Below are 113,700 nucleotides of genomic sequence, written 5' to 3' on the forward strand. Positions count from 1 at the left end.
GACGGCAATGCGGTCGGCACCGATTACTTTCCCGCTGCTACGGATCTCACGCATCTTGCCATCCAGATAACGGGCGGCGCTGATCAGATTGCTGCGTTCTTCCTGGGGGCACATGATCGAATATTCTTTATCGAGGATATGCACAGTGACGCTACTGCTTGAACTCATGAGTCTTGCTCCAGGGCTTTGAGGCGCGAAATCATCGATTCGACCTTGTGTCGGGCAATTTCGTTTTTTTCAATGAGGTGCGCGCGTTCCTCGCGCCAAGTCTTTTCCTGAGCAATTAAGAGTCCGTTTTGACGTTTAAGTTGCTCGACCCGGTTAATCAACAACTCGAGTCTAGCCATCAGTGCATGCAGGTCGGTGTCTTCCATTGTGTCCTACTGTGTATTTTCTGATGGATGGTGACTGTCAAACGAGTTGACGCCTCGATAGTCTTGGAACGTCTGCCGATGCTAGGATACAAGGCCTTCATTCTAGACATTGCGCCGCTTGGCGCCTAGCAGCCCATGCCCATTCAAAATTCCCCGTATCAAGCCTTTGTCACCCTGCTGACCGCCAGCGGCCATTCTGTTTCGCCTGCTGAGCTGCATGGCCACTTGCTGGGCCGCAGTTGTGCCGGTGCCGGCTTCGATGCCGACGGCTGGTTGGCCGATGCCAACGAACTGCTTTTAGGTGAGCCGCAAGACAACGTACGCAATGCCCTTGTCGGCTTGCAAGAGATGGTTAAAGGCGAGCTGACCAGTGACGACATGACGGTCGTTCTGTTGTTGCCAACCGATGACGAGCCGCTGACCGAGCGTGCTATTGCGCTGGGCCAATGGTGCCAGGGCTTCCTGTCCGGTTTTGGGCTCAACTATCGTGACAATGCCTTGAGCACTGAAGCCAAGGAAGTGTTGCAGGACCTGGCGGCCATCGCTCAGGTTCAGGATGCCCTGGAAGAATCCGAAGACGGCGAAACCGACTACATGGAAGTGATGGAATACCTGCGCGTTGCGCCGTTGTTGCTGTTCACCGAAACCAAGAAAACCGTTGAGCCCGCTGCCAAGCCTTCGCTGCACTGATTGATCGTCAAGAGGGAACCCGTCTGCCCATGATTCATATCCCGAAATCGGAATACACACGTCGCCGCAAGGCGCTCATGGCGCAGATGGAGCCCAACAGCATCGCGATTTTGCCCGCCGCTGCGGTGGCCATTCGCAACCGCGATGTTGAACATGTTTATCGTCAAGACAGCAACTTCCAGTATTTGAGCGGTTTTCCCGAGCCTCAGGCGGTGATCGTATTGATCCCTGGCCGGGTACACGGTGAATACGTGCTGTTTTGCCGTGAGCGCAATGCCGAGCGTGAGTTGTGGGATGGCTTGCGCGCGGGGCAAGAAGGCGCCATCCGTGACTTTGGCGCTGATGACGCGTTCCCGATTGCCGACATCGACGACATCCTGCCCGGCCTGATTGAAGGCCGTGACCGGGTGTACTCGGCAATGGGCAGCAATCCCGAATTCGACCGTCATCTGATGGAGTGGATCAATGCGATTCGCTCCAAGGCCAGCCTCGGGGCCCAGCCGCCTAACGAATTCGTTGCGCTGGATCATCTGCTGCATGACATGCGTCTGTATAAATCAGCGGCAGAGATCAAGGTCATGCGCCATGCGGCGCAGATTTCAGCCCGCGCCCATGTCCGTGCCATGCAGGCCAGCCGTCACGGCTTGCATGAGTACAGCCTTGAAGCCGAGCTGGATTACGAATTTCGGCGAAGCGGAGCAAAAATGCCGGCATACGGTTCGATCGTTGCTTCCGGCGACAACAGCTGCATCCTGCATTATCAGGAAAACGACGCCCTGCTCAGGGAGGGCGATCTGGTCTTGATTGATGCGGGCTGTGAAATCGACTGCTACGCCAGCGACATCAGCCGCACGTTCCCGGTGAGCGGCACCTTTTCGCCGGAACAAAAAGCCATTTACGAATTGGTGCTGGCAGCGCAAGAGGCCGCTTTTGCCCAGATCGCCCCGGACAAGCACTGGAATCAGGCGCACGAAGCCACGGTTCAAGTGATTACCGAAGGTCTGGTGGCGCTGGGCTTGCTGGAAGGCGATGTCGACCAGTTGATTGCCTGCGAAGCCTACAAAGCGTTTTACATGCACCGCGCGGGTCATTGGCTGGGGCTCGATGTGCATGATGTCGGTGAGTACAAAGTGGGCGGCGAGTGGCGCGTGCTGGAGGTCGGCATGACCTTGACCGTGGAGCCCGGCATTTACATCAGTCCGAATAATCAGCAGGTTGCCAAAAAATGGCGCGGCATCGGTGTGCGCATCGAGGATGATGTCGTGGTGACCAAAAACGGCTGTGAAATCCTGACCGGCGACGTGCCAAAAACCGTTGCTGAAATCGAAGCCTTGATGGCGGCAGCACGAGCGAGCGCGGCATGAATCGAGTCAATCTGGCAATCATCGGCGGCGGTCTGGTTGGCGCCAGCCTGGCTTTGGCGTTGCAAGCCGGAGCCAAGGCCCGGGGCTGGAAGATCGTATTGATTGAGCCGTTTGCCCCCGGGAACAGTTACCAGCCCAGTTACGATGCCCGTTCATCGGCACTGAGCTATGGCGCCCGGCAAATCTACGAGCGCCTTGGCCTTTGGTCTGCCATTGCCGAGCGGGCCGAGCCGATCCTGGATATTCACGTGTCCGATCGGGGGCGCTTCTCGACGGCGCGCCTGTCGGCTGGCGAGGAAGGTGTTCCGGCGCTGGGTTATGTGGTCGAAAACGCCTGGCTCGGCCAGTGCCTGTGGAAGGGGCTGGACCCGGACGTGATCATTTGGCGTTGCCCGGCTGAAGTGACTCGCCTGCAGCCGCTTGAAGACGGGTATCGCCTGACGCTCAATGACGAAACCACGCTGGAATGCGACCTTGCGGTATTGGCCGACGGCGGGCGCTCCGGGTTGCGCGAGCAGTTGGGTATTAACGTGCGCCAGCGACCCTACGATCAAAGTGCGTTAATCGCCAACATTACCCCCAGTCAGCCCCACGCCGGGATGGCCTTCGAGCGCTTCACCGACGAAGGCCCGATGGCCCTGCTGCCCTTGTCCGATAACCGCTGCGCATTGGTGTGGACCCGCCTCGGCATGGACGCCCAGCGCCTGGCCGAACTGGATGAGCGCAGTTTTCTGAGAGAGTTGCAGGGCGTGTTCGGCTATCGCCTTGGGACCCTCAAGCAGGTCGGTGCCCGGCACCTGTACCCGCTGACGCTGATTGAAGCTGAAGAACAGGTACGCCCGCATCTGGCGGTACTGGGCAATGCGGCTCATAGCCTGCATCCAATTGCCGGGCAGGGTTTCAACCTGTCGTTGCGTGATGCCCAGGCCCTGGCGGATGCCTTGCTGGCGAGTGACAAGCAGCCCGGTGACCTGGCAACGCTCTTGAGTTATCAACAGCGCCAACAGTTGGATCAACAACTGACGATTGGCTTTTCGGATCAAGTGACACGTCTGTTTGGCAGTGATCAGACGCTGCTCTCGTTTGGTCGTAACCTGGGCTTGCTGGGGCTCGATTTATTGCCGCCGGCCAAGCGCTGGTTTGCCCGTCAGGCCATGGGCCTGGGCACCCGCCCGGACAGTTGATAGCGACCGGGGCGAGCACGCCCCGTGTCGATTCTTTTTTCAGGTGCGGCCCAGGCCGCTAGCGAGACAGGCTTAAAGCATGGAAATGCGCGCAGATCTGCTGATTGTAGGGGCCGGAATGGTCGGAAGCGCACTGGCGTTGGCGCTCAAGGACAGCGGGTTGAAAATCCTGCTGCTCGATGGCAGCCCGCTGAGTGTCAAACCCTTTGCTGCCGAGCTGCCGTTTGAACCGCGTGTCAGCGCCTTGTCGGCCGCCAGCCAGCGCATTCTGGAGCGCCTTGGCGCCTGGGCAGGCATCACCGGTCGGCGCACCAGTCCGTATGCGCACATGCAGGTGTGGGACGGCAGTGGCACAGGTGAGATCCATTTTTCGGCGGCCAGCGTGCATGCCGAAGTCCTGGGGCATATCGTCGAAAACCGCGTGGTGCAAGACGCCCTGCTGGATTGCCTGCACGGCACCGCCATCGAAATGCTGCCCAATGCGCGCCTTGAACAAATGCGCCGCTCCGGCGACGACTGGCTTCTGACTCTGGCTGATGGCCGTACGCTGCGCGCGCCGCTGGTGGTGGCTGCCGATGGCGCCAACTCGGCCGTGCGCCGCCTGACAGGCTGTGAGACCCGCGAGTGGGATTACCAGCATCACGCCATCGTGACCAGCGTGCGTTGCTCCAGGCCGCATCAGCAGACCGCGTGGCAGCGCTTTACTGACCACGGCCCCTTGGCATTCCTGCCGTTGGCGCGCGACGGGCAACAGGACTGGTGCTCGATTGTCTGGTCGACCACACCTGAGCTGGCCGAACGGGCGATGGCGATGGACGATGCTGCCTTTTGTCGTGAGCTCGAACTGGCCTTTGAAGGGCGTCTGGGTCAGGTGCTCAGCGCCGATCCGCGGGTGTGCGTGCCCTTGCGTCAGCGTCATGCCAAGCGCTATGTCGCCGAGGGGCTGGTGCTGATCGGTGATGCGGCGCATACCATTCACCCGCTGGCCGGGCAGGGCGTTAACCTGGGCTTCCTGGATGCGGCGGTCCTGGCCCAGGTGCTGTTGCACGCCGCCGATCGTGGCGAACGATTGGCCGATGTTCGTGTGCTGAGCCGTTACGAGCGCCGCCGCATGCCGCATAACCTGGCGCTCATGGCCGCAATGGAAGGCTTTGAGCGATTGTTCCAGGCCGACTCGTTGGCCGTGCGCCTGTTGCGTAACACCGGTTTGAAATGGGTCAACAACATGCCCGAGGCCAAAGCCGTGTTTGTGCGCCAGGCCCTTGGCCTGACCGGTGATTTGCCGCCGCTGGCCAAACCCTGACCGATTGCGTCAGAGGCTACCGCAGGCTTTTGTCGGGCCTGCAACATCTGGTAACGCCTCGGGGGCGAGTTAGGTTGAGCTGGCAAATGTGATTCACTACCATTTACGCCCGATTCGCATTAAGAGAGACCGCCCTCCATGTTGGCACCCAAGCGTCTACTGACTGCCCTGGCCCTTACCCTTTTCGGGAGCAGCGTATTTGCTGCCGACGAAGTGGTGGTCTATTCCTCGCGTATCGATGAGCTGATCAAGCCGGTATTTGATGCCTATACCGCCAAGACCGGGGTCAAGGTCAAGTTCATCACCGATAAAGAGGCGCCATTGATGCAGCGCATCAAGGCTGAAGGCGAAAACGCCACGGCCGACCTGTTGCTGACCGTGGACGCCGGCAACCTCTGGCAAGCCGAGCAAATGGGCATCCTGCAGCCGCTCACTTCTGAGGTGATCGACAAGAACATTCCGCCGCAATACCGCTCTTCTTCCCACCAGTGGACCGGTCTGAGCTTGCGCGCCCGTACCATCGCCTATTCGACCGACCGCGTTAAACCTGAAGAACTGTCGACCTACGAAGCCCTGGCTGGCAAAGAGTGGGAAGGCCGCCTGTGCCTGCGTACGGCCAAGAAGGTGTACAACCAGTCACTGACCGCCACCATGATCGAAGTGAACGGTGCGCAAAAAACCGAAGAGATCCTCAAGGGCTGGGTGAACAACCTGTCCACTGACGTATTCTCGGATGACATCGCGGTGCTGGAAGCGATCAACGCCGGGCAGTGCGATGTCGGCATCGTCAATACCTACTACTACGGTCGCCTGCACAAGCAGAAGCCGGATCTGGCGGTCAAATTGTTCTGGCCGAACCAGGCGGACCGGGGTGTGCACGTCAACCTGTCGGGCATTGGCCTGACCAAATATGCGCCGCACCCGGAAGCGGCCAAGGCACTGGTCGAATGGATGACCACACCTGAAGCCCAAGCGATTTTTGCCGGCACCAACCAGGAATTCCCGGCCAATCCAGGCGTTGCCCCTTCGGCTGAAGTCGCCAGCTGGGGCAGCTTCAAGGCCGACGCCATGCCCGTTGAAGTTGCAGGCAAGCGCCAGGCCGAAGCGATCCGCATGATGGACCGCGCTGGCTGGAACTGATAAATACTCAAAACGCTCTACCTTTGTAGCCGCTGCCGCAGGCTGAGACAGGGGCCGCAGGACTTTCAAATTATTGAGGGTACTGCGCGCCCCGTCGCACTCTGCGGCAGCGGCTATATGCTTTCTGCGTGTTGTACCTCCACCCACCTTCCGAGAGTTTTTCGTGGCCCATCCTGCCCAACGTCGCTGGTATCCGCTGGTCTTTGTCATTGCAGCTCTGGTTCTATTGCCGCTGAGCGTCTTGCTGCTGTCCTGGCAAAGCATTGATACCCAGATATGGAGCCATCTCTGGGACACGCAAATGCCACGTTTGCTGGGTAACACCCTGACACTGATCGTGGGGGTCGGTATTGGGGTGACGCTGCTTGGCGTGAGTCTGGCGTGGCTGACCAGTTTGTGCGAGTTCCCGGGCCGGCGCTGGCTGGACTGGGCCCTGATGCTGCCGTTTGCGATTCCGGCCTATGTTCTGGCATTCGTGTTTGTGGGTTTGCTCGACTTTGCCGGGCCAGTGCAAACCCTGCTGCGTGAATGGTTTGGCATGGGCCTGCGATTGCCGCGGGTGCGTTCTACCGGTGGCGTGATCATTGTCCTGATTCTGGTGTTTTACCCGTACGTTTACTTGCTGGCGCGCACCGCCTTCCTGGCGCAGGGCAAAGGCCTGATGGAGGCCGCCCGAGTGCTGGGCCAAAGCCCCTGGCAGGCGTTCTGGCGCGTGGCATTGCCGATGGCCCGCCCGGCGATCGGGGCCGGTGTGGCGCTGGCGTTGATGGAAACCCTGGCTGATTTTGGCGCCGTGTCGGTGTTCAATTTCGACACGTTCACCACTGCCATCTACAAAACCTGGTACGGTTTTTTCAGTCTGTCGACGGCAGCGCAACTGGCCAGCTTGCTGTTGCTGGTGGTGATGGTGGTGCTCTACGGTGAGCGCAAAGCCCGCGGGGCCAACCGCGCCAGTAACGAACGACCACGGGTCAAGGCCCTGTATCACCTGCGGGGGCTGAAGGCCTGGTTGGCCAGTGGCTGGTGCTTGCTGGTGTTCGCCTGCGCTTTTGTGATCCCGATGCTGCAACTGGTGGTGTGGTTTTGGCAGCGCGGGCGCTTTGACCTGGATGAGCGTTACACCGGTTTGATCGTGCATACCCTGTACCTGGGCAGCATGGCGGCCTTGATCACCGTCAGTGTGGCGCTGGTGCTGGCCTTTGCCCGGCGCCAGGCACCGACCCCGACCATTCGCGCCGGTGTCAGCCTGGCAAACCTGGGATATGCCTTGCCTGGGTCGGTGTTGGCCGTGTCGATCATGCTGGCGTTCAGTTATCTGGACCGTGAGTTGGTCATACCGGTGTCCGGCTGGCTGGGCGGCGCGGGTAAACCGTTGTTGCTGGGCAGCCTGTCGGCCTTGCTGCTGGCCTATCTGGTGCGATTCATTGCCGTCGCTTATGGCCCTCTTGAAAGCAGCCTTGCGCGGATTCGACCGTCATTGCCGGAAGCCGCCCGCAGCCTGGGCGTGAGTGGGCCACGACTTTTTTTCAAAGTGTATCTGCCGCTATTACTGCCGGGCACCTTGAGTGCGGCGCTGCTGGTATTTGTCGATGTACTCAAGGAAATGCCCGCCACCTTGCTCATGCGCCCGTTTGGCTGGGACACGTTGGCGGTGCGCATCTTTGAAATGACCAGTGAAGGCGAATGGGCGCGGGCATCATTGCCGGCCCTGACACTGGTGCTGGTTGGCTTGTTGCCCGTGATCGGGCTGATCCGGCGCTCGGCACATCGAATCGGCTAGGTGCCAGTCCTTCCCCATGCGGATACAATGCGCGGCATTCGGTGCGGTCTGTCTGTCAGATCAGGTTCTATGCCAAGCGTAAGATGGCCACCCCTAGCGGCTTCAAACGCTTGATAAGCCTGTCCGCACCTTCGCCAAGCCCGGAAGGAGAAACCCATGGGACAGCGTACGCCTCTGTATGACCTGCATCTCGCCCTTGGCGCGAAGATGGTCGATTTTGGCGGTTGGGATATGCCCTTGCATTATGGCTCGCAAGTCGAGGAGCACCATGAGGTGCGTCGAGACTGCGGGGTTTTTGATGTCTCGCATATGACCGTGATTGACGTCACCGGGGTTCAGGCCAAGGAATGGCTCCAGTATTTATTGGCTAACGATGTCGAACGTCTTAACACGCCCGGCCGCGCGCTCTATAGCGCCATGCTCAATGAAAAAGGCGGTGTGGTCGACGATATGATCGTCTACCTGATGCCTGCGGGTTATCGGCTTATTGTCAACGCCGCCACTCGCGATCAGGACCTGGCGTGGATGACCGCCCAGCTGCAAGGCTATGACGTGCAACTGCGTGAACGTCCCGAATTGGCCTTGCTGGCGATTCAGGGGCCGCATGCACGGCATAAGGTCGCCGAGCTGGTGGATCAGGCTCGCAGCCAGCTTATCCAGCAGCTCAAGCCCTTCGAAGGGCAGAGCAGCGGTGACTGGTTTATTGCCCGCACCGGCTACACCGGCGAAGATGGCCTGGAGATTGTGCTCCCGGCCGATCAGGCCCCGGCCTTCTTTAACGATCTGGTAGGTGCGGGTATCTCGCCGATTGGCTTGGGTGCCCGCGATACCTTGCGTCTTGAAGCGGGCATGAACCTTTACGGGCAGGATATTCACCTGGCGGTGTCGCCACTTTCCGCCAATATGGACTGGACCATCGCGTGGGAACCTGCCTCGCGAAAATTCATCGGACGTGAAGCGCTGGAAGCCGAAAAAGCTGGCGGCGTACAGCTCAAACTCGTGGGGCTGGTGCTTGAAGAGCGAGGCGTTTTGCGCGCTCATCAAGTGGTGCGTATCGCCGATGTTGGCGAAGGGGAGATCACCAGTGGTAGTTTCTCTCCTACGCTAAGCAAATCGATCGCTCTGGCGCGAGTGCCGATGGCCACGGCTGACCGGGCCGAGGTTGAGATCCGTGGCAAGTGGTACCCGGTTCGTGTAGTCAAACCGACTTTTGTTCGTCAGGGCAAAGCCTTGATCTAACGTTTACTGGCGGCCCCGCGCAGAGTGCGGGCTGCTGACATTTCTTCTTGAGGACACTGAATATGAGCGAAATTCCTGCTGATCTGCGCTTTGCTGAAAGTCACGAGTGGGCGCGTCTGGAAGCGGATGGCACGGTTACCGTGGGCATCAGTGATCACGCTCAGGAAGCCTTGGGAGATGTGGTATTTGTTGAACTGGCCGAAGTCGGCAAGGTGTTCGCGGCAGGTGATACCGCGGGTGTTGTAGAGTCGGTAAAAGCGGCCTCTGATATCTACGCGCCGGTGTCTGGCGAAGTGATTGCGGTCAACGAAGCCTTGGCGGACAGCCCTGAAGAGCTGAACAACGCGCCGTACGCAAGCTGGATCTTCAAGCTCAAGCCAAGCAACACGGCAGAGCTGGAAAAACTGCTGGACGCTGCCAGTTACAAAGCCGCTATCGGCGAGTAAGCCAGACGCCCTGACTCCTGAAGGAGCGAGCTTGCTCGCGATAGCATCACTGCGGTGAAACACACACTGCATTGTATGTTTCGTGAACAAGCTCACTCTTACACGGCGTTAAGCACAGCTTTTACCGCCGCCACCGAGCGCTCGACATCAGCTTTGGTCATCGTCGTAAACATCGGCAATGACACGATCAATCGCCCGACACGTTCGGCAATCGGCAACATCCCTTCGCTAAATCCGCGCGCACGATAAAGACTCAGCAAGTGAATGGGCGGGTAGTGATAACCCACGCCGACACCTAGCGCCTGCATCTCTTTCATGAAGGTGGCGCGGGCCGGCTGGCCATCCTTGCGTTCTGGCAGCACCAGCTGGAATAAATGCCAATTGGTGTTAGTGAAGTCGGCCACCGGCAATTGCGCGCCGTAGGCGGCTTCAAAATCGGGTCCGAAGCAGGCGAAATAATGCTCGGCCAATTCCCGGCGATGGGCCGTGATCGCTTCAATGTGGGCAAACTGGCCCAGCCCGATGGCTGCAGCAATATCCGTCATATTGAACTTGCCACCCAGCACGTCGACATCGAGCCCGTCGAAGCCGGTACGTGTCACGCCCTGCAAGCGGTATTTCTCGGCCAGTCTGGCCTCGTCTTCATTGTTCAGCACCAGGCAGCCGCCCTCGGACGAGGTGATGTTCTTGTTGGCCTGAAAGCTGAATGAAACCAGATCGCCGCGAGCACCGATGCGCTGGTCTTGCCAGCTCGAGCCCAGGGCCTGGGCGGCGTCTTCGACAACGCGCAGATGGTGCTTGTCGGCCAGAGCGTACAGCGCATCCATGTCGACCGGCAGGCCTGACAGATACACCGGGATGATGGCTTTGGTACGCGCCGTGATGGCTGCCTCGACCTTGGCCAGATCGATATTTCGGGTGACCGGGTCGATATCGGCAAACACCGGGGTAGCGCCTACTTCCAGAATCACGTTGGCGGTGGCGACCCATGAAATCGGGGTGGTGATCACTTCATCGCCAGGACCTATGCCCGCGATGCGCAATGCGATTTCCAGGGTGCACGTGCCGGAGTTGAAGGTTCGTACCGGGCGTCCGCCAAAGTATTCGGACAGTTGCGCTTCGAATGCCTGAACCTTGGGGCCGCTGGTGATCCAGCCGGAGCGCAGCACGTCGCCTACGGCGGCAATGGTGGCTTCATCGATGGAGGGTTTGGAAAACGGCAGGAAAGGCAACGAGCTCATAGAGGCAAGGCGTCCGATGTGAGATGAAGAGAGGTGATCCGTAACCACAAGATCATACCCAGAGCATGGCTCACATCAGTTGAAAATACTGTATCAACGCTGAATGAAGCGGCTTGCAGGAGCGAGCTTGCCCGCTCCTGCAAGTGCCGGGCTTACTCGGCGGTGGCGTTTTTCGCCAGGATGGCGTTTGCCAGATCCATATCGGTCGCTTTCAGACCTGGATTGTCGGCACGCACTTGCTGCATGGCGGACTCCAGGTATGGACCGCGGATCGAGCCGTTGCTGGCTACAAAGCTGCCAGCATCATCCTGGGCGGCGATCACTTTACGGTCCTTTTTGAAGGTCAGATAAGTGGAACCTGTGGTAGCACCCGAGGACAGGACGTTACGCCAGAACGTATCGGCCATTGCAGAACCAACAGGAAGGGACAGCAGTGCGATAGCAGCTACAGCATATTTAAGGCGCATGACGGGTGACTCCGATATTAGTTAACTGCCAAGTTTGATCCTGGTCAGGCCAGTCTAGTTCCGCAAACTAACGGCTCTATGCAACATTTAGCCATATGGCCAGAGGCTTATTCCACAAAACTGTTGGGTGTCACTCTCAGGGCTTCTTCCAGCGTGGTCATTCCCGTCGCCACTTTGTGCGCCGCCGCGAGCCGCAAGGGCTGCATGCCTTCGCTGCAGGCCAAGTGGTGCAAGGCGCTGGCGTCTGTTTGCGAGCCGATCAGTGCCTTGAGGCGAGGGCTCATCAGCATCATTTCATACACCCCCGCCCGCCCGCCATAACCGGTGTCTCGACACTCCACGCAGCCAACAGCCCGGCAGGCACGAGCAGGTGACGGTTCAGCCCAGCCCGGGGCAAAACTTTGCCAGTCGCTGCGCGCCAGCGCCTGCTCGGTCTTGCAGTCAGGACACAGGACTCTGACCAAACGCTGGGCCATGACGCCCAGCAGAGTGGCCTTGATCAAGTAGGGGGCGATCCCGAGCTCTTGCAGGCGACTGATCGCGCTCGGTGCGTCATTGGTGTGCAGCGTCGACAGCACCAGGTGCCCGGTCAAGGCGGCCTGGATCGCCATTTCAGCGGTTTCCAGGTCCCGTATTTCGCCGAGCATGATGATGTCCGGGTCCTGGCGCATCAGGGCTCGTACGCCGTTGGCGAAGGTCAGGTCGATACCGGGTTGAACCTGCATCTGGTTGAAGGCCGGTTCGATCATCTCGATGGGGTCTTCCAGAGTGCAGAGATTGATCTGGGGTGTGGCGAGCTGTTTGAGGGTGGCATAGAGGGTGCTGGTTTTGCCCGAGCCGGTAGGCCCGGTGAGCAAAATGATGCCATTGGGCTGGGTGGTCATCTGTTGCCAGCGATGCATGTCTTCGGCGCTGAAACCCAACTGATCGAAGCTCTTTAGCAGTACCTGCGGGTCGAAAACACGCATGACCATTTTTTCGCCAAAGGCGGTGGGCAAGGTGCCAAGCCTTAACTCCACCTCAGCCCCGCCAGGCGTTTGGGTTTTTATCCGGCCGTCCTGAGGTTTGCGTTTTTCGGCGACATTCATTCGGCCCAGGCTTTTCAGGCGACTCACGATGGCGGTCGTGACGGGAGGTGGAAATTGGTAAACGTTATGCAGCACCCCGTCGATGCGTAAACGCACGCAGCCCTGTTCTCGGCGCGGCTCGATGTGAATATCGCTGGCTCGCTGTTCAAAGGCGTACTGCAACAGCCAATCGACGATATTTACGATGTGCGCATCGTCGGCATCGGGCTCCTGATTGCTGGCGCCAAGGGTGAGCAACTGTTCGAGGGCGTGCTGCTGAACGCCTTTCTGGTCATTGAGCGCAGCCCCGGTGACCGATTTGGCCAACTGAAAAAACTCCACGCTCAGGCGCTGGATTTCCTGGGGGTTGGCAATGACCCGCTTGATCGGTCGCTTGAGTACCTGCCTGAGGTCGGCCTCCCAACTGCTGATCCAGGGCTGTGCGCTGGCAATGGTGACGGCCTGCTCGTTGGCCGCCACCGCGAGGATTTCATGGCGCTGGGCAAAGGCAAAAGACATCAGCCCGGTGACGCTGGCCACATCGATTTTTAGCGGATCAATGCGCAGGTAAGGTTGCTGGCACTGTTCGGCGAGCCAGGCGGTCAGGGTTTCCAGGTCAAGGGTTTTGCCGGGACGGCTGAGGTCCTGGAGGCGCTGTTCGGCCAGAAACACCAGCGGGTGCAACAGATTGCACGGGGCGTTGCGGCCCGTGATCAACACCTGTTCGGCGCAGGTTTGCCGGAGCCGGCCTTGAGTGAGCAAGGTGGATACCAGCTGCTGGAGGTCCAGCGGCTGGTCACGGGAGAGGGGGTTGCGCATAAAGGCTCCTGGGTGACATCGGCTAAGCATCGGCCCGGACATCTCCTTGTCCTGACCGTGAAACCCAAGCCTAGTCGCGTCGTGGCTACCCCGAAGCGCTCAATGATTGCTGTCTATTACCCGCCGGCTCAGCAGTGTCTGATGGCGATATCTGCAAATTCTGCCGCCTTTGCAGCATGCGCCGGCTGTACTTGCAGGTCGAAAACGCTGACCAGATTGCGCAGCTTTTCACCGATCACCTGGGCCCGATGCCAGCTCTGTTCGTGGCTGAGTATCTCAATGCGTACGGTATCGCCGTTGCGTATGGACTCGACGCGTTGAGGCATCAGTTGCTGCAAGGCAAACAGGTTGAGTACCCGGCACACCACATCAGCATCCGCCTCGGCCTGGATACGAAACAACACGGGGCAGGGCGCGGCATTGCTGGCCCAGACATCGGGGCGGGTCGACGTGTGAACGGCTTCCAGGTGCGGCATGAAATAGCTCCTCTCAAGACTGGAGAAATATTTACACGCCGCGTGGGAATTTTTTTATCTAAGATGCAATGAATTCGCCAGTAATAGATTTGTTCAATTCGGTGTTTATCAATTTTCAGGAGTTTTTATGCACGGCAGTCTGGATGTTTACGACCGGCGTATTCTCGCGCTGTTGCAAGAGGACGCTTCGCTGTCCAGTGCGCAGATCGCAGAAAAGGTGGGGTTGTCGCAATCACCGTGCTGGCGCCGCATCCAGCGGATGAAAGATGAAGGCATCATTCGCGGGCAGGTGACCTTGCTGGATCGCAAGAAAATCGGCCTCAATACGCAGATTTTTGCCGAAATCAAACTCAATGCTCACGGGCGGTCCAACTTCACCGAATTTACCGACGCGATCCGCGGTTTTCCCGAGGTGCTGGAATGCTACGTGCTGATGGGGGCTGTGGATTTCCTGCTGCGCATCGTCACTGCCGATATCGAAGCCTACGAACGTTTTTTCTTTGAGAAACTGTCCATGGTGCCCGGTATTCAAGAAGTGAACTCGATCGTTGCGCTCTCCGAGATCAAGTCCACCACCTGCTTGCCGGTGTAACGCATGCCATAAAAAACGGCCTTCGCGAGGAAGGCCGTTTTTTTAGTCGGTCAGTGCACAAACAGGGCGATCAGAATGATGATCGGGATCGGGATACCGAGAAAAAACAGCAGAAGTGAGCGCATTTTTATTCTCCAGAATCAGTAGGCTGCAGGGGATGGGGGAACAGTTTCCAGAGACGTCACGGCATCGCGACGACGCCCACCAAAGGTGGCGCACAGGCTGGCAAAGAAGGCGCCGATCAGCAGCGTGATGAACATCCACAAGGTGGTCCAGGCGGCTACTTTGGCTGCGGTGTCGGCTGCTTCCTTGGCTTTGACCTTGGCGTCTTCAACGGCTTGATGTGCGTTGGCATAGACCTGATCAACCCGCTGCTCGGCTTCAGCCTGGCTGAGGTTGGTACGTTGGGCGACGATTTGTGCCAGGTAAGTACGGTCTTCGGCACTGAGTTGCCCGTCATTGCCCAGGCTGCGGACAAAGATGCGCGTCACAATGCCGTGGGCCGCATCTTCGCTGACAGCCGTACCGCGCTCGTCACGAAACAGCGTGTCGATAAAGTAATCGGAGCTATTGCCCGAACCTTGATTGGCCTGGCTGCCTGCGGCGTTGCTCATGGCACTCGCGGCACCGGAGGCAACATTGGCACCCGCCTGTACGCCACTGCCAATTACGCTGCTGACCGAACCTGCAATGAGTGTGACGGTGACCAGCGTCGCGACGGCCCACGCCAAAAAGCCATGTGCCGTGTCGCGAAAGTACACTTCATCGCCATGCACGCTGGTCCATTTGACCCGCAGGCGACCGGCCAGGTAGCCGCCCATGCCCGAGGCGATGATTTGCGTGATCGCCAGCCAGACAATGGCGGTAATGCCCAGTCCTTTGGCCCCCACCCCTTCACCGGCCCATGGTGAGACGGCCGAGAAGCCCAGGCCTGCTCCAAGCATCAGCAGCAATAGAGAAAGTGCGGCAGCAGCAGCGGCACCTGCAAAGATCGCGGCCCAGGAAACGCCTGAGTGACCAGACGTGTCAGGCAGGGCAGCGGGATAGTGTTCTGTTGTCCCGATCATTGTTGTTGTGCTCCTGAAGTGGGGAAGTGCGGTGTTCACTCAGGAGATTGCAGAACATGTGCCACTCTGGAGGTTGGAATAAATCAGTTATTTATCAGCGCGTTAAAAAACTGAAGCGTCATTGCGGTCATGCAGGTTGCATGATTGACGCATTTTGTTACGGGCTTAATGCATTAAAGTGCCAGCATTGATCCTGCTGTACTGGGGCCAAAAAAAACGGGAGCCTTTCGGCTCCCGTTCTTGTGCATCAATGACGATGCTTGTTGCGCTTGCGGTGGCCATACGCATGGCCACGGCCAGGGTGGTCATCACGGTAGTAGCGACGGTCGCGGTCACGATAACGATGATCGTCGTAATCGCTCTTATTGCCCATGTAGTTGCCCAGGGCACCCCCTGCACCACCACCAGCAGCCGAGCCTACCAGGGCGCCGGTGCTGCCGCCGACACTGCGGCCCAACACGTTGCCGCCTGCAGCGCCCAGCGCGCCGCCAATGGCCGCTTCGCCACGGCTGCGTCTGTCGGCACCCACGGCACTACCCGCTGCGCCGCCCAGGCCTGCACCAATTGCAGAGCCAGTGGAGCCGCCTATTTGTTGGCCGACCACGGCGCCCAGAACACCTCCTAATGCGCCGCCTACACCGGCTTCGGTGGAGCCACCGGCCGAGGCTACGCCACTGACCAGGCCAAGGGACAACAAGAGAATCGAGGTGAGCTTCATAAGTAAGCCTCAAAGGGATGACGACGCGATCCTGAGGCTGTAGGACGTTGCTGACAATCAAAATCCGACCAGTAACACGAGTTGTACACAATTTGCTAAGTTATTGTTTTTAGACGGGAACTTAATCAGATTTCGAAGGTCTGTTTACTAGTTCGGACAGGCCGTTTTCGCAGGAAAGCGGCCTTTTTTGTGCCTGGAATATGACCCGCGCGCGCTGCGACGGGTTATCCCGCGTTGGCCGCGATCAGTACCGAAGGGCTGGCCGCCTCCAGACAAATGGCCACGAACTTGGATGTCGGTGTGTGGCTGCCGGCGCCGGTGCTTTCCAGAGGCACCAGCGGGTTCACCTCAGGGTAATAAGCGGCGGCTTGTCCGGCCGGGATATCAAAGGCCAGCAAGGTGAAGTTCTTGACCCGGCGCTCATGCTGGTCGTTCCAGATTGAAACGATATCCACTTTTTGTCCCGGCTTGAAGCCCAGTCGAACAATGTCGGCTTCATTGACGAACAGCACATCGCGCTGACCCTTCACCCCACGGTAACGGTCATCGAGCCCATAAATCGTGGTGTTGTACTGATCATGTGAGCGCATCGACTGCAGGATCAGGTCGGGCAGCCGGCCTGTGGAACGGGTGCGTTCGTCTACCAGGTCACCTGGCAGCACGTTGGGGCGGAAGTTGGCCCGTTTTGTCGGGGTGTTCCACTGTCGGGCCCCGGCCGAGTTGCCCAGATAAAAGCCGCCCGGGTGCTGCAGGCGGGTGTTGAAATCCTTGAAGCCGGGAATGGTATCGGCGATCAGTTCGCGAATACGGCTGTAGTCAGCCACGACCCAGTTCCAGTCGATGGGGTGGGTGCCCAATGTGGCAGCCGCCATACCGGCGATGATTGCAGGCTCCGAACGCATCTGGCTGGACAGCGGCTGCAATTGGCCGTTGGAGGCGTGCACCATGCTGAACGAGTCCTCCACGGTGACGGCCTGCGGACCTTGGGCCTGGATATCGATATCGGTGCGGCCAAGGCACGGCAAAATCAGCGCTTCCTTGCCGTGCATCAGATGGCTGCGGTTGAGTTTGGTACTGATCTGCACCGTCAGATCGCAATTGCGCAGGGCTTGCGCGGTTCGCGGGCTGTCCGGGGTGGCCTGGGCAAAGTTGCCGCCCAGACCGATAAACACCTTGGCCCGGCCTTCGAGCATGGCGTGGATGGCTTCCACCACGTTGTGGCCGTTCTCACGGGGGACCTTGAATTTGAAGCGACTCTCGAGTGCGTCAAGAAAGGCCACGGGCGGGCGTTCGTTGATGCCCATGGTGCGGTCGCCCTGCACGTTGCTGTGACCGCGCACCGGACACAGGCCGGCTCCCGGGCGGCCGATGTTGCCGCGCAGCAGCATCAGGTTGGCGATTTCCTGGATGGTCTGTACGGAATGACGATGCTGGGTAATCCCCATCGCCCAGCACATGATGACGCTTTTGCCCTTGAGGTACATGCGAGCGGCACGTTCGATATCGACCAGCGTCAGGCCGGACTGCTCGACAAGATGATCCCAGGTGGTGTCATCGAGGCTGGCGGTGTAATCAAGGATGCCCGTCGTATGTTCATTCAAAAAGCCATGGTCGAACACGGCTGGTTCGCCAGCGGCCTGGGCATCGCGTTCCCACTGCAAAAGAAACTTGGCCATGCCGCGCAATAGCGCCATGTCGCCGCCCAATGCGGGACGCAGGTAGGCGGTGTTGGTTGGACGGTCGCCGTTGGTGAGCATCTCGAGCGGGTGCTGCGGGTGCTGGAAGCGTTCCAGGCCGCGCTCTTTGAGCGGGTTCACACACACCACCTGTGCGCCGCGTTTAACCGCTTCTCGCAGCGGCTCAAGCATGCGCGGGTGGTTGGTGCCCGGGTTCTGGCCCAACACGAAAATGGCGTCGGCGTGTTCAAAGTCGTCGAACGTTACCGTGCCTTTGCCGACGCCGATACTTTGCGCCAAGGCCACACCGCTGGCTTCATGGCACATGTTCGAGCAGTCGGGAAAGTTGTTGCTGCCAAACGCACGTATAAACAGTTGGTACAGATACGCAGCTTCGTTGCTGGCACGGCCCGAGGTATAGAACTCGGCCTGATCTGGGCTGGCGAGGTTCTTTAAATGCTCGGCGATCAGCGCAAACGCAGCCTCCCAACTGACGGGGGTGTAACGGTCGGTTTCTGCGTTGTAGCGCATCGGTTCGGTCAGGCGGCCCTGATACTCCAGCCAGTAATCGCTTTGCTCCAGCAGCGCGCTGACACTGTGCTTGGCGAAAAAGGCGGCATCGACGCGACGTTTGGTGGCTTCCCAGTTCACCGCCTTGGCGCCGTTCTCGCAAAATTTGACCAGGCCGCTTTCCGGGGAATCGCCCCAGGCGCACCCCGGGCAGTCGAAGCCGCCGTTCTGGTTGGTCTTGAGCATCATGCGCAGGTTCTTCAAGGCGTTGTCACTGGTCAACCAGGCTTGCGCCACACTGATCAGTGCACCCCAGCCGCCGGCCGGCCCTTTGTAAGGCTTGTAGCGCGGGGTTGGGGTCTTATCGGCTTGATGATGGGTGCTCACGCTTGATTCTCCTGCGCGGGGCTGTACACCCGTGGCGCACTTTTTTGTGGCAGATGAATAAGGTTGAGGTTGTGGCGGCGAGCCCACTGCAGCGCCAGACCTGTAGGCGCGGACAGGCTGATCAGGGTCTGGATGCCGGCACGCAACACTTTTTGGATCAACTCAAGGCTGCAACGGCTGGTCACGATCGCAGCTCCGCCGTCCAGGTCAATGTCCTGGCGTATCAGAGCACCGATCAGTTTATCCAGCGCGTTGTGGCGACCGATGTCTTCGCGGCCCAACAGCAACTCACCTTGGCCATTCATGAACACGGCGGCATGCACCGCCCCGCAATGTTGGCCCAGTGGCTGAAAGGCACTGATGCGCTGACGCAAACCGTCGAGCCACTGCGCGGGTGGCAGGGCTGCCCCGGCAAGGACCTTGAGCTCAGGCAGTGCCTGCTCCAGGGCTTCGACGCCACACAGGCCGCAGCCGCTGGTGCCCGCCAGTTGCCGGCGTTTCTGCTTGAGGTTCCAGAACGCACGGCTGGCAATTTCGACGTCTGCGTATTGGGCAGAGCCGTTACCTGTGAGCTTGAGGTCGTAGATTTCGCTGGCATCGTGAATGATGCCGCTGCCCAGGCTGAAGCCGACGATAAAGTCTTCGAGGTCAGTGGGGGTCACCAGCATCACGGCCTGGCTGATCCCGTTAAAGGCAATCGCCAAAGCGACTTCTTCGGCCAGAGCGGTTTCAGCGCCACTGCTGTGATCCAGCGTAACGTAGTGATAAGTCTGACTTGCAGCCGGCGCGGACGAAACAGAGGCAGGCGCCGCGCACTGGGGGGGCTTGGCGTTCATAGGACTTTACCGAGATTAATCTCAAGTGCTTAGCCTAGGCGCGACACCGTGTCACGTCTAATTGCTAGTACTGATCTATTGATAGATGGCGTCGATCAAGAACACTTTCAACGCGCGTGCCTCGGAACCCGCTTTGGCAATATTGGTCTACGCTCATGTATCTGGATATTCCAACCCTAGGAGCGTGACGAATGAGTATTTTTAGCTTTGTGAAAGAAGCCGGCGAAAAACTGATCGACCTGCTGACACCGGGCAATGCCAATGCCAGCGAGCAACTCAAAGAGCACGTACAAAAAGTAGGTTTGGGTAACCCTAATATTACGGCCACCGTCGAAGGCGACAAGGTGACGGTGAGCGGCGAAGTGGCCACTCAGGAAGAGAAAGAAAAAATCATTCTGGCGGCCGGTAACATCGAAGGCGTCGGCAGTGTTGACGACCAAATTACCGTGACGGGTCCGTCCGTTGTGGCTTCGCGTTTCGTCGTGGTGAAAAAAGGCGACACCCTGAGCGCGATCTCGCTGCAGGTCTACGGCAACGCCAACCAGTACAACAAAATTTTCGAAGCCAACAAACCGATGCTCAAGGACCCGAACAAGATCTACCCGGGTCAAACCCTGCGTATTCCTGAGTAATCCCGCTCTCTGACAGGCGCGGCCAAGCTCGCGCCTGTCAGAGGCTGCAGGTGTTAAAGCCCTTCCAGCAACTCGCGGTAATCCCCCAACGCTGCAAACTCCTGAGTGTCTTTCGGGCCTTTTCGGCTGTCCGGCTGTTTGACGGCCAGCAAGTGGGCCACGCCAAAATCCCGGGCGCTGCGCAAAATCGGCAAGGTGTCATCGATAAACAGGCTGCGGCCGGGCTCAAAGCCGATATCCGCGTGCAGTGCGTCCCAAAACGCGGGGCTTTCTTTAGGGAAGCCATAATCATGGGAGCTGATCAGCCGCTCGAAATAGGGCGCCAGCTCGATCCGCTCCAGTTTCAGCGACAACGAATCACGGTGAGCATTGGTGATCATGATGACCCGCTTGCCGGCCTGCTTGATCGCGGCTAAAAAGGTATCTGCATCGGGGCGCAAGGCAATCAGGTGGGCCGTTTCCAGTTTGAGCTCGCGCACCGGGATCTTCAGTTCGCGGCTCCAGAAGTCCAGGCAATACCATTGCAGCTGCCCGGCATTCCGTTCGAACAAAGGCGTCAGCTCAAGCTCTGCCATTGCACGGCTGATGCCATGCAGGTCGGCATAGCGCTGGGGCAGGTGTTCCAGCCAAAAATGGTTGTCGTAGTGCAGGTCGAGCAGCGTGCCGTCCATGTCGAGCAGCACGGTATCAATGTCGCGCCAAGGTAACGCCGTCATGCAAACTTCTCCCGCAATAGAAAAACATCCGACACAAACAATCGGAAAAGCCGGGGTATAGTAACCCGTTCATATTAAGGAGCCCCTATGCGCCAAAAACCCACCGTGCTTGCCCGTGAAATTGTTGCCAGTAGCCGATTGTTTCGGGTCGAAGAAGTACAGCTGCGTTTCTCCAATGGCGTTGAACGCACTTACGAACGGCTGGTGGGGCGTGGCAATGGTTATGGGGCTGTGATGATTGTGGCGATGATCGATGCCGAACACGCCATCCTGGTTGAAGAATATTGTGGCGGCACGGATGAATATGAAGTGTCGTTGCCCAAAGGCCTCATCGAGCCGGGCGAAGATGTGCTGGCGGCAGCCGAGCGTGAGCTCAAAGAAGAAGCCGGGTACGGCGCCCGCCAACTCGAGCACCTGACGGAGCTGTCGTTGTCGCCGGGTTACATGAGCCAGAAAATCCAGGTGGTGCTGGCCACCGAGCTTTACGAAGCACGGCTGGAAGGCGATGAGCCGGAGCCTATGCGAGTGGATCGGGTCAATCTGCGTGAGTTGTCGACGCTGGTACAGAACCCGCAGTTCAGCGAGGGACGTGCCTTGGCGGCGCTGTACCTGGTGCGTGATCTGTTGACCCAGCGCGGTGTGTTTCAGCCATGACCCCCGCGATGGCTCATTTACCCCATCCATTGCTGGCCCCGGTCATTGAGCTGGCCCATCGTGCTGGTGAAGCGATCCTGCCATTCTGGCGCGCTGATGTGGCGGTTACGGCCAAAGCCGATGATTCCCCGGTCACGGCAGCGGACCTGGCGGCGCATCAGGTCTTGCTCGATGGCCTGACGGCGCTGGACCCGGGCATTCCGGTGCTCTCGGAAGAAGACGCCAATATCCCGCAAAGCGTGCGTGCCGGCTGGACCCGCTGGTGGCTGGTGGATCCGCTCGATGGCACTAAAGAGTTCATTTCGGGCAGTGAAGAGTTCACCGTCAATGTCGCGCTGATTGAACAGGGCCGAGTGGTATTCGGCGTGGTTTCAATGCCTACCAGCGGCCGTTGCTATTACGGTGGCGCAGGGTTGGGCGCATGGCGTGCCGATGCGGACGTGATTGTCCCGATCACCGTGCGCACTCAGCCGCCCGAAGGCGATGCACTGATCGTGGTTGCCAGCCGTCGGCATTCCAGCCCCGCACAAGAGCATTTGCTGGCCGGCCTTGAAGGGTGTGTGGGCTCGCTGCAAATGGCCAATATCGGCAGTTCCCTGAAGTTTTGCCTGCTGGCCGAGGGCGCTGCTGATTGTTACCCGCGCCTGGCGCCGACTTCGCAATGGGACACCGCTGCAGCCCAGGGCGTGCTCGAAGGGGCAGGCGGAGTGGTGCTGCAACTGGACGGCACGTCATTCAGCTATCCCCCCCGGGAGTCGCTGCTCAACGCCTCGTTTCTGGCGCTGCCGGCCGATGCGCCGTGGCGCGACAGCTTGCTGACATTGGCCCGGGGCCTGGGGTAAATCGCCGGTAGCCGAGCCCGGACGATTAGCGGTGCAGAACGTACTGCCCGGTAAACCGCACCGCATCGTCCGCGCCTTCAGCATTGATCACCCGCGTATCGAGGCTCAGGCGTGCCCGGCCATAGCGTTTGTACATCGTCAGAAATTTGTTCCACGCAGCGTCTGCGGGTGCATCGCACAGCACGATTGCGTCCTGGGTGACCGGCAGCGGGTAGCTGATGTGGCCCTCCTGAATCACGATATGCCCGTCCTCGACTCCCGCTTCGCGCAAGCGCATGTGCAGCCAGCCCCAGCCGGCGAGCACGGCGCCGCAGTAAAGGCTGCCGCCAAACAAGGTGCTTTTATGATTGATATTGGCGGCCAGGGGGAGATGCAGACGCAATTGATGGTCTTGCCAGCTCAGTACCTTGAGACCCATTTCACGGGTGAGCGGAATGTCGTGGTGGAGGACGGATTCCAGGTAACGACTGTCGCGGTTCATGCAATGGGCTCCTTGCTCAGGTCAATCGAGATCATCAGTGTGGCTGTTATTGCCGCTCTCAAAATTCAATCCGTGTTTGCGCAGCTTGTCATGCAAGGTCTTGCGCGGCACACCCAGGGCTTCGGCCAGGCTGCGCATTGAGCTGTGAGAGCGTTCGAGTTCGGCGGCAATCAGGCTCTTTTCGAACTGTTCAACCTGCTCGCTCAGCCCGCCCGAAATCTCGGGCATGGACGCCTGCATGGCCTCGTCATGGCTTTCATCGAGGGCCAGCTCCAGCCCAAGAGCAAAACGCTCGGCGACGTTCTGCAGTTCGCGCACGTTGCCAGGCCAAGTATGGCGCAGTAACAGCGCACGCTGTGCCGGCTGCAGCACATTGGGGGGCATGCCATGGCGGATGCTGGCTTCGTCGGCAAAGTATTTGAACAGCATCAGCACGTCTTCACCCCGTTCGCGCAAGGGTGCGATGCGTAACGGTGCAACGTTGAGACGGTAATACAAGTCAGCGCGGAACCGGCCCTGATCGGCCGCCTGGCGCAAGTCTTCCTTGGTGGCGGCGATCACCCGGATATCCAGCGCAATCAGTTGGTTGCCCCCCAGGCGCTCGACCACCCGCTCTTGCAGCATGCGCAGTAACTTGACCTGAACGTCCAGGCTCATGCTTTCAATTTCGTCGAGAAACAGCGTGCCGCCATTGGCAAATTCGAACTTGCCGATACGGCGTTTTTGCGCACCGGTAAAGGCTCCGGGTTCATGACCGAACAGCTCGCTTTCAACCACCGATTCGGCCAGCGCACCGGCATTGATTGCCACGAACGGGCCGTTGCGGCGGCTCGACAAGTCATGCAGCGCGCGCGCAACGACCTCTTTGCCAGAGCCGGTTTCGCCCAGAATCAGCACATCGGCCTTGGTCGCCGCCAAGGCACCGATTTGCTCACGCAGGCGCAACATGGCCGGTGACAGGCCTACCAGGCGTGTGCTCAATTGCTGGCGATCGCTCAAGGCCAGGCGCAGGCTGCGGTTGTCCAGCACCAGGGCACGCAGGGCCAGTGCCCGACGTACGCTGTCGAGCAAGGCGTCGCTGGCGAAGGGTTTTTCAAGAAAGTCGTAGGCGCCGGCACGCATGGCCTGCACGGCCAGCGGGACGTCACCATGGCCGGTGATCAGCAACACGGGCAGATCCGGGTCCTGGCCGTGCAACTGGGCCAGTAACTCAAGGCCGTCCATGCCCGGCATACGGATGTCACTCACCACGACGCCTGGCCAGTTGCGTTCAATGCGCTCGGCCAGACCGCTGGCTTCGGCCAGCGGCAACACCTTGAGGCCCGCGAGGTCGAGGGTTTGATACAGCGCCTGGCGCAGGTGCGGGTCATCATCGATCAGGATGATCTGAATGCGCGGATCGATGGGTTGGCTCATGACCTGGAGTCCTCGGGTGCTTGCAAACTGACGCCTGGCGCGCCTGCGCGCAGTCGCAGGGTAATTAACGCGCCGCCTTCCTTATGGTTGGAGAACAGCAACTCGCCTCCAAACCCGCGGATCAGGGTGTCGCATATGGCCAGTCCCAGGCCAAGCCCCTGAGTGCGGGTTTTGGTGGTGTAAAACGGCTCACCGGCGCGGCCCAGCGCCTCCATGCAAAAGCCTGGACCATTATCGCGAATGTACACAGTGACGCCTTCTGCGGTGGATTCGGCACTCAGCCACAAGCGTCGCGGCGGCCCTTTTTCGGTCAAAGCATCGAGGGCGTTGGCCAGCAAGTTGCCCAGCACCTGACGCAAACGGGTTTCACCGGCCTCGACCCACAGCGTGGCTGCGGGCAAGTCGCGAATCAGTTCGACTTCCATGCTGCGTCGACGCTTGGCCAGCAACGCCAGGGCATCATCCAGTGCCGGTTGCAGGGCGACGCTTTCCGGTGCATGCCGATCGCGGCGGGCAAAAGCACGCAGGTGGGCAATGATCGAGGCCATGCGCCCGGTCAGTTCGTTGATCAGCTTGAGGTTGCCGCGGGCATCATCAATACGCTGGTGATCGAGCAGCACCTCGGCGTTTTCGGCATAGCTGCGGATGGCCGCCAAAGGCTGGTTCAGCTCATGGCTGATACTGGCGGACATAGTGCCCAGCGCTGACAGTTTGCCCGCCTGCACCAGATCGTCCTGGGCACGCACCAGTTCCTGTTGCGCATGCTCGCGCTCCAGCACTTCTTCACGCAAACGCCGGTTGAGCCCTTCCAGGTCGCTGGTCCGTTCTGCCACGCGCATTTCAAGTTCGCGACGGGTCTTGGCTTCAAACGCGATGCGATCCAGGTAGTGGCGCCGGCGTTGCATCATCAAACCAATCAGCAGCATGACCACCAGCAAGGTGGCTCCGCCAATGGCCAGCACCGTGCGCACGGGGCGATCGATCAGCGTTCGCGGGGCAAGAATATTGACGCTCCAGCCTGTCTCATCGATCTTCTGGGTCTGAACCAGCCAGGCATTGAAATCGAGTTTGAGCGGCTTTGGGTCTCTAGTCGGGTAAGGCAAGACTGCAAAAATGGCCTGGCGCTCTTCTTCCGACAGCTCACGGGTCGCTCTGAAGCGCCATTCTGGCCGCGAAGTGAGGATTACCACGCCATAGTTATCTGTCATCAACAGTTGTTCAGGTGTCTTGCCCCACAGCTGCTCGGTGTGGTCCAGGTCAACCTTGACCACCAGCACGCCCATTTTTTTATCGCCATCGAGCACGGGGGCAGCAAAGTAGTAACCGCGCTTGCCGGAGGTAGTGCCCAGGCCAAAAAAACGCCCCAGCTTGCCTTCCATCGCCTCGCTGAAATACGGTCGAAACGCGAAGTTGCGCCCGATAAAGCTGTCGCTCTTGTCCCAGTTCGAGGCGGCCAGGGTGTCGCCGTGAGCATCCACCAGGTACATGACTTCAGCGCCCGTCTGGTTGCTGATTTCATTGAGCAACTGATTGGCTTTGGCCAGGTTCAACGGGTTTTCGGGGTCGGCCAGCAGGGCTTGCAATGCCGGCAGCTCGCCGAGAATTTGCGGCAGCACTTCGTAGCGGTGCAACGTCCCCAGCAAGTTGGCGACATACAGATCAAGCGTCTGCCGGTTCTGGCTGGTCAGCTCACTGCGGTAATAGCGCTCGGCCAAATGCTGCAGGGGCCACAGTAAAGGCGCCAGACACAACGCAAGTAAGGCCAGGCTGCGCCAGCGGGGTCTGCGAGGAGCTGAGGGATTTGTGATCATCGGAAGAATGCGCCACTGAAGTACGGTGCATTATGCCTAGCCTCATGGGGCGTGTAATGGGGATAAGGTGAATCCCCGGCGAGAGACGTCGACCCGCAGGCATGTCGAGCGTGTCATGGGGGCTGAATGTCAGGATTGATCCGGTTGGGCCGTGACTTCACCGAAGTACCAGCGTTGGCTAATGCACGCGTTCCCGTTTGCCTCAAACCCTTTGCACTCAAACGTCAGGCCGACGCACTGCATGCCGGGAGGAATCTTCAGTCCCCATTGCTCGGCCAGGTTGTGACCGGTTATGCACAGGCTGTAGCCGTATTGATCGTGCGAGGGCTGCGTATGAGTGCGGTGATAGTCCGCATCGGTATAGATGCACACTTCACTGGAGAACATATCGGGCAACGAGATTGAAGCCACGATTTTGCAACCGGAGGCATTGTCAGGACGGGCGTCTATCAGGTGCTGACACGCGTTGATCAGGTGCTGGGCGCACTGGCTGCGAATGGCGTCGGTCGCTTGCTTGCCTTCAACCATCGTCGCCAGGACGGGGATCTTGAAATTGTAATAGCGCGCAGCTTGAGCCAGGTCATCGGGGAAATAGCCTTTGAAACTGTTCGCCCAGCGAGCCACGGCCCTGAGCCGTCTTGGAATGCCCCGGACTTTCTTGTTGCTGAATGCTATTTGCCGCATGTCGTGTAACTCGCAAAGGTGAATGCTGTGTTCTGAAGAACACCGACCCTAACCGAATTCATGGGTATAAAAAGTTAACTTCGAATAAACAGATGTTTCTGACTTTGTCTGTGTATGGATCTTACAAAATCGACGAGTGCGGCCAGGAGAGCAGTTCAGTCTTGCTCGATCAGGCACTCACTCAAGGCGCGGCGCCAGTCGGGCAGGATGATGTGCCATTCGCGTTCCAGACGGCCACAGTCGAGCCTCGAGTTCAGCGGTCGCGGCGCAGGGGTCGGGTAAGCGCGGGTGGGGATGGCTTCGAGGGTTGCGCACGGTTTGCCTTGGGCGATCAAGTCTTCGGCAATGGCCTGGGCAAAACCAAACCACGACGTTTCACCCCTGGCCGTGAGGTGATAAGTGCCCCAGGCACCGGCCTCACCGGCGTGCCAACGCTCGATCAAGGCTCGTGTACTTTGGGCTAATGTGCCGGCCCAGGTCGGTGCGCCGATCTGATCCGCCACCACGCGGACTTCGGGTCGTTGTTGCAGCAAACGCTGAAGGGTCAGCAGGAAGTTTTTGCCATGGGTGGAATACACCCAGCTGGTGCGCAAGATCAGATGTTGAGCGCCGGTCGCGGTGATTGCGCGTTCGCCCATCCACTTGCTCTTGCCGTAGACACCCAGCGGGTTAGGTGTGTCGTTTTCGGTATAGGGTGCTGTTTGGGTGCCATCGAACACGTAATCGGTGGAGTAATGAATCAGCGGGATGCCCAATGCACCCGCTTCTTCAGCCAATACGCCAGGCGCGGTGCCATTGATTGCATACGCCAGCGCCGGTTCGCTTTCAGCCAGATCCACCGCGGTGTGTGCGGCGGCGTTAATGATCAGGTCGGGCGTGTGTGCCCGCACCTGAGCACGGATTTGCGCGGGCTGGTTCAGATCAAGCGTGTCGCGGCCCAGCACAATCAGTTCGCCAAGTCCGGTCAGGTGCTTTTGCAGCTCGATTGCCACTTGCCCTGTTTTGCCGATGACGAGGATTTTCAAGGGCGCTGCGGGCTGCTTCATGCCATCAGATCCCGCGGAGCAGTGAAGCCCAGGCGCTGGCCCTGATAGCTGCCGTCCTGAACGTGCTTGCACCAGTCAAGGTTATCCAGATACCACTGCACGGTTTTGCGCAGGCCGGTTTCGAAGGTTTCTTCGGGCACCCAGCCCAGTTCGCGCTCGATCTTGCTGGCGTCGATGGCATAACGTCGGTCGTGACCGGGGCGGTCTTCGACAAAGGTAATCAGGTCGGCAAACTGTGCAATGCCGGCGGGACGCTCTGGCGCGAGTTCATCAAGCAGTGAGCAAATACGGCGTACCACGTCGATGTTCTTTTGCTCATTGTGGCCACCAATGTTGTAGGTCTCTCCAACGACACCCTTGGTCACGACATCGAGCAGGGCACGGGCGTGGTCCTCAACGAACAGCCAGTCGCGTACTTGCTGGCCATCGCCATACACGGGCAATGGTTTGCCGGCCAGCGCGTTGAGAATCACCAGCGGGATGAGTTTTTCCGGGAAATGAAAGGGCCCGTAGTTGTTCGAGCAATTGCTCAGCACCACCGGCAAACCGTAGGTGCGGTGCCAGGCCCGCACCAGATGATCCGAAGCCGCTTTACTGGCCGAATAGGGCGAGCTGGGTGCGTAGGGTGTGCTTTCGCTGAACCGCTCATCGACACCGTGCAGGTCGCCATACACTTCGTCGGTCGACACATGGTGGAAGCGGAACGCGCGTTTGGCGGGCTCCTCAAGGGTCATCCAGTAAGCGCGAGCGGCTTCGAGCAAGCTGTAAGTGCCCACAATGTTGGTCTGGATGAAATTCGAGGGGCCATCGATGGAGCGGTCAACGTGCGACTCGGCCGCCAGGTGCATGATCGCCTGGGGCTGGAAGCGTTGAAGCGTCGCGCTCACGGCGGCTTGAACGACGATATCGGCCTGAACGAATTCGTAGCGGGTATCGGTGGCGATACCCTGCAACGATTCAAGGTTACCGGCGTAGGTCAGCTTGTCGAGGTTAAGCACCTCGTGCCCGGTGTTGTTGATCAGATGACGGATCAGGGCTGAACCAATGAAACCGGCCCCGCCAGTCACTAAAATGCGCATGTGGATAATCCTTGATGCCCAGGCAGTCGTTAAGCGTTCGAGGCCTAGCTTGTGGGGATACAGGAAGGGGTGCAAGTCGACGTGACCGGGGGGCTTCAGAGGTTGACCAAAGGCCGCGACGACGAGGGTGTCTAATATCGATTTATATCGGTAAAATATTAAGTTAACGAGGGATAATTTGTTTTCTGGCCTTTAACTATAGATTTTTATCGATAATTAAAGCCTTCCTCATTGACGCAGATCCTGCCGGCGTCCACAGTTTTGTGCCTGTCCTGATCGCCGTCCTGACCTTTACGGCCCGATCAAACCCTTCGACGGTTACCTGGAGTCCTGATTGTTATGACCACTTTGCATAGTTCGCCGCGCGCTGACGGTTTTTACATGCCGGCTGAATGGGCTGCACAGACCCAGACCTGGATGATCTGGCCAGAGCGTCCGGACAACTGGCGCTTGGGCGGCAAACCCGCACAGGCAGCGCACGCCGCTGTGGCCAAGGCCATTGCGCGCTTTGAGCCGGTGACCGTAGGTGTCTCGGCCGGCCAGTACGAAAACGCCCGTGCCCAACTCGACGTGCCGAATATTCGCGTGGTCGAAATGTCCAGTGACGACGCGTGGGTCCGTGACAGCGGGCCGACCTTCGTGATCAACGACAGCGGTGAAGTACGTGGCGTGAATTGGGATTTCAATGCGTGGGGCGGCTTTGACGGCGGCTTGTACGCGCCGTGGAACCGCGATCAACAAGTGGCCAGCAAGGTACTGGAGATCGAGCGTTGCCCGCGCTACTACACCGAAGGTTTTGTGCTCGAAGGCGGTTCGATCCATGTGGATGGCGAAGGCACGCTGATCACCACGGCTGAGTGCCTGATGAACCGCAACCGTAACCCGCACCTGTCTCGTGAAGAGATCGAAGACGTGCTGCGCATGCAATTGGCTGTGGATAAGATCATCTGGCTGCCGGACGGCTTGTTCAACGACGAAACCGACGGCCATGTGGATAACTTCTGCTGCTACGTGCGTCCGGGTGAAGTGTTGCTGGCCTGGACCGATGACGAACTCGATCCGAACTACGGGCGCTGCCAGGCGGCCATGAACGTGCTGCTCAACAGCACTGACGCCAAGGGTCGGCCGTTCGTGGTGCATAAAATGCCCATCCCGGGGCCGATGTACGCCACTCAAGAAGAGTGTGATGGCGTGGACAAGGTCGCCGGTAGCCAGGACCGCAATCCGTCGGAACGGCTGGCCGGTTCTTATGTGAACTTCCTGATCGTCAACGGCGGCCTGATTGCGCCGAGCTTTGACGACCCGATGGACGCCGAAGCCAAGAACATCCTGCAAAACCTCTTCCCTGACCATGAAGTGGTCATGGTGCCGGGCCGTGAACTGTTGCTGGGCGGTGGCAATATCCATTGCCTGACCCAGCAACAGCCCGCGCCGCACAAGGCGTAAGGCCGTTTAACCCGCATTCCCGCCTTCTCCCAAAGGGAGAGGGGGGATGCGGGCTTTAGAACTTGTACGTACCCGTCATCACCAGGCTGCGCGGTTCGCCCGGCATGATCTGTGATGCACTGGTGGCCGAGGCATAGTAATCACGGTCGGTCAGGTTGGTCAGCGCTCCCCTCACATCCCAGTCTTTTTCGCGATAGCCCGCCAGCGCATCCCAGCGCCCGTAACCCGACAAGACGACAGTGTTCAGGTTGTCGGCATAACGTTGCCCCACCAGCGTCAGGCCCGTTTCGGCGTACCAGCCCATTTCCGGTTTCCAGGTAATAAACAGGCTGCCATTGCGCTTGGCCACGCCGTTGATGCGTTTGCCTTCGAAACCATTGTTGTCCTTGACCACGGTTGCGTCCTGCAGGCCAATGCCGCCGCGCATGTACCAGTTGCCACCGAGTTTGCCGTTGGCCGTCAGTTCAATACCGCGCGAGCGTTGCAGCCCGGAAAGCAGGGTAATGGTCGGATCGTCCGGGTCCTTGGTGCGACGGTTGTAGAGTTCCAGCTCATACACGGCCAGCGTGGTACTCAGGCGATCCCCCATCCAGTCGCTTTTCACTCCGACCTCTTTCTGCTTGGTCAGCTCCGGGCTCAGGTCATTGGTGTTGCCGGCAGCTCCCGGGGTGATGCCGATCAAGCCGCCGCCTGCCGGGGAAAACGTTTTGGTCCACGATGCGTAAAACGAGTGATTTTCCAGCGGGGTCCAGACCACACCCAGACGCGGGCTGGTGCTGTGGCTTTTGCGCTCTTCAGAGATTTCTTTCAGGTTGTTGGTGGACTCGATATCAAAGCGGTCATACCGCAAGCCGGCCAGCACCTGCCATTGATCGTTGAGGCGAAGCTGATCCTGAACGTACAGGCCCTGGCTTTCGACTTCAGTGTGGTTATCGCTGGATATCAGCATCGGCCCGGTTGGGCGCAGGTGGCGGTCCGGGTTATACACATCGACCGCCGGTACACCCTTGGCACTGTAGAGTTTCGGGTCCCGACGCTGGTTGCCGATTTCCAGCCCTGTCAGCAAGCGGTGCTCCAGACCGAACGTGTCAAAGCCGCCTTCGATCTCGATGTTATTGAAGATGTTGCGGGTGCTCATGTCCTGCTGCCAACTCTGGCGATTGACCTTGTTGATGATGGGGTCGTAGCCGGTCAGGTAAGTGTTGTCGAACTGACTGTCGAGCTTGAATACGCCCAGGGTATGACGCAGTTGCCAGTTGTCGCTTAATTCATAGCTCAGGCGCGAGCGCAGGTTCTGGGTTTTGTCATCGATAAAGTCGTTTTGCCCGCCGTACGACGTGCCACGGCTGACATCGGCGGGACGTCCGTTGATGCTCGGGATACCGCGATCAGGGGTGCGGTTGTAGCGGCTGTATTCGTACTGCACCAGCCAGTTCAGATCCGGGGTAATTTGCCAGCTTATCGAGGGTGCAAAAAGCTGGCGATTGCCGCTGACATGATCGCGAAAACTGTTCTTGTCCTCATTGCCCATGTTCAGGCGCAGGCTGACGGTGTCGCTCGGGTCCGCGCTAAGGTCGGCGTACAGGCTGCGCAAATCTTCGCTGCCTCCCTGGGCCTGAACACTCGATTGACGCCCGAATTGCGGCATTTTGCTGACGCGGTTGATGATTCCGCCCTGACTGCCCCGGCCATACAACACGGCCGCAGGCCCTTTAAGGACCTCAATGCGCTCGATGTTATGCAGGTCGCGCACGTATTGACTGTCGTCGCGAATGCCATCGAGATAAAAGTCGTTGCTGGCGTCAAAACCACGAATGCGCAGGCTGTCGAAGCGGGTATCGGCGGTGCTGCTGACGTTGGGAATCCCGCTCAGGGCTTCGCCCAGACTGTTGATCCCGTAATCGAGGACGTTGCTGGTTTTCACGGAATCGATGGCTTGCGGTACATAGCGCGCCGGAGTTGACGTGCGGGTGGCGGTGGTGACGTCTTTGACCCGCGGGTCATCGGCCTCGGCTTCGCTGGCATTGATCGACAGTTCGGGAAGCACGGTAGCAGCGGTGCCGAATCCGGCGTACAGCAAGGCGCACAGCCCCAGATTCAAGGGCGTTAAACGGCGAGGGGAAAGCATGGTTGAGAAGTGTCCGGGCGGTTGAGAGGGGGGTTATATTTTTTAGGGCGCGAATGGTAATGGTTCTTGTTAGTTGGTGGTAAGTATTACCATTTGCGCTACCTGTAAATATGTATCTGTTTGTTTCTATCTCTTCCGGATCTCACCACACCGGATTCGCCCGGTTCGCGAAACAGACTAAAAGCCATACCGGCGTTTTTCCGCTCACCTCGCAAGGCTAGGCTAGTGCTCTGATTTATTGATTCTGCGGAGCAAGCCATGACTGCGACACCCGTCCTGCATTACATCTACGATCCCCTGTGTGGTTGGTGCTATGGCGCCAAGCCATTGATCGACGCGGCACGCGGCATTTTGCCGGTCGTTGCCCACGGCGGCGGGATGATGACCGGCGCGCAACGCCAGCCGGTGTCCGCTCAACTGCGCGACTACGTGATGCCTCACGATCTGCGTATCGCGCAGTACACCGGGCAGCCCTTTGGCGAGGTGTATTTCGAGGGTTTATTGCGCGACACCACGGCGGTGTTTGATTCGGCGCCGCCGACCACTGCGGTGCTGGCCGCTGAACAGTTGGGCGGACGTGGCCTTGAGATGCTGGGGCGTTTGCAAACGGCGCACTACGTAAATGGCCGGCGCATTGCCGATCACGACGTGCTGATGGCGGTGGCTGTTGAGATGGGCCTGGAGGCCGACGCATTTCGAACGGCATACGATGCGATGAGTGGGGAGGTAACCCAGGCGCACTTCAAGGCCAGTCGTCAGCTGTTGTCACAGGTCGGTGGCCAGGGCTTTCCGACGGTTGTGCTGGAACAGTCCGGTCAGTATCAAGTCATCGACCTGGGACCCTATCTGGGCAAGCCCGAAGCATTTACTGCCTGGCTGCGCCAGCGCGAAGGCGTAAGCGCAGAACGCGAAGGTGTTTGCGCCCCAGTCTGCGGTCTGGATGGTTGCGAATAACCCTCCAGGCTACTTCGGGAAAAGTTTTGAAGTTTTGTACCAAGTAACGAATTTTTCACGAAATTGACACCTTGCCTTCACGGCGGCTAGGATTCCCGCCAACGCCTGTGGCGATAAGCCATGCACCAAACTTTGCGAAAGACCTGCATCGAGTCTTCGAGCGGGTCTTTTTTGTTTATGTGAAGCAACCACCACTCAATGTTTCAGCTTGAAACCCACAGCGCGCCTTTATTCAGAAATAAGGAAAATAAAATGTTGAACAAACGGATAGGTTTGCTTGCATTGGGCGTGCTTAGTGCCACCCAGGCCATGGCCAACGATCAAGCTGATGCAAAAGGTTTTGTCGAAGACAGTCATCTGAACGTGCTGGCGCGTAACGCGTATATCAGCCGCGACTATAAAAACCATCAACAAGATAAAGCCGAATGGGGCCAAGGCTTCCTGGGTACATTTACCTCGGGCTTTACCCAAGGCACCGTCGGTGTGGGTGTGGATGCCTTCGGCATTTACGCGCTGCGTCTTGATGGCGGTGGCGGCAAGAGCGGTGCAGGTGGCATCGACTTCTTCAAGCAGGGCGACAGTGGCAAGGCGGCTAACGACATTGCCAAGGCTGGCGCGGCTGTCAAGTTTCGCGTATCCAACACCGTGCTCAAATACGGTGATCAGATGCCTGCGCTGCCGGTGCTGATGTATGACAACTCGCGCCTGATGCCAGAGAGCTATACCGGCACGCTGTTGACCTCCAAGGAAATCGACGGCCTGGAACTCAACGTCGGTCGCTTCACCGCAGAGTCGCGTAAAAGTGCCGAAGCCCGCGACAGCGGTGACCTGAAAAGCATCAACGTGTTTGGCGGCAGCTACAAGTTCACCGAGAACCTGTCGGCGTCGCTGTACGCTTCCGAAATGGAAGACGTATTGCGCAAGCAGTACCTGGGCGTGACTTACGCGATCCCGCTGCAAGACAAACAATCGCTGACGTTTGACTTCAACGGCTACCGCACTCACCTCAACGAAGACTTCGCCCGTGACGAGCTCAAAGTCGACGGTGATGACAACAAGATCTGGAGCCTGGGTGCCACCTACGCCTTTGGCGCGCACTCGTTGTTGCTGGCCTACCAGAGCAGCACCGGTGAGATCGGCTACCCGTACGGCGGCTACCGTAACGCCGGCGGTATCGGCGATGGCGGCAACACCATCTTGCTGGCCAACTCCTACTGGTCCGACTTCAATGCCAAGGACGAGCGTTCGTGGCAGCTGGGTTACGGCTTCGACTTCGGTTCCGTCGGCATCCCGGGCCTGACCTACAACATCGCTTACGTACGCGGCAGCAACATCGACGACGGTTCAGGCCGTGGCCGTGGTACCGAACGCGAAATCTTCAACCAGGCCAAATACGTTGTTCAAAGCGGCCCGGTCAAAGACCTGAGCGTGCGCCTGCGCGGTTCGTGGTTGCGCGTGTCGAACAACGCCAGCAACTACAACGTTGGCGGCAACGAAATACGCGTGTTCGTGGATTACCCGATCAGCGTGTTCTGATGCCAATGGCCTGTTAAACAGGCCGCACAGAACAACAAAAAACGCCCCGACTGGTTCGGGGCGTTTTTATTGGCGCGGACAACCACCTACCCGTGCTCCTGATCATCCAGCGCAGCGGATTGTCGTGCGCACTCGCGCAGCCAGTTCATAAACACCAGCAGGCGCTTGGGGACGATACTGAGCGGTGGATGCACCAGATAATAATCGTGGTGACCAGAACGGCTGAACCCGGCGAGGGGCAGCACGAGTTCGCCGCTATCAATGTGCTTCTGCACCAACTGCTGGCGGCCAATGGCAATGCCGGCGTGATTCAGGGCCGCTGTCACGCTCAGGTCCGAGCGGTCAAAGGTCAAGGTCCGTTTGGGCAGAGCCCCTAGCAGGTTGTGTTGTTCTGCCCACAGCGTCCATTCGGCATCGAAAGCCGCATGATCCCAGGCCAGAGCGTCATGCAGCGTGGTGCAATGCTTGAGGTTTTCCGGTTGCTCATACAGACGATGGCGCTCTGCATATTCAGGGCTGCACACCGGGGCCGACTGTTCGCGCATCAATCGATGGCTTTTCAGTCCGGGGAATTCGCCATTGGCGTAATACAGGGCCAAGTCAACTTTGCGGGTTCGGAAATCAACATTGTCATTGCCTACCCGCAGGTCCAGCGAGACCAGAGGATAACGCTCGACAAAATCGGCCAGCCTGGGCACCAGCCAGCATTGAGCGATCGAGGGCCGTACATAGAGGGCGATGGAGCCGGTAACTTCGACGCGTGAAGAGTGCTCCAGTGCTTCGGACAACTCGCCCATTGCATGCTGCAGCACGTCGAAGATGCGCTCGCCCTCATCCGTCAGGCTGACCTGGCGGGTCAGGCGCTGGAACAGCTTCATGTTCAACGCCGTTTCGAGTCGGCCGATACGGTGGCTGACGGCGCTGGCGGTCAAGCACAGTTCTTGTGCTGCCCGGGCGAAACTCAGATGACGAGCGGCGACCAGAAAGGTATGCAGGTTGGCGAACTGGCGACTGTCGAGCCGGGCGCTGATTCGAGGTGGAAGGTTAAGCACAGCGGTTTTCCCTCAAGCCAAAGGCTGACTTCTTACGGGATGTGGCAATGTGTGCATCTTGCCACATCCGCTTTGCGCTTGAGTCAGCCCAGCAACTCACGACCTTTGGCCAGGTAAGCGTCCATCTCGTCTGCAGGCACCATATTGCCCCCTGTGGCCCATATCAGATGGGTGGCGTTGTTCATGGCTTGCGGGCTCAAGCCTGCGCGGGTCAGATAGCCTTGCTGTTCGGCCTGCACCCTGGCAAAGCCGGGCACGCCCGCCAGCGCGGAAGGCTCAAGGCGCAAGCCTTCGCTGCGCTCCATCAGGGCCAGCAGGCTGTACATTTCTTCGTCACTGACGGTGTAAAAGCCGTCCAGCATGCGCTGCATGGCCTTGCCGACAAAACCGGAAGCCCGGCCAACCGCCAGACCGTCTGCAGCGGTCACGTTATCGATACCGAAATCCTGCACGCTGACTTCATCGTGCAGCCCGGTGTACACGCCCAGCAGCATGCAGGGTGAGTGAGTCGGCTCGGCGAAAATGCAATGCACGGCATCGCCGAAGGCCAGCTTCAAGCCAAAGGCCACCCCGCCCGGCGCGCCACCTACTCCGCAGGGCAGGTAAACAAACAACGGATGTTGTTCATCCACGCTGATCTGTGCCGCCGCCAGTTGTTGCTTCAAGCGTTCGCCGGCCACCGCGTAACCGAGGAACAGATTGACCGAGTTTTCGTCGTCGACGAAATGGCAGGACGGATCGGACTCCGCTTGCTGGCGACCCTGGGCTACGGCCACGCTGTAATCACTTTGGTATTCGACCACCGTTACACCGTGTGAGCGCAGCTTGTCTTTCTTCCATTGCCGGGCATCTGCCGACATATGCACGGTCACCTGAAAACCCAGTGCAGCACCCATGATGCCGATCGACATGCCGAGGTTTCCGGTGGAGCCGACGGCTATTTTGTACTGGCCGAAAAAGGCCCGAGCCTTGTCGCTGTGCAGCAGCGCGTAGTCGTCATCAAGGGTTAGCAGCCCCCCGGCCAGGGCCAGGTCTTCAGCCTGCTTGAGCACTTCATAAATCCCGCCACGGGCCTTGATCGAGCCTGAAATGGGCAGATGGCTGTCGCGCTTGAGCCACAGCGCGCCGTTGAGGCTTTGCCCGTAACGCTCGGCTAGCAATGGATGCAGATGCGTCATGGGCTGGATGTCGGACTCGATAATGCCAGCACTGCTCTCTGTTTCAGGGAAGGCCACCCGCAGGTAGGCCGCAAACCGGTCAAGGCGCGCGCTGGCGTCGGCGACATCCGCGTCAGTCAGCCCCGTATCGGTAAGCGCCTGTGCCACCGGCGCAACCCCAGGGTTGAACCAGGTGGTTTCTTGCAGCGCGATCAGCTCGCGAATCAGCGGGTAGCGGGTGCACCAGCTCTCAAGTGTTTTGCCCAAAATCATGTCGGCCTCCCTGTATTTTCATCCATTAAAGGGCATCGCTGCGCAGGCTGACAAAGGATGAATGTTCAAGGGATAGATGATGTGGGGTCATCTGTCGGGTGTGTGTGCAGGCCAAAGGCCTGCCTTGCGGTGCACTGAAGGACAAATGCAGGCGCGAGCGTGCTCGCTCCTGCAGGTGAAACTCAGCCGCCTGAGTGATTGGCGGTGAGCCTCAGAAATCCCAACGCGTCGTCAGCATAAAGTTGCGTGGCTCGCCATAGATCGCTGAGTTATAGAAGCCGATGTTGGTGTAGTAGTACTTGTCGAACACGTTGTTGACGTTGAGCGTGGTCGACAGGTTTTCCGTGAATTGATAGCGGGTCATCAGATCCACAACCCAGTAGGGTTTTTGCGAGAAATCTTCGTAGCGATCCTTGGGGCTGTTGTACATCTCTTGCCAGGCTGTGCTCTGCCAGCGTGCGCCACCGCCCACGGAGACTTTGTTCAGATCACCCTTGAGTTTGTAGATGGTGTAGAAGCTGAGCTGATCTTCGGGCTCGAAGGTCGAAATCTTTTTACCGGTGTCATCGCGCACCACCTTGTGGGTATATCCGGCCTGCAGGCTCCAGCCCGGGCTCAGCTCACCGGACACTTCCAGCTCGTAACCCTTGGTTTTCGCGGCGGTACCCTTGAAGGCGTAGTTGGGCGGGGTGGGTGACAGGTTGTTCCAGTCATCGTCGGGGGTGGGGCGGTTGCTTTCCTTGACTTCGAAGTACGCCAGGCTGGCGTTCAGGCGGCCATCGAAAAACTCGCTCTTGAGGCCGATTTCATAGTTTTCTCCCTCGTCCGGGTCCAGCATCTTGCTGTTGCGGTCCAGGTTGTAGAACTCCTGAGGCATGAACACATCGGTGTAGCTGGCATACGCGGTCAGGTAGTCGGTGAGGTCATAGGTGATGCCAGCGTACGGAATCAAACGCCCTGACTCGCGGTAGGTATTGGTTGTACCGGTCAGGGTGTAGTCGACCACTCGCCCGCCCAGGAAGAGCTTCAAGTCATCGGTGATGTTCAGGCGCGTGGTGGCGTAGATGCCCGTCTGGCGCACGGTGTCATCGCTGATTTGCGACGCACGGCCCCAGTCAGGTTTGGCCAGGTGCCCGTTCCAGTTGAAGTAATCGACCAGGTTGGGTGTGGCGAACGTGACGTCCCAGTAACCTTTGCCTTTCCAGTTCGCGGTACTGATCGAGCCGCCCAGCACCAGTTCATGCTCTCGCCCCAGAAAATCGTAGGGGCCGCTGACATAAAGGTCGGCCGCATCGCTGGTGGTTTCGCCCTTGTAACGTTGAGCGTTGATTGTGGCGGTGCCATCAGCTGCGGGCTGGTTGAACTGGATCGCTCCCAATTGGGCATCGTAGCCATTGAGCTTGTGGTCCAGTTGCAGCTTGCCCACCCAGCCACTGCCCAGATCCTGTTCCAGGGTCGCGAAGACGGTGCGGGTGTATTGCTGCCAACTGCTCCAGTCGGTGGCATTGCTGAATGAGCGCTTGGCATCGTTGATCTCACCCGCATAGTTGTAGAGCGGAAAGCTCCCCGACCACGTAGAGCCCTGGGGTTTGTTGTCCTGATAGTCGGCACCCACGGTCAGCAATGTGTCGGGCGTCAGGTCAACTTCAAGGATGCCGTAGAACACCGAACTCTGGTTCGAGTAGCGGTCGATGTACGACTGCCTGTCTTGATAGGCCGCCACGGCGCGACCGCGGACATTACCGGTTTCGGTCAACGGGCCGCTGAGGTCCACTTCGGTACGGTAGTTGTCCCAGGAGCCGGCGCCTGCGGTGATATGGCCATGAAATTCGTGGGTGGGTTTTTTGCGCACCAGGTTGATGGTGCCCCCCAGGGAGCCTGCCCCGCTGAGCAGGCCGGAGGCGCCTTTGAGTACCTCGATCCGGTCATAGATCGCCATGTCGCTCAGGGTATTGCCCGCCGAATAAGCGACGTTACGCACGGCGGAGGGAATCCCGTCGTACTGGAAGTTATTGATCGAGAATCCGCGGGAGTAGTAGTTGGTCCGGTCCGTGTCATAGGCCGATACGGTAATGCCGGGGGTGTGGCGCATCACGTCGTCGACATTGTCGAGCGCGAAATCATCCATGTGCTGACGGGTGATCACGCTAATCGATTGCGGCGTCTCGCGGGGTGTGAGCACCAGGCGGGTGGCCGTAGAAATGGCCCCGGGCGTGTAGGAGCCGGTGCCTTCGGTCACCGTGCCCAGCTGGTTGGTGATGACTTGAGTGGCCCCCAGTTGCAGCGCCTCTTCGGGGTTGCTGGCAACAAGAACATAGCCACCGTTGCTCTGACGCTGTGCTTGCAACCCGCTGTTGGCGAGCAGACGGTCGAGGCCTTCCTCGATGCTGTACGAGCCTTCTAGCCCGGCGGTGTTGAGGTACCGGGCCTGCTCGGTGTCGAACGAAATAGTGACCCCCGCTTGCACGCCAAATTGGGTAAGGGCCTTGCCCAGCGGGCCAGCGGCGACCTGATAAGCCGTCTGGCTTTGCGCGCAGGCCTGAGTGGACATCAGTGCCAGGCCGGACACGCTGGCGAGGGATACACCCAATACCGCCAGGCGAACAGCGCGCGTTATTTTAGTTGTGGCATTGAGGGGGAGCGGGGGCATTCGGTGATCCTTGCATGGTCATGGCAGAAACGCGCTGCGGTCGCGGCTTATGTCATTGACGGATGAGAATCGAAATCAGCAAGGTTAAAGGCCAAAGCATTTTGCGCGTTCGCTTATGCCGGTTCGATACTGACCCAGTAACGGGTCAGATAACGCACCTTCACCGGTAAGGTCTTACCCAGGTTCTCCAGAACCGTTTCGGTGTCATCGATCCGAAAAGCCCCCGAGATACTCAAGTCTTGAACCGATGTTGCACAGCGCAGTACACCCGGACGATAGCGTCCCAGCTCCTCGACAAAGTCCCCCAGCCGCCAGTCATCTACGCTCAACATGCCTTTGACCCAGGCGGTGGAGGCGGAAGGTAAACGCTCGATCTCACCGGCGGCATCGCGATCGAAAGTGACTTGTTGCCCGGCTTCCAGCCGCAGTTGAAGATCAATGTGCCTGAGGGGGTGAATTTCCACGGCCGATTGCTCTACGCCGACCCGCGTCTGACCGGGTAATTGACGCACGCTGAAGCGGGTGCCAAGGGCGCGTATGCTGCCGTCTTCGGTGTGCACGATAAATGGGCGCAGGCCCGGGTCCTTGGCGGTCTGAACCAGAATCTCGCCCCGGTGCAGACGGATCAACCGCTGTTTGGCATCGAAGAGGATATCCAGCGCCGTGTCGCTGTTCAGTTCCAGTTGCGAGCCATCGTCCAGGCGCAGCGAGCGCCGCTCCCGGGTACCGGTGCGGTGTTCAGCGAGCATCGAGCGATACGGTACGTGTTCAACCGCCAGCCATGTACTGCTGCCAACGGCCAGCAGCATGCCAAGCATTTTCAAGACATCACGGCGTTGAGCTTTCGCGGCATCCAGGCTGGAGAGGGCTGCTTTTGGCGGGATCATTGCCCATTGGCTTTGAAGCTTTTCGACCCGCGCCCAGGCGGCGGCGTGCTGCGGACAAGCCTGCAACCAAGCTTGCCAGGCCCGGGTCCGGGCCTCGCTGATGGCTCCGTCATTAAGCTGCACGTACCAGGTGGCAGCGGCCTCAAGCGTCTTCAAATCCGGAGCGCTGGACATCACTGTTCGACCAGCAGCAGGCAGCGGGTCATGGCGCGAATCAAATGGTTTTTGACCGTGGTGACCGATACACCGAAACGTTCAGCGGCGGCAACGTAGCTCAAGCCTTCGAGTTGCACCGCCAGAAAGATCTCACGCGTCCGGGACCCCAGCTCATCGAGCAGGTCGTCGATCGAGATCAGCGTTTCGATGATCGACAGGCGCACCTCTGGCGAAACATCCACAGGCTCCGGCCTTAATGCCAGCGCCTGCAGGTAAGCCTGCTCAATGGTGCGGCGGCGGACCTTATCGATCAAAAGCGAACGGGCAATGGTACTCAGATAACCTCGCGGCTCGCGGATAGGCGCGTCATGGCGCGCCGTCATGACACGCAGGAACGTGTCCTGAGCAAGATCGGAAGCATCCGCCGTATTGCCCAGCCGGACGCGCAACCAGCCTTTCAGCCAACTGTTGTGATCGCGGTACAACCGATGGACCACGGAATGGTCGAGCGCCGACATGATAATGCCACCATGCGTAAATGGTAATCGATCGCATTATTGTGATGATGGCATTTTTATGCAAGTGGGTTTTCTAACTGGGCCGGTCGCTAACGAATAGCTGGCTGTGCATAAAATCGATAAAGGTCCGCAGTCTCAGAGAAAGATGTTTGCTGGAGGGCCACAAAAGTCTGAACACGCCGGTGTGAACCGTATAGTCAGCTAACACCTGAACCAGTTGCTGGTTCTTGATGGCGTTAGCCGTCATGAAGTCAGGCAGGCAAGCAATTCCCAAACCTGAACACGCCACATCGACAATCACTTCGGTGGTGTTGCACACCAGGGTCTGAGGCAGCTCGAAATCCGGCTCTGCAGTCTCAATGCGCAGCGGCCAAGACTCGACTTTCCCTGTCGAAGGAAACTTGTGCAATAAACATGAGTGTGCAGAGAGATCCGACGGCCGTTTGGGTACACCGTGCTGTGCGAGATAGTCTGGAGACGCCACAATCTGGAGCTGAAAGCTCCCCAGCCTTTTAGAAATCAAACGCGAATCACCCGGCTCACCTGTCCGCAATACAGCATCGAAGCCTTCCTCAATAACGTCGACCATTCGATCAGAGAAATCGATATCGAGTTCTATTTCGGGGTAGGCGCGCATGAATTGAATGATGACGGGCATCACCAGGCTGCTGACGAGAGGCAAGCTGATTCGCAATTTCCCCCTCGGTTGCTCGCGGGTATTGCTTAGCTCCATTTCGGCGGCTTCAAGCTCCGCAAGTATCCGTCGGCACCGCTCAAGAAACAGTGAGCCTTCCAACGTCAGGGCAATACTGCGGGTGTTGCGCTGGAACAGGCGTACACCGAGCTTCTCCTCCAGCCTGGCAATGCTTTTACCGACGCCAGAGGAGGAAATACCTAATCGTTTCCCGGCTTCTGTGAAGCTTCGGGTTTCAGCCACCAATACGAAGAGTGAAATGCTGCCAAGCGATTCCAAGGGCTGCCCTCACTGCGGACACCAGCGTCCGATATGTTCGGATTATAGGCCTGTTTTTGTTTGCGGACGTAAGCCCTAACCTCTCGATGTGCCGATCACTGCGGACAACCGTGCGCTGTGAAGTGACACCTGCGCACATCAATCAGGAAAACATTCAGATGAATTCGACATGCAGCGTTCAGACGGCTCCCCCGTTACTGAAGTGGGTACAGCTGTTCGCAGCGTGCCTGACAGGCATTCTTATCCCGCTTTGCTTTACCGGGCCGGCAGTTGTTCTGTCTTCAATCAGCGCTGCCATGGGTGGATCTGCTGTCGAGCTCAGTTGGGTCGTCAACGCCTATATCCTGACCTATGGCAGCGCGATGATGGCCGCCGGGAGCCTGACAGATATTTACGGACGCAAGCGCGTATGGCTGATGGGACTGGTCATATTCGTGTTGTCTACCCTGGCTATTCCCTTCTCCTCCACGGTTGTGCAAATCGATATCCTGCGGCTTGTACAGGGGTTGGGCGGAGCAGCTGCTTTCGCCGGCGCCATGTCATCTCTCGCCCAGGTATTCCACGGCTCTGAACGCACCAGGGTTTTCAGTCTCCTTGGGACCACGTTCGGCATTGGATTAGCCTTCGGCCCCTTGGCTGCCGGGCTACTGGTCGACTCTGCCGGCTGGAAATGGACGTTCCACACTACGGCATTGATAGGTGTAGTGGGCTTCGTACTCGTCTGCGTGAGCGCGACGGAGTCTAAAGACCCGGCTAACAAGGGTATGGATTGGCCCGGTGCTCTCAGCTTCACGGCCGCACTCACCTTGTTTACCTACGGCATACTCCTCGCGCCTGAAGACGGTTGGGCCAGCCCAATCGTTTTGGGCAGTGTCGTCGGGGCGATCCTGCTGTTCATGCTATTCGTGCTGATAGAGCGCCGAACCAGTAGTCCGATGCTCGACCTTTCGCTATTCAAGCAATCCAGGTTTGTTGGTGTGCAGATTCTGGCAGCGAGCCCTGCATTCTTTTTTGTCGTCCTCATCATCATGCTCCCGGCGCGATTCATCGGAGTCGATGGGCTCAGTGCTTTGCAGACCGGACAAATGATGATTGCGCTGGCTGCACCCTTGTTGCTTGTGCCGTTTCTGGCGGCCCAGCTCGCGCGGCACTACACCTCAGGGATGCTCTCGGCGGTCGGGCTAATGCTGGTGGCAGTCGGACTGTTTTGGCTAGGTGTCGTGCTGGATGGCGGAGTCAGCAAGGCGGTAATGCCCATGGTGCTGATCGGCATGGGCATTGGCCTGCCTTGGGGTCTGATGGACGGCATGGCCGTTAGCGTGGTTGAAAAAGAACGTGCGGGCATGGCCACAGGGATTTTTAACGCCGTTCGCGTTTCCGCCGATGGCATTGCCATCGCCGTCGCCGGGGCGTTGCTGGCGACGTTCATTCAATGGGGGCTATTCGACGCCGCTACGGGTTTTGCACCGCATCAGATCATGGAAGCATCCAGCCGGGCAGCGCTCGGCGATCTGCAGAACGCCAACAGCCAACTCCCAGGGCAGTCAGAACTTTTGCGCCACGAGTACGCCAACGCGTTTCGACACCTGCTTTTCATCTTGGGTGCTGGCAGCGTACTCACGGCAGTAGCAGTGTTCGCAACACTCGGTCGAGTTAGCGCGCATGACCCTCAACCCGTAGAGAGGGTGAGTCCCTTGATCGCAGCCGACCGCGAGTGATCGGCGCAGACGCCGTACGTTGGCCTGATCGCTCCAGCACAACGAGCTAACGGTATTGGAAGGGGGGCAAGTCTTAAAAAAAGGCATCCATCACATCGCTGTGACCGTGCGAGCCGCCGGATGCTCATCGCACTTTGGGAATACCACCACGGTGTGACGTAGCCTTAAAGGTCATGGCTGCCTGGGTTGCTGTCGACGACAGCGCTTTGCTCGATCTTTTCTACGCCTGTGGATAGTTTGGGTCGAGACTCGATTTTTCGGGAGTTCTGCGGCTGTGGATGAAATTATCCACCGGTGGAAATCCGTGGTTTTCCACAGACAGTTGCGTGGGTTTTGGATTTTTTAAGACCCAGGCCGGGCGGCTTTGCAGCCCTGTTTGGGTGGATCCGCGTGGCAGAGCAGATTGTGAGAGTCTTACGGATGTACGCTTGCTTTACTGCGGCACTTTAAAAGCCAAAGCAGTGTCAGCACCGTCGGCCAAAACAACGTGTTGAGAACGTCGTGAGCGCTTGCCTGCCAGCGCCAGTATCCGAAGCTTGCAATATCATCTTGCCGGTCTACCCACTCGCCAGCACACGCAATGATGAAAACACCCAGCCAGCCAAGGTATGGCCTGAATCGTCGGATGCCAACGGTCAACGTTAAATAGACCGCCATGCCCACATAGATATGCAGCGCGTCTTTTGACAGTCCGGTTGCCGACACAATGGCGAGCTTGATGCTTTGTGCGGTTGAGATATCCATGTCAATTCTTCCTCTCTGCGCCAGTGCCAGGCTTCGACTTCATTCGAGTAACGTTAACTCTAATCTGCCTTTTGTTGCGCGCATCGGTGAGGCCGGCCACGGGGTAGTTGCCGAACGAGGTCAGTTCTTCGCGACCATTGGGTTGGACTAAAAGGTAGAGGCTGTCGCCGTTGAAAAGCTTGTAGGCGCGGTCGGTGGGCTTGGCTGAGCGGCAAGCCGAATCGGAGAGTGGGGTAATGGTGCGCGAGATAAGGGGCTTTCCCCTTTGTCGAATGACCTTACCCCTAGCTTTATCCTTACAGCAGTGGGTATCCATAAGACTTTGGCGGAATCCCACAGAACCCCAAAACGAAAAAACCCGCCAGAAGGCGGGTTTTTCGGGGGTTTCAGAGATTTTGAAAGCCTTCTCTGAAACCTTGTGTGGTGCCGGCACCAAGAGTCGAACTCGGGACCTACTGATTACAAGTCAGTTGCTCTACCAACTGAGCTATACCGGCGTTATGGGCGAGGAGTATACGCGGATGTTTGGGCTTGTAAACCCCTGATAACTGACTATTTTCATGATTCGGGCCGGTGTTCGCTCAAGTCTGGGTGCGAGTACTGGACTGCACTGTCACGGTATCGACTCCGGACCTCGGAAAAGTCGGGGGATTGTGGGCAAACCCCAGCTCAAACAGTGTGCCGCTGTCATTGCTCACCACGCGTACCTGTCCGCCATGCAAGTGCATGATCGAATGCACGATCGCCAATCCCAGGCCGCCGGAGTCACCGGGTTGGGCGCGTGACGGGTCGACCCGGTAAAAGCGGTCGAACAGTTTGTCGATATGTTGCGGGTCAATCGCCGGGCCAAGGTTGTGTACCCCAATCCAGCCATATTCGGCATCGTCGTGACGCAGCAGGCGTACGGTCGAGCCGGGTTGTGCATGGCGCACGGCGTTGGCCAGCAGGTTGCCCAGCGCCCGTTGCAGCAGTTGCAGGTCGGCTGTCAGGGGGCCGCCGAGCTGATTGTCCAGTCGTAACTGACGGTCTTCGGCCAGGGCCTCGAAGTATTCACACAATCCGTCACCCACTTCTCCAAGATCCAGCACGTGCAGCTGCAAGGGGCGTTGACCGTGCTCGGCGCGGGCGAGAAACATCAGGTTTTCGGCCATGCGATTGAGGCGTTCGTACTCTTCGATATTCGAGGCCAGCACTTCCTGATATTCGGCCGCGCTGCGTGACTGGTTCAAGGCCAGGCTGTTGCTGCCCAGCAGGTTGTGCAACGGCGTGCGGATTTCATGGGCCAGGTCGGCGGAGAACTGCGACAGCCGTGCAAAGCTGTCTTCAAGCCGTGCGAGCATGGCGTTGAGTGCCTGCACGGGTTCTTTGAGTTCGGCCGGTACGTGGTCTGCGCTCATGCGTTGGTCGAGGCTGCGCGGGTCGATACCGGCCATGGCCCGGGCCAGGTCGCGCAGAGGCGTGAGACCGCGACGCAACAGCAGCAGGCCAAGGCCGAAAGCCATCAATGCACCGAATCCCACAGCGCCATACAAACGCATGCGATAGCTGGCGAGCATTTGCTCACGCTCATCAAGGCGCTTGCCCACCGTGACGCTCAAGGTTTCTCCTGCCGGGCCTTGCGCCATACCTGCCAGCAGCACTGTCGCGCCTACCGTTTTGATATCGGTGCGTTGTGGTGCCCGTGCTTGAGCAATCGGTGGTACGTCCGGCAAGGCTTGTTGGTGCGGATTAATCGCAATCAACGGGCTGCCGTCCTCACGTTTGACCAGCAACACGCTGTCCAGGTTGCCCAGCATGTTTTGATACAACCGTGGGCGTTCTTGCAGGGCTTCGAGGCTGTCGCTGTCATGCAACAGGGCGCGTACCTGCTCAAGGCGCCCCAGCAGAGCCTGATCGTCACGCCATGCCAGTTCGGAGGCCAATGAGCGATACAGAAACACCCCGATCAGACTCATCACCAATGCGCAGGTCAAAGCAATTGCCAGCGCCAGGCGCCAGGCAATGGACTTACTCATCGGGCGCTTCCAGCTGATACCCGACGCCGCGCACGGTATGGATCAGTTTGGGCATGTAGGGATCGTCGACCTTGGCGCGCAAGCGCCGCACGGCGACTTCGACCATATTGGTGTCGCTGTCGAAATTGAGGTTCCAGACCTGGGACGCGATCAAGGTGCGCGACAAGACTTCGCCCTGACGGCTGGCCAGCAGTTGCAGAAGCGAAAATTCTTTGTTGGTTAGGCTGATGCGTTGTCCGCCCCGGCTGACGCGGCGGCGCAGCACGTCGATTTCAAGGTCGGCGATGGCATACGACTCGGCCTCGCGCATGGGGCCACGGCGCAGCAAGGTGCGTACCCGGGCGAGCAACTCGGCAAAGGCAAAGGGCTTGAGCAGATAATCGTCGGCGCCCAGTTCGAGGCCGCGCACGCGGTCTTCGATAGCGTCCTTGGCGGTCAAAAACAGTACGGGTGTGGCGCCGCGTTGGCGAATCAATTGCAATAGTTGCCAGCCATTGAGCCCCGGCAGCATCACGTCGAGGATGATCAGGTCGTATTCCTGCTGCTCGACAAAGTAACGGCCGTCCAGCCCGTTCAGCGCCACATCCACCGCAAAGCCTGATTCTTTAAGGCCTTTGGCCAGGAAATCTGCCGTCTTGGCTTCATCTTCAACCACTAACAAACGCATCGCACACCTCGATCAATCGTTAGCACAGGCTAGGCGCCTTCGGGGGCGTTGCCTATTACAAACTTGTAATGCAACTGACGGGGTTCTGACGAAGGTCGTTGGTTAAGGTGGGCTCATTCCTACAGGAGCTAGCCAATGATGCTGAAAACCTTGTTGTTGTGGACTGCCGTTGGTGTTGCCGGCACCGCCCAGGCAGCACCGAATCTGGTGCGTCATGCCGACCTGGATCTGGCCACCGCCCGTCAACTGGCTGACGCCACGCTTATGCATTGCACCGGCGCGCTGAGCGTGCTCGATCGCGGTGGCAATGTGCTGATAGCGATGCGTCCGGAGGGTGTTGGCTCGCACAACCTGCTGGCCAGCCAGCGCAAAGCCTATACCGCGCTTTCGACCAAAACCCCGACCCGTTTGTTTGCCGAACGAGCGCGCGCCAATGCTGAAGCGAACAACCTCAACTCCATCGCTGAGTTGTTGCTGCTGGGCGGTGGTGTGCCGTTGTTTGCCGAGGGTGAACTGGTCGGCGCGATGGGGGTGGCGGGCGCTGGAGGGGCTGAGCAAGACGAAGCCTGCGCGCTAAAAGCGGCGAAACAGATTGGCCTGACTATTCAACGCTGAGTTGATTATTTTTTAACCATGACTAAAGGATGACCGATGAAAACGTTGCGAATGACGGTGCTGGCTATGAGCCTGAGCGCCTTGTCGAGCCTGACACTGGCGGCTGGCAACCCTTTGAGCGTGCATGTACTCAACCTGGAAAACGGTCTGCCATCACCGGGCGTCAATGTCACGCTGGAAAAGCATGTGGGGCAAGACTGGCAGCCGCTGGCGCAGGGCGTGACCAATGAACAGGGGCGTATCGGCGAACTGTTCCCGGCCAGGCAAACCTTTGAGGCGGGGCAGTATCGGGTGGTGTTTAAAACCGGTGAATACTTCAAAAACGCTGGCCGCGAGACGTTCTTCCCGGAAATACCGGTGATTTTTGAAGTGAAAAACGCCGATCAGCACTACCACATTCCGCTGCTGCTCAGCCCTTACGGCTTCTCGACGTATCGCGGGTCGTAGAGCGCTCCCTCACCCGGATCGATAAGACTCGGGTGAGAATGCTTGTTCAAGTTATCCACAACGCTGCGCGATCAACATCAGATTGCGCGGCGTCAGATGGCTGTCGCAGAACTCGCCAATCTCAACCTCATAGCCGTTCTCCACCATAAACAGCGCCCGATCCAGTACCAGCCACAGTTCCAGCGGGCGACGGAAAAGGCCGCGTACCAGCTCCAGATTGCGCACCTGGGCCAGGCGCGCCCAACCTGCCGCTTCAAGGGCGGGCCAGTCTTCAGCGCCGGTTGTGGATAAGTTTTTCAGCGCTGCCAGGTCTTCGCAGTATTCGGCAAACGGTTTGTTCAGCCAAGTGCCGGGCAGCGAGGGTGTGGATAAGTATTCATCGCACTGACGGCGCTGGCGTTGCCACACATCAAAGCCCAGCCGCCGCGCCATCGATTCGTCGCGCTGGCGCCGCACGCGGCTGCCAGCGGTCACGGTTTCACTCATGGGCAGGCTCAGGTCTTCCTGCGACAGCTGCAAGCCTGATGCTGTGGCGGCTGTGGATAACGCCTGATAGTGCGACGCGCTGATGCGGTTGTAACAGCAGGGCGACACGGCAAGTTGTGCACAGCCTGCCGCGCTTGCCAGTTGCAGCAGACGGACATGCAAATCGCCGCAGGCATGCAGCGCCACAGGTGTCATCCGGGGTGTGAGCTGCAAGGCGGCGTCGGGTGCGAGCACATCCTGCTGAACATGACGGGCCGGCAAGTGATGGCGCTGGCTCAGACCCTGGCCGGATTCGATCAGTGCCGGGTCATATTCCAGGCACGTCAGTTGCTGCCCGGCGCTCAGCAGCCGACGCCCCAAATGGCCTTTGCCCGAACACCAGTCCAGCCAGTGGGCAGGTGCTTGCTTGAAGGTCAGGCTTTGGGCAAAGGCTTCAATTTGTTGCCATTTGCGGCCCGGCACGTCCACCTGCAAGCGCTGGTTAGCGGGCGCAAGCACCTGTGTCGGCAGCCGCTCAACCGAACTCAGGGCGCAGGAAATGGCGGCCAGTTCGGGGAATGGCGCAGGGGCGGGCACGTGCTGGGGATGGTTGTGGCTGGTTTCGGCGTCTTGCAGCGAACGCTGGCGCAACCACTGCGCCAGTTCGGGGTGCTGCGCTTCCCACGGCACATTCAGATGAGTGAAGGGCCGTGGGCGCCACAGGTGCTGGTGTTCATGCAGAAAGGCGTCCAGTGCCTGGAAGCGGGCGAGCAGAGCCTCGCCACGCAGCACTTGAGGTTTAGCGTCCTTGGCAGGCATCGACGCGCAACCAGCGCTCCAGCAGTTTGAAGCCCTGAATCAGTACGAACGACATCACCAGGTAGATCATCCCGGCGGTCAGGAACATGTCCACCGTCAGGTAGTTGCGGGCAATGATGGTGCGGGTCATGCCGGTCAGTTCCAGCAAGGTCACGGTACTCGCCAGCGAGCTGGCCTTGAGCATCAGGATCACTTCGTTGCTGTAGGCCGGCAGGCCGATGCGTGTGGCACGTGGCATGACGATGTGCACCAGGGTTTTGAAGCGAGACATGCCCAGGGCACGTGCAGCTTCGATTTCACCCGGTGGGATGGCCTGGATTGCGCCACGCAGAATCTCGGCAATATAGGCCGCCGTGTGCAGGGTCATGGTGATGATCGCGCACCAGAACGGGCTGCGCAGATAGGGCCACAATGCGCTTTCACGCACCATGTCGAATTGCGCCAGGCCGTAATACACCAGGAACAGCTGAATCAGCAGGGGCGTGCCCCGGAAGAAAAAGATGTAGGCATAAGGCAGCGCACGCACGTACCACAGCCTGGACGAACGGGCGATGCCCAGCGGAATCGCCACAATCAGACCGGCGAGAACCGAGATGGCCGTCAGCTCCAGCGTCAGGGTCGCACCCTGAATCAGCTTGGGCATCCACTTGAGGATGATTTCCCACTCCATTACGTCCTCCTCACAAAGCCGCGCGCAGCGCGTTTTTCAAGCACGTGCATCGTGCCCATGGCCAATACGGTCAGGCCCAGGTACATCACGGCGGCCACCATGTAGAAGGTGAAAGGGTGTTTGGCGAAGGTCACGGCGTTCTGGGCCTGGCGCATGATTTCTTCCAGACCGATCACCGATACCAACGCGGTGTCTTTCATCAGGATCATGAACAGGTTGCCCAGGCCGGGCAGGGCGATGCGCCACATTTGCGGCAGGATCAGTTTGCTGAAGATCCGTGGCTTGGACATGCCCAGGGCCATGCCCGCTTCGCGGTGACCTTTGGGAATGGCCAGAATGGCACCGCGAAACACTTCGGTCGCATAGGCACCAAAACACAGCCCCAGCGCGATCACACCCGCCGCGAAAGCGCTGAGGGTGAGTTCGGGCATGCCGATGGCTTCGCCGATGGCACGGACCAGGTTCACGCTGCCGAAGTAAATCAGCAGCACCCAGAGCAGCTCGGGCACACCGCGAACCAGCGTTGAATAAGTACCGCCCAGCCACCTTAAAGGTTTGAGGGGGGAGGTTTTGGCCAATGCACCGAGCAACCCGAGCACCAGGCCAAGACACAGCGCAGTCAGTGCCAGTTTGACGGTCATCAGCGCCCCGGCGGCAAGCGCCGGGCCGAATCCGTATAAATCGATAGTCATGGGTTAGGCAGGCTTTGCTAGGGACCGGCGCAACCCTGGGGCGCGCCGGTCAGGCAGGTCAGTAGATGCTGAACGGGAAATACTTGTCGTTGATCTTCTTGTACGTGCCGTCTTCAACGATTTGCTTGAGGGCCAGGTTCAGCTTGGCGCGCAGTTCGTTGTCGCCTTTACGCAGCGCGATCCCAACCTTGTCATCTTCGTTGACGGGCTCGCCTTTGAACTCATAAGGCTGGCCAGCCGGGCTTTTCAGCCAGTCAAAGTTGGCGTACTTGTCAGCCAGCAGTGCATCGACACGGCCGGATGTCAGATCGAGGTAGGCGTTTTCCTGGGTGTCATATAAGGAGACGGTCGCGTCCGTGCCCAGGTTGTCTTCCAGCCAGGTTGCGGCCTGGGTAGAACGCTGGGTGCCCAGGGCCTTGCCTTTGAGCGACTCGAGGTCGGTTTTGAAATCGACTTTTTTCGGTGCGATGAACTGCTGCTTGTTGGAGTAGTACGGGTCGGTAAAGTCGACGGCTTGCTTGCGTTCGTCAGTGATCGACAAGGACGACACGATGAAGTCGTACTTCTTGGCGTTCAGCGCCGGGATGATGCCATCCCAGTCCGAGGTCACGATTTCGCACTCGGCTTTCATTTTGGCGCACAGGGCCATGGCGATATCCGGGTCGAAACCGACCACCTCGCCGCTGGCGTTCTTGTTATTGAACGGTGGGTAAGCACCTTCAATCCCGACTTTGTACTTATCAACAGCCAAGGCGTTGGCACTGAACACCAGCGAGGCGGCAGCGGCCAGGAGAAGCTTTTTATAGTTCTGCATTCGGGTTGCTCCGTTAGCGATTGCTGGACATGAATTGTTTGCAGCGCGCCGAAACCGGGTTATCGAAAACCTGTTCAGGCGACCCTTGCTCTTCGATCAGGCCTTGATGCAAAAACACTACTTCGGTGGACACTTGACGAGCAAAGCTCATCTCATGGGTGACCAACAGCATAGTGCGACCTTCGTCGGCGAGTGCGCGGATCACACTAAGTACTTCTTGAACCATTTCTGGGTCAAGTGCTGATGTCGGCTCATCGAACAGAATCACTTTGGGCTGCATGGCCAGCGTACGGGCAATGGCGGCACGCTGTTGCTGTCCGCCGGACAGTTCGGACGGGTAGGCATGACGTTTGTCAGCGATACCGACCTTGGCCAGCAATGCTTCTGCCACCACGATGGCTTCAGCCTTGCTCTGGCCCAGTACACGACGCGGCGCCTCGATCACGTTGTCGAGGATGGTCATGTGCGGCCACAGGTTAAAGTTTTGAAACACGAACCCCAGTTCGCTGCGCATGCGATTGATCTGTTTGCCATCGGCAGCAACCAGTTCACCATTTTTGGCTTTTTTGAGCTTGAGCTCTTCCCCGGCGACCAGGATCTGGCCCTCGTGGGGGTTTTCCAGCAGGTTGATACAGCGCAGCAGGGTGGACTTGCCGGAACCGGAAGAACCCAGGATCGAGATCACGTCGCCGTCGCGTGCGGTCAGCGAGATACCTTTAAGTACCTCAAGCTCGCCGTAGCGTTTGTGCAAGTTGCGGATTTCAAGCGCGGGCGTGGCCAAAGCCATGTGCGGTCCTCATTGTGTTCGGTGCGATCCTGCTGTTGGGCTGCCTTCCTGGCGATGGCCAAGCTAGCATAGGGTCGCAATGGCAACCAGCCGCCTCAACGGGGCAAAAGGCAGGAGGGTGGTCGTTTGTCGCATCGTTACAGCAGACTGTCGCGCCGACAACAACCGACCCCGTGTTTTGCCGTTTGGCCAGACAGGTGTCGCGTAAAAAAGGTCGCGATGTTGCCAGCTTTGGCCCGGTGTTGGAAGCGCGAACCTACTAAAGGTTGTAGATGTGCACTGCTTTTGCGCCATATGAGCAAAATTGGGTATTTTTAGTGCGCGGCACTACACGTAACTGAGTGTTACGGTAACGGATTGGCAAAAAGCCATGACACTCAATGGCTTGCAGATCAGGTAGCGATCCTTTGCAGCCCGCGCAAACCGTAGGGCGTGAGTTTTCTGGCGCACTTATTGCGTAAATAATTCGAAACGCCCCGTTGGTTACTTTTTACGAGAAGGTAATCAGGCGGCGCTCGGAATGGCTTTCACTGTAAAGGTAGTCCCAATGAGCAATACGCAAACCTCTAACGGCCTGGAGCAAGGGCTCAAGCCACGGCATGTCACCATGCTGTCGATTGCCGGGGTCATCGGTGCCGGTTTGTTCGTCGGTTCTGGACACGCGATTGCGCAAGCGGGCCCCGCTGTACTGCTGGCTTATGCCGCTGCAGGCACGCTGGTGGTGCTGGTCATGCGCATGCTGGCCGAAATGGCCGTTGCTTCACCGGACACCGGTTCGTTTTCGACGTATGCCGACCGTGCCATCGGCCACTGGGCCGGCTTCACCATTGGCTGGCTGTACTGGTGGTTCTGGGTACTGGTGATTCCACTGGAAGCCGTCGCGGCTGCCAGCATCCTGCATGCCTGGTTCCCGGGTACGGCGATCTGGGTCTTCACCCTGGTCATTACCTTGTTGCTGACCGCCACCAACCTGTTCAGCGTCAAGAACTACGGCGAGTTCGAGTTCTGGTTTGCGCTGGTCAAGGTGTTGGCGATTATTGGCTTCATCGTGCTGGGCGTCCTGGCAGTGATGGGCCTGCTGCCCACCAGCGAAGTCAGCGGCGTGTCACACCTGGTCGATACCATCGGCTTCATGCCCAACGGCATGGGTGCGGTACTGGCGGCCATGCTGACCACCATGTTCTCGTTTATGGGCACTGAAATCGTCACCATCGCGGCGGCGGAGTCCAAAGACCCAAGCAAACAAATCACCAAGGCAACCAACTCGGTGATCTGGCGGATTGGCTTGTTCTACCTGGTGTCGATTTTCCTGGTGGTGGCCCTGGTGCCATGGAACGACCCGAGCCTGACCCAAGTGGGTTCTTATCAGACGGTGCTTGAGCGCATGGGTATCCCAAACGCCAAGTTGATCGTCGACATCGTGGTGTTGATCGCGGTCACCAGCTGCCTCAACTCGGCGCTCTACACCTCGTCGCGGATGCTGTTCTCCTTGAGCAAGCGCGGTGACGCACCGGCGGCCGCCAAGCGCACCAACGCCAGCGGCACGCCTTACTGGGCTGTGATGATGTCCACCGGCGCTGCCTTTTTGGCCGTGTTCGCCAACTATGTGGCGCCGGCGGCTGTGTTCCAGTTCTTGCTGGCCAGTTCCGGCGCCATCGCCCTGCTGGTGTACCTGGTGATTGCCGTGTCGCAACTGCGCATGCGTCAAAAACGTGTGGCCCAGGGCGAGAAAATAGCCTTCAAAATGTGGTTGTTCCCGGGCCTGACCTGGGCGGTGATCGTCTTCATCGTGGCCATTTTGACGCTTATGCTGTTCCAGGAAGCGCACCGAGTGGAAATCATGGCCACCGGCTTGCTGAGCGCACTGGTGGTAGCGGCTGGCCTGCTGGTGGCACGTCGTCGACGTATTGAGAAACTGGGGGCAACGGTACTTAACTGAGGCCAGGAAGGCGCACACGGTTAAGGCCATACTCGAGCCGTCATCCTTAGGGATGGCGGTTTTTTTTGCCTTTGAAACCAGTTATCGACGACCGCTGATCACTATTTCGCCAATAATTCTCAGTGAGTGAGAATCCAATTTCAGTTAATGGGAAACTCCGTGCACCCTGCAGGCAACAGCTAGGGGCCGATAATGAACTACAACACGCCAACTGATCGCTTGCTGCAAATCCTCGTCACCCTCGGACAATCCGGTGAGGCGATCTCCGCGAAAGAACTCTCTGAGCAACTGGCACAGCCGCTCAGCAGCACCTATCGCCACCTCAAGACCCTGTTGCGTTGGGGCCTCGCTGAAGAGAACGGCCAAGGTCGCTATCTGCCGGGGCCTGCCTGTTTGCAGCTGGCGAAAAAATTCGACCGTGAAGCGGTACTGGTCACGCTGGCCAAGCCAGAGCTCAAGCGCCTGGCCGAGCAAAGTCAGGAAAGCGTGGCGCTGATGGTGCCGAGCAATGGCCAGGCAATTTGCATCGAGCTGGTCGACAGCCCGCAACCCTTACGCTGCTGCTATCAGAAAGGTCTGGCTCAGCCGTTGCTGGTCGGTGCATCGGCACGGGTGTTGCTGGCGCATATGGATGAGGCTCAAAGCCTGTCCTTGCTCAAGGATCAGGGCGTCGAAGCCGAACAGTGCGCGCAGTACCAGCGCAGCTTTGTCGAAATTCGCGAACAGGGTTACGCCGTGAGCCTGAGCGAGATTGACGACGGCATTTGGGGCGTCAGCGCACCTTTGATCGACAGTCGTAATCGTCTGCAAGGCGCCATCAGTCTCATGGCCCCGGCTTTCCGTGCGCAACAGCGCAGCGAGCGCCTGATCCGCTGGACACAGGACGTAGCGCTGCGCCTGAGCGCCCGGCTCGACTGAATTAGATTGGAGCTTCAACCATGACTGTAATGTCTGACATGTCACTCTGGACAGGTCGCATCGATGCGGGCGAAGGGCAGGGCGCGTTGCGCTGGCACCAGTGGGTCAAGCCCTTGGCAGCCGACCAGCCCGCAGGCACCGTGCTGATCGGCCTGGCCAGTGATGAAGGGGTTAAACGCAACCAGGGCCGCACCGGTGCCCACCAAGGCCCGTCGGCACTGCGCAAGGCGCTGGCCAACCTGGCATGGCACGGTCACACCGCGTTGTATGACGCGGGCGATGTGGCTTGCGTGGGCAGCGACCTTGAAGGCGCACAACAGCGCTACGCGCACCATGTCAGCCAGGTGCTTGATCAAGGGCACTTGCCGCTGGGCCTGGGCGGTGGCCACGAAATCGCATTTGCCAGTTTTAGCGGTCTGGCTGACCACTTGCGTCGCCAAACGCCACGCCCGCGCATCGGCATTCTCAATTTCGATGCGCACTTTGATTTGCGCCACGCCGAGCAAAGCAGTTCCGGCACGCCTTTTCGTCAGATCGCCGAATACTGCCAGCGCGCAGACATGCCGTTCGCCTATTGCTGTCTGGGTGTGAGTCAGTTGAACAACACCCAGGCGCTGTTCGAGCAGGCCGGGCGACTGAACGTGAGCTATCGCCTCGATCGGGACATGAACAGCTGGAACATGCCCGCGATAGAAGCGTACCTGGACACCTTCTTGCGTGACATCGATCACCTGTACCTGACGCTTTGTCTCGATGTTCTGCCCGCCAGTCAGGCACCCGGGGTAAGTGCTCCGTCTGCCCACGGGGTGGACATGCAAATCGTTGAGCACCTGGTGCGCCGTGCCAAGGCCAGCGGCAAATTGCGTATGGCAGACATTGCCGAGCTCAACCCGAGCCTGGATATCGATAACCGGACCGCCCGCATTGGTGCGCGCTTGCTTGCCAGTCTGATGGATTAAGTTTTTCCGGACCTCCCTGAAACCGCTTGTTGAATCATAAGAAAAAGAGAAATTCGCCATGCTGACATTCGAACTGGATGCACTGAGCACCCTCGCTCTCGCATTGCTCCTGCTGGGCCTGGGCGCCCAGTTAAAAAAACACAGCTACTGGTTGCGCCAGCTTTGCGTGCCGGCCCCCGTGATTGGTGGTTTTGGATTCGCACTGTTGATCTGGTTGCTGCGTGATCAGCAACTGCTCAACCTGACCCTCGACACCAGCCTGCAAGTGCCACTGATGGTGGCGTTTTTCACCACGGTGGGTCTGGGAGGCAGCCTTGGGCTGTTGCGCAAAGGCGGCAAGCTGCTGTTTATCTACCTTGGGGCCTGCTGGGGCCTGGCGTTGCTGCAAAACGTAGTAGGTGTCAGCGTGGCCAAAATGTTGGGCATTGACCCTTTGCTGGGGATCATGGCGGGGGCGGTATCGCTTGAAGGTGGCTTCGGTGCGGCTGCTGCGTTTGGCCCCATCGCTGAAAACCTGGGGGCGGTAGGCGCAACCACCGCGGCACTGGCCTCGGCTACGTTCGGGATGGTAGCGGGAGGTCTGCTGGGCAGCCCTTTGGCCCGCTGGTTGATCGAGCGCAACAAACTCAAGGTTCAGGCCGATGATGCCGGCAGCCTGAAAGCCTTTGAGCACACAGAGCAGACCACGCCCACCGCTCTGGATGCACCGACGCTGCTGCGTCTGCTGACCTGCATCGTGGTGATCATGGTGCTGGGCTTCTGGCTTGGTGGCAGCCTGCAACAGCATTTGGGCATTGTGCTGCCCAGCTATGTAGGTGCGATGTTCGTGGCGATTATCTTGCGCAACCTCAACGACCGGACGCAGGTGCTCGACGTTCCGGACCATGCCGTCAGCACGATTGGTGATGTAAGTCTGGGCATGTTCCTGACCATGGCCATGATGAGCCTGAAATTCTGGGAACTGGAAAAGCTCGGGTTGCCGCTGCTGGTGATTCTGGTGGTGCAAGTGGTGATCATGATCCTGCTGTGTATTTTCGTGCTGTTCCGCGCCTTCGGCCGCAACTACGATGCCGCAGTACTGTGTGCAGGGTTCATGGGGCACGGGCTGGGTGCAACCCCGAATGCCGTGGCCAACATGGGCGCCATCTGCGATCACTACAAAGTCTTCTCGTACAAAGCGTTCATCATCGTGCCGTTGTGCGGTGCCGTGCTGATCGACATCGTGGCAATCCCGTTGATCACCTGGTTTATCAACGCCTTCAGCTAAGGCGCCGCACCGGGACAGTCAGCGAATGCGGGCTTCGACCAGCGCCTGCTCGCGGTCGAGCTCGGCGCGCAGCTCATCCTCGGTGGGCAGAACGAGGGTGTACTTGCTGGCGAACAATTGCTCATTGCCGTGCAGCACTGAATAGCGCACCACCGAGGCATCCTTTTGTGCGCACAGGATGATGCCGACGGTGGGGCTGTCTTCGGGGCCGCGTTTGAGATCGTCGTAGAGACGCACGTACATGTCCATTTGGCCAATGTCCTGATGGGTCAGCTCGCCGCGCTTCAGGTCGAAAATCACAAAGCACTTGAGCAGGTAGTTGTAGAACACCAGATCAACGTAGAAGTCTTTGCTTTCTGTGCTGATGCGTTGCTGACGGGCAACGAACGCAAAGCCTTTGCCCAGCTCCAGCAAGAACCCTTGCAAGTGGTCGATCAGCGCTTGTTCCAGTCCCGTCTCGAACAGCCCCGCTACCGTGGGCATGCCCAGGAACTCCAGCAGCACCGGATCACGTACGAACTCACGTGGACTTCTGTTCAGCGGCTCCAGATTGGCACTCGCCTCCTGCTTGATCGCCGGGCGGTCCTGACTGACCAGAAGACGTTCGTAATACAGCGTGCCGATTTGCCGTTCCAGCGCCCGTGTTGACCAATTGAGTGTCGCGCACTCATCCATATACCACTGGCGTGCTTGAGGGTTGTCGACTCGCAGCAACGTACGGTAATGGGTCCAGCTCAATTCGGTACGCACTGCGTTCCAAATCGGGAAGGTCTGATAAAAGCTACGCATGTGCCGCAGGTTGCGCTCATCAAAGCCCTTCCCGAACTCTGCCGTCAGTGCTTTGGCCAGGGTCGGGAGCAACTGCTTGCCATAGGCGGCCCGTGCGGCACCTGCCTGCTCGTACTCGATGATGTGTCGCCCCATGTTCCAGCAGGTTTGTACCTGCAGCGTATCGACAGCACGCAGGGCTTTGTGCCGGGCCTGGCGGATCAGTTCGCTCAGGGTGCTCAGCAGTGGTGAAAGAGAGGAGTCCTGGAGGGTTGGCCGGGTCATGGTGCCTTCTGTTTCAGGTTGGGAAGGTCACCGAGGATGTCAGCAAGCGGGCACTGGCTGGGCTGGTATTGGCGTGGGAAATCTCAGCTTTGATGCCAGTAAAGTGGCTGTCTTCAAGAAAGATCACAGCTATGTAAATCGGTGCATATTGATCTGGGCTTGTAAGAGCTGGCCAGTAACGATCAAGGCCGGAATACATTGCTTCGCTGCGCTTTAGCAACCAATGACCCCGCTCACCTGCGCCCCCCGGCACAGAAAGTGCAATAACGCTGCTGGGTTCGGCTACAAATAAACAGCATGCTTCGCTTCATTTCCGGCACAGGCTATCTACCCTGTGCTTGTCCCGATTTTTTCAAAAGGTGCCGCGATGCTCGAATTACGCCCCAATTGTGAATGCTGCGATTGTGACTTGCCGCCGGAATCGCCTCTGGCGCGGATTTGCTCATTCGAGTGCACTTTTTGCGCGTCGTGCTCGGAGCAGAAACTGGGTGGTTTGTGCCCTAACTGTGGAGGAGAGCTGATGGTGCGGCCGCGCAGGCCAGGCAACAAGCTGGCCGACAATCCGCCCTCGACCGTTCGGGTGAACAAGCCTCAAGGCTGCTCCACGGGACGGGAAGGCTGATGTTCTACGCACCCTGGCAACTCAAATCCTGTGGCCACCGCAGGCTGCGATAAAGGGCTGCAAGACCTTCGCTTGTGTTCCAGAGCGGACCCAGTCCTGGCTGCCGGCGACGATTACAGGACGTTGCTGATGACCTGCCCCGGTGCGCGGGGCATCAGCTCACCGTTCAACAACCACTCCAGCGCAATCGGCCATAAGCTCTTCTGAAAACGGCTATGGAAAAACGCGAAATGACCAATGGATGTTTCGCCGATGTCTGCGGGATTTATCCGTAGATGTGTGCGAGCGCTGGCGCTGAAATAACTCAGAAGGCGCTCGATGGCCGCCACCGTACCGAAAGGATCGTCGCTCAGGCTGATGGCGAGGGTTTTAGCGTTCACGGAGGCAAAGGGCAGGGGTGTGTGACGGCGGGCGCTGGGGAGTGTTTCGTAGCGTGTGCCGAAGGCGCTCCAGTCTTTGACCACGCCCGCCGGAGTGTCTTCGAGCCAGCCCAGGCGCTTGCCCGGAAAATAGCCGCACAGGCGCGTGAGCAGCGGCATGAAGGCGTGCCACTTGGCGAGCATCTGCCAGCGTTGGTCGGGAGCATAGTCACGCCAGTGGGCAAATTGCGCGCCCACGGTCACCAGGTGGCGAATAGCCTGTCCGGACGCCGCCAGCCCCGCTGCACAGCCGCCGAAGCTGTGACCGACGACATCGGTCGGCTGGCCGGGGAATTCGCGCTGTGCGCGCTTGAGGAGGGCTTCAAAGTCCAGTGATCCCCAATCCGACCATGACGCCTCGAAGCCGCGCAGCGATCCGTGACGTGAGGCCCCGATGCCGCGATAGTCGAACAGCATCACGTCCAGGCCGTGACTGAACAGGTAATCGGCAAATCGTGCGTAGTAGCCACACCGCACCGAGGTGGCGGCGTTGATGATGACCACTGCGCGCGTGGCGTCTGGCGCAGGGTGGCGCCATTCAAAGCCGCCCAACCGATAGCCGTCAGCCGCGGACTCGGTAAACGCCCGGCTAACGGTATGTGGCAGGGCTGCGGTCAGAGGGTGTTCCGGGCGTTGCGTTCTAGCAGCAAGCGCGACGCTTCAACGTAGTCTTTCTGGAAGGCCGGGGTTTCGATCCAGGCCACAGCTCTGTCTTCGTCATCGCCATGCACGGCGATACGGTATTCGATCAACAGGCCCATCAGGAAATCCGTGGCCGGCTCTTCTTCCTCTTCCGAAATCACCAGCTCCAGCACCGGGTATTGCAAGAACACCATGCACATCGTCAGTTGGTTTTTGGCTTCAGCGGCTTTCATCGCCTGGAACAGGTCGTCGTAATCGGCCGGGTCAAAACCGTTTTCGAGGATGTCCTGAAAGTCGAACGTGCTGAGGTCGATCTTCACGTCATCGAACGGATTATCGATCAGGGAGCCCGCCGAAGGTTTGGCCGGTTTGGCTGTGCGGTTCTGCTTGGCTTTGGATTTGGCTCGCTGCGCGTTCTTTTGCTGTTTTTTGGGCGATGACATGCGATGTGTGTCCTTTGCAGGCTGAAGAGAGGATTGAACCCCATCTCTTTGCAATCGCCAAGAGAGGTGGCGCTGCGGGTATAAATCGCGCCCAACAAAAAACCCGCACTGGGCGGGTTTTTTGTTTGCTTTGAGGTGGTGTGAACACCACATCAAAACTGAATGTGGTGCCCAGAGACGGAATCGAACCGCCGACACGGGGATTTTCAATCCCCTGCTCTACCGACTGAGCTATCTGGGCAACGGGGCGCATTAGAAGCCTTTTTCGATGACCCGTCAAACACTTTTTTGAAAAATATTTAATTATTACCGTCGCTTACGGGCCAAACCCTTTAAAACCGGGATTATTCCGTTGGTGGAACATAGCCTTCGGCTTGGGCGTATTCTTCGCCGCTGAAGAACTTGTCCATTTCGCCCTGCAAATATTTGCGGTCTTCGGCGTTCATCATGTTCAAACGTTTTTCGTTGATCAGCAGGGTTTGGTGTTTTTGCCAGTCAGCCCAGGCCTTGGCCGAGACATGGTCAAAAATGTCCTGACCCTTGGCGCCAGGAAACGGAGGGCGCTCAAGCGCGGGCAGTTCTTCGTTGTACTTGCGGCAGATGATGGTGCGGGTCATGACAACTCTCCAGCGTTCAATAGGTCGGCTGCTCGTTTGAGCAGCTTCTTGACCGGGGCCGCCAGGCCCAGGCGCGGCGGGGTGGCGAGGTTATACCAGAGCCAGTCGGCCTCGGCCACGTGATGGCCGGACTCCTCGACGTGGACCAGCCACGGTTCGATGGCCAGTTGAAAATGGCTAAAAGTGTGGGTCAGGCCAGGCAGCTCGTGTTGCGTGCCTAGGGTCAGCGAGTGTTGCAGTGCCAGATGCTCGAGATCATTGAGGTCTTCCAGCTCGGGCAGGCTCCACAGGCCGCCCCACAGACCGGTCGAAGGGCGACGGTAAAGCAGGATCGCGCCTTCGGCATTGGCCAGCATGGGCATCAGTGTGCGTTTTTGCGGAATGGTTTTGCGTGGCTTGGGAATCGGGTAGCGGGTCTCAAGGCCCAGCAGGTGGGCTTCGCAGCCGCTTTCAAGCGGGCACAGCAGGCAGCTGGGTTTGCTGCGGGTACAGAGCGTGGCGCCCATGTCCATCATCGCCTGGGTGTAGGCGTTGACCCGGTCATGGGGCGTAAAGCGCTCGGCGGTGGCCCACAGCTGTTTGGCGACCTTGGGCTCGCCCGGGTAGCCCTCTTGCGCCGTGTAGCGTGCCAGCACCCGTTTGACGTTGCCATCGAGGATCGGCGCACGCAGGCCCATGCTCAGGCTGGCGATCGCGCCTGCAGTGGACAGGCCGATGCCGGGCAGCTCGACCAGCTTCTCGACATCCTGCGGGAACTCACCCGCATAGTCGGCAACCACGATTTTGGCGGTTTTCTGCAAGTTGCGGGCACGGGTGTAGTAACCGAGGCCGGTCCACAGGTGCAGCACTTCGTCTTCCGGGGCGGCGGCCAGCGCTTCAACCGTAGGCAGCGAGGCCATGAATCGGTCGAAGTAGTTCAGCACAGTGCTGACCTGGGTTTGCTGCAGCATGATTTCCGAGACCCACACCCGGTACGGGGTGATGCCCTGTTGCCAGGGCAGGTCGTGGCGGCCGTGGTGGTCATACCAATTGAGGACCGCCGTTGAAAACTGCTCATCTCTCATCGCTTGAACAACCCCCTGAGGGCGTCTTTCAGCTCGGGGCTGACTTTGTCCCCCAGTTTTTCTTCAAGTTTTTCGCTGATTTTGTTGCCTGTCACTTTGGCTGCCACCTTGCCCAGGCCGTCCTTGTCCAGACGGCAGGCCTTGGCGCCCAGCTCCAGAGGGCCGCGGCAGCGCAAAGGCAGTGCAACGCCGACGAAGTTCTTACCGACCTGGCAGGCCGGATCAGGCATGGCGCGCTGGTCGCCTTCTACGGTGATGCCGATGCGGTAATCCATGCCCAGAACACGCAGGTCGATATCGCCATCGCCTTTTACGCTCAGGCCGGGAATGCGGACCACCAGGTCCGGGTTGCTCGCCACGCCGTTACGCAAGACCAGGCTGCCCTTGAGTTCATTGAACGGCGTGTCTTTGCCGCGGGGCTCGCCGCTCAGGGTCTTGCGGTTGAGGATGGAAATGCCGCGGCACAGTTGCTGTTCGAGGTTGGCATTGAGCAATACGCCGTCATTGAGCACAAAGCTGGCGGTGCCGTTGAGGCTTTGAATCAGTGCGCTCTGGCTTTCGCCGCTGCCCGTGATGTTGCTGTTTAGGGTCAGCAGGCCGGTCACCGGTGGTTTTTTACCCTGGCTCTGCAGGATTTTTTCAACCGGCACATTGTTGATGCGGGTCTGCAGCTTGGCCAACGGCAGGATCGGCCGCACGTCCAGACTGCCATTGGCGGCGAAGCTGCCTTTGTAAAGCGTGCCGCTCAGGTTTTCGAGGGTGAGCAGCCCGGCTTTGCTATTGGCCTTGAGTCCGGCGTTTTGAATCGGCAATTTGCTCAGGGTCAGTTGGTCAAAACGGATATCGGCAACCAGGTCCAGCGCCTTGAGGCGAGTCACAGGAATGATCTTGCTGGTGCTCCAGCCGCTTTTGGTCGGCGCATCCGGCAGCGGGGTGTCGCCCGATGAAGCCAGTGCACCGGCTTCGCTGCCTTGCACTTCGGCCTGGCGTGCAGCCGTGGCGCCGGTGGCCTCTGCCGATTTGGGCGGCAAGTAACGATCAGCGTCGAACGTGTCGCCTTTGAGCTGGATACGCAAGGCTTGTTTGGCGAAGTCTTCTACGGCGATACGGCCGGTGAAGGTGCTGTCATCGACTTTCAGGTTGAGCTCGTCAAAGGCCAGGCTGGTGGGTGTACCGGACAGGCGGCTGACCATTTCGACTTTGCTCAGGCTGCCCGGCGCCATCGTTGGCAGGGTGTGGCCGATGCTGTCGAGGAACTTGGCCAGATCAAACTGGGCAATCGACAGCCCGCCGGTGATTTGCGGGGTTTTATCGAGGTTATTGGCTTTGAGTTCACCCAGGGCGCGCAACTGGTTGGCGGAAATCTTCATGCCGCTCCATTCGGCGACGTTCGCGGCCATATCAACCAGAATTTGCCCTTGGGCGGCATAAGTCATGGTTTTGCCTTGCAGCGGTTCGCCAGAAGCCTCACCCACGATCTTCAGGTCTTCGAACTGATAGCGCTTGAGAATGCGATCAAAGCGCAGCTTGCCGTCGACTTCGGTTTTAACCCGCATCACGGGTTTGTTGGTGCCCAGAAATGCGGTCAGTTTGACCGGGATACTGATGCCTTCGTGCACCGCGCCGGTGCTCAATTGAATACTCTCGGCACTGAACTGCTGGCCGCTTTGCTCATCGTTGTATTCAACCCGTGCGTTGTTGACGGTCAGGCTGTCGATATCGAGCTTGAGTGGCTGACTGATGCTGTCAGGTTTGGCGGGGGCGGCGGGCTCAGAACCGGTGGCGGCTGTAGCCTCGCTGCCGGCAATCGCCGGTGCTGGCTTGCCGATGTCCTGCCAGTTGCCGTGACCGTTTTTGTCGCGGGTCAGGCGCAGGTTCAGGCCTTCGACCCGTACATCGCTCATTTGCACTTCTTTGCGCAGGAGCGGCAGGACGCGCACAGACAGGCCGAGCATTTGCAGGTCTGCAAACGGTTGGGTCGGTGCTGTCAGGGTCGCGACGCTGGCATCGTGCAGTTCCAGACCGAGCCAGGGAAAGAGGCTCCAGCCAATGTCGCCATTGAGGGTCAGTTCAATGTGGGCTTTGTCACGGGCTATCTGGCGGATCTCGTCTTTATAGTCGTTGGGATCAAACAGGTGGCTGAGGGCAAAGCCCAGCGCCACGATGATCAGCAACAATCCGAGAAGCACCAGACCCAGGATTTTGCCGAACGCTTTCATGGGCGGATCCTTGTAGGTCTGTGTGTAAAGGGTTTTAAATTTAGCCGCTGAGTATAGCGCCACGAGGTGGCCGACTGGGGTTGGATCCTCAGAGGCTCAACGCTGCGGATCTCGGCCAGGAGCATCATCGCCGGGACGGTTCGAAAGGCCCGAAACTCAAGGGGCAAGGTAACGTGTCTGGTTGAGTGAGGTGTTCGTGGCAGTGTCAGGTCGAGGCATATTTGTCGCAAAAGACCACGTCAGTTTGGTATGTCTCCTACTTTCAGATGGTAATCTCCGCCTGTTTTCCCGGCTACCTGCGGCGCATTGTCGCGCCTGCAACTTGATCCAATAAAACGGCTGCGTCCTTTCAAGGCGCCGAAGTCGAGGGTTGAGCGTGCCTGGAGAATCTTTTCATTCATGGGGGGACATAACAATGAGTACCAGTACCGCTGCGGGCATCCCTGCCTCGCCGTCTGCGTTCCTGTCCAAGGAGCGCATCATCGCCAGGCCCGGCTTCAACCGCTGGCTGGTTCCGCCAGCCGCGCTGGCGATTCACCTGTGCATTGGCATGGCCTATGGTTTCTCGGTGTTTTGGCTGCCCTTGTCCAAGGCCTTGGGTGTGACGGCGCCGGTGGCGTGCGCACCTGACATGAGCTTTATCACGCAGGTTTTTTCATCGCAATGCGACTGGCCGATCTCGATGCTTGGCTGGATCTACACCTTGTTCTTCATCTTCCTCGGTTGCTCGGCAGCGGTGTGGGGTGGCTGGCTTGAACACGCGGGACCGCGCAAGGCGGGCCTGGTGTCGGCGCTGTGCTGGTGTGGCGGTTTGCTGATTTCGGCGCTGGGTATCTACACCCACCAGATCTGGCTGATGTGGCTGGGTTCAGGGGTGATTGGCGGTATTGGTTTGGGGTTGGGCTACATCTCGCCAGTGTCGACCCTGATCAAGTGGTTCCCGGACAAGCGCGGCATGGCCACGGGCATGGCAATCATGGGCTTCGGTGGCGGAGCAATGGTCGGTGCGCCTTTGGCGGCGGCCTTGATGGGGCATTTTGCCGGGCCGGATGGTGTCGGCGTGTGGCAGAGCTTCTTGGTGATGGCGGCGATTTACTTTGTCTTTATGGTGGGCGGCGCATTGTCGTACCGCGTGCCACCTACCGGCTGGAAGCCTGAAGGCTGGACTCCACCGGTGAAAAAAACCGCCAATGCGATGATTACTCAGCGTCATGTCCACGTGAGCGTGGCCTGGAAAACGCCGCAGTTTGCGCTGGTGTGGCTGGTGTTGTGCCTTAACGTCTCGGCCGGTATCGGCATTCTGGGCATGGCTTCGCCCCTGTTGCAGGAGGTGTTTGCGGGCAAATTGCTGGGCAACGATCTGACCTTTGGCCAACTGGATGCTGCGCAATTGGCGCAAATCGCGGCCATTGCGGCGGGCTTCACCGGCTTGCTGAGCCTGTTCAATATTGGCGGGCGGTTCTTCTGGGCCTCGTTCTCGGACTACCTGGGCCGTAAAAACACCTACTTCGTGTTCTTTGCGCTGGGGTTCGCCCTGTATGCGCTGGTGCCGAACCTGGGCCATCTGGGCAACATCTCGCTGTTCGTGGCGGCGTTCTGCATCATCCTGTCGATGTATGGCGGTGGCTTTGCCACGGTGCCGGCCTATCTGGCAGACCTGTTCGGGACGCAGATGGTGGGTGCGATTCACGGTCGCCTGCTGACCGCCTGGGCCGCGGCGGGTGTACTGGGGCCGGTCCTGGTCAACTACCTGCGCGAATACCAGTTGAGTATTGGGGTAGAGCGCGCGGCGGCATACGACATCACCCTGTATATCCTCGCGGGTCTGCTGGTGCTGGGCTTTATCTGCAATTTGCTGGTGCGTCCGGTGGCAGACAAATACTTCATGACCGACGCGCAGCTGGCCGCCGAGCAAGCTCTGGGCCACGACAAGGGCGCTGATGCCAATACATCGCTGGAGTGGAAAGCCTCGCCGGGCAGCTTGCCGTTGACCGTCGCGGCCTGGCTGGCGGTCGGCATTCCGTTGCTGTGGGGGATCTGGGTGACCGTGCAAAAGACGGCGGTGCTCTTTCATTAAGGTGTAGCGCGTATTTTTAGCCGTTGCCGAGGGGCGCAGACTCGCCCCCTTGGCAGCTGCTACGGGTTATACGTCAGCCGCCTCACCCTTAATGTTTCTGTTTGTCAGACCCGTGCCTATAATGGCCACCTTTTTCGCCCAATGATTTTGCGGAGCTGGTGATGGCCGAACGTAAGGCGTCAGTCGAGCGCGATACTCTGGAAACCCAGATTAAAGCCTCGATCAACTTGGATGGGACCGGTAAGGCCCGATTTGATATCGGTGTTCCTTTTCTTGAGCACATGCTCGACCAGATCGCCCGACACGGGCTGATCGACCTGGACATCGAGTGCAAAGGCGACCTGCATATCGACGATCACCATACGGTCGAGGATGTAGGCATCACCCTGGGCAAAGCCTTCAATCAGGCCGTTGGCGACAAAAAAGGCATGACCCGTTACGGTCACGCCTATGTGCCGCTGGACGAAGCGCTGTCGCGCGTCGTCATCGATTTCTCGGGCCGCCCTGGCCTGCAGATGCACGTGCCCTTCACCCGCGCCACCGTGGGTGGCTTTGACGTTGACCTGTTCCAGGAGTTCTTTCAGGGCTTTGTGAACCACGCCAACGTGACCTTGCACATCGACAACCTGCGCGGGCACAACACCCACCACCAGATTGAAACCGTGTTCAAGGCTTTCGGCCGCGCATTGCGCATGGCAATCACGCTTGATGAGCGCATGGCAGGGCAAATGCCATCGACCAAGGGCGTGCTCTGATGCAGACAGTGGCGGTTATCGATTACGGCATGGGTAACTTGCACTCGGTGGCCAAGGCGCTGGAACACGTCGGCGCCGGCCGTGTGCTGATAACCAGCGATGCCAGCGTGATTCGCGAAGCTGACCGCGTGGTGTTTCCCGGTGTGGGCGCGATTCGCGATTGCATGGCGGAGATCCGTCGCCTGGGCTTCGATTCGCTGGTGCGTGAAGTCAGCCAGGATCGTCCGTTTCTCGGGATTTGTGTCGGCATGCAGGCCTTGCTCGACACCAGCGAAGAGAACGGCGGGGTTGATTGCATCGGCCTGTTCCCGGGTCAGGTCAAATTCTTCGGCAAAGACCTGCACGAAGACGGCGAGCACCTGAAGGTGCCGCACATGGGATGGAACGAAGTGCAGCAAAAGGTCGATCACCCTTTGTGGCACAGCATCCCCGATCTGGCACGGTTCTACTTTGTGCACAGCTACTACATCGCCGCGGGCAATCCTCGCCAGGTGGTGGGTGGCGGGCATTACGGCGTCGACTTCGCTGCCGCGCTGGCTGAAGGCTCGCGTTTTGCCGTGCAGTTCCACCCGGAGAAGAGCCATACCCACGGCTTGCAGCTGCTGGAAAACTTCGTGGCCTGGGACGGGCGCTGGTAATGTCTGCGCGCAAGCCCAAGCCGCCTATTCTCACGCTCACCCCCGAGCAAGAGAACGAAGCCAACAGCAAGATCAAACGCTTTATGGAAGATCGCTTCGAGCTGGATCTGGGTTCGTTCGAAGCGGCTGAAATCCTTGAGCTGTTCACCCGTGAAATCGCGCCGCATTACTACAATCGCGCGATTTTCGATGTTCAAACGCACCTCAAGGAGAGGTTCGAGAGCATCGAAAGCGACCTGTGGGCACTCGAAAAGAACTGATTTCCGAGTCATTGACTCCCGAATTTTAAGGTTTGCCAGATGCTGATTATCCCCGCTATCGATCTTAAAGACGGTGCCTGTGTACGTCTGCGCCAGGGCCGTATGGAAGACTCCACAGTGTTCTCCGATGACCCGGTGAGCATGGCTGCCAAATGGGTAGAGGGCGGTTGCCGTCGTCTGCACCTGGTTGACCTCAACGGCGCCTTTGAAGGCCAGCCGGTCAATGGTGATGTGGTCACGGCCATTGCCAAGCGTTATCCGCATCTGCCGATTCAGATCGGCGGCGGGATCCGCTCGCTGGAAACCATCGAGTACTACGTCAAGGCGGGCGTGAGCTACGTGATTCTGGGCACCAAGGCGGTCAAGAACCCTGAGTTCGTTGCCGAGGCTTGCCGCGCATTCCCGGGCAAGGTCATTGTAGGTCTGGACGCCAAGGACGGTTTCGTTGCCACCGATGGCTGGGCTGAAGTCAGCACCGTGCAGGTCATCGACCTGGCCAAGCGTTTCGAAGCCGACGGCGTGTCTGCCATCGTTTATACCGACATTGCCAAAGACGGCATGATGCAGGGCTGCAACGTGAGCTTTACCGCTGCGCTGGCCGCTGCAACGACCATTCCCGTGATCGCTTCGGGCGGTATCCACAACCTGGGCGATATCAAGACGCTGATGGACGCCAAAGCACCTGGCATCATCGGTGCGATCACCGGTCGTGCGATTTACGAAGGCACGCTGGATGTGGCTGAGGCGCAAGCCTTCTGCGACAGCTACAAGGCCTGAGGAGAACGGCATGGCGCTGGCCAAACGCATCATCCCTTGCCTGGACGTGGATAACGGCCGGGTTGTGAAGGGCGTCAAGTTCGAGAATATTCGCGATGCCGGCGATCCGGTTGAAATCGCCCGCCGTTACGACGAGCAAGGGGCTGACGAGATTACCTTTCTCGACATCACCGCCAGCGTCGACGGTCGCGACACCACGTTGCATACCGTCGAACGCATGGCCAGCCAGGTGTTTATCCCGCTGACCGTGGGCGGTGGCGTGCGCTGCATCCAGGACATCCGCAACCTGCTCAATGCGGGTGCGGATAAAGTCTCGATCAATACGGCAGCGGTGTTTAACCCGGAGTTCGTGGGGGAAGCAGCGCAGCACTTTGGTTCGCAGTGCATCGTGGTCGCGATTGATGCAAAAAAGGTTTCATTGCCGGGTGAAACCCCGCGCTGGGAAATCTTTACCCACGGCGGGCGTAAGCCAACCGGGCTCGATGCTGTTGAATGGGCCATGAAAATGGAAGGCCTGGGTGCCGGTGAGATCTTGCTGACCAGCATGGATCAGGACGGCATGAAGAACGGTTTCGACCTGGGTGTGACCCGCGCCATCAGCGATGCACTGGGCATTCCGGTGATCGCTTCTGGTGGTGTCGGTAACTTGCAGCATCTGGCTGACGGCATTCTCGAAGGCCACGCCAGCGCAGTACTGGCCGCGAGTATTTTCCACTTTGGTGAATACACCGTTCCTGAAGCCAAGGCCTATATGGCCGAGCGTGGAATCGTGGTGCGCTAAACCCCCCTACTGCTGCGTGTCAGTGCCTGTTCGCAGGCACTTGCACTGCAGTGACGTCACAGCGGCCTGAGAATATCCATGCGGGGTTGCGAAGGTTCTTTTTTCAGGTTGTAAGAGACGGTGCACAGCGTCAGGGCGTTTTCTCCCGAGCTTATGATCTTGCTGTAGTAACCATCAATCAGTTGCTCTTTGGTTTGTTTGATCAAAATAAGCGAGGCATCTGTCGGGTGGTCTTTATGTGGATAAATACTTTCCCAGGGGCCGCTATCGCGTGGCCGCTCTTCATAGTCGAGCAACTCGGCATAGCCTTCGGGCGTTTTGCAGTCTGTTGATTCATACGGCCCAAACTTTATTTTGTAGTGGTCGAGCAACGGTATGTTGTGATTCCAGTGTGCGACGTATTGTTCGCGGTAGTGTCGATAGCGATCGATTTGCAATGACGGTACTTGCGGCTGTATTTCAATACGCTCGACAGTGATTATTTTCGCAGCGTCAAACTGTGCACTGGTTAAACGGTCTTCATGGGATTCGACCCCGACGATGCACAGCATGTGCAGCCCCACCTGATTATTCAGCGTGAAGTTGATGGTGGCGTCTTTGGCGCTCATGGCCTGGCTGTAATGACTGCCGTCGCGGCATGCCTTGGCATCGTGAGTGTATTTATAGCGATACAGGGGGGAGTCGACCGTGACGCCAACGTCAAAGGTGTCGGGCCCTGTTTCTTTTTCGGTCAGGCCCTTTTCAAAGACTCTCGCGGGCGGCTGTCGGGCCGGTTCGACGGCGACAGAGGTCAGCTTGTACAGGTCGCACGCGGGAGTGTCGGCTGCCAGCTTGCCCTCCACGAAGCATTGGTTGAGAAAAGACACCGGCTGGGTGTAATGGGTGTCCGGGCGCCAGTGCGCGGTATTGGCCCTGAGTTCGCAGGGGGCATTGGCCAGGCATTTGTTATCGGGGTTGGCGCCGTGGTTGTTTGCGACCACCAGGCTGATCAGCTCATTGCTGAACTTGCTCAGGACGGGGCCGCCGAGGCCGCCATGGGTTAGATCGGCACATTGATTGCCCAGTACTTTGGCGCCGACCCAGGGGTAGCTGGCGACATCGACGGGCGCCAGTTGCGTGCAGTGCATGGCATGCAGGTTACTGAACTCCGGGATGCCAAGGGTCAGGATCTCGGTGCCCGAGGGTGGTGTGCGCTGGGCAATTTTCAGTGGCTGAATGCCCTTGGCCATCAGCTCCGACAACGTGGTATCCAGTTCGATGATCGCCAGATTCAACCCGCCATCGCTTTGCCAGGCTACGCGTTTGAACTCATAACTTTTTACGTCCCCCAGTGTGTTGTCAAAGTTATTGAAGAAGAGCGTGCCCTGCATGGACGTATTGTGCCGGGTGCCGCCGGCGTAAGTGTATTCACCATAGTTCTTGGTGTTCAGGCAGCGATGGCTGGTGATGACGTAAGCAGGGGTTGTGGCTGTCGCCAGGGGTGTATTGCGCGTATCAATCAGGCTGGCAGTACAAAAGGCCGTGTTTTCTCCCCGTAGCCGGCCAATTCCCGTCCAGGTGCGGGATCGGCTCTCGGGGTGGTCCGAGAGTTTGACGATGCCCACGGGGAGGATGTCTTCCGGTCGTTCAGGCGGTGCGCCTGTTGCCGTCAGGGAAACGCTGACAAGCGTCATTAAGAGCAAGTGCTGTAATTTATTGTTCATGGGTGAACCTTGTTTTGGCGTGCTAAATGTCCTGGTCAGGACGCATAGGCCTAATAAAACAGGTTCGGAATTCTGGTTGGGGTAGTTATGTATTTTTAAAGTCTGCCCGGCCCGGATGACTGGGTGTTGCTGGTGCGTGCCGACAGCCCCATCGCCCGCCCCCCTGGATCAGTTGCGCAAAGAGGCGGTTGTGGAGAAGGTTCGCACCAAGAGTTTGCAGGCCCCCGCGTAGAGCTGCGGTTAGCGGTAAACCCCGTCTTTGCCATGCCCGGCCATGGCCTTGTTGCCGCGCAGGCCGATCATCTGTTTGATATCAATCAACTCGATGCCCCGGGCCTTGAGCCTGGGCAGTTCGCGCTCAAGCACGGCGAGGGTTTGCGGGTAGGGGTGACCGATCATCACGGCTGATCCCTGTTTGTGCGCCAGCTTGATCGCGGTGTCGAGCTGCGTGGTGATCGCCTGCTCAGTGCGCACATCGTCCAGAAACACATCCCGTGAAACGCTGGCCAGTCCGATTTTCTGTGCCTGGGCCGCGGCAACGGTTTGCGCGCTGGTTCGGCTGTCGACAAAGAGCTTGTGCCGGCGTTGCAAGTCGGCCATCAGCCAGGCCATCGCCTGTGGCTGTGAGGTCATGCGGCTGCCCATATGGTTGTTGATACCGCTGGTGTAGGGCACGGCCTTGAAGGCGGCGTTGAGGCGTTTTTCAAGTTCGTCGACAGGCAGGTCGGGGTGCCAGGCAAAAGGGCCCGTAGCCGGGTCCATAGGCATGTGCAGGATGACAATTTTGCCGGCCTTGTGGGCTTCGCGGGCAAATTCGGCAGCGTGCGGGGTGTCGGGCATGACGGCAGCGGTGACGGGGCCGGGCAGGGCCAGAACACGGCGATCACGGGGCAGGTTTTGCCCCAGGTCATCAATGATCAGGCTCAGATAAGCCTTGTGCGGTGCTGCGTCATGAGAGGCCGGCGCCGCATGGGCGACACCGGTCAGGCAGCAAAACAGGGCAAGGGCGAGAGAGAAGCGCACCTCAGTTGCCGCGCGTGATGCTCAAGCCCTTGAGCAGGCTCAGGGCCTGGCTCAGCTGGAAGTCATCGTCCTGCGGCATGGGTTTGGCTTTGGGGCCTGAGCCCGAGGGTTTGTCTGCGCCGCCGTTGCCATTGCCAAGGTGACCTTGAAGGTCAGCCTCTTTGTAGTACTCGGTGTCTTGCTCGCGAGTAATCTTGGCGCGGCTGACTTCGATGTCCGGCACGATGCCCTGGGCCTGGATCGAGCGGCCGTTCGGGGTGAAGTACAGCGCGGTGGTGATTTTCAGGGCGCGTTCATTGTTCAGGGGCAATACGGTTTGCACAGAACCTTTGCCGAAGCTGGTGGTACCCATTACCACGCCACGCTTGTGATCCTGCAAGGCGCCGGCGACGATTTCCGATGCCGAAGCACTGCCGCCGTTGATCAGCACCACCAGCGGTACGTTATCGCTGAGGTCCCGCCCGGTGGCCGAGAAGCGCAGCTCGGAGTTGGCGATGCGGCCTTTGGTATAAACAATCAGGCCTTTGCTGATGAAGTGATCGACCACTTCAACGGCCGACTGCAGCACGCCCCCCGGGTTGTTGCGCAAGTCGAGGATGACGCCCTTGAGTTTCTTGTTGCTGTTCTCGCGGCGCAGTTTGGCCAGGGCTGCAGCGACTTCTTCGCCGGTCTTGACCTGGAACTGAGTGATACGGATGTAGCCGTAGCCGTCTTCAAGCAGCTGGGCCTTGACGCTTTTGACCTGGATATTGGCGCGGGTCAGCGTCACGTCGAACGGCGTGCCGCCGTTGCGCACCAGGGTCAGGGTGATTTTCTGGCCGATCTTGCCGCGCATCAGGTCTACGGCTTCCGTCATGCTCAGGCCGCGCGTGGGCTGGCCATTGATCTTGACGATAAAGTCGCCGGCCTGGATACCGGCTTTGCTGGCCGGGGTGTCGTCAATCGGCGAGACGATTTTGATATTGCCGTCTTCGGTGCCGACTTCGATGCCCAGCCCGCCAAACTCGCCACTGGTGCTTTCCTGCAGCTCGGCGAAGTCTTCGGGGCCCAGGTACGCAGAATGCGGGTCGAGGTTGCTCAGCATGCCCTTGATGGCATTCTCCAGCAGGGTCTTGTCGTTCACGGGTTCAACATACGCGGCCTTGATCCGGTCCATGACCTCGGCAAATGTGCGCAGCTCATCCAGCGGCAGCGGTGCCTTGGTATTGGCGGCTGCCGGCTGGGCGGTTTGCTCGGCAGCAAACGCCAGTGGCGCGCCGATCACCAGGGCGATCGTCAGGGCCAGCGAGTTGAGGCGGGACAAATGCGGCATGTTGGACGAACTCCTACGTATTAAAGGTGATGGCTCATCCTTGAGCGCGACACCATTGTGCAGGATCGCTTGGGCGACCCTGCTGACGAATAGCAAAATACAATGCCGGTGTGGATTGACCACCGCTGTTACCCACAGTGGAAATCACGTCGCCGGCTTTAACGATGTCTCCGGCGGACTTGAGCAATGTTTGATTGTGGCCGTATAAGCTCAAATAGCCATTACCGTGATCCAGAATCACCAATTGGCCAGCTCCGCGCAGCCAGTCGGCAAAGACCACTCGACCGCCATGTACGGCGTGCACCTGGCTACCGGAAGACGCACTGATCATCACGCCATCCCACTTGGTACGCACATCGTCGCCACGGCTTTCACCGAAACGGGCAAGCAATCGACCATCAACAGGCCAAGGAAGTTTGCCCCGGGCCTGAGAAAAAACACCGCCGTAGGATGCACCGCCACTGGAGACCAGTGCTCCGGGGGTTGATTTGACCGGTGGACGCGGAGCGTCGCTGGCAACCGACTCAGCTTCGCGCTGGCGTTTTTTCTCGGCTTCCTGTTGGGCAATCAGGGCTTTTTGTCGCGCGGCTTCGGCTTCGCGGGCCTGGCGGGCGAGGGTCTCTTCAATGGTTTTGAGGACTTTAGCCAGGTCGGCTTGATCCTGCTGGCGAGCCTGCAACTTCTGATCGCGCTCTTTGACGTCTTTATCGAGCTTGGCCAGCACTTGCTGGCGCTCTGCGCGCACTTTGTCGAGTTCAGCACGCTGGCTGTCGAGGCTGCTTTTTTGCGTCAGCAACTGAGCCTGTTGCAGATTGATATCGGCTTCGACATTGGCTAGTTGGCGCAAGGTCTCGTTGAAGTTCTTGAGCTGCTCCAGGCGGGCCTGGCTCAGGTAGTCGTAATAGGTGAGGGTCCGGGCGAATTTCTCCGGATTCTGTTGGTTGAGCAGCATTTTCAGGTATTCCTGACGTCCGCCCTGATAGGCGGCACGGGCCTGAATCGCGATCAGGCGTTGCTGTTCAATTTTTGCGCTGTGGAGTTTTTTTTTCTCGCTATCAAGGCGCAGCAGCTCGCCTTCACTCTTTTTTAATTCTTGTTGCAGGTCTTGAACCTGCTTCTCCAGCTTGCCAATTTCGGTTTCGGTCGTGCGCAGGTCTTTCTGCACACCGGACTTTTCCTGCTGGAGTTTACCGAGGAGTTTTTTAAGCTCGCCGATATCCTGGCGCGTGGCATCCAGCTGCTGTTGAGTTTGTGCGCGCTCGTCGGCAAACGCCGGTTGGAGCAGGCATGCAAGGGTCAGGGCTATAAGGGCGCGAAGCATGGGGCGGGCGACACCTGAGGAACGGGACGGCCTAGTATGCCCGCCATCGTCGAGGATGAGAAATGGATGAAGGTGAAATTGTGGCTTCATGAACCATGCAATCCTGTAGCCGCTGTCGCAGGCTGTGATAAGGGCCAAAGGCCCTTTATGCCCGTGAACTGCTGCGCAGCCTGGCGGCAGCGGCTACACGATCGGCCTTAAGCGTCGACCAGAATGGAGGTGCCGGTCATTTCTTCAGGCTGCGGGAGGTCGAGCAATTTGAGCATGGTCGGCGCTACATCAGCCAGTACACCGCCTTCACGGACCTTGAGCGCACGTTTGCCAACGTAAATGAACGGTACGGGCTCACAAGTGTGGGCCGTGTGTGCCTGGCCGGTGGTGTCGTCGGACATTTGCTCGACGTTGCCGTGGTCTGCGGTGATCAGGGCTTCGCCGCCGACTTTGTCCAGCGCTTCAACAATGCGCCCCACGCAGACGTCCAGGCACTCAACGGCTTTGACGGCTGCATCGAAGACACCGCTGTGGCCAACCATGTCGCCGTTGGCGTAGTTGACCACGATCACGTCATAGCGCTGGTGCTCGATGGCATCGACAATCTTGTCGGTGACTTCGGGGGCGCTCATTTCCGGCTGCAGGTCGTAAGTGGCGACCTTCGGCGAAGGCACCAGGATGCGCTCTTCGCCCGGGAACGGTTCTTCACGCCCGCCCGAGAAGAAGAACGTCACGTGGGCATATTTTTCGGTTTCGGCAATGCGCAGCTGGGTTTTGCCGTTTTTGGCCAGGTAATCGCCAAGGACGTTTTCCAGGCTGCCGGGTGCGAAGGCGCTCGGGGCAGGGATGCTGGCAGCGTACTGGGTCAGCATCACAAAGCCGGCCAGTTTCGGTTGCCGGGCGCGCTCGAATTCGTTGAAGCCGTCCTCTACAAAGACGCGGCTCAGCTCGCGGGCGCGGTCGGCACGGAAGTTCATGAAGACCACGGCATCGCCGTCCTCGACCTTCACCGGTTCGCCAATGGTGGTGGCTTTGACGAATTCGTCGCTTTCGCCACGGGCATAGGCGGCTTCGAGGCCTTCCTGGGCTGTGGCGGCGTTGAATTCCCCTTTGCCGTCGACGATCAGGTTGTAGGCCTGGGCTACGCGGTCCCAGCGGTTGTCACGGTCCATCGCAAAGTAGCGGCCAATCAGGCTGGCGATACGACCTTTGCCCAGCGCCTGGAAGGCCGCGTCCAGCAATTCGATGGATGACGCGGCGCTTTTTGGCGGCGTGTCACGGCCATCGAGGAAGGCGTGCAGGTAGATTTTTTCGGCACCGCGCTTGAAGGCCAGCTCGGCCATGGCCACGAGGTGGTCCTGGTGGCTGTGAACGCCTCCTTCAGACAGCAAACCCATGATGTGCACGGCTTTGCCGGCAGCGACGGCCTTGTCGACTGCGGCGCAAATGGTCGGGTTCTCGAAGAATTCGCCATCACGGATCGATTTAGTGACGCGGGTAAAATCCTGATACACCACGCGGCCGGCGCCGAGGTTCATGTGGCCTACCTCGGAGTTACCCATCTGGCCGTCCGGCAAGCCGACATCCATGCCTGAACCTGAGATCAGGCCGTTTGGCATGCTCGCGCAAAGACGATCGAGCACCGGTTTCTTGGCCGCATACACGGCGTTGTATTCGTGGCTTTCACTGTGACCGAAGCCATCCAGGATGATCAGGACCAAAGGTTTAGGCGTGGTAGTCATAGATCCCACTCGTGGCTGGTTTAATAGAAGGTATGAAGAGGACGGGCAGTTTAAAGCGAAGTTCAGGTGACGTCACCGCCGGGCGGGGTTTGGCCGACCAAGGCGGCTGTGTATACTGGCCCACATTTTACGACCCTGGAACCTTCTGATGGTTGAGCACCTGATTGCATTTGCCACTTCTCACTACCTGCTTGTAGGCGCGTTTGTCATCCTCCTGGCGATGTTGATCGCCCATGAGATGAGCCGTGGCGGTCGTAGCATCAGCACCGGCGAACTGACCGGCCTGGTCAATCGCGACGAAGGTGTGGTGATTGATATTCGTCCGGCCAAAGACTTCGCCGCCGGCCACATTGTGGGTGCGTTGAACATCCCGCAAGACAAGCTGATGGCGCGCATCGCCGAGCTGGACAAGCACAAGGGCAAAACCATTATTCTGGTTGACGCTCAAGGCCAGCATTCGGGCGGCCACGCTCGCGAGCTGCTCAAGGCCGGTCACAACGCGGCCAAGTTGTCCGGCGGGATTTCCAGCTGGCGCGCCGATAACCTGCCAGTGGTGAAGTAAGTATGTCCAAGGTCATCGTTTACTCCAGCGACTATTGCCCTTACTGCATGCGAGCCAAGGCTCTGCTTGAGCAAAAGGGTGTTGCCTTCGATGAAATAAAGGTCGACGGCAAGCCCCAGGTACGCGCTGACATGGCGCAGAAAGCAGGCCGCACGTCGGTCCCGCAGATCTGGATCGGTTCGTTCCATGTCGGGGGTTGCGATGACCTGTTTGCTCTGGATCGTGCAGGTAAACTGGATGCGTTGCTTAACGTCTGACCCTGAAACCTTAAAAGCCCTGAAGATCAACAAGGATCTGTGATGACTGACCAACAGAACACCGCTGCCGCCAGCGCTGAAGAAACTGCTCCACAATTCTCCTTGCAGCGCATCTATGTGCGTGACCTGTCGTTCGAAGCGCCAAAAAGCCCGGCGATCTTCCGTCAGCAGTGGGAGCCGAGCGTTGGCCTGGACCTCAACACCCGCCAAAAGCCACTGGAAGACGACTTCCACGAAGTGGTTCTGACCTTGTCGGTTACCGTAAAAAACGGCGACGAAGTGGCGTTTATTGCTGAAGTTCAGCAGGCCGGCATCTTCCTGATCAAGAATCTTGATCCAGCGTCGATGAACCACACCCTGGGCGCGTTCTGCCCGAACATTCTGTTCCCGTATGCGCGTGAAACCCTGGACAGCCTGGTAACCCGCGGCTCGTTCCCTGCGTTGATGCTGGCTCCGGTGAACTTCGATGCCCTGTACGCGCAAGAGCTGCAGCGCATGCAGGAAGAAGGCGCACCGACTGTTCAATAAATAGTCGATGCACAAAAAAAGCGCCGTCAAGGCGCTTTTTTTTGGGCGGGCGTAAGTCGCGCTCTTCTGTAGTCGCCGCCTGCGGCAGTGGCTACAAAAGGAGAGGTTACTTGAAGCCCAGTTGACGCCAGCCCTCATACACGGCGACAGCCACGGTGTTCGACAGGTTCAGGCTGCGGCAGCCTTCGCGCATCGGCAGGCGCAGGCGCTGTTCACCGGGGAGGGCGTCGAGCACTTCTGGCGGCAGGCCGCGGCTTTCAGGGCCGAAGATAAAAGCGTCACCTTCGGCAAAGGCGGCATCGTGGAACGGTCGTGAGCCTTTAGTCGTGAAGGCGAACAGGCGCGGGTGGCCCAGGCTTTCAAGGCAGCTGGCAAGGTCGGCATGGCGCTTGAGCGGTGCATACTCGTGGTAGTCGAGTCCCGCCCGGCGCAAGCGCTTGTCGTCAAGCTCAAAGCCGATGGGCTCAATCAAATGCAGGTGGCAGCCGCTGTTGGCGCACAGCCTGATAACGTTGCCGGTATTCGGCGGAATTTCTGGTTGGAAAAGGATGACGTGAAACATGCACGGCTCCGAACTTAAAGATAGGCAGCATTCTACGCCTGAAGAGGACCCGAGACCGAAACTATGGCCACGTGTTTTAGGTTCGTTGGCGATTGTCGGTCTGATGGTGGGCATGATGATCGGGCGATTGACCCAACCCGACCCCATTGAACTGCAACAGGTGGAGGTGCTGCCGGGGGCTTTGGTGGTGTGGTTCAGTGCTGAGCCCAAGCTTCATGGTGAGTGGGTCGACGGCACATTGGGGCTGTTGTTTGATGCACGGGCCAAGCCGCAACACGGTCAGTTCCAGCTTAACGGCAAGGCGCTGAACTGGCGGGTTCGGGGGACTGATGGCGGGTTGCTGCTGACGGTGGTGGCGGCCCGTGCCTTGCGGGGCGACTGGGCCGGCGCGCCGCAGGATGGGCGCTGGCGGTTGCAGGTGAATCTGCAAGAACAATAAAAGAGGGAATTCCGGCCTGCCTGTACCGGGTTCCCCAAAAGCGGGGTGCGCCTTGATGCAAGGGGCATCAAGGCTGCGGGTGTAAAAGTGGGGAGTCTTGACCTGCCTGTATCAAGGTCCCCTAAAGCGGTGTTGCCTGATAAGGGTTATTGCAGGGCACGTGCCAGTTTTTGATTTTTGACGGATTTTTTATCGCTCATACGCAAAAGCCCCGGATTCCGGGGCTTTTGCGTTTAGGGTCATAACTTGGCTGAAAGTACTGTGCCAGAGCTTCGCACGCTAATAGTGCGTGTTGCTTGAGCGTGGTGCGTCTGCCTTAAGCCTCGTCGCTGTCATCCTCGTCGCCATCGACCTTCATTCCCAGCTCTTTGATCTTGCGGGTCAAGGTGTTGCGGCCCCAGCCCAACAGCACGGCCGCATCACGGCGGCGGCCTGCGGTGTGCTTGAGGGCTGTCTCGATCATGATCCGTTCAAAGGTAGGTACGGCGCTGTCGAGCAGGTTCGACTGGCCGCGGCCAAGGGCCTGGTCGGCCCATTGGCGAAGGGCTTGTTCCCAATTTGTAATGGGAGACGCGTCCTGTTGCAGGTTCAACAGTTCGGGCGGCAAGTCACTGATGTGCACTTCACGGCCCGAAGCCATCACCGTAATCCAGCGGCAGGTGTTTTCCAGCTGACGCACGTTGCCCGGCCACGGCAGGTTCTTCAGATACTGCTCGGTCTCGGTTTTTAACAGTTTGGGCTCGACGGACAGTTCTTGTGCAGCGCTGCTGAGGAAGTGCCGGGTCAGGGTCGGGATGTCTTCACGACGGTCCGACAGACGCGGGATATGGATGCGGATCACGTTCAGGCGATGGAACAAGTCTTCACGGAACTTGCCGGCTTGCACCAGGGTTTCGAGGTTCTGGTGCGTGGCGGCAATGATGCGCACATCGACCTTGACCGGGGTGTGCCCACCGACCCGATAGAATTCACCGTCCGCCAGTACCCGCAGCAGACGGGTCTGGGTGTCAGCGGGCATGTCGCCGATTTCATCCAGGAACAACGTCCCGCCATCGGCTTGCTCGAAACGGCCGCGACGCAAGTTGGCGGCGCCAGTGAACGCGCCCTTTTCATGACCGAACAGCTCGGACTCCATCAGGTCCTTGGGGATCGCCGCCATGTTCAAGGCAATGAACGGTGATGCCGCACGCGGGCTGTGGCGGTGCAGAGCGTGGGCGACCAGCTCTTTACCGGTGCCTGACTCGCCGTTGATCAGCACGGTGATGTTGGAGTGGCTCAGGCGGCCAATGGCACGAAACACCTCTTGCATCGCCGGGGCTTCACCGATGATTTCGGGCGTGCGGGCGAGTATCGGTGTCACATCCAGGCCTTGTTGTTCCTGGGCATGCTGATTGGCACGCTTGACCAGTGACACCGCTTCATCGACATCGAACGGCTTGGGCAGGTATTCGAATGCGCCGCCCTGGTAAGACGCCACCGCGCTGTCCAGGTCCGAGTGGGCGGTCATGATGATCACCGGCAGGCGCGGGTGCTGCTCGCGAATCTTTGCCAGCAAGTCCAGGCCGCTGGAGCCGGGCATGCGAATGTCAGAAATGATCACGTCAGGCTGCTGGCGAGCCAGGCGGCTCATCACTCCATCGGCGCTGTCGAAGCTTTGTGTGGTCATGCCTTCCTGCTGCAAGGCTTTTTCCAGAACCCAACGGATTGAACGGTCGTCGTCGACGATCCACACGGTTTCACTTCGGCTCATGTCGATGCGGCTCCTTGTTCCAGTGGTAGAAAGATCGAGAAGAGTGTGTGGCCGGCGTGGCTTTCACACTCGATCAACCCCTGGTGCTGACTAATGATGTTTTGGGTGATGGCAAGGCCCAGCCCGGTGCCGTCAGGGCGGCCGCTGACCATCGGAAAAAACAGGGTGTCCTGCAGCTCGGCCGGTATGCCTGGCCCGTTATCGATGATTTCTATTTTCGTCACCAATCGATGACGAATATGGCCAATGGTGAACTGGCGCATGGCGCGGGTGCGCAGCGTGATGCGTCCCAGGCGCAGCTCGTTCTGGCTGCTGATGGCCTGCATGGCGTTACGCACGATATTGAGCACGGCCTGAATCATCTGCTCACGGTCGATCAGCAAGTCGGGCAGGCTCGGGTCGTAGTCACGCACCAGCGTGATGCTGCCTTGCGTCTCGGCTTCAACCAGATTGCACACGCGCTCGAGGACTTCGTGAACATTGGTCATGGCCAGCGAAGGCAGTTTATTTGAGCCCAGCATGCGATCGACCAGATTACGCAGGCGGTCGGCTTCTTCGATGATGACATTGGTGTAGTCGCGCAGGCTTTCATCGGGCAACTGCCGCGCCAGCAGCTGCGCCGCGCCGCGAATACCGCCCAGCGGGTTTTTGATTTCATGGGCCAGGCCGCGCACCAGCATCTTGCTGGTTTCCTGCTTGGACAACTGGGCTTCTTCCTTGGTGATGCGCAGCAGTCGGTCGCGAGGGTGAACCTCGAGCAGCAGCAGGGTGTTGCCATTGCTCAGAATCGGCGTAACGGCGTAATCCACTGTCAGGGATTGGCCGGTGAGCGAGGTCAGCATGGCTTCGCGCTTGGTAAACGGATGGGCTTGCTCAACAGCCTGGCGCAATGAGTGCAATGCTTCGGTGGACTCAGTGAACAGCTCGCTGATGAATTGCCCATGACTGCGTTGACCGCTAATAGCCAGCAGCATTTCCGCCGCAGGGTTCATGTACTCAAGCCGCAAGTCGGCATTGAGCAAAAGCGTGGCGGTGGTCAGGTTGTCGAGTAGCAGACGGTGCAGGGCATCACTGATGGTCATGGGGCGATCCCGAATTGCATGCGCGGGTGAGGCGCTGGTGCAAGGAAAATGCAAAAACCAAACCAAAGCTCCGAAAAGAAGCGCGAATCACCTGAAATAGGCGCCTTGAGCCCGATTCAATGGCGTCGTAGCCTCGCCATCGAGACGTTTTGAACCAAAGTGGGGTGGTCAGTTAATATTTAAGCAGCGATTGCACCAATATAGTGCAAATTAGATGAAAGGTTTCAGTCGGGCTCACCGTGCGGATCGCCAGGAACATTCCCCCAGGCTCGCCTTGAATACCGCCAGATCGCCCATAAAAAAGGCCTCCCGAAGGAGGCCTTTTTAAATCACGCCGCTTGCGCGAACGCTACTGGATCAGCAGCTGTAGTACAGCTCGTATTCCAGTGGGTGTACGAAGGTACGTACCTGGATTTCTTCTTCGCTTTTCAGGGCGATGTAAGCGTCGATGAAATCGTCGCTGAAAACGCCGCCTTTGGTCAGGAACGCACGACCTTTGTCCAGCTCTTCCAGGGCTTCTTTCAGGCTGCCGCAAACTTGTGGGATCTCTTTCGCCTCTTCAGGCGGCAGGTCGTACAGGTTTTTGTCTGCAGCGTCGCCAGGGTGGATCTTGTTCTGGATACCGTCCAGACCAGCCATCATCAGTGCTGCGAAGCACAGGTACGGGTTGGCTGCCGGATCCGGGAAGCGTGCTTCGATACGGCGAGCCTTAGGGCTGGACACGTAAGGAATACGGATCGATGCGGAACGGTTGCGAGCCGAGTAGGCCAGCATGACCGGTGCTTCGAAACCTGGTACCAGACGCTTGTAGGAGTTGGTAGCCGGGTTGGTGAAGCCGTTCAGGGCCTTACCGTGCTTGATGATGCCGCCGATGAAGTACAGAGCGGTGTCGGACAGGCCGGCATAGCCTTCGCCAGCGAAGGTGTTCTTGCCTTCTTTGGAGATGGACATGTGGACGTGCATGCCCGAGCCGTTGTCGCCGTACAGAGGCTTAGGCATGAAAGTAGCGGTACGGCCGTAAGCGTCTGCCACGTTGTGTACGCAGTATTTCAGGGTCTGAACTTCGTCAGCCTTTTTCACCAGGGTGTTGAACTGCACGCCGATTTCGTTCTGGCCAGCCGTTGCCACTTCGTGGTGGTGAACTTCGATGACCAGGCCCATCTCTTCCATGGCGTTGCACATGGAGGTACGGATTTCGTGGTCATGGTCGAACGGCGGAACCGGGAAGTAGCCGCCTTTGACGCCTGGACGGTGGCCTTTGTTGCCGCCTTCCACGTCCTGGTCGGACATCCAGGAGCCTTGTTCGGAGTAGATCTTGAACATGGAACCGGAGATGTCGGACTTGAACTTCACTTGGTCGAAGATGAAGAACTCAGGCTCTGGACCGACGAATACGGTGTCGCCGATACCGGTGGACTTCAGGTATTCCTCGGCACGGGTAGCGATGGCGCGTGGGTCGCGGTCATAGCCTTGCATGGTCGAAGGTTCGATGATGTCGCACACCAGGATCAGCGTAGGCTGTTCGGTGAACGGGTCCAGAACGGCAGTGCTGTCGTCTGGCAGCAGGATCATGTCGGACGCTTCGATGCCTTTCCAGCCAGCAATGGAGGAGCCGTCGAACATTTTGCCGTCGGTGAAGAAGTTTTCATCGAACGCATCACGAGCCGGCATGGTTACGTGGTGCTGAGTGCCTTTGGTGTCAGTGAAGCGCAGATCAATCCACTTGACGTCATGATCTTTGATGAGTTGAACCGACTTCGACATAGTGTCCTCCGGGGTGGCTTCGGGCTGGTAGTGGAGTAGCCCGTTAAATGTGGTTGATGCCGGCGCGAATACTCTGCCAAGGCAACCTGCCTCACAAGGGAGCAAATTGCATGCCAGTGCCCCGACTTGGGTGGAATGCCCCAATCTCAAGCGCGTTAGCGCCGCAGACTACCTATTAGCGGGATTAATCGCACCCAAATGAGGCGAAATCCATGCTTTATGTTCTATTTTGGTGCGCGAAAAACCGTTTGTACGATAACTGGTTAAACCTTGAGCAATTTCCGCTATAATCCGCGCCCCCCTTTTTTGGCAGGCTGCTCGCGCGCTGTTTTCATGAAACTAATCGTTAAAGTCTTCCCCGAAATCACGATCAAGAGCCGTCCGGTTCGGATGCGTTTCGTCCGTCAATTGGCCAAAAACATCCGTGCCGTGCTCCGCGATCTGGACCCGGCTGTGGTGGTGACAGGCGTGTGGGACAACATCGAGCTGCAAACGCGCGTGAGTGACCCCAAAGCCTTGAAGGAAATGACCGATCGCCTGAGCTGCATGCCGGGCATTGCGCATTTCCTGCAAGTCGATGAGTACCCTTTGGGCGATTTCGACGACGTCGTTGCCAAGTGCAAATTGCACTTCGGTGAAACGTTGGCGGGTAAGGTCTTTTCGGTGCGCTGCAAGCGCGCTGGTAAGCACCCGTTTTCGTCCATGGAAGTCGAAAAATACGTCGGCAGTCAGCTGCGACGTCAGTGTGGTGCCGCCGGAATTTCGCTGAAAAACCCGGAAATTGAAGTCCGTATCGAAATTCGCGACCAACGGTTGTTTGTGATCCACAGCCAGCACGACAGCATCGGCGGTTATCCACTGGGGGCGCTTGAGCAAACCCTGGTGTTGATGTCCGGTGGCTTCGACTCGACGGTAGCGGCCTACCAGATCATGCGCCGCGGCCTGATGAGCCACTTTTGCTTCTTCAACCTCGGCGGGCGTGCCCACGAACTGGGCGTGATGGAAGTCGCGCACTATATATGGAAGAAGTACGGCAGCTCGCAGCGCGTGCTGTTTGTCAGCGTTCCGTTCGAAGAAGTTTTGGGGGAAATTCTCGGCAAAGTCGATAACAGTCATATGGGCGTCATTTTGAAGCGTATGATGTTACGCGCTGCGTCCCGTATTGCGGACCGGCTCGAAATCGATGCGCTGGTGACCGGCGAGGCGATTTCCCAGGTGTCCAGCCAGACGCTGCCCAACCTGTCGGTGATTGATTGCGTGACCGACAAACTGGTGTTGCGCCCACTGATTGCCAGCCATAAGCAGGACATCATCGACCAGGCGGTGCAAATCGGTACGGCCGATTTCGCCAAGCACATGCCTGAATATTGCGGGGTGATTTCGGTCAACCCCAAGACCCACGCAAAACGCAACCGCGTGGAGTACGAAGAACAACAGTTCGATATGGCTGTGCTTGAGCGAGCGCTTGAGCGGGCCAAACTGGTGCCGATCGATCGTGTGATCGATGAATTGGGCCAGGACTTGCAAGTCGAAGAGGTCAGCGAGGTGCTCGCGGGTCAGATCGTGATCGACATCCGTCACCCGGATGCTCAGGAAGATCAACCGCTGGAACTGGCTGGCATCGAAGTACAAGCGTTGCCGTTCTATGCACTGAACAGCCGCTTCAAGGAACTGGATGATACCCGTCAGTACCTGTTGTATTGCGACAAAGGCGTGATGAGTCGCCTGCATGCCCACCATTTGCTCAGTGAGGGACATGCCAATGTGCGCGTTTATCGACCGAGCTAAGAGCCCGGGGCTGTATGCCTGTGGCCTGCGTCACCGGCCCCCCGACGCCGCCGTCAAGCTGTAACGGCTTTCACGGACTCTACTGTTAATCGCTGCCTGGACTCAGTCAGCACACCGAATCCTCTGATCGAGATACACAAGTGATCGAAAATCTACGTAACATCGCCATCATTGCTCACGTTGACCACGGTAAAACTACCCTGGTAGACAAACTCTTGCGTCAATCCGGCACTCTGGAGCGCAACGAGCTCAACGACGAGCGCGTGATGGACTCCAACGACCAGGAAAAAGAGCGCGGCATTACCATTCTTGCCAAGAACACCGCTATCAACTGGAACGGCTACCACATCAACATCGTGGACACCCCGGGCCACGCCGACTTCGGCGGCGAAGTTGAACGCGTAATGTCGATGGTTGACTCCGTTCTGCTGCTGGTTGACGCTCAAGACGGCCCTATGCCGCAAACCCGTTTCGTGACCAAGAAGGCTTTCGAAGCCGGCCTGCGTCCAATCGTGGTCATCAACAAGGTTGACCGTCCAGGCGCGCGTCCGGACTGGGTTCTGGATCAGATCTTCGACCTGTTCGACAACCTGGGTGCTACCGAAGAACAGCTGGACTTCAAAGTGGTTTACGCCTCCGCCCTGAACGGTATTGCTGGTCTTGACCACACCGAAATGGCTGAAGACATGACCCCGCTGTACCAGTCGATCGTCGACAACGTACCAGCACCAAAAGTTGACCGTGACGGTCCGTTCCAGATGCAAATCTCGGCACTGGACTACAACAGCTTCCTGGGCATTATCGGCGTTGGCCGTATCGCTCGTGGTCGCGTCAAGCCGAACACTCCGGTTGTTGCCATCGACGCTGACGGCAAAAAACGCAACGGTCGTATCCTGAAGCTGATGGGTCACCACGGTCTGCACCGTGTAGACGTTGAAGAAGCTTCGGCAGGCGACATCGTTTGCATCAGCGGTATGGATTCGCTGTTCATCTCCGACACCCTGTGTGATCCGATGAACGTTGAAGCGATGAAGCCGTTGACCGTTGACGAGCCAACCGTTTCCATGACCTTCCAGGTAAACGACTCGCCTTTCTGCGGTAAAGAAGGCAAGTTCGTGACTTCCCGTAACATCAAGGAACGTCTGGACAAAGAGCTGCTGTACAACGTTGCACTGCGCGTTGAAGAAGGCGACTCGGCTGACAAGTTCAAGGTTTCCGGCCGTGGCGAACTGCACCTTTCGGTTCTGATCGAAACCATGCGTCGCGAAGGCTTCGAAATGGGCGTTGGTCGTCCAGAAGTGATCATCCGTCTTGTTGACGGCGTGAAGCACGAACCGTTCGAGAACGTAACCATCGACACCCCTGAAGATTCTCAGGGCAAGGTGATGGAAGAGATGGGCCTGCGTAAGGGCGACCTGACCAACATGGTGCCGGATGGCAAAGGCCGTGTTCGTCTGGAATACAACATCCCTGCTCGTGGTCTGATCGGTTTCCGTAACCAGTTCCTGACCCTGACCAACGGTGCTGGCATCCTGACCTCGATCTTCGACCGTTACGACGTTATGAAGTCGGGCCACATGTCCGGCCGTCAGAACGGCGTTCTGGTATCGGTTGAAACTGGCAAGGCGCTGACCTACTCCCTGGAAACTCTTCAGGCGCGTGGCAAGCTGTTCGTTGAGCACGGTCAAGAGATCTACAACGGTCAGATCGTTGGTCTGAACAGCCGTGACACCGACATGGGCGTTAACCCTACCAAGGGCAAGAAGCTCGACAACATGCGTGCTTCGGGTAAAGACGAAACCATCGCTCTGGTTCCACCGGTGAAATTCACCCTGGAACAAGCTCTGGAATTCATCCAGGACGACGAGCTGTGTGAAGTGACGCCTAAGTCCATCCGTCTTCGTAAGAAGATCCTGGACGAAGGCGAGCGTACCCGCGCTGCCAAAAAAGCCAAAAACTAAGTCACTTAGTTAGCGGTTACAAAAACGCCCCCGATCTTGCGGTCGGGGGCGTTTTTTTGTGTCCGGGATTTGCTCTTTAGCCGCTGCTGCAGGCTGCAATGGGCCGCGCGGCGGCGTTGCGAACCCGTATCGCAGCCCCAACAGGGCCGGGGGGTTAGAACACCATCAGCTTCTCGCTGCTGTTCTTACGTTCAACGGCCTTGGGGATGTACGCGCAATAGCCAGGACGTGGCCCTACTCGCGGGTGGTTGCGGCACGTGTCGGGGCGCTTTTCGTAGATGGTGCACATGCGCGATTTTCGATCCAGAAACAGGCAGTCGTTATTGCTCATGCGCTGCAGGGTGAAAATCCCCGACTTCTGGTTGAAGCGCTCTACGATCCCTTCTTTCTGCAGGCGCTTGGCGATGTTCTTGGGCGGGTCACCCAGCTCGAACTCATCGACGAGGCCGATGCGGACAAGGTCCTTGACCTTGACCTCGACCGGCAAGGTGCAGCAGCTGGAAATGCAGGAGCCGCACATGGGCGCGGAGTATTTGGCCCAGGTATCGAGACGGTCGATTTCCGCGGCGGCAATCAGGTTGGACTTCATCAGGCTTATATTCCAGCGTGCATCAGGGCGCGCGATCATACCGGGGTTGGCGAACGCGTGAACAACCATTTGCCGGATTTTCTCTCAAGGCCATGTTTTGAGGCGCTTTGCGGCCGGCCTGCCTCGTTTTGGGGCGGTGTGCATTCGGTCAGTTTTATTGCGTAAATCAGCAAAAAAAACCCGAATCAAAGCGCGTCCTGTCGGTCGAACGGTCTAGGCTGAACCCATTCTTTCTTCGAATCGCTTCATCTCGCTGAGGTTGTATCGATGGCTCAGGAACCGCTTGTTTGTGACGCACAGGTGGCCGCTTTTCGCGCTGCCGTCCTCGCCAAACTGACTTCCGCGGTGGGTAAGGACCCGGATCACGCGTTTGACCATGACTGGTTTGAAGCCATTGCACTGGCTGCCCGCGACCATATGGTCGAGCACTGGATGGACCACACGCGGCAGATTTATCGCAAAGGCCAGAAGCGGGTGTATTACCTCTCGCTGGAGTTTCTGATCGGGCGGTTGCTGTACGACAGCCTGAGCAACCTGGGGCTGCTGGATGTGGCGCGTGAGGCAATGGCCGAGCTTGGGGTCGACCTGGAGCGCATTCGCCTGCTGGAGCCTGATGCGGCCCTTGGCAACGGTGGCCTGGGTCGATTGGCTGCGTGTTTCATGGAAAGCATGTCGAGTCTGGGAATTGCTGCTCATGGTTACGGCATTCGCTATGAGCACGGGTTGTTCCGGCAGAGCATTGTCGATGGCTGGCAACAGGAGCAAACCGAGAACTGGCTGGATTTCGGCAACCCCTGGGAGTTTGAGCGCGCAGAGGTGGTGTACCACGTCGGCTTCGGCGGGGCGGTTGAAACCCGGCTGGACGAGCACGACCAGCCGCACCAGACCTGGTGGCCCGGTGAAACCGTGCGGGCCGTGGCCTATGACACGCCGGTTGTCGGCTGGCGCGGCGTCAGCGTCAACACCTTGCGTTTGTGGCGGGCGAGGGCGCTGCACGATCTGCACCTGGAGCGTTTCAATGCCGGTGACCACTTGGGTGCTGTCGCCGAGGTGGTCCGTGCAGAAAGCATTTCCCGGGTGCTGTACCCGGCAGACAGCAATGATGCGGGGCAGGAGCTGCGGCTGCGCCAGGAATACTTCTTTGTCTCGGCCTCGTTACAGGACCTGATCCGCCGTCATCTTAACCAGCATGATTCCTTGCTCAGCCTGGGCGAGCATGTGTCGATTCAACTGAACGACACGCACCCGTCAATTGCGGTCGCGGAACTGATGCGGGTGCTGGTCGATGAGCATGGCATCGCGTGGGAGGAGGCCTGGAAGGTCACCGTCGATACCTTGTCGTACACCAATCACACTTTGCTTCCCGAAGCCCTTGAGACATGGCCGGTAGGGCTGATGGAGCGCCTGTTGCCGCGCCACATGCAGATCATTTATTTGATTAACGCACACCATATCGATGCGTTGCGGGCCAAGGGTATCCACGATTTCGACGTGCTGCGTGCGGTGTCGCTGATCGAAGAAGACCACGGCCGCCGGGTCCGCATGGGCAACCTGGCGTTTTTGGGCTCCCACAGCGTCAACGGTGTGTCCGGGCTGCACACGCAATTGATGCGCAGCACGGTCTTTTCCGAACTGCATGCGCTCTACCCGAACCGGATCAACAACAAGACCAACGGCATTACCTTTCGCCGCTGGCTGTACCAGGCCAATCCGGCCCTGACCTCGATGCTGGTCAAGGCGCTCGGCAAGGAAGTCCTCGATCGGCCCGAGCAAAAACTGATCGAACTGGAACCTTTTGCCGAGCAGCCACAGTTCCGTATCCAGTTCGCCGAGCAACGCCTGAAGAGCAAATGCACCCTGGCGGCGCTGATTCAGGAACGGTTGGGGATCACGGTCAATCCCGAAGCCCTGTTTGATGTGCAGGTCAAACGCATCCATGAGTACAAGCGCCAGTTGCTCAACCTCCTGCACACCGTGGCGTTGTATCAGGCGATTCGGGCCGAGCCCGGAACCAACTGGGTGCCGCGGGTGAAAATCTTCGCTGGCAAGGCCGCCGCCAGTTACCACCAGGCCAAGCTCATCATCAAACTGTCCAACGACATCGCCCGCACCGTGAACAACGACCCAACGGTACGGGGTCTGCTCAAAGTGGTGTTTATCCCCAACTACAACGTCAGCCTGGCGGAAAGCATCATCCCGGCAGCGGATTTGTCCGAACAGATTTCTACCGCCGGCTACGAGGCTTCGGGTACCAGCAACATGAAGTTCGGCCTGAACGGAGCCTTGACCATCGGCACGCTGGATGGCGCCAACGTCGAAATGTGCGAGCGGGTAGGGGCTGAAAACATGTTCATTTTTGGTCTGACTTCGCGTCAGGTCGAAGCGCGCAAGCGCAGCGGTGAATTCCATGCCGGGCCTGACATTGCAGCTTCGCAACGGCTCGATGAAGTGCTGCAGGCCATCCGTGGTGGGGTGTTCTCATACGACGATCCCGCACGTTACACCGGGTTGATCGACTCGCTGATCGAATATGACCGGTTTTTGGTGTGCGCTGACTTTGATGCGTACTGGGAGGCTCAGATGCGGGTCGAGGCGCTCTGGCACGACAAGGATGCCTGGTGGCGCATGGCAGTATTGAACACGGCACGCATGGGCTGGTTTTCGTCGGACCGAACGATCCGGGAGTACGCGACCGAAATCTGGAAGGCCCTTGAATAGACCTCCTGCCCGCCTCAAACGACTGGGGCATGTGCCGTTTTTCGGCAGCCCCGGGCGGTTTATTTCACCCGTTAACTGAACCCGCTCGGCCGGATCTGCGTCTGACTAGAAGATTTGCACGACAACACGCGTTAAACTGCGCGGGTTTTTCGCCCCCTCCCCCTTGTTCGGAGCCTTACATGTCCCGCGTTACCCTGAGTCGCTATTTGATCGAGCAGACCCGCAGCAACAACACGCCTGCTGATTTGCGTTTCCTCATCGAAGTGGTGGCGCGTGCTTGCAAAGAGATCAGCCACGCCGTGTCCAAAGGCGCCCTGGGTGGTGTTCTGGGCAGCATGGGCACCGAAAACGTACAAGGTGAAGTGCAGAAGAAGCTCGACGTGATTTCCAACGAAATCCTGCTCGAAGCCAACGAATGGGGCGGTCACCTGGCCGGCATGGCGTCCGAAGAAATGGACAATGCCTACCAGATCCCGGGCAAATACCCGAAAGGCGCCTACCTGCTGGTATTCGATCCGCTGGACGGTTCGTCGAACATCGATATCAATGCTCCGGTCGGTACGATCTTCTCGGTGCTGCGTTGCCCGAACGAATACCTGACCCAGAACGAGCCGTTGAATGAAAAGGCCTTCCTGCAGCCAGGCACCCAACAGGTAGCGGCCGGTTACGCCATCTACGGCCCTCAGACCATGTTGGTACTGACCTTGGGCGACGGCGTAAAAGGCTTCACCCTGGACCGTGAAATGGGCAGCTTCGTACTGACTCACGAAGACATCACCATTCCTGAGGCTACCCAGGAATTCGCCATCAACATGTCCAACCAGCGTCACTGGGAAGCCCCGGTACAGCGCTACGTCGACGAACTGCTGGCGGGCGAAGAAGGCTCGTTGAAAAAGAACTTCAACATGCGCTGGGTCGCGGCGATGGTGGCCGACGTACACCGTATCCTGACTCGCGGTGGCCTGTTCATGTACCCGCGCGATAGCCGCGAGCCATCCAAGCCGGGCAAACTGCGTTTGATGTACGAAGCCAACCCGATGTCGTTCCTTGTTGAGCAGGCGGGCGGTGCGTCTACTGACGGCCATCAGCGCATTCTCGACATTCAGCCAGAAGGCCTGCACCAGCGCGTAGCGGTGTTCCTGGGCTCGAAAGAAGAAGTGGCGCGCATTACCTCGTACCACAAAGAGTAAGCCTCCATACCCTGTAGCCGCTGCCGCAGGCTGCGATGGGCTGCTCAGCAGCCCTGATATCAAGGGCCCTTGGCCCTTATCGCAGCCTTTGGCAGCGGCGACAGTGTTTCAGCAAACATCACGAATCGCGGTGTTTCTGATGGACCGCTATTTCTGGATTTACGCTTGCGAAGCAATCGGACGCAGCGTCGTTCCTTCGGCAGCGGCTACGGACAAAACCTCCCTCGCATTACCCCCGCCCAACAAATCCCTTCCCCCGCCGGGAACCTGCTCGCGCTTTTCTCTTCTAAGCTTGCATCTGGCAACTCTGCCGACTTTTCATCCAGGAGTTTTTCCATGAAGTTGCGTTATGTGGCGATGTTGTCGTTCTGCGTGTTGCTGACGGCGTGCAGCAAGGTTAATCAGGAGAACTACTCCAAACTTTCGTCCGGCATGACCAAGGCCGAGGTTGAGAAGTTGCTCGGCACACCTACCGATTGTTCAGGTGCGCTGGGCATGTCGAGTTGCACCTGGGGCGATCAGACGAGCTTTATCAGCGTGCAATATGCGGGCGATAAGGTGCTGATCTTTTCGGGTCAGGGTTTGAAATAAGGCGAACCAGGAGCATTAAACATGACACGTCTTTTGGCCAGCTTTGGCATCGCGCTGTTGTTGGCAGGGTGTGCCTCGTCCGAGATGGATTCCCTGGCACCGAAAACCGTCGAAAGTGTCGACCTCAAGCGCTATCAGGGCACCTGGTACGAACAGGCGCGGCTGCCGATGATTTTCCAGCGCAACTGCGCACAGTCTGAAGCGCACTACACCCTCAAGCCCGATGGCAACGTGGCGGTGTTGAATCGTTGCCGCGATGCTCAGGGCAAATGGCAGGAAGCCAAAGGTACAGCCAGCCCGCAAGTGGCCGGCAAAACCGATAAATTGTGGGTTGAGTTCGATAACTGGGTGTCGACCCTGCTGCCAGGCGTGACCAAAGGCGATTATTGGGTGCTGTACCTGGGGGACGACTACAGTACGGCGCTGGTGGGTAACCCCGACCGCCGTTATTTGTGGTTGCTGTCGCGCAAGCCGCACATCGATCAGCAAGTCCGTGACGAGCTGCTCAGCAAGGCTCAGCAACAGGGCTATGACACCACACGCTTGATTTGGCGAACGCCGGATTCTGAGATGCCAAAAGGCACGAAGTAACCAAGAAACGCCCCTCAACCTGCGTTGAGGGGCGCTGACTGCGGGCTTAGCCGCGCAGCAGGGTCTTCCAGGCGCGGTTCTGGTAAACAGCGATGGCTTGTTGTTTGCGAGCGTTGAGCAATTCGTCGTTGCTCTCCAGGTCATCAGTGATTGGCTGGTTGGCCAGGTCCTGCAACTTGTTCATCTCACCGTACAAACGGTCCACTTCCGGAATTTCCAGCACGCCGCGAGCCAGGCGCAACCAGGCCTGAATCCGTTCGATGCGTGGCAGTTGCTCAGCCAGGTCTTCAGGCTGCTGCTGGTAGCGATTCAAGCGCAAGGCAATCGCTTCGTCCGACAGCAGGCGCGGCAGCCAGCTGGCCAGCTGTGCAGCACCCTGGCGATTACCACGGGTGGTACCGCGGTCGACGGTCCAGGTGCGGGCCATCAGCCAGCGAGAAGTATTCAGCGAGAACTGGCCCCAGCGCGGGTCTTCCAGCTCCTCAAGGAACTGCTCAGGTGCGGCTTTACGCACGTCTTCGTCGTCCTGACCCACGTTGACCAGCGGGCGCCAGTCTTCGAGCAAGGCGTCGAGCGCGGCACGCAAGGCTTGCGTCGAAGGACGCGGAGCGGCTTGCCCCAGGCTGCTGACCAGTGCGCGTAGATCAATCAGCTGCTGAACCCAGTCTTGCAGCAGGCGCCAGTGGCCATTGAAACGATACTGCTCAGCCAGACGCTGGCTGCTGCCCAGCAGGTGCCAGGCCAGCGCGGTGAAGGCGTCGTCCAGCGGCATTTCAGGTGTCAGCTCGGGGGCTGGCAAGCTCACGGCGTAGCTGTTGGCGTCGAACAGGCGATAACCACGTTCGGCCTTGCTGATGTCACACGGCATCAGGGCCAGTTTTTCGGCCAGCTCGGCGGCCAGTTCCAGCAAAGCAGCCGGCTCACCTTCGCGCAGTTCGAGTTCCAGCTCGCAGATTTCTTCTTTCTGTTTGCCGGCAATGACGTGACCCAGGTCGAGAGCGGCCTCGATCACGACTTTGGCCTTGCCGCGGCCCCAGGAAATTTCAGCACGTTCGCGGACGAAATCCGTGGTGAAAATCGGCTTCAGGGTTTTTTTGTCCAGCTCGGCCAGTTCTTCAGGCCAGCATTCGCCGTCGAGCTTTTTGATGTCGAGTTTGGCTTTGGGCAGGTTCCAGTCGTACTCGTTACGTTCAGACAACCCGGCAATGCTTTGGCCGCGGGTCTTGAGGGTCTGGATAACGTCTTCGCCGTCACGACGCAGGCGCAGGGCAACCTTGGCCTTGGCCAGGTCGCGCTCTGGCGTGTCGAAGTACTGGTTCAACAACTCACGGCTTTCCCAGCCACTTTTGTTGCGCTTTTTCAGCAAAGGGTGCTCGCGCAGGGCGGCGAGGGTTTCGCGGCTGACGCGGAGTTTGATTTCGGTTTCTTTCTGCATGGCCGGAAAATCCAGGATCGGTGCGCAGCCGGGAAAAGTGTGGCTGCCAAGGCCGTGCAGTGTACAGGACAAGCCGGCCTGGCGGGCCGCGCGGGTTTATTCTGCAGCACAGATGGCTCTATGATGGGGCTTGCCCAGCTAACAGGATGTCAGCGCATGCCTTTACCTTCCCTGAAAGAGCAATTCGCTGCCTTGATCGGCACGCCGTCGGTCAGTTGCACCCAAGCCCATCTGGATCAATCCAATCGTGCCGTTATCGACTTGCTGGCCACTTGGCTCGCTGAATTGGGTTTCAGTTGCGATATCCAGCAGGTCAATCCCGGCAAATTCAATTTGCTCGCCAGTTTTGGCAGCGGGCCCGGCGGGCTGGTGCTGGCAGGTCACAGCGACACCGTGCCCTACGATGAAGCCCTGTGGCAGACCGATCCGCTCACGTTGACCGAAGTCGATAATCGCTGGGTTGGCCTGGGCAGTTGCGACATGAAAGGTTTTTTCGCCCTGATCATCGAGGCCGTTCGCCCGCTGCTCGACCAACCCTTCAAGCAACCGCTGCTGATTCTTGCCACCTGCGACGAAGAAACTTCCATGGCCGGCGCCAGGGCCCTGGTTGAAGCAGGCCGTCCGTTGGGGCGTGCGGCGGTCATTGGCGAGCCCACCGGGCTCAAGCCGATCCGCATGCACAAGGGGGTGATGATGGAGCGTATCGACATTTTGGGGCGCAGCGGCCACTCGTCCGATCCAAGCCTGGGCCACAGCGCCCTGGAAGCCATGCATGATGCCATCAGCGAGTTGAAAGGCCTGCGTCAGCAATGGCTGCACGAATACCGCAACCCCCAGTTCAGTGTGCCGCAGCCGACCCTGAACTTCGGCTGCATCCACGGTGGCGATAATCCCAACCGGATATGCGGCCAATGTTCGCTGGAGTTCGACCTGCGGCCTTTGCCGGGGATGGACCCGAACGCGTTGCGTGCAATCATTCGCAGCAAGCTGCAGCCTTTGGCCGAGCGGCATCAGGTAAAGATCGATTTTGCCCCGATTGCGGCCGGTGTGCCGCCGTTCGAACAGGCTGCCGATGCCGAGTTGGTGCGTGTCGCCGAGCGCCTCACCGGGCATCGCGCCGAAGCAGTAGCGTTTGGCACCGAAGCGCCTTATCTTCAGCAGCTTGGCTGCGAAACCGTGGTGCTGGGCCCGGGCGACATTGCCTGCGCGCATCAGCCGGGGGAATACCTCGAAATGTCACGTTTGCAGCCGACAGTGCGTCTATTAAGCCAACTGATCACCCACTATTGCCTGACCCCTTCGGCGCAGTAAATCGCCGATGCCCAGGTCCGTACACACAAGGAGAGCACGCGTGTCGCCAAGACTGTTTCGACGATAACTATCAGCCCGTTGTGCGTTAGCTGTTTTTGCCCTTTTTAGGCGGCTCATTTTTTACAGGCTTTAGTTATGCCCGATTACGTTAACTGGCTGCGTCACGCGTCTCCCTATATCAACGCCCACCGCGACTGCACCTTCGTGGTCATGCTCCCCGGCGACGGCGTGGCGCATTCCAACTTTGGCAATATCGTTCACGACCTGGTGCTGTTGCACAGTCTGGGTGTGCGGTTAGTGCTGGTCCACGGCTCGCGCCCGCAAATCGAAAGCCGCCTCGAAGCCCGGGGCCTGGTGCCGCATTACCACAAGGGCATGCGCATCACCGATGCACCGACCCTGGAATGTGTGATCGACGCCGTAGGTCAACTGCGCATAGCGATCGAAGCGCGCTTGTCGATGGACATGGCGTCTTCGCCGATGCAGGGCTCGCGCTTGCGTGTCGCCAGCGGCAACCTGGTCACCGCACGCCCGATCGGGGTGCTGGATGGCGTGGACTATCACCACACTGGCGAAGTGCGCCGGGTTGACCGCAAGGGCATCAATCGCTTGCTGGATGAGCGTTCGATCGTGCTGCTTTCGCCATTGGGTTACTCACCGACCGGCGAGATTTTCAATTTGGCCTGTGAAGATGTCGCCACCCGTGCGGCCATCGACCTGGGCGCTGACAAACTGCTGTTGTTTGGCGCCGAATCGGGTTTGCTCGATGAGCAAGGGCGATTGGTGCGTGAGTTGCGCCCACAGCAGGTGCCGGCTCACATGCGGCGTCTGGGCAGCGATTATCAGGCTGAATTGCTCGAAGCTGCGGCCGAGGCGTGCAGTGGCGGCGTGGCCCGCAGCCATATCGTCAGCTACGCCGAAGATGGCGCGCTGCTGACCGAGTTGTTCACCCGCAATGGTGGCGGCACGCTGGTGGCGCAAGAGCAGTTTGAAGTGACGCGTGAAGCGGCGATTGAAGACGTTGGCGGCTTGCTCGACCTGATCAGCCCGCTGGAAGAACAGGGCATTCTGGTGCGCCGCTCGCGGGAAGTGCTGGAACGCGAGATTGAACAGTTCAGCGTGGTTGAGCGTGAAGGCATGATCATCGCCTGTGCGGCGCTGTACCAGATTGCCGATTCGGACGCGGGTGAGCTGGCGTGCCTGGCGGTGAATCCTGAGTACCGTCATGGTCGTCGTGGCGATGAACTGCTGGAGCGCATCGAAAACCGTGCGCGGGCGCAGGGCTTGAAGACCTTGTTCGTCCTCACGACCCGTACCGCCCATTGGTTCCGTGAGCGCGGCTTTGAGCCAAGCAGCGTGGAGCGCCTGCCAGCAGCGCGGGCCTCGCTGTACAACTTCCAGCGTAATTCGAAGATCTTCGAGAAAGCCCTTTAAAGCCACACCCTTCTGCAGGAGCGAGCGTGCTCGCGACAGGATCAACGCGGTTTGTCAGTCCAACCGCGTTGTCTGCATCGCGAGCAAGCTCGCTCCTACAGGGTTGTGGTGTGTCTGCGGTCCTTCAAAACTCCTGCAAACACAGATCATCGATCACGGCCTTAAGCCTAGGCATGACGCTCCCCGTAGTTCGTACAGGAGACGGCACTTTCTCTGGCCACCACTCAGTTACTGATCGCCAGAATGCTCGCCTGGTACGAGGCTACAAACAGGTCGAAGTCGCCTTCTTCCTTTTGTTCGGTCTCGGTTTGTTCGAGCAAGGACTGCCGGGCTTTTTCTTCGAAAGCGGCCTGGTCTTCAGGGCTTAGCGGTTCGCTGCGGAAGAACTCGGCGTGGGCCATGCTCTGGCGCATCGAGAACTGGGCGAAGCTTTCCTTGTGTTCGACCATGCTGGCCAGGACTTTGGCTGACGGGGTCAGCGATACGTCCTTGACCTTGTTCAGTTGCTCATTCAGCGCCTTGCTGTGCAGGTCGCTGCCGTGGCTTTGATCGAGCAAAGCGGCCAGTGGGGCGATGCGTTCCATCAGCTCGGTGGCCCATTCCTTCATGTCGACGGCTTGGCCGTCGCGCTGCAATTGCAGGCCCGGACGGCGACCTTCCTTGACCACGCTCAAGAAGTTCGAGGTGCAGCTGCCACAGGCCGAACTGTCGAATTGCGGGCTTTCTTCCAGCGCGCAATACAGCAGGAAGGCGTCCAGGAAGCGGGATTCCGGCAGATCAATGCCCACGGGCAAGAACGGGTTGATGTCGAGCAGACGCACTTCAACGTATTGCACGCCACGCGACACCAGGGCCTGGATCGGACGTTCGCCGGTATAGGTCACGCGCTTGGGGCGGATGTTGGAGTAGTACTCGTTTTCGATTTGCAGGATGTTGGTGTTCAGTTGTACCCACTCGCCATCCTTGTGCGTACCGATTTCGACGTAGGGTGCATAAGGCGTGGCGACGGCTTTGCGCAGGCTGTCGGTGTAACTGTCGAGGTCGTTGTAACACGGCGTCAAACCGGCCTGGGCGTTGCTCTGGTAGCCCAGGTCGCTCATGCGCAGGCTGGTGGCATACGGCAGGTAAAGCGTTTCGGCATCCAGCTGTTCCAGCTGATGTGCACGGCCGCGCAGGAAGCCGGCATCCAGTGCAGGCGAGGCGCCAAACAGGTACATCAGCAGCCAGCTGTAGCGGCGGAAGTTACGAATCAGCGCGATGTAGGCGCTCGACTGGTAGTCGCGGTCTGTGCCGACAAAGCCTTCGGCCTGCTTGAGTACGGGCCACAACGCTTCTGGCAGCGAGAAGTTGTAATGGATCCCGGCGATGCACTGCATGGTCTTGCCGTAACGCAGCGCAAGGCCCTTGCGATAAACGTACTTGAGCTGCCCGATATTGGACGTGCCGTAGTAGGCAATCGGGATATCTTCTTCGGCCGGCAACGGGCACGGCATCGAAGGGCTCCACAGGTACTCGTCGCCGAGTTTGCTGTAGGCAAAGCGATGAATCTTGTCGAGGCTGGCCAGCGTGTCTGCCGGATCTGGCAGGGCCGGGGTGATGAACTCCAGCAGCGACTCGGAATAGTCGGTGGTGATCTGATCGTTGGTCAGGGCCGAGCCCAGTTCTTCGGGGTGCGGGGTCTGCGCCAAACGGGCATTCGCGGTAACGCGCAAGCATTCACGTTCGATACCGTGCAGGCATTGCCCCAGCAAGGTGAGATGAGTGTGCTCGCTGAGCAGAGCCAGGCGGCGGTTGAGAAGTTGGCTCAAGTTGGATTCCTTCACGCGTCAGTCGCCCCAATATGGGGGTGGTCAGGACGGTCTACAAGGGTGAAGTTGAAACTGGCGTGGTCGCCTGGCGTTGGTAAGTAAAACGTTGTTGCATGCCTGTATTCGGCCCTTGGCGCTCCGAGCGCATTTCAGCACCGCATTTGCAGTGCCGAAATTAACTCAAATGACCCAAGGACCGCTACAGCACAGCGAACGTGCCTTGCGCTTTTGCGACCAGCTTGTCGCCTTGCAGCACGTCAGCTTCGACCACCAGCGTGCGTCTGCCGGGGTGGATGACTTTGGCGATGCACAGCACATCGCCTTCAGACACGGCCCGCATGTAGTTGATCTTGCACTCGATAGTGGCGCTCTGCTGGTCGAAGCCGTGGGAGCTGGAGCACGCCAGGCCCATGCTGATATCAACCAGGCTGAACAGGGCACCTCCGTGCAGCTTGCCGGCGCGGTTGCGCAGCTGGGGTTCCAGGCTCAGCGCAACGTGCGCTACGCCGTTTTCCACAGACTGCACGCGGCAACCTATCAACGTGCTGTAGGCACTTTGGGTCAGGCTATCGGGGAGCGACATTAGCGTTTCTTCAACTGTTTGGCGTTGGCAAACAGCGAAGCCATCGCATTATTGCTCGGCGCGGCGGCAACGCTTTCTTTGCGTGGTGCCGTGTTTTGCTGGCGTGGGGCCGAGCCAGGGCGTGCGCCGCGAGCACCGTCGATTTTCTCGCCGGGGGTGTCGCTCATGCGCATCGACAGGCCGACGCGTTTACGCGGGATGTCGATTTCCATGACCTTGACCTTGACCACATCACCGGCTTTCACGGCCTCACGCGGGTCTTTGATGAACTTCTCGGACAAGGCCGAGATGTGCACCAGACCGTCCTGGTGTACGCCGATATCGACGAAGGCTCCAAAGTTGGTCACGTTGGTGACGACACCTTCCAGAATCATCCCCAGTTGCAGGTCCTTGAGGTCTTCAACGCCTTCCTGGAATTCGGCCGTTTTGAACTCGGGGCGAGGGTCGCGACCAGGCTTTTCCAGCTCTTGCAGGATGTCGGTGACCGTCGGCAGGCCGAAGGTTTCATCGGTGAATTTCTTGGGGTCAAGGCGCTTGAGGAAGCTGGCGTCACCGATCAGCGAGCGAATGTCGCGCTCGGTGTCCGAAGCAATGCGTTTGACCAGTGGATAGGCTTCCGGGTGAACGGCCGAGCTGTCCAGAGGGTTGTCGCCATTCATCACGCGCAAAAAGCCTGCGGCTTGCTCGAAGGTTTTTTCTCCCAGACGGCTGACTTTCTTCAGTGCAGCCCGGGTTTTGAACGCGCCGTTTTCATCGCGATGATTGACGATGTTTTGTGCCAGTGTGGCATTGAGCCCGGAAATACGGGCCAGCAGCGCGACTGACGCCGTGTTCACGTCCACGCCCACGGCGTTCACGCAGTCTTCAACCACCGCGTCCAGCCCGCGTGCCAGCTTGAGCTGGGACACGTCGTGCTGGTATTGGCCGACGCCGATGGATTTCGGATCGATCTTCACCAGTTCGGCCAGTGGATCTTGCAGGCGGCGAGCAATCGACACCGCGCCACGGATCGATACGTCCAGATCGGGAAATTCCTTGGCGGCCAGTTCCGACGCCGAGTACACCGAGGCACCTGCTTCCGAAACCATCACTTTGGTGACTTTCAGTGCCGGGTATTTTTTGGCCAGATCGGCCACCAGTTTGTCGCTTTCACGGCTGGCGGTGCCGTTGCCGATGGCGATCAGCTCAACCGAATGCTTGGCGCACAGGGCGGCCATGACGGCGATGGTCTGGTCCCACTTGTTGTGCGGTACGTGGGGGTAGACGGTGGCGTATTCGAGCAGTTTGCCCGTGGCATCGACCACGGCCAGCTTGCAGCCGGTGCGCAGGCCCGGGTCCAGGCCGAGGGTTGCACGCGGGCCCGCGGGAGCGGACAGCAGCAAGTCATGCAGGTTGTGGGCGAACACATTGATCGCTTCGGTTTCTGCGGCTTCACGCAGCTCACCCAGCAAGTCGGTTTCGAGGTGGGTGTACAGCTTGACCTTCCAGGTCCAGCGCACCACTTCACTCAGCCATTTGTCTGCCGGGCGGTTTTGATTCTGCAGGCCGAAGCGTTCGGCGATCATCATCTCGCCGGGGTGCATGCTGCCTGGCAGCTCTTCACCCACTTTGAGCGAGGAGCTGAGAATCCCTTCGTTGCGGCCACGGAAAATCGCCAGTGCGCGGTGCGACGGCATGCTTTTGAGCGGTTCGTCATGTTCGAAGTAGTCGCGGAACTTGGCCCCTTCCTCTTCCTTGCCCGGGATCACACGGGCGCTGAGGGTGGCTTCCTGCTTCAGGAAGCTGCGCAGCTTGTCCAGCAGGCTAGCGTCTTCAGCGAAGCGCTCCATGAGGATGTACTTGGCGCCATCGAGCGCAGCCTTGACGTCGGCGACCCCTCTTTCGGCGTCGACAAAGCGGGCGGCTTCGGTTTCAGGGCTCAGGCCAGCATCGTTGAACAGGCCGTCAGCCAGCTCGCCGAGGCCGGCTTCCAGGGCGATCTGGCCCTTGGTGCGGCGCTTTTGCTTGTACGGCAGATACAAGTCTTCGAGGCGGGTCTTGGTGTCAGCGAGCTTGATGTCGCGGGCCAGCTCGGGGGTCAGTTTGCCTTGCTCTTCGATGCTGGCAAGGATGCTGATACGCCGTTCGTCGAGTTCACGCAGGTAGCGCAGGCGTTCTTCCAGATGACGTAACTGGGTGTCATCCAGGCTGCCTGTCACTTCCTTACGGTAGCGAGAAATGAAGGGTACGGTGGAGCCTTCATCCAGAAGAGCGACGGCCGCTTCGACCTGCTGCGGGCGCACGCCAAGTTCTTCGGCGATGCGGCTGTTGATGCTGTCCATAAATCCACCTGACAAATTGTGATGCAGGCTCGCACGCCCGGGCTTTAAGGCTTGCGAGGCTGGTTGAGCGGCCTGGAAGGCACCGCTACCTGGGCCAAAAGGGCAGCCTGTTGACCCGCGAAATCAGAAAATTACGGCGTCCGTTGAAAAAATAAATCCTGCCGCAATCATTAAAAATCCAAGATTGCCTGACACAAAAGGCGGCGCATTATAACCAGCGTTCCCGGATTCAGGGGACAGCGCGCTGTGCTCGCAATGATCCGGGTGCTGGTTGTGAAGGAAAAATCTGCTAACAATGCACACGATGCGTATAACAGCAGCTAAGCCATAATGCGCGCCGAGATCAAAGGAGCATCCAATGAGCAGCACTGCACAAACTGCCGAAGGCGAAAAAATCCTCATCGTTGATGACGATCCCGGGCTGAGCAGCCTGCTGGAACGTTTCTTCGTCAGCAAGGGCTATCGCGCCCGCGCTGTGCCTAACGTTGAACAAATGGACCGTTTGCTGGCACGCGAGGTGTTCAACCTTGTGGTGCTGGATCTGATGCTGCCTGGTGAAGACGGCCTGTCAGCCTGCCGCCGTCTGCGCGCAGCGAACAATCGGGTACCGATCATCATGCTCACCGCCAAGGGCGATGAGCTGAGCCGTATCAAGGGGCTGGAACTGGGTGCCGACGACTACCTGGCCAAACCGTTCAACCCTGATGAGCTGATGGCGCGGGTGCGTGCGGTGTTGCGCCGTCAATCGGCTCCGGTGCCGGGTGCACCGGGCAGCGAAGACGAAAGCGTCACCTTCGGTGATTACGAATTGTCGCTGGCAACCCGTGAACTCAAGCGTGGCGATGAAGTTCACATGCTCACCACCGGTGAGTTCGCGGTGCTCAAAGCCCTGGTCATGCATGCCCGCGAGCCGTTGACTCGCGACAAGCTGATGAACCTGGCGCGTGGTCGCGAATGGGATGCTCTGGAGCGTTCAATCGACGTTCAGATTTCCCGCTTGCGCCGCATGATCGAACCCGATCCTTCCAAGCCGCGCTATATCCAGACTGTCTGGGGCGTCGGTTATGTGTTCGTGCCGGATGGCAATGCCGCCAAGTGATTGATCATTTGTAGGAGCGAGCCACGCAGCGTGTTCCAGCGCCAGCGTGGCTCGCGATCCAACTTTTTGCGGGTCTCCGAACTCGCTCCTGCAAAGTGTAAAAGCAGCTGTCTATGAAAACCCCTCTCTGGTTTCCCCAAAGTTTTTTCTCCCGCACCCTCTGGCTGGTCCTGATCGTTGTCCTGTTTTCCAAGGCGCTGACGCTGGTTTATCTGTTGATGAACGAGGACGTGCTGGTTGATCGCCAATACAGCCACGGCGTGGCGCTGACCCTGCGGGCTTACTGGGCTGCGGATGAAGAAGACCGCAACAAGATTGCCGATGCGGCCGGTTTGATCCGTGTCGTGGGGGGCGGTGTGCCCGAGGGCGAGCAACACTGGCCTTACAGTGAAATTTACCAGCGTCAGATGCAGGCTGAGCTGGGGGCTGACACCGAGGTCCGGCTGCGGGTGCATGCGCCGCCTGCGTTGTGGGTGCGGGCACCTAGCCTGGGCGATGGATGGCTGAAAGTCCCGCTGTACCCGCATCCGTTGCGGGGGCAGAAGATCTGGAGTGTGCTGGGGTGGTTCCTGGCCATCGGCTTGTTGTCCACCGCCTCTGCGTGGATTTTCGTCAGCCAGCTCAACCAGCCATTGAAACGCCTGGTCTATGCCGCACGTCAGTTGGGGCAGGGGCGCAGTGTGCGCTTGCCGATCAGCGACACGCCCAGCGAAATGACCGAGGTCTACAGTGCATTCAACCAAATGGCTGAAGATGTCGAGCAGGCGGGGCGTGAGCGCGAGCTGATGCTGGCGGGCGTGTCCCATGACCTGCGAACCCCGCTGACGCGCTTGCGGCTGTCTCTGGAGTTGATGGGCAACCACAGCGACCTGACAGACGACATGGTGCGCGACATTGAAGACATGGACGCAATCCTTGACCAGTTTCTGGCATTTATTCGAGATGGCCGCGATGAGCCGGTCGAAGAAGTCGACCTGTGTGAACTGATCCGTGAAGTGGTGGCGCCTTACAACCAGAATGAAGACAAAGTGCGCTTGCGGCTGCAGCCCATTCAGCCGTTTCCGCTGCGCAGGGTGTCAATGAAGCGCCTGCTCAATAACCTGATCGGCAATGCCCTGCACCATGCGGGCGAAGATGTTGAAGTGGCGGCTTATGTATCTGGAGACACCAGCGCTCCCTATGTGGTGTTGAGTGTCATGGACCGCGGCATGGGGATTGATCCTGCCGAACTCGAAGACATCTTCAATCCGTTCATTCGCGGTGATCGGGCACGAGGCGGCAAGGGCACAGGGTTGGGTCTTGCAATCGTCAAGCGTATCGCCTCCATGCACGGCGGCAATGTCGAGTTGCGTAACCGTGCGGGTGGAGGTCTCGAAGCACGGGTGCGCTTGCCTCTGGGGCTGATGCTTCCACGAGGCGCGGTATAGCCTCGACGGGCATTCTGTAGCCGCTGCCGAAGGGCCGCGATGGGGTACGCAGCGACCCTGTTGTTTAAGGTCCTTCGGCCCTTATCGCCGCCTGCGGCAGCGGCTACATCAGTGTTTAACCTTTGCCTTTGGTGCGGGTCATGTTCGGGCCGCTGTTTTTCTCGAGATGCTCAATGATGATCCCGGCCACGTCCTTGCCCGTGGTTGTTTCGATACCTTCCAGCCCTGGCGATGAGTTGACCTCCAGCACCAGAGGGCCGTGGTTGGAGCGCAGGATATCAACCCCCGCCACACTCAATCCCATGACCTTGGCAGCACGGATCGCGGTCATGCGCTCTTCGGGCGTGATTTTGATCAGGCTGGCGCTGCCACCCCGATGCAGGTTGGAGCGGAACTCCCCCGGCTTGGCCTGGCGCTTCATGGCTGCGATGACCTTGTCACCCACGACAAAGCAGCGAATATCGGCGCCGCCGGCTTCCTTGATGTATTCCTGCACCATGATGTTTTGCTTGAGGCCCATGAAGGCCTCGATCACCGACTCGGCAGCGGTGGCGGTTTCGCACAGCACCACACCGATGCCTTGTGTTCCTTCCAGTACCTTGATCACCAGCGGGGCACCGTTGACCATCTCGATCAAGTCGGGGATGTCATCCGGCGAGTGGGCAAATCCGGTGACCGGCAAGCCCAGGCCGCGGCGTGACAGCAGTTGCAGCGAGCGCAATTTGTCCCGCGAACGGGCAATGGCTACCGACTCGTTGAGCGGGAAGACCCCCATCATTTCGAACTGGCGCAAGACCGCGCAGCCATAAAACGTGACCGAAGCGCCAATGCGCGGGATCACCGCGTCAAAGCCTTCGATCGGCTTGCCGCGATAGTGGATCTGCGGCTTATGACTGGCAATGTTCATATAGGCGCGCAGGGTATCGATCACTACCATTTCATGGCCTCGTTCGGTCCCGGCCTCAACCAGACGACGAGTGGAATACAGACGCGGGTTACGCGACAGCACAGCGATCTTCATGCAACACCTGTGGCAGAGGTAGTAGTGACCGGAAATACCGGCTTGTCTTGTACGTATTTGAGCCCCGGGTTAACGACCAATTGACCGTGGACCAGGGCTTTGGAGCCCAGTAGCAGGCGATAACGCATGGATTTTCGGCAGGCGAGGGTGAATTCGACCTCCCAGACGCGATCACCCAGTGCCAGGCCCGTGCGAATCACATAGCGCACCTGCGCATGGCCGTTGGAGCTTTTAATGGTTTTCATCGCAACCAGCGGCGCTTCGCAGTGGCGGTGACGCAACTGGACCAAGGTGCCCAGATGGGCATTGAAACGAACCCATTTCACACCGTCGCGCTCGAATGGCTCGATTTCGGTAGCGTGCAGGCTGGAGGTACTGGCACCGGTGTCGATTTTCGCCCGCAGGCCTGCGACTCCCAGATCGGGAAGCGCCACCCACTCGCGCAGACCGACAACGGTCAAATGGTCAAAAGTCTTCAATATAAATAACCAGCGTTTAACGTATCCGGGCAGCAGGAGAAACCCTGCAGGTCAATCATCGGCGAGGGCTGGAATGCCTTCAGCGGTATTCACGCAGAATATCCGGCAAATGGCGACAGTTATCTACGTGTAGGCTACTCCCGTGCTGGGCATTCTATCGGCTGGTTTGATTCCTTGGATCATCAGAAGTGGTAGTACAGTTCCGACTATTTGAAAGAAGAGGACGGCAAATGGCGCAGAAGCAGGCAGAGGACGACAAGATCCGGCTGGACAAGTGGCTATGGGCGGCCCGTTTTTATAAAACCCGGGCCTTGGCCAAAGCAGCGATCGAGAGCGGCAAGGTTCACTGTCGCGGCGAGCGTTGCAAGCCGGGCAAGGAGCCGCGCGTGGGCGATGAGCTGCAAATTCGCGTCGGGCTTGAAGAGCGCACCGTCGAAGTCAAAGCGCTGTCTACGGTGCGGGGCGGTGCTCCGCAAGCCCAGTTGCTGTACGCCGAAACCGAGCAAAGTATCCTCAAGCGTGAAAACGCAGCCGCCATGCGCAAGGCGGGCGCGATGGGAATCAGTACGGACGGCAAACCGACCAAGAAACAACGTCGCCAATTGCACCAGTTCCATGACACCAGCAGTGAGGCGTGAGCAAACCCGGAAGGCCGTACGTCGAGTCTGTGCCCATATGCCTTGTAACCGCCTGTGTACGGCGCCATATAGGGTTTATTAGTCTGCGGGCTGCTCGCGCTTTCAGCGTTTGATCCCATGCTTTGTTAGACTTGAACACATTTTGTCACCCATTCAGAACTCTATTCTTATGTCCGATCTACACAAAACAGATGCTACACAACGCTTCATGTTCGACAGCAATGATGCCCGCGGCGAGTTGGCTTCGCTGGAGCAGAGCTACGCCGAAGTGTTGGCCAAACACGATTACCCACAGCCGGTTCAACAGCTGTTGGGCGAACTGATGGCGGCGGCTGCGTTGCTGGTGGGCAACCAGAAAATTGACGGCTTGCTCAGCCTGCAGGCTCGCTCTGAAGGCCCGGTGCCCCTGTTGATGATCGAGTGCACCAGTGAGCGTGAAATACGCGGTCTGGCACGTTTTGATGCGGACAAGATCGCGGCAGATGCCACCCTGGCAGACCTGCTGCCCAACGGCGTGCTGGCCATTACCATTGACCCGACCGTGGGCAAGCGCTACCAGGGCATCGTGGACCTGAATGGCACCACGCTGGCAGATTGCTTCACCAACTATTTTGTGATGTCCGAGCAAGTGCCGACCCGTTTCTGGCTGGTCGCTGATGGGCAGCGTGCTCGAGGCATGTTCTTGCAGCAACTGCCTGCCGACGTCATTGAAGACGAAGACGAACGTGCCGACAGCTGGAGCAAGTTGCTCATGCTGGGCGATACGCTCAAGGCCGAAGAGTTGCTGGGGCTGGATAACGAAACTATTTTGCATCGCCTCTATCACGAAGAAACCGTACGTCTGTTTGACGGCCAGGCCATTGAGTTCAAGTGCAGCTGCTCGCGTGAGCGTTCCGGCAATGCATTGACCAGCCTGGGCCTGGAAGATGCCCAAAAAGTGGTCAGTGAGCACGGCGGCCACCTCGAAATTGACTGCCAATTCTGTAACGAGCGTTACCTGTTCGATGCTGCAGACGTTGATCAATTGTTTGCCGGTGCCGGGGTTGACTCGCCTTCTGAGACTCATCACTAAAACGTTTCAGCGCAGGTAAAACACCTGTCAAAGCCCGTTCTTACGCGGTTCTGACAGGTGGGGCCTACTCTTTTTGGGCTTTTCTGGCATAATCCGGCCCACTTTTTTCGCGGTAGTAGTGCAACTTTTTCTACTACAAAACGTTTGGCGCAATCGGCCAATGGCCGACGGGGAACCTAATGACGCAAGCTAATAACGCCGTGTACACCGATCTGAGCATCGACGATCTGGTCAAAGAAGCCCTGAGCCGTGGTGAAGGCGAGCTTGCCGACACTGGCGCACTGGTTGTCAAAACCGGACACCGTACCGGCCGTTCACCGGCTGACCGTTTCATTGTTGAAGAGCCGACCACTCAGGCTGCCATTGCCTGGGGCCCGATCAACCGCAAGTTCCCGGCTGACAAGTTCGATGCCCTGTGGGATCGCGTTGAGGCTTTCAACAACGCGCAAGAGCATTTCGTTTCCCACGTGCATGTAGGTGCTTCCGAAGACCACTACCTGGCCGTGAAAATGACCACCCAGACTGCCTGGCAGAACCTGTTCGGTCGTTGCCTGTTCATCAACCCGGCTCAGTTCAACCCGGCCGGTCGTGACGAGTGGCAAGTGCTCAATGTGGCCAACTTCGAGTGCGTGCCTGAGCGTGACGGCACCAACTCTGACGGTTGTGTGATCCTCAACTTTGCCCAGAAAAAAGTGCTGATCGCCGGCATGCGTTACGCCGGTGAAATGAAAAAAGCCATGTTCTCGGTGCAGAACTTCCTGTTGCCTGCTGTCGACGTACTGCCGATGCACTGCGCCGCCAACATTGGTGAAGAAGGCGACGTGACCCTGTTCTTCGGCCTGTCCGGCACCGGTAAAACCACCCTGTCCGCTGATGAAAGCCGTTACCTGATCGGTGATGACGAACACGGCTGGGGCGAAGGCGTGGTGTTCAACATCGAAGGCGGTTGCTATGCCAAGTGCATCGACCTGTCCGAGAAGAACGAGCCGGTCATCTGGAAAGCCATCAAGCACGGTGCGGTCCTGGAAAACGTTGTAATCGACGAGGCCAAGCACGCCGACTACGCCGATGTCAGCCTGACCCAGAACAGCCGTGCGGCCTACCCGCTGGAGCACGTTGCCAAGCGTTCCGAGAAGAACCTGGGCGGCGAGCCAAACGCTGTGATCTTCCTGACCTGCGACCTGACTGGCGTCCTGCCACCGGTGTCGATCCTCAGCGAAGAGCAAGCGGCTTACCACTTCCTGTCTGGCTACACCGCACTGGTGGGCTCGACTGAAATGGGTTCGGGCAGCGGCATCAAATCGACATTCTCCACCTGCTTCGGCGCACCGTTCTTCCCGCGTCCGGCTGGCGAATACGCTGAGCTGCTGATCAAGCGCATCCGCGGCTTCGGCTCCAAGGTTTACCTGGTCAACACCGGCTGGACCGGCGGTGGCTACGGCGTTGGCAAGCGTTTCAACATCCCGACTACCCGTGCGGTGATTGCAGCGATCCAGAGCGGTGTTCTGGTTGGCGCCGAAACCGAGCACCTTGACACCATCAACCTCGACGTGCCGTTGGCCGTTCCGGGCGTCGACACTGTTCTGCTCAACCCACGCAACACGTGGGCTGACACCGCTGCCTATGACGAAGCTGCCAAAGCATTGGCTGGCCTGTTCACTGAGAACTTCAAGAAGTTCGACGTCAGCGACGCGATCAAGGCTGCCGGCCCGAAGGCGTAAGCATTCGGTCAGTGCGTTGATCCACAAAAAAACCGCCTGAAAAGCGGTTTTTTTGTGTCTGCGATTTAGCCTTCCAGGATTTGCGTATCCCATTGGCCGCGCTGGACGGCTGCATAGAGCATACCGATGGTCAGCGGCACCTTGTCGCCCCGGCCTTTGGCGCTGCGCTTGAAGTGCGGGTCATTGCCCGCGGGCTGAAAATAACGGTACGCATCGTAATCGGCCAGCTCCAGCCCGAATCGTTCCTCAAGTGTTTCCATCAGGTGTTGGGCATCCGAGCCATTGCAGCCCAAGTCCCCGTTGATCGATGTCCTCAGGCTGATGGTTTTGTGCTCCGGCAGGCCGATTTCTTCATGCAGCAACTGCATCAGCTCGCGCAGGGTGTGGGTGTCAGGGAGGTCGGCGGCGAGTTTCATCATGGAAGGTCCGTAAGGCGGTTTACTTGATGTTAAGTGTGCTTTTAAAGGTGTCTTTGAAAATTCTTTTGATGGTGCTGCTTTCGGTGCTGGTTAGCTGATTCCCAGAGGGTGAGTTTTATTGAACGCCTGCATTCAACCTCTGGCATCGAGGCATTCTGACTCAGAAGATTTACACGCATAAGGAATGAGTCACCCCTCATGCACAGCCATGAGGTCATATCATGACATTTGCCATGCTCGCTAAAGTCGCTGCCTCTGTAACCGATCTGAAAAAAGACCCCAGGGGCACCTACCGTGAAAGCGGGGGAGATCTCGATAATCGCTGGGTGGTTCTGGTGCTTGATGTTGGTCGACGTGATGACAATGGCGCCTGCAAAGCAGCAAAAAAAACGCCTTCGTTGAGGTTTTCGTCTGCATTCGAGGCATCCCGCCTGACCCTGTATCATCCCCTCTCAATTTGCCCCCGACCTTTTCTCGATCGACTGTATATCTCGCGATAAAGTTTTGCGCTTTGCAGCGGTCAATGGAGTGACAGTGATGCATAACACCCTGGAACAGGTTTTCGGCTATCCCCAGTTTCGTGCCGGGCAAGAAGCGGCGATCAGTGCCGTGCTGGACGGGCGTTCGGCGGCGGCGATTTTTCCGACGGGGTCGGGCAAGTCTTTGTGTTACCAACTACCTGCGCTGCTCTTGCCGCACCTGACACTGGTGGTGTCGCCCCTGCTGGCGTTGATGCAGGATCAATTGGCATTTTTGCAACGCCACGGGATTGCCGCGGCCAGTATTGATTCGGCCCAAAGCCGGGAAGACGCCAGCGCGGTGATGGCGCGGGCCAAAGCGGGCGAATTGAAGATTCTGATGATTTCGGTCGAGCGCCTGAAGAACGAGCGCTTCCGTAACTTTTTGCAGCAAGTACCGATTTCATTGCTGGTGGTGGACGAAGCGCACTGTATCTCCGAATGGGGGCATAACTTCCGACCGGATTACTTGAAGCTCCCCGACTACCAGCGCCAGTTCAACATCCCGCAAGCCTTGTTGCTGACGGCGACCGCGACGCCGAATGTGATTGCGGACATGCAGGCCAAGTTCTCGATTGCTGAATCGGACGTCGTCACCACCGGTTTCTATCGCGCCAATCTCGATCTGTGGGTCGAACCCGTCTCCGGTGCCGCCAAGCGTGAGCGTCTGGTGCAGTGGATGGGCGAACGCAGCGGCCAGCCGAGCATTGTGTATGTCACCTTGCAAAAGACCGCCGAGCAGATTGCCTATCACCTGAACCAGCACGGCATCAGCGCCAATGCTTATCACGCCGGGTTGCCTCATGATCAGCGTGAAGGCATTCAGCGCCAGTTCATGAGCGGGCAATTGAATTGCATCGTGGCGACCATTGCATTTGGCATGGGGATCGATAAAAGCGATATCCGTAATGTGGTGCATTTCGACTTGCCCAAGTCGATTGAAAACTACAGTCAGGAAATTGGCCGGGCCGGGCGCGATGGCCAGCCATCCGAGTGTCTGGTGCTTGCCAATCGTGACAGTCTCAACGTGTTGGAAAACTTTGTGTACGGCGATACGCCTGAGCTGCAAGGTATCCGCTGTGTGCTCGATGAACTGCGGGCAGCGATTCCCGAAGGGCAGTGGGAATTCATGCTGTTGCCTTTGTCCGATCAGAGCAATATTCGTCAGTTGCCGCTCAAAACCTTGTTGGTGCAGCTGGAATTACGGGGCCTGATTGCGCCGCGTTATGCCTACTTTGCCGAATACCGCTTCAAGTTCCTGATTGACCCTGAAGCCTTGCTGGCCAGGTTCGAGGGTGAGCGCCAGCAGTTTGTTTCAGCGATCATCCAGACCTCCAGCCGCGCCCGAACCTGGGCCACGGTCAATTTCGACGCGTTGTACGCGCAGCACCAGGCCGACCGCAATCGGGTCGTCAAAGCGCTGGATTACTTCCAGGAGAAGGGCTGGATCGAGCTTGAAAGCAAGCAAATGACAGAGGTCTACAGCGTGCTGGTGAGTGACTTCGATCCGCAAGCACTGAGTCAGGAGCTGCACCGTTACTTCACGGCCCATGAGCACGGCGAGATCGTGCGTATCCATGCAATGCTGGCGTTATTCGCCAGTGATACCTGCCTGAGCTATCGTCTGGCGCAGTATTTTGGTGACGAGCAGGCGCCGCAGCTATGCGGGCATTGTTCGGTGTGCGCGGGTCAGGTTGCACAGTTGCCTGAGCCTCCTGCGCTGTTGCCGCTTGTGGATAAAAACGTTGCGGCGCTGTGCGGTGATTTTATCCACAGGCATCAGGCGTTCGTCGGAAGTTATCCCCCGGCGGAACGCCTGACACGTTTTCTGTGCGGAATCAGTGTGCCGTTGTTTACCAAAATGAAGGCACGAGCCATTCCGGGATTTGCGGCTTTGGAAAACTATCCATATGCCGATGTCCGCGAATGGGCTGCGAAAGAACTGCTTTCTCTGTAGATACTCTGTTGCCGGTCAAGCACCGGAGCTTTGCGACTACAGATCGTAGCAGTTGCCGAGATCAGCGAGGCTACGTCCGGCTGCGCAGCAGTCGTAAAGCCCGGTTTACCTGTCCATTGGATGCGCCACCTCTACGGATTCCGCCCGTGTAGCCCCTGCGGCGGCTACACGGGCGGGTATTGGCTAGCCCAACAGCTCGCGCAGCACCCGGGTGAAATCGCGGCAACTGGCTTCTTCATCGGCGTGGCGGCCATCGCGAACCACCCATTGGCCGTTTACCAGCACATCGCGTACCTGACGGTCGCCGCCGGCAAACAGCCAGCGATTGAGAATGGCGTCGTCCTGAGCCGTGGCCAGGTACGGGTCATTACCGTCAAGCACCAGCCAGTCGGCGCGCTGGCCAACGGCCAGGCCGGCAACCGGTTGGCCCATCGCTTGTGCACCACCGGCCAGGGCTGCGTCGTACAGGGTTCGGCCCACCATTGGCTGATCGCTGCGATACAACCGGTTACGGCGCTGATCACGCAAGCGCTGGCCATACTCCAGCCACCGCAGCTCTTCGACCACGCTTAACGAGACATGGCTGTCCGAGCCGATGCCCAGACGGCCTCCTTGGGCGAGGT

The 113,700-nt window shown here is 58.7% G+C and carries 104 protein-coding genes, 2 tRNA genes and 1 pseudogene (2 of these 107 only partly in view); 48 read left to right on the top strand and 59 right to left on the bottom strand.

Features of this window, described 5'->3' with window-relative positions; genetic code table 11:
* Both AWM69_RS12080 and AWM69_RS12085 read right to left on the bottom strand, forming a co-directional pair.
* Positions 1-168 carry the 5' portion of a cell division protein ZapA gene (locus AWM69_RS12080; protein ID WP_131654855.1) on the bottom strand. 150 nt of this gene lie to the left of the window's left edge, so only the first 168 of its 318 coding nucleotides appear in the window; the start codon lies at positions 166-168; its stop codon lies off the left edge, out of view.
* Positions 165-374 carry a TIGR02449 family protein gene (locus AWM69_RS12085; protein WP_048383831.1) on the bottom strand — a complete coding sequence of 70 codons (210 nt, stop codon included), beginning with the start codon at positions 372-374 and terminating at the stop codon, positions 165-167. Before AWM69_RS12085 ends, AWM69_RS12080 begins: the two co-directional genes overlap by 4 nt.
* A gap of 135 nt (positions 375-509) precedes the next feature.
* On the opposite strand from AWM69_RS12085, the gene AWM69_RS12090 reads away from it, so the two are divergent.
* The 8 genes from AWM69_RS12090 to gcvH all read left to right on the top strand — a co-directional run bounded on the left by AWM69_RS12090 (position 510) and on the right by gcvH (position 9,520).
* The gene (locus AWM69_RS12090) at positions 510-1,064 is read left to right on the top strand and encodes a YecA family protein (protein WP_131654854.1); all 555 of its coding nucleotides are present in this window, start codon (positions 510-512) and stop codon (positions 1,062-1,064) included.
* A 29-nt stretch (positions 1,065-1,093) separates the two neighbouring features.
* Positions 1,094-2,428 (top strand): Xaa-Pro aminopeptidase, encoded by a 1,335-nt coding sequence (gene pepP / locus AWM69_RS12095; RefSeq protein WP_131654853.1) that lies wholly within the window; start codon positions 1,094-1,096, stop codon positions 2,426-2,428.
* A complete protein-coding gene (gene ubiH, locus AWM69_RS12100; RefSeq protein ID WP_218726947.1) occupies positions 2,425-3,612 on the top strand; it encodes a 2-octaprenyl-6-methoxyphenyl hydroxylase in 1,188 nt (395 codons plus the stop codon). The genes pepP and ubiH overlap by 4 nt, the downstream gene beginning before the upstream one ends.
* An 85-nt stretch (positions 3,613-3,697) precedes the next feature.
* Complete coding sequence (locus AWM69_RS12105; protein WP_218727006.1) at positions 3,698-4,915, top strand: 2-octaprenyl-3-methyl-6-methoxy-1,4-benzoquinol hydroxylase; 1,218 nt, start codon at positions 3,698-3,700, stop codon at positions 4,913-4,915.
* 138 nt (positions 4,916-5,053) lie between these two features.
* Positions 5,054-6,055, top strand: a complete 1,002-nt coding sequence (locus tag AWM69_RS12110; protein WP_131654850.1) for an extracellular solute-binding protein — start codon at positions 5,054-5,056, stop codon at positions 6,053-6,055.
* Positions 6,056-6,218: 163 nt separating this feature from the next.
* Positions 6,219-7,835 (top strand): iron ABC transporter permease, encoded by a 1,617-nt coding sequence (locus AWM69_RS12115; RefSeq protein ID WP_048383848.1) that lies wholly within the window; start codon positions 6,219-6,221, stop codon positions 7,833-7,835.
* Positions 7,836-7,991: 156 nt separating this feature from the next.
* Positions 7,992-9,074 carry a glycine cleavage system aminomethyltransferase GcvT gene (gene gcvT / locus AWM69_RS12120; protein WP_131654848.1) on the top strand — a complete coding sequence of 361 codons (1,083 nt, stop codon included), beginning with the start codon at positions 7,992-7,994 and terminating at the stop codon, positions 9,072-9,074.
* Positions 9,075-9,136: 62 nt separating this feature from the next.
* Positions 9,137-9,520: a glycine cleavage system protein GcvH gene (gene gcvH, locus AWM69_RS12125; protein ID WP_131654847.1), complete on the top strand. Its 384-nt coding sequence runs from the start codon at positions 9,137-9,139 to the stop codon at positions 9,518-9,520.
* 98 nt (positions 9,521-9,618) lie between these two features.
* On the opposite strand, the gene AWM69_RS12130 is transcribed toward gcvH, so the two are convergent.
* The 4 genes from AWM69_RS12130 to AWM69_RS12145 form a co-directional block, all read right to left on the bottom strand.
* Positions 9,619-10,761: a DegT/DnrJ/EryC1/StrS aminotransferase family protein gene (locus AWM69_RS12130; RefSeq protein WP_131654846.1), complete on the bottom strand. Its 1,143-nt coding sequence runs from the start codon at positions 10,759-10,761 to the stop codon at positions 9,619-9,621.
* A gap of 152 nt (positions 10,762-10,913) precedes the next feature.
* Complete coding sequence (locus tag AWM69_RS12135) at positions 10,914-11,228, bottom strand: DUF2388 domain-containing protein (protein WP_048383859.1); 315 nt, start codon at positions 11,226-11,228, stop codon at positions 10,914-10,916.
* 107 nt (positions 11,229-11,335) lie between these two features.
* Entirely contained in the window at positions 11,336-13,114 is a 1,779-nt protein-coding gene (locus AWM69_RS12140) for a GspE/PulE family protein (RefSeq protein WP_218726948.1), read from the bottom strand.
* Between the two features lie 128 nt (positions 13,115-13,242).
* Positions 13,243-13,590, bottom strand: coding sequence for a hypothetical protein (locus AWM69_RS12145; protein ID WP_131654844.1), 348 nt, complete (start codon positions 13,588-13,590; stop codon positions 13,243-13,245).
* A 127-nt stretch (positions 13,591-13,717) separates the two neighbouring features.
* On the opposite strand from AWM69_RS12145, the gene AWM69_RS12150 reads away from it, so the two are divergent.
* Positions 13,718-14,182 (top strand): Lrp/AsnC family transcriptional regulator, encoded by a 465-nt coding sequence (locus AWM69_RS12150; protein ID WP_048383863.1) that lies wholly within the window; start codon positions 13,718-13,720, stop codon positions 14,180-14,182.
* Positions 14,183-14,322: 140 nt separating this feature from the next.
* Here AWM69_RS12150 and AWM69_RS12155 read toward each other — a convergent pair whose 3' ends face one another.
* The 4 genes from AWM69_RS12155 to fdhD all read right to left on the bottom strand — a co-directional run bounded on the left by AWM69_RS12155 (position 14,323) and on the right by fdhD (position 19,376).
* Positions 14,323-15,249 (bottom strand): hypothetical protein, encoded by a 927-nt coding sequence (locus tag AWM69_RS12155; RefSeq protein ID WP_218726950.1) that lies wholly within the window; start codon positions 15,247-15,249, stop codon positions 14,323-14,325.
* Between the two features lie 247 nt (positions 15,250-15,496).
* Positions 15,497-15,967 (bottom strand): glycine zipper domain-containing protein, encoded by a 471-nt coding sequence (locus tag AWM69_RS12160; protein ID WP_131654842.1) that lies wholly within the window; start codon positions 15,965-15,967, stop codon positions 15,497-15,499.
* A gap of 224 nt (positions 15,968-16,191) precedes the next feature.
* On the bottom strand, positions 16,192-18,540 hold the full coding sequence (locus AWM69_RS12165; protein ID WP_218726951.1) for an FdhF/YdeP family oxidoreductase: 2,349 nt from the start codon (positions 18,538-18,540) through the stop codon (positions 16,192-16,194).
* A complete protein-coding gene (fdhD, locus tag AWM69_RS12170; protein WP_131654840.1) occupies positions 18,537-19,376 on the bottom strand; it encodes a formate dehydrogenase accessory sulfurtransferase FdhD in 840 nt (279 codons plus the stop codon). Before fdhD ends, AWM69_RS12165 begins: the two co-directional genes overlap by 4 nt.
* Positions 19,377-19,567: 191 nt before the next feature.
* Here fdhD and lysM point away from each other — a divergent pair, with 191 nt between their 5' ends.
* Positions 19,568-20,008: a peptidoglycan-binding protein LysM gene (lysM, locus tag AWM69_RS12175; RefSeq protein ID WP_048383872.1), complete on the top strand. Its 441-nt coding sequence runs from the start codon at positions 19,568-19,570 to the stop codon at positions 20,006-20,008.
* 53 nt (positions 20,009-20,061) lie between these two features.
* Here the strand turns inward: lysM and yrfG are convergent, their stop codons facing one another.
* A complete protein-coding gene (yrfG, locus tag AWM69_RS12180; RefSeq protein ID WP_131654839.1) occupies positions 20,062-20,724 on the bottom strand; it encodes a GMP/IMP nucleotidase in 663 nt (220 codons plus the stop codon).
* Positions 20,725-20,811: 87 nt separating this feature from the next.
* Between yrfG and nudE the strand changes: the two genes are divergently transcribed.
* Positions 20,812-21,378, top strand: coding sequence for an ADP compounds hydrolase NudE (nudE, locus tag AWM69_RS12185; protein WP_131654838.1), 567 nt, complete (start codon positions 20,812-20,814; stop codon positions 21,376-21,378).
* An 8-nt stretch (positions 21,379-21,386) separates the two neighbouring features.
* Positions 21,387-22,220, top strand: a complete 834-nt coding sequence (gene cysQ / locus AWM69_RS12190) for a 3'(2'),5'-bisphosphate nucleotidase CysQ (protein ID WP_373274321.1) — start codon at positions 21,387-21,389, stop codon at positions 22,218-22,220.
* Positions 22,221-22,245: 25 nt separating this feature from the next.
* Here the strand turns inward: cysQ and AWM69_RS12195 are convergent, their stop codons facing one another.
* The 6 genes from AWM69_RS12195 to rfbB all read right to left on the bottom strand — a co-directional run bounded on the left by AWM69_RS12195 (position 22,246) and on the right by rfbB (position 28,737).
* Positions 22,246-22,701, bottom strand: coding sequence for a thioesterase domain-containing protein (locus AWM69_RS12195; protein WP_131654836.1), 456 nt, complete (start codon positions 22,699-22,701; stop codon positions 22,246-22,248).
* A 21-nt stretch (positions 22,702-22,722) separates the two neighbouring features.
* The gene (locus AWM69_RS12200) at positions 22,723-24,117 is read right to left on the bottom strand and encodes a sigma-54 dependent transcriptional regulator (protein ID WP_131654835.1); all 1,395 of its coding nucleotides are present in this window, start codon (positions 24,115-24,117) and stop codon (positions 22,723-22,725) included.
* A complete protein-coding gene (locus tag AWM69_RS12205; protein WP_131654834.1) occupies positions 24,114-25,928 on the bottom strand; it encodes an ATP-binding protein in 1,815 nt (604 codons plus the stop codon). The genes AWM69_RS12200 and AWM69_RS12205 overlap by 4 nt, the downstream gene beginning before the upstream one ends.
* 129 nt (positions 25,929-26,057) lie before the next feature.
* Positions 26,058-26,552, bottom strand: a complete 495-nt coding sequence (locus tag AWM69_RS12210; protein ID WP_373274322.1) for a DUF3916 domain-containing protein — start codon at positions 26,550-26,552, stop codon at positions 26,058-26,060.
* A 215-nt stretch (positions 26,553-26,767) separates the two neighbouring features.
* Positions 26,768-27,658, bottom strand: coding sequence for a dTDP-4-dehydrorhamnose reductase (rfbD, locus tag AWM69_RS12215; protein WP_218726956.1), 891 nt, complete (start codon positions 27,656-27,658; stop codon positions 26,768-26,770).
* Entirely contained in the window at positions 27,655-28,737 is a 1,083-nt protein-coding gene (rfbB, locus tag AWM69_RS12220) for a dTDP-glucose 4,6-dehydratase (protein ID WP_218726958.1), read from the bottom strand. Before rfbB ends, rfbD begins: the two co-directional genes overlap by 4 nt.
* A 339-nt stretch (positions 28,738-29,076) precedes the next feature.
* On the opposite strand from rfbB, the gene aguA reads away from it, so the two are divergent.
* Positions 29,077-30,183: an agmatine deiminase gene (gene aguA / locus AWM69_RS12225; RefSeq protein ID WP_131654831.1), complete on the top strand. Its 1,107-nt coding sequence runs from the start codon at positions 29,077-29,079 to the stop codon at positions 30,181-30,183.
* Positions 30,184-30,238: 55 nt separating this feature from the next.
* Here aguA and AWM69_RS12230 read toward each other — a convergent pair whose 3' ends face one another.
* Positions 30,239-32,311, bottom strand: a complete 2,073-nt coding sequence (locus tag AWM69_RS12230) for a TonB-dependent siderophore receptor (RefSeq protein WP_218726959.1) — start codon at positions 32,309-32,311, stop codon at positions 30,239-30,241.
* 258 nt (positions 32,312-32,569) lie between these two features.
* Between AWM69_RS12230 and AWM69_RS12235 the strand changes: the two genes are divergently transcribed.
* Both AWM69_RS12235 and AWM69_RS12240 read left to right on the top strand, forming a co-directional pair.
* Positions 32,570-33,265 carry a DsbA family protein gene (locus tag AWM69_RS12235; RefSeq protein WP_218726961.1) on the top strand — a complete coding sequence of 232 codons (696 nt, stop codon included), beginning with the start codon at positions 32,570-32,572 and terminating at the stop codon, positions 33,263-33,265.
* 252 nt (positions 33,266-33,517) lie between these two features.
* Positions 33,518-34,801 carry an OprD family porin gene (locus tag AWM69_RS12240; RefSeq protein ID WP_131654828.1) on the top strand — a complete coding sequence of 428 codons (1,284 nt, stop codon included), beginning with the start codon at positions 33,518-33,520 and terminating at the stop codon, positions 34,799-34,801.
* An 86-nt stretch (positions 34,802-34,887) separates the two neighbouring features.
* On the opposite strand, the gene dsdC is transcribed toward AWM69_RS12240, so the two are convergent.
* From dsdC to AWM69_RS12270, 6 genes are all read right to left on the bottom strand, one after another.
* Entirely contained in the window at positions 34,888-35,853 is a 966-nt protein-coding gene (dsdC, locus tag AWM69_RS12245; protein ID WP_218726962.1) for a DNA-binding transcriptional regulator DsdC, read from the bottom strand.
* Positions 35,854-35,936: 83 nt separating this feature from the next.
* The gene (gene dsdA / locus AWM69_RS12250; RefSeq protein WP_218726964.1) at positions 35,937-37,283 is read right to left on the bottom strand and encodes a D-serine ammonia-lyase; all 1,347 of its coding nucleotides are present in this window, start codon (positions 37,281-37,283) and stop codon (positions 35,937-35,939) included.
* A gap of 211 nt (positions 37,284-37,494) precedes the next feature.
* Entirely contained in the window at positions 37,495-39,933 is a 2,439-nt protein-coding gene (locus AWM69_RS12255; RefSeq protein ID WP_218726965.1) for a TonB-dependent siderophore receptor, read from the bottom strand.
* Between the two features lie 113 nt (positions 39,934-40,046).
* Positions 40,047-40,994 carry a FecR domain-containing protein gene (locus AWM69_RS12260; protein ID WP_218726967.1) on the bottom strand — a complete coding sequence of 316 codons (948 nt, stop codon included), beginning with the start codon at positions 40,992-40,994 and terminating at the stop codon, positions 40,047-40,049.
* Positions 40,994-41,494, bottom strand: coding sequence for a sigma-70 family RNA polymerase sigma factor (locus tag AWM69_RS12265; protein ID WP_048383904.1), 501 nt, complete (start codon positions 41,492-41,494; stop codon positions 40,994-40,996). The genes AWM69_RS12260 and AWM69_RS12265 overlap by 1 nt, the downstream gene beginning before the upstream one ends.
* Positions 41,495-41,567: 73 nt before the next feature.
* On the bottom strand, positions 41,568-42,467 hold the full coding sequence (locus tag AWM69_RS12270) for a LysR substrate-binding domain-containing protein (RefSeq protein ID WP_218726968.1): 900 nt from the start codon (positions 42,465-42,467) through the stop codon (positions 41,568-41,570).
* 158 nt (positions 42,468-42,625) lie between these two features.
* Here AWM69_RS12270 and AWM69_RS12275 point away from each other — a divergent pair, with 158 nt between their 5' ends.
* The gene (locus AWM69_RS12275) at positions 42,626-44,185 is read left to right on the top strand and encodes an MFS transporter (protein WP_218726970.1); all 1,560 of its coding nucleotides are present in this window, start codon (positions 42,626-42,628) and stop codon (positions 44,183-44,185) included.
* Positions 44,186-44,599: 414 nt separating this feature from the next.
* Here the strand turns inward: AWM69_RS12275 and AWM69_RS12280 are convergent, their stop codons facing one another.
* The 5 genes and pseudogenes from AWM69_RS12280 to AWM69_RS12295 form a co-directional block, all read right to left on the bottom strand.
* Positions 44,600-44,929, bottom strand: a complete 330-nt coding sequence (locus AWM69_RS12280; RefSeq protein WP_218726971.1) for a hypothetical protein — start codon at positions 44,927-44,929, stop codon at positions 44,600-44,602.
* 40 nt (positions 44,930-44,969) lie between these two features.
* Positions 44,970-45,179 (bottom strand): annotated as a pseudogene (locus AWM69_RS22885) (integrase arm-type DNA-binding domain-containing protein); the annotation flags it as partial.
* A 171-nt stretch (positions 45,180-45,350) separates the two neighbouring features.
* Positions 45,351-45,426 (bottom strand) — tRNA-Thr (locus AWM69_RS12285).
* A gap of 84 nt (positions 45,427-45,510) precedes the next feature.
* On the bottom strand, positions 45,511-46,944 hold the full coding sequence (locus AWM69_RS12290) for a heavy metal sensor histidine kinase (RefSeq protein WP_256930313.1): 1,434 nt from the start codon (positions 46,942-46,944) through the stop codon (positions 45,511-45,513).
* Entirely contained in the window at positions 46,937-47,611 is a 675-nt protein-coding gene (locus AWM69_RS12295) for a heavy metal response regulator transcription factor (RefSeq protein WP_131654819.1), read from the bottom strand. Before AWM69_RS12295 ends, AWM69_RS12290 begins: the two co-directional genes overlap by 8 nt.
* Before the next feature lie 135 nt (positions 47,612-47,746).
* On the opposite strand from AWM69_RS12295, the gene AWM69_RS12300 reads away from it, so the two are divergent.
* Positions 47,747-48,226 (top strand): heme-binding protein, encoded by a 480-nt coding sequence (locus AWM69_RS12300; RefSeq protein WP_218726973.1) that lies wholly within the window; start codon positions 47,747-47,749, stop codon positions 48,224-48,226.
* Positions 48,227-48,262: 36 nt separating this feature from the next.
* A complete protein-coding gene (gene uraH, locus AWM69_RS12305; protein ID WP_131654817.1) occupies positions 48,263-48,673 on the top strand; it encodes a hydroxyisourate hydrolase in 411 nt (136 codons plus the stop codon).
* A gap of 51 nt (positions 48,674-48,724) precedes the next feature.
* Here uraH and AWM69_RS12310 read toward each other — a convergent pair whose 3' ends face one another.
* Genes AWM69_RS12310 through AWM69_RS12330 form a run of 5 tightly spaced genes read right to left on the bottom strand, consistent with a single transcriptional unit; the run spans position 48,725 to position 52,920 of the window.
* Complete coding sequence (locus AWM69_RS12310; RefSeq protein WP_218726974.1) at positions 48,725-49,957, bottom strand: methyltransferase; 1,233 nt, start codon at positions 49,955-49,957, stop codon at positions 48,725-48,727.
* A complete protein-coding gene (locus AWM69_RS12315; protein WP_131654815.1) occupies positions 49,938-50,627 on the bottom strand; it encodes an ABC transporter permease in 690 nt (229 codons plus the stop codon). The genes AWM69_RS12310 and AWM69_RS12315 overlap by 20 nt, the downstream gene beginning before the upstream one ends.
* The gene (locus AWM69_RS12320) at positions 50,627-51,319 is read right to left on the bottom strand and encodes an ABC transporter permease (protein WP_048383916.1); all 693 of its coding nucleotides are present in this window, start codon (positions 51,317-51,319) and stop codon (positions 50,627-50,629) included. The genes AWM69_RS12315 and AWM69_RS12320 overlap by 1 nt, the downstream gene beginning before the upstream one ends.
* A gap of 58 nt (positions 51,320-51,377) precedes the next feature.
* Positions 51,378-52,133: an ABC transporter substrate-binding protein gene (locus tag AWM69_RS12325; protein ID WP_218726976.1), complete on the bottom strand. Its 756-nt coding sequence runs from the start codon at positions 52,131-52,133 to the stop codon at positions 51,378-51,380.
* Positions 52,134-52,146: 13 nt separating this feature from the next.
* Positions 52,147-52,920, bottom strand: coding sequence for an ABC transporter ATP-binding protein (locus AWM69_RS12330; RefSeq protein WP_048383920.1), 774 nt, complete (start codon positions 52,918-52,920; stop codon positions 52,147-52,149).
* Between the two features lie 547 nt (positions 52,921-53,467).
* Between AWM69_RS12330 and gabP the strand changes: the two genes are divergently transcribed.
* From gabP to gltS, 4 genes are all read left to right on the top strand, one after another.
* Positions 53,468-54,859 (top strand): GABA permease, encoded by a 1,392-nt coding sequence (gabP, locus tag AWM69_RS12335; protein ID WP_131654814.1) that lies wholly within the window; start codon positions 53,468-53,470, stop codon positions 54,857-54,859.
* A gap of 192 nt (positions 54,860-55,051) precedes the next feature.
* The gene (locus AWM69_RS12340) at positions 55,052-55,777 is read left to right on the top strand and encodes an IclR family transcriptional regulator (RefSeq protein ID WP_131654813.1); all 726 of its coding nucleotides are present in this window, start codon (positions 55,052-55,054) and stop codon (positions 55,775-55,777) included.
* A 20-nt stretch (positions 55,778-55,797) separates the two neighbouring features.
* Positions 55,798-56,736 (top strand): formimidoylglutamase, encoded by a 939-nt coding sequence (hutG, locus tag AWM69_RS12345; RefSeq protein ID WP_218726977.1) that lies wholly within the window; start codon positions 55,798-55,800, stop codon positions 56,734-56,736.
* A 58-nt stretch (positions 56,737-56,794) separates the two neighbouring features.
* Positions 56,795-58,003 (top strand): sodium/glutamate symporter, encoded by a 1,209-nt coding sequence (gene gltS, locus AWM69_RS12350; protein WP_048383928.1) that lies wholly within the window; start codon positions 56,795-56,797, stop codon positions 58,001-58,003.
* Between the two features lie 18 nt (positions 58,004-58,021).
* Here the strand turns inward: gltS and AWM69_RS12355 are convergent, their stop codons facing one another.
* Positions 58,022-59,056 carry a YhcG family protein gene (locus tag AWM69_RS12355; protein WP_131654811.1) on the bottom strand — a complete coding sequence of 345 codons (1,035 nt, stop codon included), beginning with the start codon at positions 59,054-59,056 and terminating at the stop codon, positions 58,022-58,024.
* 367 nt (positions 59,057-59,423) lie between these two features.
* Here AWM69_RS12355 and AWM69_RS12360 point away from each other — a divergent pair, with 367 nt between their 5' ends.
* A complete protein-coding gene (locus tag AWM69_RS12360) occupies positions 59,424-59,678 on the top strand; it encodes a DUF1272 domain-containing protein (protein WP_074703066.1) in 255 nt (84 codons plus the stop codon).
* Between the two features lie 113 nt (positions 59,679-59,791).
* Here the strand turns inward: AWM69_RS12360 and AWM69_RS12365 are convergent, their stop codons facing one another.
* The 6 genes from AWM69_RS12365 to AWM69_RS12390 form a co-directional block, all read right to left on the bottom strand.
* Complete coding sequence (locus AWM69_RS12365; protein WP_131654810.1) at positions 59,792-60,649, bottom strand: alpha/beta fold hydrolase; 858 nt, start codon at positions 60,647-60,649, stop codon at positions 59,792-59,794.
* Between the two features lie 62 nt (positions 60,650-60,711).
* Positions 60,712-61,182 (bottom strand): hypothetical protein, encoded by a 471-nt coding sequence (locus AWM69_RS12370; protein ID WP_218726979.1) that lies wholly within the window; start codon positions 61,180-61,182, stop codon positions 60,712-60,714.
* A gap of 165 nt (positions 61,183-61,347) precedes the next feature.
* Positions 61,348-61,423, bottom strand: a tRNA-Phe gene (locus AWM69_RS12375).
* Positions 61,424-61,526: 103 nt separating this feature from the next.
* Positions 61,527-61,799 (bottom strand): oxidative damage protection protein, encoded by a 273-nt coding sequence (locus AWM69_RS12380; protein ID WP_131654780.1) that lies wholly within the window; start codon positions 61,797-61,799, stop codon positions 61,527-61,529.
* Positions 61,796-62,863, bottom strand: a complete 1,068-nt coding sequence (gene mutY, locus AWM69_RS12385; protein ID WP_218726980.1) for an A/G-specific adenine glycosylase — start codon at positions 62,861-62,863, stop codon at positions 61,796-61,798. The genes AWM69_RS12380 and mutY overlap by 4 nt, the downstream gene beginning before the upstream one ends.
* The gene (locus AWM69_RS12390) at positions 62,860-65,082 is read right to left on the bottom strand and encodes an AsmA family protein (protein ID WP_218726982.1); all 2,223 of its coding nucleotides are present in this window, start codon (positions 65,080-65,082) and stop codon (positions 62,860-62,862) included. Before AWM69_RS12390 ends, mutY begins: the two co-directional genes overlap by 4 nt.
* Positions 65,083-65,497: 415 nt before the next feature.
* Here AWM69_RS12390 and AWM69_RS12395 point away from each other — a divergent pair, with 415 nt between their 5' ends.
* The 6 genes from AWM69_RS12395 (at position 65,498) to hisF (ending at position 70,370) form a co-directional block, all read left to right on the top strand.
* Positions 65,498-67,159 carry an OFA family MFS transporter gene (locus AWM69_RS12395; RefSeq protein WP_131654777.1) on the top strand — a complete coding sequence of 554 codons (1,662 nt, stop codon included), beginning with the start codon at positions 65,498-65,500 and terminating at the stop codon, positions 67,157-67,159.
* A 161-nt stretch (positions 67,160-67,320) separates the two neighbouring features.
* Positions 67,321-67,914, top strand: a complete 594-nt coding sequence (gene hisB / locus AWM69_RS12400) for an imidazoleglycerol-phosphate dehydratase HisB (RefSeq protein WP_131654776.1) — start codon at positions 67,321-67,323, stop codon at positions 67,912-67,914.
* Positions 67,914-68,552, top strand: coding sequence for an imidazole glycerol phosphate synthase subunit HisH (gene hisH / locus AWM69_RS12405; RefSeq protein WP_048383947.1), 639 nt, complete (start codon positions 67,914-67,916; stop codon positions 68,550-68,552). Before hisB ends, hisH begins: the two co-directional genes overlap by 1 nt.
* Positions 68,552-68,812 (top strand): DUF2164 domain-containing protein, encoded by a 261-nt coding sequence (locus tag AWM69_RS12410; protein WP_048383952.1) that lies wholly within the window; start codon positions 68,552-68,554, stop codon positions 68,810-68,812. Before hisH ends, AWM69_RS12410 begins: the two co-directional genes overlap by 1 nt.
* A gap of 39 nt (positions 68,813-68,851) precedes the next feature.
* On the top strand, positions 68,852-69,589 hold the full coding sequence (gene hisA, locus AWM69_RS12415) for a 1-(5-phosphoribosyl)-5-[(5-phosphoribosylamino)methylideneamino]imidazole-4-carboxamide isomerase (protein ID WP_048383954.1): 738 nt from the start codon (positions 68,852-68,854) through the stop codon (positions 69,587-69,589).
* A gap of 10 nt (positions 69,590-69,599) precedes the next feature.
* Positions 69,600-70,370: an imidazole glycerol phosphate synthase subunit HisF gene (gene hisF / locus AWM69_RS12420; protein ID WP_048383956.1), complete on the top strand. Its 771-nt coding sequence runs from the start codon at positions 69,600-69,602 to the stop codon at positions 70,368-70,370.
* A 56-nt stretch (positions 70,371-70,426) separates the two neighbouring features.
* On the opposite strand, the gene AWM69_RS12425 is transcribed toward hisF, so the two are convergent.
* The 5 genes from AWM69_RS12425 to gpmI all read right to left on the bottom strand — a co-directional run bounded on the left by AWM69_RS12425 (position 70,427) and on the right by gpmI (position 77,462).
* Positions 70,427-72,073: a hypothetical protein gene (locus AWM69_RS12425; protein ID WP_218726983.1), complete on the bottom strand. Its 1,647-nt coding sequence runs from the start codon at positions 72,071-72,073 to the stop codon at positions 70,427-70,429.
* 240 nt (positions 72,074-72,313) lie between these two features.
* Entirely contained in the window at positions 72,314-73,096 is a 783-nt protein-coding gene (locus AWM69_RS12430; protein ID WP_218726985.1) for a divergent polysaccharide deacetylase family protein, read from the bottom strand.
* A gap of 1 nt (position 73,097) precedes the next feature.
* The gene (locus tag AWM69_RS12435; protein ID WP_131654773.1) at positions 73,098-74,408 is read right to left on the bottom strand and encodes a S41 family peptidase; all 1,311 of its coding nucleotides are present in this window, start codon (positions 74,406-74,408) and stop codon (positions 73,098-73,100) included.
* Positions 74,409-74,442: 34 nt separating this feature from the next.
* Entirely contained in the window at positions 74,443-75,729 is a 1,287-nt protein-coding gene (locus AWM69_RS12440) for a murein hydrolase activator EnvC (RefSeq protein WP_131654772.1), read from the bottom strand.
* A 197-nt stretch (positions 75,730-75,926) separates the two neighbouring features.
* Entirely contained in the window at positions 75,927-77,462 is a 1,536-nt protein-coding gene (gpmI, locus tag AWM69_RS12445; RefSeq protein WP_131654771.1) for a 2,3-bisphosphoglycerate-independent phosphoglycerate mutase, read from the bottom strand.
* Positions 77,463-77,610: 148 nt separating this feature from the next.
* Here gpmI and AWM69_RS12450 point away from each other — a divergent pair, with 148 nt between their 5' ends.
* From AWM69_RS12450 to secB, 3 genes are read left to right on the top strand one after another with little or no spacing between them, the layout of a single operon-like run.
* Complete coding sequence (locus AWM69_RS12450; RefSeq protein ID WP_048383969.1) at positions 77,611-78,024, top strand: rhodanese-like domain-containing protein; 414 nt, start codon at positions 77,611-77,613, stop codon at positions 78,022-78,024.
* A gap of 2 nt (positions 78,025-78,026) precedes the next feature.
* Entirely contained in the window at positions 78,027-78,281 is a 255-nt protein-coding gene (grxC, locus tag AWM69_RS12455) for a glutaredoxin 3 (protein ID WP_048383971.1), read from the top strand.
* Positions 78,282-78,323: 42 nt separating this feature from the next.
* On the top strand, positions 78,324-78,809 hold the full coding sequence (gene secB / locus AWM69_RS12460) for a protein-export chaperone SecB (RefSeq protein WP_131654770.1): 486 nt from the start codon (positions 78,324-78,326) through the stop codon (positions 78,807-78,809).
* 106 nt (positions 78,810-78,915) lie between these two features.
* On the opposite strand, the gene AWM69_RS12465 is transcribed toward secB, so the two are convergent.
* Positions 78,916-79,371 carry a tRNA (cytidine(34)-2'-O)-methyltransferase gene (locus tag AWM69_RS12465; protein ID WP_048383975.1) on the bottom strand — a complete coding sequence of 152 codons (456 nt, stop codon included), beginning with the start codon at positions 79,369-79,371 and terminating at the stop codon, positions 78,916-78,918.
* On the opposite strand from AWM69_RS12465, the gene AWM69_RS12470 reads away from it, so the two are divergent.
* Entirely contained in the window at positions 79,370-79,810 is a 441-nt protein-coding gene (locus tag AWM69_RS12470; RefSeq protein WP_131654769.1) for a hypothetical protein, read from the top strand. The genes AWM69_RS12465 and AWM69_RS12470 overlap by 2 nt on opposite strands.
* Positions 79,811-80,126: 316 nt before the next feature.
* On the opposite strand, the gene ntrC is transcribed toward AWM69_RS12470, so the two are convergent.
* The 3 genes from ntrC to glnA form a co-directional block, all read right to left on the bottom strand.
* Entirely contained in the window at positions 80,127-81,560 is a 1,434-nt protein-coding gene (ntrC, locus tag AWM69_RS12475) for a nitrogen regulation protein NR(I) (RefSeq protein WP_131654768.1), read from the bottom strand.
* A complete protein-coding gene (gene glnL, locus AWM69_RS12480) occupies positions 81,557-82,642 on the bottom strand; it encodes a nitrogen regulation protein NR(II) (RefSeq protein WP_048383981.1) in 1,086 nt (361 codons plus the stop codon). Before glnL ends, ntrC begins: the two co-directional genes overlap by 4 nt.
* A 357-nt stretch (positions 82,643-82,999) precedes the next feature.
* On the bottom strand, positions 83,000-84,406 hold the full coding sequence (glnA, locus tag AWM69_RS12485; RefSeq protein ID WP_218726987.1) for a glutamate--ammonia ligase: 1,407 nt from the start codon (positions 84,404-84,406) through the stop codon (positions 83,000-83,002).
* Positions 84,407-84,739: 333 nt separating this feature from the next.
* Here glnA and thiI point away from each other — a divergent pair, with 333 nt between their 5' ends.
* Entirely contained in the window at positions 84,740-86,194 is a 1,455-nt protein-coding gene (thiI, locus tag AWM69_RS12490) for a tRNA uracil 4-sulfurtransferase ThiI (RefSeq protein WP_048383985.1), read from the top strand.
* A 140-nt stretch (positions 86,195-86,334) separates the two neighbouring features.
* The gene (gene typA / locus AWM69_RS12495) at positions 86,335-88,155 is read left to right on the top strand and encodes a translational GTPase TypA (protein ID WP_218726989.1); all 1,821 of its coding nucleotides are present in this window, start codon (positions 86,335-86,337) and stop codon (positions 88,153-88,155) included.
* Positions 88,156-88,309: 154 nt separating this feature from the next.
* Here typA and AWM69_RS12500 read toward each other — a convergent pair whose 3' ends face one another.
* Positions 88,310-88,747 carry a YkgJ family cysteine cluster protein gene (locus AWM69_RS12500; RefSeq protein WP_048384039.1) on the bottom strand — a complete coding sequence of 146 codons (438 nt, stop codon included), beginning with the start codon at positions 88,745-88,747 and terminating at the stop codon, positions 88,310-88,312.
* 264 nt (positions 88,748-89,011) lie between these two features.
* Between AWM69_RS12500 and AWM69_RS12505 the strand changes: the two genes are divergently transcribed.
* From AWM69_RS12505 to AWM69_RS12520, 4 genes are all read left to right on the top strand, one after another.
* On the top strand, positions 89,012-91,462 hold the full coding sequence (locus AWM69_RS12505) for a glycogen/starch/alpha-glucan phosphorylase (protein ID WP_218726991.1): 2,451 nt from the start codon (positions 89,012-89,014) through the stop codon (positions 91,460-91,462).
* 179 nt (positions 91,463-91,641) lie between these two features.
* Complete coding sequence (locus AWM69_RS12510; RefSeq protein ID WP_131654765.1) at positions 91,642-92,652, top strand: class 1 fructose-bisphosphatase; 1,011 nt, start codon at positions 91,642-91,644, stop codon at positions 92,650-92,652.
* A 336-nt stretch (positions 92,653-92,988) separates the two neighbouring features.
* Entirely contained in the window at positions 92,989-93,243 is a 255-nt protein-coding gene (gene bamE / locus AWM69_RS12515) for an outer membrane protein assembly factor BamE (RefSeq protein ID WP_048383990.1), read from the top strand.
* A 21-nt stretch (positions 93,244-93,264) separates the two neighbouring features.
* Positions 93,265-93,834 carry a lipocalin family protein gene (locus AWM69_RS12520; RefSeq protein ID WP_131654764.1) on the top strand — a complete coding sequence of 190 codons (570 nt, stop codon included), beginning with the start codon at positions 93,265-93,267 and terminating at the stop codon, positions 93,832-93,834.
* A 46-nt stretch (positions 93,835-93,880) separates the two neighbouring features.
* Here the strand turns inward: AWM69_RS12520 and AWM69_RS12525 are convergent, their stop codons facing one another.
* Positions 93,881-95,269 carry an inorganic triphosphatase gene (locus AWM69_RS12525; RefSeq protein ID WP_218726992.1) on the bottom strand — a complete coding sequence of 463 codons (1,389 nt, stop codon included), beginning with the start codon at positions 95,267-95,269 and terminating at the stop codon, positions 93,881-93,883.
* Between the two features lie 156 nt (positions 95,270-95,425).
* Here AWM69_RS12525 and argE point away from each other — a divergent pair, with 156 nt between their 5' ends.
* Both argE and argA read left to right on the top strand, forming a co-directional pair.
* On the top strand, positions 95,426-96,580 hold the full coding sequence (gene argE / locus AWM69_RS12530) for an acetylornithine deacetylase (protein WP_131654763.1): 1,155 nt from the start codon (positions 95,426-95,428) through the stop codon (positions 96,578-96,580).
* A gap of 135 nt (positions 96,581-96,715) precedes the next feature.
* Complete coding sequence (gene argA, locus AWM69_RS12535) at positions 96,716-98,014, top strand: amino-acid N-acetyltransferase (RefSeq protein ID WP_131654762.1); 1,299 nt, start codon at positions 96,716-96,718, stop codon at positions 98,012-98,014.
* Between the two features lie 224 nt (positions 98,015-98,238).
* Here the strand turns inward: argA and gshA are convergent, their stop codons facing one another.
* The 3 genes from gshA to AWM69_RS12550 all read right to left on the bottom strand — a co-directional run bounded on the left by gshA (position 98,239) and on the right by AWM69_RS12550 (position 102,726).
* The gene (gshA, locus tag AWM69_RS12540; RefSeq protein ID WP_131654761.1) at positions 98,239-99,822 is read right to left on the bottom strand and encodes a glutamate--cysteine ligase; all 1,584 of its coding nucleotides are present in this window, start codon (positions 99,820-99,822) and stop codon (positions 98,239-98,241) included.
* Between the two features lie 199 nt (positions 99,823-100,021).
* A complete protein-coding gene (locus tag AWM69_RS12545) occupies positions 100,022-100,405 on the bottom strand; it encodes a PaaI family thioesterase (protein WP_048384002.1) in 384 nt (127 codons plus the stop codon).
* Positions 100,405-102,726, bottom strand: coding sequence for a Tex family protein (locus AWM69_RS12550; RefSeq protein WP_218726994.1), 2,322 nt, complete (start codon positions 102,724-102,726; stop codon positions 100,405-100,407). The genes AWM69_RS12545 and AWM69_RS12550 overlap by 1 nt, the downstream gene beginning before the upstream one ends.
* Positions 102,727-103,084: 358 nt before the next feature.
* Here AWM69_RS12550 and ompR point away from each other — a divergent pair, with 358 nt between their 5' ends.
* The gene (gene ompR / locus AWM69_RS12555) at positions 103,085-103,825 is read left to right on the top strand and encodes a two-component system response regulator OmpR (protein ID WP_048384004.1); all 741 of its coding nucleotides are present in this window, start codon (positions 103,085-103,087) and stop codon (positions 103,823-103,825) included.
* A 113-nt stretch (positions 103,826-103,938) separates the two neighbouring features.
* Positions 103,939-105,252 (top strand): ATP-binding protein, encoded by a 1,314-nt coding sequence (locus AWM69_RS12560; RefSeq protein WP_131654759.1) that lies wholly within the window; start codon positions 103,939-103,941, stop codon positions 105,250-105,252.
* A 115-nt stretch (positions 105,253-105,367) separates the two neighbouring features.
* On the opposite strand, the gene rimK is transcribed toward AWM69_RS12560, so the two are convergent.
* Positions 105,368-106,273 (bottom strand): 30S ribosomal protein S6--L-glutamate ligase, encoded by a 906-nt coding sequence (gene rimK, locus AWM69_RS12565; protein ID WP_048384007.1) that lies wholly within the window; start codon positions 106,271-106,273, stop codon positions 105,368-105,370.
* A complete protein-coding gene (locus AWM69_RS12570; protein ID WP_172601069.1) occupies positions 106,270-106,719 on the bottom strand; it encodes an ATP-dependent zinc protease in 450 nt (149 codons plus the stop codon). The genes rimK and AWM69_RS12570 overlap by 4 nt, the downstream gene beginning before the upstream one ends.
* A 263-nt stretch (positions 106,720-106,982) precedes the next feature.
* Here AWM69_RS12570 and AWM69_RS12575 point away from each other — a divergent pair, with 263 nt between their 5' ends.
* The 3 genes from AWM69_RS12575 (at position 106,983) to AWM69_RS12585 (ending at position 110,183) form a co-directional block, all read left to right on the top strand.
* Entirely contained in the window at positions 106,983-107,390 is a 408-nt protein-coding gene (locus tag AWM69_RS12575; protein ID WP_218726996.1) for an RNA-binding S4 domain-containing protein, read from the top strand.
* A gap of 169 nt (positions 107,391-107,559) precedes the next feature.
* The gene (hslO, locus tag AWM69_RS12580; RefSeq protein WP_131654757.1) at positions 107,560-108,462 is read left to right on the top strand and encodes an Hsp33 family molecular chaperone HslO; all 903 of its coding nucleotides are present in this window, start codon (positions 107,560-107,562) and stop codon (positions 108,460-108,462) included.
* 179 nt (positions 108,463-108,641) lie between these two features.
* Complete coding sequence (locus AWM69_RS12585; protein ID WP_131654756.1) at positions 108,642-110,183, top strand: phosphoenolpyruvate carboxykinase; 1,542 nt, start codon at positions 108,642-108,644, stop codon at positions 110,181-110,183.
* A 65-nt stretch (positions 110,184-110,248) separates the two neighbouring features.
* Here AWM69_RS12585 and AWM69_RS12590 read toward each other — a convergent pair whose 3' ends face one another.
* Positions 110,249-110,599, bottom strand: coding sequence for a DUF1493 family protein (locus AWM69_RS12590; protein WP_218727010.1), 351 nt, complete (start codon positions 110,597-110,599; stop codon positions 110,249-110,251).
* A 224-nt stretch (positions 110,600-110,823) separates the two neighbouring features.
* Between AWM69_RS12590 and AWM69_RS22890 the strand changes: the two genes are divergently transcribed.
* Positions 110,824-111,102 carry a hypothetical protein gene (locus AWM69_RS22890; protein ID WP_256930316.1) on the top strand — a complete coding sequence of 93 codons (279 nt, stop codon included), beginning with the start codon at positions 110,824-110,826 and terminating at the stop codon, positions 111,100-111,102.
* A 37-nt stretch (positions 111,103-111,139) separates the two neighbouring features.
* Complete coding sequence (locus AWM69_RS12600) at positions 111,140-113,077, top strand: ATP-dependent DNA helicase RecQ (RefSeq protein ID WP_131654755.1); 1,938 nt, start codon at positions 111,140-111,142, stop codon at positions 113,075-113,077.
* A 183-nt stretch (positions 113,078-113,260) separates the two neighbouring features.
* On the opposite strand, the gene AWM69_RS12605 is transcribed toward AWM69_RS12600, so the two are convergent.
* Positions 113,261-113,700: the end of a formimidoylglutamate deiminase gene (locus AWM69_RS12605; protein ID WP_218726997.1), read on the bottom strand. It continues 925 nt past the right edge of the window; 440 of the gene's 1,365 nt are visible here — the last part of the coding sequence; its start codon lies off the right edge, out of view; it ends in the stop codon at positions 113,261-113,263.

The sequence above is a fragment of the Pseudomonas sp. D1HM genome (assembly GCF_019266105.1).
GTDB lineage: Bacteria > Pseudomonadota > Gammaproteobacteria > Pseudomonadales > Pseudomonadaceae > Aquipseudomonas > Aquipseudomonas taetrolens.

What these genes read in the sequence shown, in the direction of transcription:
- AWM69_RS12085 (WP_048383831.1), bottom strand. Translation starts at nt 374, where the DNA reads ATGGAAGACACCGACCTGCATGCACTGATGGCTAGACTCGAGTTGTTG.
- AWM69_RS12090 (WP_131654854.1), top strand. Translation starts at nt 510, where the DNA reads ATGCCCATTCAAAATTCCCCGTATCAAGCCTTTGTCACCCTGCTGACC.
- pepP (WP_131654853.1), top strand. Translation starts at nt 1,094, where the DNA reads ATGATTCATATCCCGAAATCGGAATACACACGTCGCCGCAAGGCGCTC.
- ubiH (WP_218726947.1), top strand. Translation starts at nt 2,425, where the DNA reads ATGAATCGAGTCAATCTGGCAATCATCGGCGGCGGTCTGGTTGGCGCC.
- AWM69_RS12105 (WP_218727006.1), top strand. Translation starts at nt 3,698, where the DNA reads ATGCGCGCAGATCTGCTGATTGTAGGGGCCGGAATGGTCGGAAGCGCA.
- AWM69_RS12110 (WP_131654850.1), top strand. Translation starts at nt 5,054, where the DNA reads ATGTTGGCACCCAAGCGTCTACTGACTGCCCTGGCCCTTACCCTTTTC.
- gcvT (WP_131654848.1), top strand. Translation starts at nt 7,992, where the DNA reads ATGGGACAGCGTACGCCTCTGTATGACCTGCATCTCGCCCTTGGCGCG.
- gcvH (WP_131654847.1), top strand. Translation starts at nt 9,137, where the DNA reads ATGAGCGAAATTCCTGCTGATCTGCGCTTTGCTGAAAGTCACGAGTGG.
- AWM69_RS12130 (WP_131654846.1), bottom strand. Translation starts at nt 10,761, where the DNA reads ATGAGCTCGTTGCCTTTCCTGCCGTTTTCCAAACCCTCCATCGATGAA.
- AWM69_RS12135 (WP_048383859.1), bottom strand. Translation starts at nt 11,228, where the DNA reads ATGCGCCTTAAATATGCTGTAGCTGCTATCGCACTGCTGTCCCTTCCT.
- AWM69_RS12140 (WP_218726948.1), bottom strand. Translation starts at nt 13,114, where the DNA reads ATGCGCAACCCCCTCTCCCGTGACCAGCCGCTGGACCTCCAGCAGCTG.
- AWM69_RS12145 (WP_131654844.1), bottom strand. Translation starts at nt 13,590, where the DNA reads ATGCCGCACCTGGAAGCCGTTCACACGTCGACCCGCCCCGATGTCTGG.
- AWM69_RS12150 (WP_048383863.1), top strand. Translation starts at nt 13,718, where the DNA reads ATGCACGGCAGTCTGGATGTTTACGACCGGCGTATTCTCGCGCTGTTG.
- AWM69_RS12155 (WP_218726950.1), bottom strand. Translation starts at nt 15,249, where the DNA reads ATGATCGGGACAACAGAACACTATCCCGCTGCCCTGCCTGACACGTCT.
- AWM69_RS12160 (WP_131654842.1), bottom strand. Translation starts at nt 15,967, where the DNA reads ATGAAGCTCACCTCGATTCTCTTGTTGTCCCTTGGCCTGGTCAGTGGC.
- fdhD (WP_131654840.1), bottom strand. Translation starts at nt 19,376, where the DNA reads ATGAACGCCAAGCCCCCCCAGTGCGCGGCGCCTGCCTCTGTTTCGTCC.
- lysM (WP_048383872.1), top strand. Translation starts at nt 19,568, where the DNA reads ATGAGTATTTTTAGCTTTGTGAAAGAAGCCGGCGAAAAACTGATCGAC.
- yrfG (WP_131654839.1), bottom strand. Translation starts at nt 20,724, where the DNA reads ATGACGGCGTTACCTTGGCGCGACATTGATACCGTGCTGCTCGACATG.
- nudE (WP_131654838.1), top strand. Translation starts at nt 20,812, where the DNA reads ATGCGCCAAAAACCCACCGTGCTTGCCCGTGAAATTGTTGCCAGTAGC.
- cysQ (WP_373274321.1), top strand. Translation starts at nt 21,387, where the DNA reads ATGGCTCATTTACCCCATCCATTGCTGGCCCCGGTCATTGAGCTGGCC.
- AWM69_RS12195 (WP_131654836.1), bottom strand. Translation starts at nt 22,701, where the DNA reads ATGAACCGCGACAGTCGTTACCTGGAATCCGTCCTCCACCACGACATT.
- AWM69_RS12200 (WP_131654835.1), bottom strand. Translation starts at nt 24,117, where the DNA reads ATGAGCCAACCCATCGATCCGCGCATTCAGATCATCCTGATCGATGAT.
- AWM69_RS12205 (WP_131654834.1), bottom strand. Translation starts at nt 25,928, where the DNA reads ATGATCACAAATCCCTCAGCTCCTCGCAGACCCCGCTGGCGCAGCCTG.
- rfbD (WP_218726956.1), bottom strand. Translation starts at nt 27,658, where the DNA reads ATGAAGCAGCCCGCAGCGCCCTTGAAAATCCTCGTCATCGGCAAAACA.
- rfbB (WP_218726958.1), bottom strand. Translation starts at nt 28,737, where the DNA reads ATGCGCATTTTAGTGACTGGCGGGGCCGGTTTCATTGGTTCAGCCCTG.
- aguA (WP_131654831.1), top strand. Translation starts at nt 29,077, where the DNA reads ATGACCACTTTGCATAGTTCGCCGCGCGCTGACGGTTTTTACATGCCG.
- AWM69_RS12230 (WP_218726959.1), bottom strand. Translation starts at nt 32,311, where the DNA reads ATGCTTTCCCCTCGCCGTTTAACGCCCTTGAATCTGGGGCTGTGCGCC.
- AWM69_RS12235 (WP_218726961.1), top strand. Translation starts at nt 32,570, where the DNA reads ATGACTGCGACACCCGTCCTGCATTACATCTACGATCCCCTGTGTGGT.
- AWM69_RS12240 (WP_131654828.1), top strand. Translation starts at nt 33,518, where the DNA reads ATGTTGAACAAACGGATAGGTTTGCTTGCATTGGGCGTGCTTAGTGCC.
- dsdA (WP_218726964.1), bottom strand. Translation starts at nt 37,283, where the DNA reads ATGATTTTGGGCAAAACACTTGAGAGCTGGTGCACCCGCTACCCGCTG.
- AWM69_RS12255 (WP_218726965.1), bottom strand. Translation starts at nt 39,933, where the DNA reads ATGCCCCCGCTCCCCCTCAATGCCACAACTAAAATAACGCGCGCTGTT.
- AWM69_RS12260 (WP_218726967.1), bottom strand. Translation starts at nt 40,994, where the DNA reads ATGTCCAGCGCTCCGGATTTGAAGACGCTTGAGGCCGCTGCCACCTGG.
- AWM69_RS12265 (WP_048383904.1), bottom strand. Translation starts at nt 41,494, where the DNA reads ATGTCGGCGCTCGACCATTCCGTGGTCCATCGGTTGTACCGCGATCAC.
- AWM69_RS12275 (WP_218726970.1), top strand. Translation starts at nt 42,626, where the DNA reads ATGAATTCGACATGCAGCGTTCAGACGGCTCCCCCGTTACTGAAGTGG.
- AWM69_RS12280 (WP_218726971.1), bottom strand. Translation starts at nt 44,929, where the DNA reads ATGGATATCTCAACCGCACAAAGCATCAAGCTCGCCATTGTGTCGGCA.
- AWM69_RS12290 (WP_256930313.1), bottom strand. Translation starts at nt 46,944, where the DNA reads ATGAGTAAGTCCATTGCCTGGCGCCTGGCGCTGGCAATTGCTTTGACC.
- AWM69_RS12295 (WP_131654819.1), bottom strand. Translation starts at nt 47,611, where the DNA reads ATGCGTTTGTTAGTGGTTGAAGATGAAGCCAAGACGGCAGATTTCCTG.
- AWM69_RS12300 (WP_218726973.1), top strand. Translation starts at nt 47,747, where the DNA reads ATGATGCTGAAAACCTTGTTGTTGTGGACTGCCGTTGGTGTTGCCGGC.
- uraH (WP_131654817.1), top strand. Translation starts at nt 48,263, where the DNA reads ATGAAAACGTTGCGAATGACGGTGCTGGCTATGAGCCTGAGCGCCTTG.
- AWM69_RS12310 (WP_218726974.1), bottom strand. Translation starts at nt 49,957, where the DNA reads ATGCCTGCCAAGGACGCTAAACCTCAAGTGCTGCGTGGCGAGGCTCTG.
- AWM69_RS12315 (WP_131654815.1), bottom strand. Translation starts at nt 50,627, where the DNA reads ATGGAGTGGGAAATCATCCTCAAGTGGATGCCCAAGCTGATTCAGGGT.
- AWM69_RS12320 (WP_048383916.1), bottom strand. Translation starts at nt 51,319, where the DNA reads ATGACTATCGATTTATACGGATTCGGCCCGGCGCTTGCCGCCGGGGCG.
- AWM69_RS12325 (WP_218726976.1), bottom strand. Translation starts at nt 52,133, where the DNA reads ATGCAGAACTATAAAAAGCTTCTCCTGGCCGCTGCCGCCTCGCTGGTG.
- AWM69_RS12330 (WP_048383920.1), bottom strand. Translation starts at nt 52,920, where the DNA reads ATGGCTTTGGCCACGCCCGCGCTTGAAATCCGCAACTTGCACAAACGC.
- gabP (WP_131654814.1), top strand. Translation starts at nt 53,468, where the DNA reads ATGAGCAATACGCAAACCTCTAACGGCCTGGAGCAAGGGCTCAAGCCA.
- AWM69_RS12340 (WP_131654813.1), top strand. Translation starts at nt 55,052, where the DNA reads ATGAACTACAACACGCCAACTGATCGCTTGCTGCAAATCCTCGTCACC.
- hutG (WP_218726977.1), top strand. Translation starts at nt 55,798, where the DNA reads ATGACTGTAATGTCTGACATGTCACTCTGGACAGGTCGCATCGATGCG.
- gltS (WP_048383928.1), top strand. Translation starts at nt 56,795, where the DNA reads ATGCTGACATTCGAACTGGATGCACTGAGCACCCTCGCTCTCGCATTG.
- AWM69_RS12355 (WP_131654811.1), bottom strand. Translation starts at nt 59,056, where the DNA reads ATGACCCGGCCAACCCTCCAGGACTCCTCTCTTTCACCACTGCTGAGC.
- AWM69_RS12360 (WP_074703066.1), top strand. Translation starts at nt 59,424, where the DNA reads ATGCTCGAATTACGCCCCAATTGTGAATGCTGCGATTGTGACTTGCCG.
- AWM69_RS12370 (WP_218726979.1), bottom strand. Translation starts at nt 61,182, where the DNA reads ATGTCATCGCCCAAAAAACAGCAAAAGAACGCGCAGCGAGCCAAATCC.
- AWM69_RS12380 (WP_131654780.1), bottom strand. Translation starts at nt 61,799, where the DNA reads ATGACCCGCACCATCATCTGCCGCAAGTACAACGAAGAACTGCCCGCG.
- mutY (WP_218726980.1), bottom strand. Translation starts at nt 62,863, where the DNA reads ATGAGAGATGAGCAGTTTTCAACGGCGGTCCTCAATTGGTATGACCAC.
- AWM69_RS12390 (WP_218726982.1), bottom strand. Translation starts at nt 65,082, where the DNA reads ATGAAAGCGTTCGGCAAAATCCTGGGTCTGGTGCTTCTCGGATTGTTG.
- AWM69_RS12395 (WP_131654777.1), top strand. Translation starts at nt 65,498, where the DNA reads ATGAGTACCAGTACCGCTGCGGGCATCCCTGCCTCGCCGTCTGCGTTC.
- hisB (WP_131654776.1), top strand. Translation starts at nt 67,321, where the DNA reads ATGGCCGAACGTAAGGCGTCAGTCGAGCGCGATACTCTGGAAACCCAG.
- hisH (WP_048383947.1), top strand. Translation starts at nt 67,914, where the DNA reads ATGCAGACAGTGGCGGTTATCGATTACGGCATGGGTAACTTGCACTCG.
- AWM69_RS12410 (WP_048383952.1), top strand. Translation starts at nt 68,552, where the DNA reads ATGTCTGCGCGCAAGCCCAAGCCGCCTATTCTCACGCTCACCCCCGAG.
- hisA (WP_048383954.1), top strand. Translation starts at nt 68,852, where the DNA reads ATGCTGATTATCCCCGCTATCGATCTTAAAGACGGTGCCTGTGTACGT.
- hisF (WP_048383956.1), top strand. Translation starts at nt 69,600, where the DNA reads ATGGCGCTGGCCAAACGCATCATCCCTTGCCTGGACGTGGATAACGGC.
- AWM69_RS12425 (WP_218726983.1), bottom strand. Translation starts at nt 72,073, where the DNA reads ATGAACAATAAATTACAGCACTTGCTCTTAATGACGCTTGTCAGCGTT.
- AWM69_RS12435 (WP_131654773.1), bottom strand. Translation starts at nt 74,408, where the DNA reads ATGCCGCATTTGTCCCGCCTCAACTCGCTGGCCCTGACGATCGCCCTG.
- AWM69_RS12440 (WP_131654772.1), bottom strand. Translation starts at nt 75,729, where the DNA reads ATGCTTCGCGCCCTTATAGCCCTGACCCTTGCATGCCTGCTCCAACCG.
- gpmI (WP_131654771.1), bottom strand. Translation starts at nt 77,462, where the DNA reads ATGACTACCACGCCTAAACCTTTGGTCCTGATCATCCTGGATGGCTTC.
- AWM69_RS12450 (WP_048383969.1), top strand. Translation starts at nt 77,611, where the DNA reads ATGGTTGAGCACCTGATTGCATTTGCCACTTCTCACTACCTGCTTGTA.
- grxC (WP_048383971.1), top strand. Translation starts at nt 78,027, where the DNA reads ATGTCCAAGGTCATCGTTTACTCCAGCGACTATTGCCCTTACTGCATG.
- secB (WP_131654770.1), top strand. Translation starts at nt 78,324, where the DNA reads ATGACTGACCAACAGAACACCGCTGCCGCCAGCGCTGAAGAAACTGCT.
- AWM69_RS12470 (WP_131654769.1), top strand. Translation starts at nt 79,370, where the DNA reads ATGCACGGCTCCGAACTTAAAGATAGGCAGCATTCTACGCCTGAAGAG.
- AWM69_RS12465 (WP_048383975.1), bottom strand. Translation starts at nt 79,371, where the DNA reads ATGTTTCACGTCATCCTTTTCCAACCAGAAATTCCGCCGAATACCGGC.
- ntrC (WP_131654768.1), bottom strand. Translation starts at nt 81,560, where the DNA reads ATGAGCCGAAGTGAAACCGTGTGGATCGTCGACGACGACCGTTCAATC.
- glnL (WP_048383981.1), bottom strand. Translation starts at nt 82,642, where the DNA reads ATGACCATCAGTGATGCCCTGCACCGTCTGCTACTCGACAACCTGACC.
- glnA (WP_218726987.1), bottom strand. Translation starts at nt 84,406, where the DNA reads ATGTCGAAGTCGGTTCAACTCATCAAAGATCATGACGTCAAGTGGATT.
- thiI (WP_048383985.1), top strand. Translation starts at nt 84,740, where the DNA reads ATGAAACTAATCGTTAAAGTCTTCCCCGAAATCACGATCAAGAGCCGT.
- AWM69_RS12505 (WP_218726991.1), top strand. Translation starts at nt 89,012, where the DNA reads ATGGCTCAGGAACCGCTTGTTTGTGACGCACAGGTGGCCGCTTTTCGC.
- AWM69_RS12510 (WP_131654765.1), top strand. Translation starts at nt 91,642, where the DNA reads ATGTCCCGCGTTACCCTGAGTCGCTATTTGATCGAGCAGACCCGCAGC.
- bamE (WP_048383990.1), top strand. Translation starts at nt 92,989, where the DNA reads ATGAAGTTGCGTTATGTGGCGATGTTGTCGTTCTGCGTGTTGCTGACG.
- AWM69_RS12520 (WP_131654764.1), top strand. Translation starts at nt 93,265, where the DNA reads ATGACACGTCTTTTGGCCAGCTTTGGCATCGCGCTGTTGTTGGCAGGG.
- AWM69_RS12525 (WP_218726992.1), bottom strand. Translation starts at nt 95,269, where the DNA reads ATGCAGAAAGAAACCGAAATCAAACTCCGCGTCAGCCGCGAAACCCTC.
- argE (WP_131654763.1), top strand. Translation starts at nt 95,426, where the DNA reads ATGCCTTTACCTTCCCTGAAAGAGCAATTCGCTGCCTTGATCGGCACG.
- argA (WP_131654762.1), top strand. Translation starts at nt 96,716, where the DNA reads ATGCCCGATTACGTTAACTGGCTGCGTCACGCGTCTCCCTATATCAAC.
- AWM69_RS12545 (WP_048384002.1), bottom strand. Translation starts at nt 100,405, where the DNA reads ATGTCGCTCCCCGATAGCCTGACCCAAAGTGCCTACAGCACGTTGATA.
- AWM69_RS12550 (WP_218726994.1), bottom strand. Translation starts at nt 102,726, where the DNA reads ATGGACAGCATCAACAGCCGCATCGCCGAAGAACTTGGCGTGCGCCCG.
- ompR (WP_048384004.1), top strand. Translation starts at nt 103,085, where the DNA reads ATGAGCAGCACTGCACAAACTGCCGAAGGCGAAAAAATCCTCATCGTT.
- AWM69_RS12560 (WP_131654759.1), top strand. Translation starts at nt 103,939, where the DNA reads ATGAAAACCCCTCTCTGGTTTCCCCAAAGTTTTTTCTCCCGCACCCTC.
- rimK (WP_048384007.1), bottom strand. Translation starts at nt 106,273, where the DNA reads ATGAAGATCGCTGTGCTGTCGCGTAACCCGCGTCTGTATTCCACTCGT.
- AWM69_RS12575 (WP_218726996.1), top strand. Translation starts at nt 106,983, where the DNA reads ATGGCGCAGAAGCAGGCAGAGGACGACAAGATCCGGCTGGACAAGTGG.
- hslO (WP_131654757.1), top strand. Translation starts at nt 107,560, where the DNA reads ATGTCCGATCTACACAAAACAGATGCTACACAACGCTTCATGTTCGAC.
- AWM69_RS12585 (WP_131654756.1), top strand. Translation starts at nt 108,642, where the DNA reads ATGACGCAAGCTAATAACGCCGTGTACACCGATCTGAGCATCGACGAT.
- AWM69_RS12590 (WP_218727010.1), bottom strand. Translation starts at nt 110,599, where the DNA reads ATGAAACTCGCCGCCGACCTCCCTGACACCCACACCCTGCGCGAGCTG.
- AWM69_RS22890 (WP_256930316.1), top strand. Translation starts at nt 110,824, where the DNA reads ATGACATTTGCCATGCTCGCTAAAGTCGCTGCCTCTGTAACCGATCTG.
- AWM69_RS12600 (WP_131654755.1), top strand. Translation starts at nt 111,140, where the DNA reads ATGCATAACACCCTGGAACAGGTTTTCGGCTATCCCCAGTTTCGTGCC.